This is a genomic window from Vibrio sp. 10N.247.311.14 (assembly GCF_041467715.1).
In the GTDB taxonomy this organism is placed as follows: Bacteria; Pseudomonadota; Gammaproteobacteria; order Enterobacterales; family Vibrionaceae; genus Vibrio; species Vibrio crassostreae_C.
Map to the genome: position 1 here is coordinate 1 of NZ_JBFSVE010000006.1, position 115,343 is coordinate 115,343.

The 115,343-nt window shown below is 44.7% G+C and carries 91 protein-coding genes and 1 pseudogene (1 of these 92 running past the window's edge); 48 read left to right on the forward strand and 44 right to left on the reverse strand.

Annotation, left to right across the window (positions count from 1 at the left end; genetic code table 11):
- Positions 1-158 precede the first annotated feature (158 nt).
- Both AB6F11_RS03435 and AB6F11_RS03440 read right to left on the reverse strand, forming a co-directional pair.
- Positions 159-1,178 carry a hypothetical protein gene (locus AB6F11_RS03435; protein ID WP_133160488.1) on the reverse strand — a complete coding sequence of 340 codons (1,020 nt, stop codon included), beginning with the start codon at positions 1,176-1,178 and terminating at the stop codon, positions 159-161.
- Positions 1,179-1,522: 344 nt separating this feature from the next.
- Positions 1,523-4,120, reverse strand: coding sequence for a molybdopterin oxidoreductase family protein (locus AB6F11_RS03440; protein ID WP_104216182.1), 2,598 nt, complete (start codon positions 4,118-4,120; stop codon positions 1,523-1,525).
- A 472-nt stretch (positions 4,121-4,592) separates the two neighbouring features.
- Between AB6F11_RS03440 and nirB the strand changes: the two genes are divergently transcribed.
- The 4 genes from nirB (at position 4,593) to AB6F11_RS03460 (ending at position 11,149) form a co-directional block, all read left to right on the forward strand.
- Positions 4,593-7,175: a nitrite reductase large subunit NirB gene (nirB, locus tag AB6F11_RS03445; RefSeq protein WP_104216181.1), complete on the forward strand. Its 2,583-nt coding sequence runs from the start codon at positions 4,593-4,595 to the stop codon at positions 7,173-7,175.
- A 58-nt stretch (positions 7,176-7,233) separates the two neighbouring features.
- Positions 7,234-7,578, forward strand: coding sequence for a nitrite reductase small subunit NirD (gene nirD / locus AB6F11_RS03450; RefSeq protein ID WP_012600889.1), 345 nt, complete (start codon positions 7,234-7,236; stop codon positions 7,576-7,578).
- 143 nt (positions 7,579-7,721) lie between these two features.
- Positions 7,722-9,191: a NarK family nitrate/nitrite MFS transporter gene (locus AB6F11_RS03455; protein WP_017060867.1), complete on the forward strand. Its 1,470-nt coding sequence runs from the start codon at positions 7,722-7,724 to the stop codon at positions 9,189-9,191.
- Between the two features lie 167 nt (positions 9,192-9,358).
- Complete coding sequence (locus tag AB6F11_RS03460; protein ID WP_104216180.1) at positions 9,359-11,149, forward strand: bifunctional protein-serine/threonine kinase/phosphatase; 1,791 nt, start codon at positions 9,359-9,361, stop codon at positions 11,147-11,149.
- A gap of 67 nt (positions 11,150-11,216) precedes the next feature.
- On the opposite strand, the gene cra is transcribed toward AB6F11_RS03460, so the two are convergent.
- Positions 11,217-12,221 carry a catabolite repressor/activator gene (gene cra / locus AB6F11_RS03465; protein ID WP_104216179.1) on the reverse strand — a complete coding sequence of 335 codons (1,005 nt, stop codon included), beginning with the start codon at positions 12,219-12,221 and terminating at the stop codon, positions 11,217-11,219.
- 372 nt (positions 12,222-12,593) lie between these two features.
- On the opposite strand from cra, the gene fruB reads away from it, so the two are divergent.
- From fruB to fruA, 3 genes are read left to right on the forward strand one after another with little or no spacing between them, the layout of a single operon-like run.
- Positions 12,594-13,727, forward strand: a complete 1,134-nt coding sequence (gene fruB / locus AB6F11_RS03470) for a fused PTS fructose transporter subunit IIA/HPr protein (RefSeq protein WP_050646611.1) — start codon at positions 12,594-12,596, stop codon at positions 13,725-13,727.
- 9 nt (positions 13,728-13,736) lie between these two features.
- Positions 13,737-14,714 (forward strand): 1-phosphofructokinase, encoded by a 978-nt coding sequence (pfkB, locus tag AB6F11_RS03475; protein WP_104216178.1) that lies wholly within the window; start codon positions 13,737-13,739, stop codon positions 14,712-14,714.
- Positions 14,715-14,729: 15 nt separating this feature from the next.
- Positions 14,730-16,472: a PTS fructose transporter subunit IIBC gene (gene fruA, locus AB6F11_RS03480; RefSeq protein ID WP_372179375.1), complete on the forward strand. Its 1,743-nt coding sequence runs from the start codon at positions 14,730-14,732 to the stop codon at positions 16,470-16,472.
- A gap of 165 nt (positions 16,473-16,637) precedes the next feature.
- On the opposite strand, the gene AB6F11_RS03485 is transcribed toward fruA, so the two are convergent.
- The 3 genes from AB6F11_RS03485 to yghU form a co-directional block, all read right to left on the reverse strand.
- A complete protein-coding gene (locus AB6F11_RS03485) occupies positions 16,638-16,961 on the reverse strand; it encodes a DOPA 4,5-dioxygenase family protein (RefSeq protein WP_017060873.1) in 324 nt (107 codons plus the stop codon).
- A gap of 142 nt (positions 16,962-17,103) precedes the next feature.
- On the reverse strand, positions 17,104-21,588 hold the full coding sequence (locus AB6F11_RS03490; RefSeq protein ID WP_104216176.1) for an SslE/AcfD family lipoprotein zinc metalloprotease: 4,485 nt from the start codon (positions 21,586-21,588) through the stop codon (positions 17,104-17,106).
- Between the two features lie 276 nt (positions 21,589-21,864).
- On the reverse strand, positions 21,865-22,722 hold the full coding sequence (gene yghU, locus AB6F11_RS03495) for a glutathione-dependent disulfide-bond oxidoreductase (protein WP_102332906.1): 858 nt from the start codon (positions 22,720-22,722) through the stop codon (positions 21,865-21,867).
- A 284-nt stretch (positions 22,723-23,006) separates the two neighbouring features.
- On the opposite strand from yghU, the gene AB6F11_RS03500 reads away from it, so the two are divergent.
- Positions 23,007-23,351, forward strand: a complete 345-nt coding sequence (locus tag AB6F11_RS03500) for a YajD family HNH nuclease (RefSeq protein WP_017060876.1) — start codon at positions 23,007-23,009, stop codon at positions 23,349-23,351.
- 180 nt (positions 23,352-23,531) lie between these two features.
- Here the strand turns inward: AB6F11_RS03500 and AB6F11_RS03505 are convergent, their stop codons facing one another.
- Complete coding sequence (locus AB6F11_RS03505) at positions 23,532-23,912, reverse strand: hypothetical protein (RefSeq protein WP_017064770.1); 381 nt, start codon at positions 23,910-23,912, stop codon at positions 23,532-23,534.
- A gap of 594 nt (positions 23,913-24,506) precedes the next feature.
- Here AB6F11_RS03505 and AB6F11_RS03510 point away from each other — a divergent pair.
- From AB6F11_RS03510 to AB6F11_RS03520, 3 genes are all read left to right on the forward strand, one after another.
- Entirely contained in the window at positions 24,507-25,745 is a 1,239-nt protein-coding gene (locus AB6F11_RS03510) for an OFA family MFS transporter (RefSeq protein WP_017067032.1), read from the forward strand.
- A 57-nt stretch (positions 25,746-25,802) separates the two neighbouring features.
- Positions 25,803-27,467, forward strand: a complete 1,665-nt coding sequence (locus tag AB6F11_RS03515; protein ID WP_104216175.1) for a VRR-NUC domain-containing protein — start codon at positions 25,803-25,805, stop codon at positions 27,465-27,467.
- 208 nt (positions 27,468-27,675) lie between these two features.
- Positions 27,676-30,030 carry a fatty acid cis/trans isomerase gene (locus AB6F11_RS03520; RefSeq protein ID WP_102393559.1) on the forward strand — a complete coding sequence of 785 codons (2,355 nt, stop codon included), beginning with the start codon at positions 27,676-27,678 and terminating at the stop codon, positions 30,028-30,030.
- A 101-nt stretch (positions 30,031-30,131) separates the two neighbouring features.
- Here the strand turns inward: AB6F11_RS03520 and AB6F11_RS03525 are convergent, their stop codons facing one another.
- Positions 30,132-31,070: a LysR family transcriptional regulator gene (locus AB6F11_RS03525; protein WP_102393560.1), complete on the reverse strand. Its 939-nt coding sequence runs from the start codon at positions 31,068-31,070 to the stop codon at positions 30,132-30,134.
- Positions 31,071-31,163: 93 nt separating this feature from the next.
- Between AB6F11_RS03525 and AB6F11_RS03530 the strand changes: the two genes are divergently transcribed.
- From AB6F11_RS03530 to AB6F11_RS03540, 3 genes are read left to right on the forward strand one after another with little or no spacing between them, the layout of a single operon-like run.
- On the forward strand, positions 31,164-32,489 hold the full coding sequence (locus AB6F11_RS03530) for a cytosine permease (protein ID WP_017064775.1): 1,326 nt from the start codon (positions 31,164-31,166) through the stop codon (positions 32,487-32,489).
- A gap of 5 nt (positions 32,490-32,494) precedes the next feature.
- Positions 32,495-33,619 carry a DUF917 domain-containing protein gene (locus AB6F11_RS03535; RefSeq protein ID WP_016799491.1) on the forward strand — a complete coding sequence of 375 codons (1,125 nt, stop codon included), beginning with the start codon at positions 32,495-32,497 and terminating at the stop codon, positions 33,617-33,619.
- 4 nt (positions 33,620-33,623) lie between these two features.
- Positions 33,624-35,204 (forward strand): hydantoinase/oxoprolinase N-terminal domain-containing protein, encoded by a 1,581-nt coding sequence (locus AB6F11_RS03540; protein ID WP_104216174.1) that lies wholly within the window; start codon positions 33,624-33,626, stop codon positions 35,202-35,204.
- A gap of 135 nt (positions 35,205-35,339) precedes the next feature.
- Here the strand turns inward: AB6F11_RS03540 and torS are convergent, their stop codons facing one another.
- Together torS and AB6F11_RS03550 are read right to left on the reverse strand one after the other, a co-directional pair.
- Entirely contained in the window at positions 35,340-38,345 is a 3,006-nt protein-coding gene (gene torS / locus AB6F11_RS03545; RefSeq protein ID WP_102397913.1) for a TMAO reductase system sensor histidine kinase/response regulator TorS, read from the reverse strand.
- 64 nt (positions 38,346-38,409) lie between these two features.
- Positions 38,410-38,574, reverse strand: coding sequence for a hypothetical protein (locus tag AB6F11_RS03550; RefSeq protein WP_017060886.1), 165 nt, complete (start codon positions 38,572-38,574; stop codon positions 38,410-38,412).
- Between AB6F11_RS03550 and torT the strand changes: the two genes are divergently transcribed.
- Together torT and AB6F11_RS03560 are read left to right on the forward strand one after the other, a co-directional pair.
- Positions 38,519-39,466, forward strand: a complete 948-nt coding sequence (gene torT, locus AB6F11_RS03555) for a TMAO reductase system periplasmic protein TorT (RefSeq protein ID WP_240698627.1) — start codon at positions 38,519-38,521, stop codon at positions 39,464-39,466. The two genes, AB6F11_RS03550 and torT, sit on opposite strands and share 56 nt — an antisense overlap.
- Positions 39,467-39,526: 60 nt before the next feature.
- Complete coding sequence (locus AB6F11_RS03560) at positions 39,527-39,982, forward strand: methylglyoxal synthase (RefSeq protein ID WP_017060888.1); 456 nt, start codon at positions 39,527-39,529, stop codon at positions 39,980-39,982.
- A gap of 120 nt (positions 39,983-40,102) precedes the next feature.
- On the opposite strand, the gene AB6F11_RS03565 is transcribed toward AB6F11_RS03560, so the two are convergent.
- Positions 40,103-40,453 carry a VOC family protein gene (locus AB6F11_RS03565; RefSeq protein ID WP_017071128.1) on the reverse strand — a complete coding sequence of 117 codons (351 nt, stop codon included), beginning with the start codon at positions 40,451-40,453 and terminating at the stop codon, positions 40,103-40,105.
- An 87-nt stretch (positions 40,454-40,540) separates the two neighbouring features.
- The gene (gene helD / locus AB6F11_RS03570) at positions 40,541-42,616 is read right to left on the reverse strand and encodes a DNA helicase IV (protein WP_102397914.1); all 2,076 of its coding nucleotides are present in this window, start codon (positions 42,614-42,616) and stop codon (positions 40,541-40,543) included.
- Positions 42,617-42,793: 177 nt separating this feature from the next.
- Between helD and yccS the strand changes: the two genes are divergently transcribed.
- From yccS to AB6F11_RS03595, 5 genes are all read left to right on the forward strand, one after another.
- Positions 42,794-44,977, forward strand: a complete 2,184-nt coding sequence (gene yccS, locus AB6F11_RS03575) for a YccS family putative transporter (RefSeq protein ID WP_017069440.1) — start codon at positions 42,794-42,796, stop codon at positions 44,975-44,977.
- A 332-nt stretch (positions 44,978-45,309) separates the two neighbouring features.
- Positions 45,310-45,495 (forward strand): hypothetical protein, encoded by a 186-nt coding sequence (locus AB6F11_RS03580; protein WP_065584591.1) that lies wholly within the window; start codon positions 45,310-45,312, stop codon positions 45,493-45,495.
- Positions 45,496-45,616: 121 nt separating this feature from the next.
- On the forward strand, positions 45,617-45,937 hold the full coding sequence (locus tag AB6F11_RS03585) for a hypothetical protein (RefSeq protein WP_017060893.1): 321 nt from the start codon (positions 45,617-45,619) through the stop codon (positions 45,935-45,937).
- Between the two features lie 161 nt (positions 45,938-46,098).
- Complete coding sequence (locus tag AB6F11_RS03590; RefSeq protein WP_102397953.1) at positions 46,099-47,358, forward strand: hydroxymethylglutaryl-CoA reductase; 1,260 nt, start codon at positions 46,099-46,101, stop codon at positions 47,356-47,358.
- A gap of 74 nt (positions 47,359-47,432) precedes the next feature.
- Entirely contained in the window at positions 47,433-48,344 is a 912-nt protein-coding gene (locus AB6F11_RS03595) for a LysR family transcriptional regulator (protein WP_029406309.1), read from the forward strand.
- Positions 48,345-48,419: 75 nt separating this feature from the next.
- On the opposite strand, the gene AB6F11_RS03600 is transcribed toward AB6F11_RS03595, so the two are convergent.
- The 3 genes from AB6F11_RS03600 to AB6F11_RS03610 all read right to left on the reverse strand — a co-directional run bounded on the left by AB6F11_RS03600 (position 48,420) and on the right by AB6F11_RS03610 (position 51,886).
- Positions 48,420-49,334 (reverse strand): YjjW family glycine radical enzyme activase, encoded by a 915-nt coding sequence (locus AB6F11_RS03600; RefSeq protein WP_102397915.1) that lies wholly within the window; start codon positions 49,332-49,334, stop codon positions 48,420-48,422.
- 56 nt (positions 49,335-49,390) lie between these two features.
- Complete coding sequence (locus tag AB6F11_RS03605) at positions 49,391-50,956, reverse strand: YjjI family glycine radical enzyme (RefSeq protein WP_017060897.1); 1,566 nt, start codon at positions 50,954-50,956, stop codon at positions 49,391-49,393.
- Positions 50,957-51,286: 330 nt separating this feature from the next.
- On the reverse strand, positions 51,287-51,886 hold the full coding sequence (locus tag AB6F11_RS03610) for a class I SAM-dependent methyltransferase (protein ID WP_017064785.1): 600 nt from the start codon (positions 51,884-51,886) through the stop codon (positions 51,287-51,289).
- A 161-nt stretch (positions 51,887-52,047) separates the two neighbouring features.
- Here AB6F11_RS03610 and AB6F11_RS03615 point away from each other — a divergent pair, with 161 nt between their 5' ends.
- The gene (locus AB6F11_RS03615) at positions 52,048-52,926 is read left to right on the forward strand and encodes a LysR family transcriptional regulator (protein ID WP_016797108.1); all 879 of its coding nucleotides are present in this window, start codon (positions 52,048-52,050) and stop codon (positions 52,924-52,926) included.
- Between the two features lie 34 nt (positions 52,927-52,960).
- On the opposite strand, the gene AB6F11_RS03620 is transcribed toward AB6F11_RS03615, so the two are convergent.
- On the reverse strand, positions 52,961-53,311 hold the full coding sequence (locus tag AB6F11_RS03620) for a hypothetical protein (RefSeq protein ID WP_052880051.1): 351 nt from the start codon (positions 53,309-53,311) through the stop codon (positions 52,961-52,963).
- A 288-nt stretch (positions 53,312-53,599) separates the two neighbouring features.
- On the opposite strand from AB6F11_RS03620, the gene AB6F11_RS03625 reads away from it, so the two are divergent.
- Positions 53,600-54,496 carry a cation diffusion facilitator family transporter gene (locus AB6F11_RS03625; RefSeq protein ID WP_050633104.1) on the forward strand — a complete coding sequence of 299 codons (897 nt, stop codon included), beginning with the start codon at positions 53,600-53,602 and terminating at the stop codon, positions 54,494-54,496.
- 39 nt (positions 54,497-54,535) lie between these two features.
- On the opposite strand, the gene yddG is transcribed toward AB6F11_RS03625, so the two are convergent.
- Together yddG and yjjG are read right to left on the reverse strand one after the other, a co-directional pair.
- A complete protein-coding gene (gene yddG, locus AB6F11_RS03630) occupies positions 54,536-55,465 on the reverse strand; it encodes an aromatic amino acid DMT transporter YddG (protein ID WP_102397916.1) in 930 nt (309 codons plus the stop codon).
- A 268-nt stretch (positions 55,466-55,733) separates the two neighbouring features.
- Positions 55,734-56,408 carry a pyrimidine 5'-nucleotidase gene (yjjG, locus tag AB6F11_RS03635; RefSeq protein ID WP_017092773.1) on the reverse strand — a complete coding sequence of 225 codons (675 nt, stop codon included), beginning with the start codon at positions 56,406-56,408 and terminating at the stop codon, positions 55,734-55,736.
- A 225-nt stretch (positions 56,409-56,633) separates the two neighbouring features.
- Between yjjG and AB6F11_RS03640 the strand changes: the two genes are divergently transcribed.
- From AB6F11_RS03640 to AB6F11_RS03650, 3 genes and pseudogenes are all read left to right on the forward strand, one after another.
- Positions 56,634-56,786, forward strand: a complete 153-nt coding sequence (locus AB6F11_RS03640) for a hypothetical protein (protein ID WP_004730229.1) — start codon at positions 56,634-56,636, stop codon at positions 56,784-56,786.
- Positions 56,787-57,046: 260 nt separating this feature from the next.
- Positions 57,047-58,195, forward strand: a complete 1,149-nt coding sequence (gene yiaY, locus AB6F11_RS03645; RefSeq protein ID WP_017069430.1) for an L-threonine dehydrogenase — start codon at positions 57,047-57,049, stop codon at positions 58,193-58,195.
- 195 nt (positions 58,196-58,390) lie between these two features.
- Positions 58,391-59,313: pseudogene (locus AB6F11_RS03650) on the forward strand (hypothetical protein).
- A gap of 104 nt (positions 59,314-59,417) precedes the next feature.
- Here AB6F11_RS03650 and AB6F11_RS03655 read toward each other — a convergent pair.
- Positions 59,418-59,852 carry a YccF domain-containing protein gene (locus AB6F11_RS03655; RefSeq protein ID WP_004730224.1) on the reverse strand — a complete coding sequence of 145 codons (435 nt, stop codon included), beginning with the start codon at positions 59,850-59,852 and terminating at the stop codon, positions 59,418-59,420.
- Between the two features lie 247 nt (positions 59,853-60,099).
- Between AB6F11_RS03655 and AB6F11_RS03660 the strand changes: the two genes are divergently transcribed.
- Positions 60,100-60,225 (forward strand): hypothetical protein, encoded by a 126-nt coding sequence (locus AB6F11_RS03660; protein WP_017060906.1) that lies wholly within the window; start codon positions 60,100-60,102, stop codon positions 60,223-60,225.
- A gap of 122 nt (positions 60,226-60,347) precedes the next feature.
- Here AB6F11_RS03660 and AB6F11_RS03665 read toward each other — a convergent pair whose 3' ends face one another.
- Positions 60,348-61,424 (reverse strand): low specificity L-threonine aldolase, encoded by a 1,077-nt coding sequence (locus AB6F11_RS03665; protein ID WP_102393568.1) that lies wholly within the window; start codon positions 61,422-61,424, stop codon positions 60,348-60,350.
- Positions 61,425-61,727: 303 nt separating this feature from the next.
- Between AB6F11_RS03665 and AB6F11_RS03670 the strand changes: the two genes are divergently transcribed.
- The 3 genes from AB6F11_RS03670 to AB6F11_RS03680 all read left to right on the forward strand — a co-directional run bounded on the left by AB6F11_RS03670 (position 61,728) and on the right by AB6F11_RS03680 (position 66,038).
- Positions 61,728-62,345 (forward strand): NAD(P)H-dependent oxidoreductase, encoded by a 618-nt coding sequence (locus tag AB6F11_RS03670; RefSeq protein WP_046223961.1) that lies wholly within the window; start codon positions 61,728-61,730, stop codon positions 62,343-62,345.
- Positions 62,345-64,270, forward strand: a complete 1,926-nt coding sequence (locus AB6F11_RS03675) for a monovalent cation:proton antiporter-2 (CPA2) family protein (RefSeq protein WP_048608770.1) — start codon at positions 62,345-62,347, stop codon at positions 64,268-64,270. The genes AB6F11_RS03670 and AB6F11_RS03675 overlap by 1 nt, the downstream gene beginning before the upstream one ends.
- A 541-nt stretch (positions 64,271-64,811) precedes the next feature.
- A complete protein-coding gene (locus AB6F11_RS03680) occupies positions 64,812-66,038 on the forward strand; it encodes a DUF819 domain-containing protein (RefSeq protein WP_102397919.1) in 1,227 nt (408 codons plus the stop codon).
- Positions 66,039-66,166: 128 nt separating this feature from the next.
- On the opposite strand, the gene tdh is transcribed toward AB6F11_RS03680, so the two are convergent.
- Both tdh and AB6F11_RS03690 read right to left on the reverse strand, forming a co-directional pair.
- Positions 66,167-67,198, reverse strand: coding sequence for an L-threonine 3-dehydrogenase (tdh, locus tag AB6F11_RS03685; RefSeq protein WP_102393571.1), 1,032 nt, complete (start codon positions 67,196-67,198; stop codon positions 66,167-66,169).
- A 110-nt stretch (positions 67,199-67,308) separates the two neighbouring features.
- Complete coding sequence (locus tag AB6F11_RS03690) at positions 67,309-68,502, reverse strand: glycine C-acetyltransferase (RefSeq protein WP_061031178.1); 1,194 nt, start codon at positions 68,500-68,502, stop codon at positions 67,309-67,311.
- A gap of 455 nt (positions 68,503-68,957) precedes the next feature.
- On the opposite strand from AB6F11_RS03690, the gene AB6F11_RS03695 reads away from it, so the two are divergent.
- Complete coding sequence (locus AB6F11_RS03695; RefSeq protein WP_102393572.1) at positions 68,958-69,890, forward strand: LysR family transcriptional regulator; 933 nt, start codon at positions 68,958-68,960, stop codon at positions 69,888-69,890.
- On the forward strand, positions 69,890-70,273 hold the full coding sequence (locus AB6F11_RS03700) for a VOC family protein (protein WP_102393573.1): 384 nt from the start codon (positions 69,890-69,892) through the stop codon (positions 70,271-70,273). The genes AB6F11_RS03695 and AB6F11_RS03700 overlap by 1 nt, the downstream gene beginning before the upstream one ends.
- Before the next feature lie 111 nt (positions 70,274-70,384).
- Here AB6F11_RS03700 and AB6F11_RS03705 read toward each other — a convergent pair whose 3' ends face one another.
- The 4 genes from AB6F11_RS03705 to AB6F11_RS03720 all read right to left on the reverse strand — a co-directional run bounded on the left by AB6F11_RS03705 (position 70,385) and on the right by AB6F11_RS03720 (position 73,970).
- On the reverse strand, positions 70,385-71,920 hold the full coding sequence (locus AB6F11_RS03705; protein ID WP_104216173.1) for a PepSY domain-containing protein: 1,536 nt from the start codon (positions 71,918-71,920) through the stop codon (positions 70,385-70,387).
- Between the two features lie 111 nt (positions 71,921-72,031).
- Positions 72,032-72,382 (reverse strand): hypothetical protein, encoded by a 351-nt coding sequence (locus AB6F11_RS03710; protein ID WP_017064798.1) that lies wholly within the window; start codon positions 72,380-72,382, stop codon positions 72,032-72,034.
- Positions 72,383-72,683: 301 nt separating this feature from the next.
- Positions 72,684-73,079 (reverse strand): cytochrome b562, encoded by a 396-nt coding sequence (locus AB6F11_RS03715; RefSeq protein ID WP_017059534.1) that lies wholly within the window; start codon positions 73,077-73,079, stop codon positions 72,684-72,686.
- A gap of 144 nt (positions 73,080-73,223) precedes the next feature.
- A complete protein-coding gene (locus AB6F11_RS03720) occupies positions 73,224-73,970 on the reverse strand; it encodes a phosphatase (RefSeq protein WP_017059533.1) in 747 nt (248 codons plus the stop codon).
- Between the two features lie 321 nt (positions 73,971-74,291).
- Here AB6F11_RS03720 and AB6F11_RS03725 point away from each other — a divergent pair, with 321 nt between their 5' ends.
- Positions 74,292-77,315 carry an HD domain-containing phosphohydrolase gene (locus AB6F11_RS03725; RefSeq protein WP_029236400.1) on the forward strand — a complete coding sequence of 1,008 codons (3,024 nt, stop codon included), beginning with the start codon at positions 74,292-74,294 and terminating at the stop codon, positions 77,313-77,315.
- Positions 77,316-77,357: 42 nt separating this feature from the next.
- On the opposite strand, the gene AB6F11_RS03730 is transcribed toward AB6F11_RS03725, so the two are convergent.
- Positions 77,358-78,383 (reverse strand): DMT family transporter, encoded by a 1,026-nt coding sequence (locus AB6F11_RS03730; RefSeq protein ID WP_104216172.1) that lies wholly within the window; start codon positions 78,381-78,383, stop codon positions 77,358-77,360.
- Between the two features lie 91 nt (positions 78,384-78,474).
- Between AB6F11_RS03730 and AB6F11_RS03735 the strand changes: the two genes are divergently transcribed.
- Together AB6F11_RS03735 and AB6F11_RS03740 are read left to right on the forward strand one after the other, a co-directional pair.
- Positions 78,475-79,422 carry a LysR substrate-binding domain-containing protein gene (locus tag AB6F11_RS03735; protein ID WP_102428808.1) on the forward strand — a complete coding sequence of 316 codons (948 nt, stop codon included), beginning with the start codon at positions 78,475-78,477 and terminating at the stop codon, positions 79,420-79,422.
- Positions 79,423-79,458: 36 nt separating this feature from the next.
- Positions 79,459-79,779 (forward strand): heavy metal-binding domain-containing protein, encoded by a 321-nt coding sequence (locus AB6F11_RS03740; RefSeq protein ID WP_004730185.1) that lies wholly within the window; start codon positions 79,459-79,461, stop codon positions 79,777-79,779.
- A gap of 106 nt (positions 79,780-79,885) precedes the next feature.
- On the opposite strand, the gene AB6F11_RS03745 is transcribed toward AB6F11_RS03740, so the two are convergent.
- Together AB6F11_RS03745 and AB6F11_RS03750 are read right to left on the reverse strand one after the other, a co-directional pair.
- A complete protein-coding gene (locus AB6F11_RS03745; RefSeq protein ID WP_017064801.1) occupies positions 79,886-81,142 on the reverse strand; it encodes a peptidoglycan DD-metalloendopeptidase family protein in 1,257 nt (418 codons plus the stop codon).
- A gap of 161 nt (positions 81,143-81,303) precedes the next feature.
- Positions 81,304-82,143 (reverse strand): tetratricopeptide repeat protein, encoded by an 840-nt coding sequence (locus AB6F11_RS03750; RefSeq protein ID WP_017069419.1) that lies wholly within the window; start codon positions 82,141-82,143, stop codon positions 81,304-81,306.
- 276 nt (positions 82,144-82,419) lie between these two features.
- Here AB6F11_RS03750 and AB6F11_RS03755 point away from each other — a divergent pair, with 276 nt between their 5' ends.
- Entirely contained in the window at positions 82,420-82,935 is a 516-nt protein-coding gene (locus AB6F11_RS03755) for a cytochrome b (RefSeq protein ID WP_104216171.1), read from the forward strand.
- 80 nt (positions 82,936-83,015) lie between these two features.
- Here AB6F11_RS03755 and AB6F11_RS03760 read toward each other — a convergent pair whose 3' ends face one another.
- The 5 genes from AB6F11_RS03760 to AB6F11_RS03780 form a co-directional block, all read right to left on the reverse strand.
- Complete coding sequence (locus AB6F11_RS03760) at positions 83,016-83,450, reverse strand: hypothetical protein (protein WP_102393580.1); 435 nt, start codon at positions 83,448-83,450, stop codon at positions 83,016-83,018.
- A 116-nt stretch (positions 83,451-83,566) separates the two neighbouring features.
- Positions 83,567-83,833 (reverse strand): hypothetical protein, encoded by a 267-nt coding sequence (locus tag AB6F11_RS03765; protein WP_017059525.1) that lies wholly within the window; start codon positions 83,831-83,833, stop codon positions 83,567-83,569.
- A gap of 235 nt (positions 83,834-84,068) precedes the next feature.
- Positions 84,069-85,853, reverse strand: a complete 1,785-nt coding sequence (locus AB6F11_RS03770; protein WP_017064807.1) for an ABC transporter ATP-binding protein — start codon at positions 85,851-85,853, stop codon at positions 84,069-84,071.
- Positions 85,847-87,610: an ABC transporter ATP-binding protein gene (locus tag AB6F11_RS03775; RefSeq protein ID WP_017059523.1), complete on the reverse strand. Its 1,764-nt coding sequence runs from the start codon at positions 87,608-87,610 to the stop codon at positions 85,847-85,849. Before AB6F11_RS03775 ends, AB6F11_RS03770 begins: the two co-directional genes overlap by 7 nt.
- Before the next feature lie 228 nt (positions 87,611-87,838).
- A complete protein-coding gene (locus tag AB6F11_RS03780) occupies positions 87,839-88,357 on the reverse strand; it encodes an NUDIX hydrolase (protein ID WP_017059522.1) in 519 nt (172 codons plus the stop codon).
- Between the two features lie 302 nt (positions 88,358-88,659).
- Here AB6F11_RS03780 and AB6F11_RS03785 point away from each other — a divergent pair, with 302 nt between their 5' ends.
- Positions 88,660-88,920 carry a DUF333 domain-containing protein gene (locus AB6F11_RS03785; RefSeq protein ID WP_017059521.1) on the forward strand — a complete coding sequence of 87 codons (261 nt, stop codon included), beginning with the start codon at positions 88,660-88,662 and terminating at the stop codon, positions 88,918-88,920.
- A gap of 129 nt (positions 88,921-89,049) precedes the next feature.
- On the opposite strand, the gene AB6F11_RS03790 is transcribed toward AB6F11_RS03785, so the two are convergent.
- Positions 89,050-89,928 (reverse strand): YdcF family protein, encoded by an 879-nt coding sequence (locus tag AB6F11_RS03790; protein WP_102393581.1) that lies wholly within the window; start codon positions 89,926-89,928, stop codon positions 89,050-89,052.
- A gap of 356 nt (positions 89,929-90,284) precedes the next feature.
- Between AB6F11_RS03790 and AB6F11_RS03795 the strand changes: the two genes are divergently transcribed.
- From AB6F11_RS03795 to AB6F11_RS03805, 3 genes are all read left to right on the forward strand, one after another.
- The gene (locus AB6F11_RS03795) at positions 90,285-91,655 is read left to right on the forward strand and encodes an L-serine ammonia-lyase (RefSeq protein ID WP_102393582.1); all 1,371 of its coding nucleotides are present in this window, start codon (positions 90,285-90,287) and stop codon (positions 91,653-91,655) included.
- A 415-nt stretch (positions 91,656-92,070) separates the two neighbouring features.
- On the forward strand, positions 92,071-93,549 hold the full coding sequence (locus tag AB6F11_RS03800; protein ID WP_080582209.1) for a peptide MFS transporter: 1,479 nt from the start codon (positions 92,071-92,073) through the stop codon (positions 93,547-93,549).
- Positions 93,550-93,749: 200 nt separating this feature from the next.
- Positions 93,750-94,532 carry a siderophore-interacting protein gene (locus AB6F11_RS03805; protein ID WP_017070633.1) on the forward strand — a complete coding sequence of 261 codons (783 nt, stop codon included), beginning with the start codon at positions 93,750-93,752 and terminating at the stop codon, positions 94,530-94,532.
- A gap of 134 nt (positions 94,533-94,666) precedes the next feature.
- On the opposite strand, the gene AB6F11_RS03810 is transcribed toward AB6F11_RS03805, so the two are convergent.
- The 6 genes from AB6F11_RS03810 to AB6F11_RS03835 form a co-directional block, all read right to left on the reverse strand.
- Positions 94,667-95,569, reverse strand: coding sequence for a multidrug transporter (locus tag AB6F11_RS03810; RefSeq protein ID WP_102393583.1), 903 nt, complete (start codon positions 95,567-95,569; stop codon positions 94,667-94,669).
- A gap of 136 nt (positions 95,570-95,705) precedes the next feature.
- Positions 95,706-96,410: a phosphonate utilization transcriptional regulator PhnR gene (phnR, locus tag AB6F11_RS03815; protein ID WP_029235340.1), complete on the reverse strand. Its 705-nt coding sequence runs from the start codon at positions 96,408-96,410 to the stop codon at positions 95,706-95,708.
- Positions 96,411-96,477: 67 nt separating this feature from the next.
- Positions 96,478-98,187 (reverse strand): putative 2-aminoethylphosphonate ABC transporter permease subunit, encoded by a 1,710-nt coding sequence (locus tag AB6F11_RS03820; RefSeq protein WP_372126005.1) that lies wholly within the window; start codon positions 98,185-98,187, stop codon positions 96,478-96,480.
- Positions 98,188-98,208: 21 nt separating this feature from the next.
- Positions 98,209-99,318: a putative 2-aminoethylphosphonate ABC transporter ATP-binding protein gene (locus AB6F11_RS03825; RefSeq protein WP_102393585.1), complete on the reverse strand. Its 1,110-nt coding sequence runs from the start codon at positions 99,316-99,318 to the stop codon at positions 98,209-98,211.
- Positions 99,319-99,545: 227 nt separating this feature from the next.
- Positions 99,546-100,967 carry an FAD-dependent oxidoreductase gene (locus tag AB6F11_RS03830; RefSeq protein WP_102393586.1) on the reverse strand — a complete coding sequence of 474 codons (1,422 nt, stop codon included), beginning with the start codon at positions 100,965-100,967 and terminating at the stop codon, positions 99,546-99,548.
- A gap of 120 nt (positions 100,968-101,087) precedes the next feature.
- The gene (locus tag AB6F11_RS03835; RefSeq protein WP_102393587.1) at positions 101,088-102,098 is read right to left on the reverse strand and encodes a putative 2-aminoethylphosphonate ABC transporter substrate-binding protein; all 1,011 of its coding nucleotides are present in this window, start codon (positions 102,096-102,098) and stop codon (positions 101,088-101,090) included.
- A 350-nt stretch (positions 102,099-102,448) separates the two neighbouring features.
- Here AB6F11_RS03835 and phnW point away from each other — a divergent pair, with 350 nt between their 5' ends.
- The 4 genes from phnW to AB6F11_RS03855 all read left to right on the forward strand — a co-directional run bounded on the left by phnW (position 102,449) and on the right by AB6F11_RS03855 (position 107,426).
- Positions 102,449-103,552, forward strand: a complete 1,104-nt coding sequence (phnW, locus tag AB6F11_RS03840) for a 2-aminoethylphosphonate--pyruvate transaminase (RefSeq protein WP_102393588.1) — start codon at positions 102,449-102,451, stop codon at positions 103,550-103,552.
- Positions 103,552-104,991 carry an aspartate aminotransferase family protein gene (locus AB6F11_RS03845; protein WP_102393589.1) on the forward strand — a complete coding sequence of 480 codons (1,440 nt, stop codon included), beginning with the start codon at positions 103,552-103,554 and terminating at the stop codon, positions 104,989-104,991. The genes phnW and AB6F11_RS03845 overlap by 1 nt, the downstream gene beginning before the upstream one ends.
- Before the next feature lie 92 nt (positions 104,992-105,083).
- Complete coding sequence (phnX, locus tag AB6F11_RS03850; RefSeq protein ID WP_050649212.1) at positions 105,084-105,902, forward strand: phosphonoacetaldehyde hydrolase; 819 nt, start codon at positions 105,084-105,086, stop codon at positions 105,900-105,902.
- Positions 105,903-106,355: 453 nt separating this feature from the next.
- Positions 106,356-107,426, forward strand: coding sequence for an OmpA family protein (locus AB6F11_RS03855; RefSeq protein WP_017059500.1), 1,071 nt, complete (start codon positions 106,356-106,358; stop codon positions 107,424-107,426).
- Between the two features lie 187 nt (positions 107,427-107,613).
- On the opposite strand, the gene AB6F11_RS03860 is transcribed toward AB6F11_RS03855, so the two are convergent.
- Positions 107,614-108,012, reverse strand: coding sequence for an OsmC family protein (locus tag AB6F11_RS03860; protein ID WP_102393590.1), 399 nt, complete (start codon positions 108,010-108,012; stop codon positions 107,614-107,616).
- 200 nt (positions 108,013-108,212) lie between these two features.
- Here AB6F11_RS03860 and msrB point away from each other — a divergent pair, with 200 nt between their 5' ends.
- Complete coding sequence (gene msrB / locus AB6F11_RS03865) at positions 108,213-109,355, forward strand: peptide-methionine (R)-S-oxide reductase MsrB (RefSeq protein ID WP_017061740.1); 1,143 nt, start codon at positions 108,213-108,215, stop codon at positions 109,353-109,355.
- Positions 109,356-109,453: 98 nt separating this feature from the next.
- Here msrB and AB6F11_RS03870 read toward each other — a convergent pair whose 3' ends face one another.
- Together AB6F11_RS03870 and AB6F11_RS03875 are read right to left on the reverse strand one after the other, a co-directional pair.
- Positions 109,454-110,821, reverse strand: a complete 1,368-nt coding sequence (locus tag AB6F11_RS03870; RefSeq protein ID WP_017065604.1) for a TrkH family potassium uptake protein — start codon at positions 110,819-110,821, stop codon at positions 109,454-109,456.
- A 26-nt stretch (positions 110,822-110,847) separates the two neighbouring features.
- The gene (locus AB6F11_RS03875) at positions 110,848-111,504 is read right to left on the reverse strand and encodes a TrkA family potassium uptake protein (protein WP_017065605.1); all 657 of its coding nucleotides are present in this window, start codon (positions 111,502-111,504) and stop codon (positions 110,848-110,850) included.
- A 186-nt stretch (positions 111,505-111,690) separates the two neighbouring features.
- Here AB6F11_RS03875 and AB6F11_RS03880 point away from each other — a divergent pair, with 186 nt between their 5' ends.
- The 3 genes from AB6F11_RS03880 to AB6F11_RS03890 all read left to right on the forward strand — a co-directional run.
- Positions 111,691-112,860: a mechanosensitive ion channel family protein gene (locus AB6F11_RS03880; protein WP_102393591.1), complete on the forward strand. Its 1,170-nt coding sequence runs from the start codon at positions 111,691-111,693 to the stop codon at positions 112,858-112,860.
- A gap of 86 nt (positions 112,861-112,946) precedes the next feature.
- A complete protein-coding gene (locus AB6F11_RS03885) occupies positions 112,947-114,482 on the forward strand; it encodes a mannose-1-phosphate guanylyltransferase/mannose-6-phosphate isomerase (protein WP_065675871.1) in 1,536 nt (511 codons plus the stop codon).
- Between the two features lie 15 nt (positions 114,483-114,497).
- A protein-coding gene (locus AB6F11_RS03890; protein WP_017068632.1) for a phosphomannomutase/phosphoglucomutase crosses the window boundary here: on the forward strand, positions 114,498-115,343 show its 5' portion. It continues 579 nt past the right edge of the window; the window shows 846 of its 1,425 coding nt (coding positions 1-846); its start codon is at positions 114,498-114,500; the stop codon falls past the right edge of the window.

Sequence of the window (115,343 nt, forward strand, 5' to 3'; positions counted from 1 at the left end):
AACCCATCAACATAAGTTTAGCGGATGTTTGACAACCGGGGGAATCCATGTAGCCGCATTAAGCGGACAAAAATTGTGGGTTATAATGTGTAGCGAAGCGAAACGTAACCCACTGTTTTTGTTCCGTTTAAACGCCTTGTTATGTTCATTTTTATGAACTAAAAAAGAGACATTGACCTTGATGTGTTAATTTTCAAATCACTGTTAAACTCTGAATTTATAAGCTGTAACAAAAGGGAAATACAATTATTTGCAGTTTCACTGCTCACTACTAGATTCGAACCGTGCACCATCTTATTTCGTTCTTTTCTACATTTAGAAATACTAGAATAAAGGTCATACGTTATTAACTCGAGTAGTTCCAAAATTTCGACTACTTTTGCTACTTCCATTTCTTCTACAAGATATTTACACCGACCGTTATTAAAACGTTTGGTACCTTTACTTTTATCAACGGTGTAGTTAATAGAAGGCTCTTCCAAATGCAACTTTAGCTTTCTCTTTAGCAATATTTCGATATCAAACCACGATAACGCTAAAGCAAGGTTATTATTTCCTGACTGATAATGAACTAGTGACCTTGCTAAGTTTGCTACATGAGAAATAGCCTTAGCTTTAATAATACTTTTAAAGCGTACTAAACAATGTTCGAAATATTCTTCGAATAGGAACTGCTGAGCACAAAAAACTCGTGTTCGGTTGCTATCAAACATTCTAATTTTGGTCTTATTACTCTCTGAAGTTAGCCCCTCAAACCTCATGTCTTCTTTTAGTATAAGTGCATCTTCCCTAGTAATATCGTGTACACCGCTAAGATCACTTTTGAAACCAGAAATTAAAGATGCTGTCATTAAAGCAACTTGAAATGCATTTATATGATCAACATACAATCTCCATTTCTCGGTTGACCTATCGTTACAATGTTCAGCCATACTTTGTGGACTTGGATAATCACTTTCTATACTTTTAATCCTGATCCCAAATAAACCATCTCTAGTAACTGTTATTTTAAAGTCATCTGAATCATGGGTAATGATTATTTTATCGAGATCATCCAGGCTTGACTTATTGATCAGGGGGGTCTTATCAGTTAGTAAATGCATATCGTTTTTACCAACTACGACTAATTCTTTCTGAGTGTAAAAACCTATATACATACGATGCTCTTTATTATTCATTATCAGTAAGCCATGACATGACGGCATGAACATAACAGCTATATTAGACAGAATAATTCTGCATTTTGTCCCCGAAACAATTCTGTCTAGTTTCCAAGACACACTACACTTAGTCTAATAACTCATTTAATAACATTATCTTACCTACTTATCTTCGTATCAAACATGACGAAAAGCAGAAATTTTCCATATAGTTTCTGCAAAATGCAGAAAACTCCCCAATATGTGAGTAAACCGCAGCTCGATAATGAATAGTCATATCTTTGAATATCGTGTTTTCAAACAAAAACGCCGACGTAATTGTCGGCGCTTAACTCTTGGTATTAATAGGTTAGAGGTAGTAACTACTTCGCCATGGTACTCAAAAACTCGGCTTCGAACTCTTCATCGGCTTCTCGGGTTAAGCACTCCACCAGCCAGTCGATGCTTTGATGGTCTAGCTTACTGTTCACCACGAAGGCTTGCTTTACGCCAGACTGACCCAGCTTGGCAGAGCCGTAGTTCTTGAATGATTTATTGCCGTGGTAATGGAGTGATTTAATCGCTTCTGCGTCAGGTTCTGGCAAGGCATCGAGGGTATTAGCAAGCTGAATAACCAGCTCCATAGGGTTCTTAGATGATGAGATGCGATACAGAAAACCGCCCTCCACTCTTTGGCGAACCCAGTAATCAAAGCCACTGCAGTCCATCACTTTGTCGCTGACCAGTGCGGCTTCACTGCGATAGCCACACGGTTCAACCATCACTGGGGTATGTTTGAATTCTGGCTGACCTGATGCGGCATCGGTATGAGGCAAGATTAGTTCGCATGGTTTGCTGTCTTTGGCGGTGGGTGCGTTCCAGTGGATAGGCATGAAGACTTGTTCGCGGCGCATCTCTTTGGTCACCACTAAGCGGGCTTGGCACTCCCCTTGTGCGCTGCGCACTTTCACCACTGGATTAATAGTGGCGTGGTTGAAAGCATCTAGCCCAAATTCATCCAAGTTCAGTTCTGAAACGGTATCTGGGTGCATGGCGACAAACGGTTCTGGGGTGTGTTCACCTAAGCCTGCCGCCAAACCTGTGCGGCTCATGGTGTGCCATTGGTCTCGGATTCGCCCTGTGTTCATGATAAGTGGGAATTCAAGGCTGGTATCGGCAATCGGTTTGTCGTGCTCAACTGCAATAAACTGCGCTTTGCCTGATTCGGTAAAGAACTCACCATTGGTGAACATGCGCTGTTCGATGATCTCTGGTTGATACTCAAGTACTGGCCATTGCTGTGGAGTGAGTTCGCCATAGCCTTTTTCATCCAGTTGCGTGAGTCCAATTAAGCACAAGTCACGCGCTTTACCTGTTTCATTGCCGAGCGCTGTCATCTCGCAATACTCTTTAAAGATCTCACCTTCGTGGCGGAACTCGAATTGCTCGTTGAATCCCATTTTTTGTGCGACTTCTTTTAATATCCACCAATCGGGTTTGGCTTCCCCTGGGCTTGGTAACACGCGGCGTTGACGTGAGATTCGGCGTTCAGAGTTGGTCACAGTGCCCGATTTCTCGCTCCACCCTTGCGCGGGCAGCACCACATCGGCCAAGCGAGTGGTTTCAGTATCGGCAATACAATCAGACACCACCACAAATGGGCACTTCTCTAATGCCGCTTTGATCTTTTCACTGTCAGGCAGGCTCACAACTGGGTTGGTTGCCATAATCCACACCGCTTTGATTTTGCCTTCATTCATGGCATCAAACAGATCAATCGCTTTTAAACCCGCATGTGTGGCTAAGCTGTCGGTTTGCCAGAACTCGCTCACCGTTTGGTGTGATTGCGGATCACCAAATTCAAAGTGCGCCGCTAAAGTATTGGCTAACCCACCCACCTCTCGCCCGCCCATTGCATTCGGCTGACCTGTTACGGAGAATGGCCCCATACCCGGCTTGCCAATTTTCCCGGTGGCTAAATGGCAGTTAATAATCGCATTCACCTTGTCACACCCTTGTGTCGATTGGTTCACGCCTTGAGAGTAAATGGTCAGCACCTTCTCGTTCGATGCAAACAAGCTGTAGAACTGTTTTAGCTGCTGCTCTGTTAACCCTGTAAGCTCAGGAACACTTTTGTCGCCCCAGCCTGATTCGGTATAACCTGACTCTGTATAACGGTAGTGAGTCGCAGATCGAATCGATTCAGTAAAGCCTTGGGTGTGGTTTTCTATGTAGTCTGCATCTAGCTTGTCGTTATCATCGAGGTAACCCAATAAACCATTGAACAATGCGACGTCTGAGCCTGATTCCAATGCCAAGTGTATATCAGCAATTTCACAGGTGTCGGTATAACGCGGGTCGATGACGATGACTTTCAGTGCAGGGTTGGCTTGTTTTGCGGCTCTTAATCTTTGGAAAAGTACCGGATGACACCATGCTAGGTTGGAACCTGTAATCACGACTAGATCGGCTTGCTCGAGATCTTCGTAGCATACCGGTACTGTGTCTGCGCCAAATGCTCGCTTATGCCCGACCACGGTTGAAGCCATACACAACCTAGAGTTACTGTCGATGTTGCCACTACCAATGAAGCCTTTCATCAGTTTATTGGCAACATAGTAGTCTTCGGTCAGCAGCTGCCCAGAAACATAGAACGCAACCGAATCGGCCCCAAATTCTTCGATGGTTTGATTGAATTTGTCTGCGACCAACTGAGTGGCACTGTTCCAGTCCAGCTCTTGTTTTTGCTCATTCTGAATATGAGCAGGCTGTGTAAGACGACCCAAAGGCGTGACGGTGTCGCCGAGCGCGATCCCTTTAGTACATAGCTTTCCATAGTTTGATGGATGATCTTTATCACCACGTACTTCTAGTTTTCCTAGCGATGTCGGTCTCGCTTCTATTCCACACCCTACACCACAATAAGCACAGGTCGATTTTATCCAGCCGCTGTTTGAATCGGTCATCCGTTTCTCGCTCAATTATCCATAATTGTAATAAGTGAAAACAAGCAAATAACACGCCACTTAATAACAGCTGATGCATAGCAAATAATTTCATTTAAAAACAACAACTTAATAAAAACACAAATATCAGCAATGAACCAATTAGAACTTAACCAAGATAGAAACTTAATTTTTGCACCATCTTGCTGAAAGTTGCACCACAAACGCTCATTTATATAAATCTAACAAAAATTTTACATACCACTTTAGGGGTAATTGCGTGCTACCTCTATTTTTTAAACCACTGAAAATTATAAGTTAATTTTTATTTAAATGAACGAACCGTAATCTGGCATCCTCCTTGCTCCACTAAAAACCAAGACTTAGAAAAAACATTTTTGTTTTTCTTGATGATTATGAATTGAGTGGAATCTCAACCCGGTATTCATCTGCTAACGACTAGAAATTAGATGCTAGTGATGGTGACGCCGAGAATAAGGAATGGATTATGAGCAAGAAGAAAATCGTCGTTGTTGGTAACGGCATGGTTGGACACAAATTTATCGACAACATCCTGCAATCAGACAGTGATGAGTTTGATGTGATTACTTTCAGTGAAGAACCAAGGCTGGCCTACGACCGTGTTCAGCTAACGGCTTACTTTAATGGTAAAAGCGCTGATGACCTGTCATTGACCAGTGAAGAGTATTACCAAAGCAACGGCGTGAACTACTTGTTGAACCAGAAGGTTGCCAAGCTAGACACCGCCAATCAACAAGTCATCACTGAAAGTGGTCACGTTGAAAGTTACGACAAGCTAATCTTGGCGACCGGCTCATTCCCTTTTGTTCCCCCTATTCCCGGTAACGACCAAGAACACTGCCACGTTTATCGCACCATCGAAGATTTAGACGCCATTGAGCTCTCAAGTAAAGGCAGCAAATCGGGCGTGGTGATTGGTGGTGGACTGCTGGGTTTAGAAGCCGCAAACGCAGTCAAAAACCTTGGCTTAGAAACCCATGTGGTGGAATTTGCACCTCGCCTGATGGCCGTACAATTAGATGACGGTGGCGGTGCGCTACTGCGCAGAAAGATTGAAGACCTTGGGGTGCAGGTTCACACCGAGAAAGCGACCTCTGAAATAGTCGACGGAGAAAACGCTCGCTACCGTATGAACTTTGCAGACGGCACCCACCTTGAAACCGATATGATCGTGTTCTCTGCGGGTATTCGCCCTCAAGATGCCTTAGCTCGCAGCTCTGATATCGCCATTGGTGAACGTGGCGGCATTGTGATTAACGATCACTGCCAAACCAACATCGACAACGTGTATGCGATTGGTGAATGTGCCCTTTGGGACAACAAGATCTTCGGCTTAGTCGCCCCTGGCTATTCAATGGCGAAAATCGCGGCTGCGCATATTGTCTCTGACGGTACTGACGACGCTGCGTTCACTGGCGCCGACATGAGCACCAAGCTCAAACTGCTTGGCGTCGATGTGGCCAGTATTGGTGAAGTGCACGGCAAGACAGAAGGTGCTCAATCGTATACCTACAACGATGAAATAGAACAAGTTTATAAGCGCCTGATCATCTCGGCTGACGGCACAAAGATTGTTGGTGCTGTGTTAGTGGGTGATGCAGAAGCCTACGGTTCGCTACTGCAAATCAAGCAAAATGATATGCCCCTTCCTGAAAACCCATCAGTGCTAATTTTACCTAACGTGGCCGATGATTCTGGCTCTGCAATGGGTGTTGAAGCTCTGCCTGATAGCGCTGTGATCTGTTCATGTTTTGATGTGACCAAAGGCGATATTAAAGAGGCCGTTTCAGCTGGCTGCACCACGATGGCGGCTCTAAAAGAAACCACCAACGCTTCAACAGGTTGTGGCGGTTGTTCTGCCCTTGCGAAACAGGTTCTCGATAGCGAGCTAAGTAACCTAGGTGTGGAAGTCTCTAACGATATCTGTGAGCACTTTGCTTATTCTCGCCAAGAGCTTACCGACATCATTCGCGTCAACAAAATCAAGACCTTCGACGAGCTGTTAGATTCTCACGGCAACGGATTGGGCTGTACTGTGTGTAAACCGGCTGTCGGTTCGATTCTGGCTTCGTACTGGAACGATTACATCCTTGAAGATCAACATATCGAGCTGCAAGACACCAATGACATCTACCTTGGCAACATGCAAAAAGACGGCACTTACTCGGTAGTTCCGCGTATTGCTGGCGGTGAAATCACTCCAGATAAATTGATTGTTTTAGGCGAAGTCGCTAAAGAGTTCGACCTGTACACCAAAATCACGGGCGGTCAGCGTGTCGACTTGTTTGGCGCACAGCTTAACGAACTGCCTATCATCTGGAAAAAGCTGATTGATGCAGGTTTTGAAACGGGCCACGCCTACGGTAAATCGGTTCGTACCGTGAAATCTTGTGTCGGTAGCACTTGGTGTCGATACGGTGTCGACGACAGTGTTGGCTTAGCGATTCGACTTGAGAACCGCTACAAAGGCCTGCGTTCACCACACAAGATCAAGTTTGCGGTTTCTGGCTGTACTCGTGAATGTGCAGAAGCCCAATCAAAAGATTTTGGCATTATCGCCACCGACAAAGGTTGGAACCTCTACATCTGTGGTAACGGCGGTATGCGCCCTCGCCATGGTGACCTTTTCGCTACCGACCTTGATGAAACCACACTCCTTAAATACATCGACCGCGTTTTGATGTTCTACACACGTACCGCAGACCGCTTACAGCGTACATCGGTATGGATGGAGAACCTTGAAGGCGGCATCGAATACCTCAAGCAAGTCGTGATTGAAGACAAGCTCAACGTAGCTGAAGAACTCGAAGCGGACATCGCACTCAACATCGAGAAGTACCAGTGTGAATGGAAAACCACCATTGAAAACCCTGAGAAGATGAAGCGCTTCCAGCACTACATCAACAGTGAAGAAATGGACACTAGCCTCTCTTTCATCAAAGAGCGAGAGCAGCGTTTTCCTAAGCCGAGCTTGAGTGATGCTTCGAATTCAAAACGCGATGAAAAGCTCGCTAAAGCAGACCAAATCGAAGTGACTGAGGTTTCATAAATTTCATCAGGTTCATCAATAAAAAAATAAAAACTCAATTTTAGACTAGGAGAAAGTCATGGAAAATTGGACAACCGTATGCAGCACTAGCGATCTAACCCCAAACGGGGGAATTTGCGCCAAAGTAGACGATAACCAAGTGGCTATTTTTTACTGCAAGCGCAGCGACACGCTTTATGGGCTCTCTAATTACGACCCTATCGGCAAGGCGAATGTGATGTCACGTGGTATAATTGGTTCATTAAGCGGAGAACCTTACGTGGCCTCACCCTTATACAAGCAGCATTACCACTTAGAAACTGGCGAATGTCTTGAACAGCCTGAGCTCAAGCTCGTGAAATTTGAAGTTCGCAAGCAAGGAGAACAAGTTCAAGTTCTCGCACCACTTGCTATCGCCAGTTAACTAAACCGCCGACACCATCATGCAAACGCTTATTGGCGTGCGCAATTTCGGCACAGGGTTTATGCACATTAAAAGCGTTCTAAGTTCGGAAGTAACGCAGGTGCACAAACCGGGTAATTTTCCAGATTTAAAGGATTTAAACCATGGATAACACTAAATTTTCGCTGCTTTCATTTACGGGTAAGATGAAGGTATTACACCTAAGCTGGATGGCCTTTTTCATTACCTTTGTTGTGTGGTTCAACTTTGCCCCACTACTGCAAATGGTAAAAACTACGCTTGGTCTTTCTACTGAAGAGATCAAAACCCTCCTGATCCTCAACGTTGCATTGACCATTCCGGCACGTGTCGCAATAGGCATGCTAACCGATAGATACGGCCCAAGGTTGGTTTACTCTTCGCTACTCGCGGTCTGTTCTATCCCTTGTTTCATGTTTGCTCTGGCAGACTCTTTCATTCAAGCAGCAATCGCTCGTTTCCTACTGGGCTTCATTGGTGCAGGTTTCGTTGTCGGTATTCGTCTTGTGTCTGAATGGTTCCCACACAACGAACTGGGTACTGCAGAAGGTATTTACGGCGGCTGGGGTAACTTCGGTTCAGCAGCAGCGGCGTTCACACTTCCAACTCTCGCTCTAGCGTTTGGTGGTGAAGACGGCTGGCGTTATGCGGTCGGTATTACCGGCGTAATGAGCTTAGCGTTCTCGTTTATCTTCTACAAAAACGTGTCAGATACACCAAAAGGTTCTACTTACTTCAAACCTGCTCAAGTAACAGCAATGGAAGTGACATCAAAGGGTGACTTTTTCTTCCTACTTATTATGAAGATCCCTATGTATGCCGCTTTAGCGCTACTGACTTGGAAGCTATCACCAAGCAACATCAACATGTTGTCTGACATGGCGGTTTACTCTGTGTATGCAGGTTTAGCAGCACTTTACGTGTACGAAGTGTCGCAAGTTTGGAAAGTAAACAAGAACGTATTTAAAGAAGAAGTGCCTGAGATTCACCAGTACAAGTTCAAGCAAGTAGCGGTACTTAACGTATTGTACTTCGCAACATTTGGTTCTGAACTGGCTGTGGTTTCTATGCTGCCACTGTTCTTCTCTGAAACCTTTGAATTAACACCGGTTCTTGCAGGTATGGTTGCATCGGCTTATGCCTTTATGAACCTAATGTCTCGCCCAGGTGGTGGTTGGATTTCAGATAAATTCGGTCGTAAACCAACACTGCTTATTCTAACGATTGGTCTTGCTGTGGGTTACTTCGCAATGGGTCAAGTCGACAGCACATGGCCTGTATGGCTAGCGGTTGTTGCGGCGATGGCGTGTTCTTTCTTCGTGCAAGCGGGTGAAGGTGCGGTATTCGCAACGGTTCCTCTAATCAAGCGTCGTATGACAGGTCAAATTGCAGGTATGACGGGCGCTTACGGTAACGTGGGTGCAGTAGTTTACCTAACTGTGTTGTCATTCGTGAGCTACCAAACCTTCTTCTTAGTGATTGCTGCAACAGCGGTACTTGGCTTTGTGACTCTACTGTTCATGGAAGAGCCTAACGGTCAAATCGCCGAAGTAAACGACGATGGCAGTGTCACGCTGATTAATGTTTCAAGCTAGGTCTGTACTATGAAGCATTGATATTATTGAATCGGGAGAAGCACCTTAGCGGATACATCAATGCTAGGTGCTTCGTTCAAAGGCTCTAAGTTCACTAGGGCTTTTGTTCTTCCTAGGATGTTCTGTCAAGGAAGCGGGAAGAAGAGCAGTTAAGAAGAAGACCAGTTATGACAATTTCATTCAGCCAAGGGCAAGTCATCACGCCAGAATCCAACAACCAGTTAACGCTTAAGTTTGGTGGTTATTCGAATCAAGGCGTACGAGATGAAAACCAAGATGCCATCATTGTAAAACACCCAAAAACTCGCGCAGAGCAAGAGTTGAAAGGCAGTGTTGCCTGCATAGCAGACGGCGCAAGTTGCAGTGAACACGGCCAGAAAGCCAGTCACACCAGCGTGATGCAGTTTATCGACGACTATTACGCAACTCCCCAAAGCTGGAGCATCCAACGTTCGGCGCAAAAGGTCTTAACGTCCCTCAATTCTTGGCTCTTCAACACGTCTGTTTCTAATATTCATCCCGCACAACAAGTGAACCACAATGCCCTCGTTTCGACGTTCAGCAGCGTGATATTAAAATCAAACACCGCACATATATTCCACGTTGGCGACAGCCGCATTTACTTACTCAGAGATGGAGAATTACGCCAACTGACCCGCGACCACACCCGTAAAAATATGGGACAGAAGCATTATCTTACACGCGCCTTAGGCATGGACAACCAACTCAACGTTGACTATCAAACCCTGCCTATCAAGAAAAACGACTGCTTTATCCTGACATCTGATGGCGTGCACGAGTTTGTATCTCCCAACACCTTCAAAGAACACATCGATAAACCCGGAGCGGATTTCGAATACGCAGCGCAAACCATCTGTAACACTGCTTTAAGCCACAATAGCTCAGACAACGTGAGCTGCTTGATTGTGCAAGTCAGCCATCTGCCTAAACCTTCGCTGATTGAATTCCATGAGAAGCTGGCTAAACGGGCAATCCCACCCGCTTTAAAGCTCGGGCAAAGTATCGACAACTTCATGGTACTTGAGGTGTTGTATGCAGGGTCAAGAAGCCATGTGTATCGTGTGATGCAGAAAGAGACACAAACCGAGTTCGTGCTGAAAGTCCCTTCCGTTCAATATCACGATAGCCCTTCGCAACTCAGAGCTTTCTTTAATGAACAATGGGCGGGGATCTTGTTAAAAAACAAGAGAGTAATGAAGGTTTACCCGACGCCAGAGAACTCGCAATTCTTATACCAAATCTGCGAATGGGTAGAAGGTATCACCCTAAGACAATGGATGTACGACAACCCAAAACCGTCACTCAATGAAGTGCGCGACATACTAGAAAAAATCACACAAGGCATTCGAGTATTACAACGTGCAGACATGGTGCACCGAGACTTAAAACCGGAAAACATCATGATTCAACGTGATGGTGAGGTAAAAATCATCGACCTTGGTGCGGTGTTAGTGAGAGGCCTTGAAGAGGGAGAGCTCACCGACAAAGACGACACACCATTAGGCGCGGTCAATTACATAGCGCCAGAGACCATCAAGCACAACACGGCCACCACAAGCTCGGATCTGTTCTCTATCGCCGTGATCGGCTATGAGATGCTAACAGGTGGATTGCCCTACTCTGAAATGACTGCACAATCGCTTAAGCAATCTCGTCATCATCAGTGGGAATACCAACCCATCACACAGAAACGAGCTGACTTGCCAAGTTGGGTAGATTTGGTGTTACAAAAAGCCTGCGCGGAATCACCAAGCGAACGTCATCAAGTGTTAGGGGATTTTGTGGCAGATCTTTACACACCAAACCAAAGCTTGGTCAAAAGCAAAGCCAAGCAACCTTTGATAAACCGAAACCCGATCCAGTTTTGGAAAGTGTTGGCTTTGTTGCTCGGCATTGTTGCCATTGTAGAAATGGGCTTATTGCTGAGTTCTAGTTAATTGCAGGTTCGAGTTAAAACCAAGTTCGAGCTAAACGCGAGGCTTCTAGCCAAGCGTAAAATTCGAGCTAGCCTCGTTTTACTAAGCTTCTTGGCACTAGCTCAATACCCGCTTGGTAACGTTTAGCAGACGCGTTCAAAGCCAAAGCAAAGGCGCTGTCTGCAATCACTTCGAATTGCTGTGGCAGTGAGTGGACTTTAAAAGGTAAGAAATCCAATAAACGGTTATCACCAAAGGTTGCCAGTTTCACTTGATTGATCAGCTCTGGCTTTTCAACCATCACATCCAACACACCTTCTAACAAGGTGTAAGACATAGTCACAATCGCATCGGGCACTGTGCCTGTAGCAATCCACTCTTCAAACACTTCTCGTCCAGATTCTCTGTCAAAGTGTTCACCATAACCCACAACCATCGGCTTGTTTTCTGTTAGCCCTGTTTGTTGTGTATGAGCCTTATTCGCCGCTTCAAAACCCAACTGGCGTTCGCGTGAAATGTTCAGATCAGGCAGTGCGCCGATTAAACCAACACTGTGAATGTTGTCATCTAGAATTGAATGCGTCAGTTCAAAGGCGGCTTCGAAGTCTTCACTGATCACGCAGGCAAAGTGTTCATCATCTAACGGACGGTCAATCGCGATGACTGGCGTCCCCGAGTTTTGCAGCTTCAAGTAAAACTCGTTAGCGTCTGGCATAGAGCTCGCCACCAGCAAAGCATCAATACGACGGCTCACCAACGCTTCCGCTACTTTGCGTTCAGTTTCGGCGTCATCATCAGAACAACCAATCAGGATTTGATAGCCCACTTTACGTGAGTTCTGCTCTATCAATTTTGCCAAACGCGCGTAACTGCTGTTTTCCAGATCAGGAATAATCAAACCAAATGAACGGCTATTACCAGCACGCAACGACGAAGCAGCATGGTCTGGACGGTAGTTATACTCGTCTACCACCGCCATTACTTTCTGCTGAGTCTTCTCACTAATTCTGTATTTCTGCGCCTTGCCGTTTATCACATAGCTGGCTGTGGTTTTCGATACACCGGCTAGTTTGGCAATCTCATCTAGTGTCATATGGGTGACCTGTATTTTGTGCGTAGGATCATATTACCAATCTTCTGATCCTTGGATTAGTTGAATTATATGCTGAATCGATTCAGTATAAAAGCTGAAAGGATTCAGCAAAATCTGAAAAGTGACTTCAATCATCCTTTTGAATGGATTGAGCGTCATTTGTCGTGATTCAACTTCTCGTTATGAACGAAACTGAAATTACGACACGCAGCAAAACTATTTTGGTTAACAGAATTGGCTTTGCTGAATTTTTTTACACTGAATGCTGAACCGATTCAGCCAAGATAAAACAAAGAGCAAGCTCCATAAATCTTGCTCTAGACTGAATCGTAGCGATACACAAATTCTCAAGCGATACGCTAAAGAGGCACCATGCTTAAATTATCAAAATCTGACATCACTCTAGGCCAAACTGCCGAAGACAAATTCAAAGCAATCCAAAACATTGCTGGCGACCTGACAGCTAAAGGCTTAGTTGACTCTGGTTACGTTGAAGGAATGCTGAACCGTGAAAACCAGAACTCTACGTTCCTAGGTAACGGCATCGCGATTCCTCACGGAACAACAGATACTCGTGGCCTAGTGAAAGAGACAGGCGTTGCGGTACACCACTTCCCTGAAGGTATTGATTGGGCAGACGGCAACCGTGTTTACGTTGCGATTGGTATTGCAGCTAAATCTGACGAGCACTTAGGCATTCTTAAGCAGCTAACGAAAGTGCTAGCAGCTGACGGTGTTGAAGAGAAATTAAAGCAAGCGAAATCAGAAGACGAAATCATCGCTCTACTTAACGGCGAAGTTCAGCTTGAAGCCGACCTAGACGCTTCTTTAGTTCAGCTACTGTTCCCTGCGAGCGACATGATTCAAATGTCTGCAGTTGCGGGTGGCCTACTTAAGAACACAGGTTGCACAGACAACGCATTCGTTGCTGACCTAGTAACAAAAACACCAACTCACCTAGGCCAAGGCCTGTGGTTGTTGGGCAGCGACAAAGGCGTAACACGCACTGGCGTATCTTTCGTTTCAACAGCGAACCATTGTGAATACGAAGGCACACCAGTTAAAGCATTGGTAGCATTCGCAGCTTGCAACAGCGCGCACCAATCTATTCTGGCAAACCTAAGCAAGATGGTTTTCGAAGGTAAACAGCAACAACTGTTAACCGCTGACGCAGCGCAAGTGATTGGTCTTCTGAAAGGTGAAGCGGTTTCTACAGCTTCTCAAGACGATGACAACTGCGCAGTATTCAAAATCAAAAACGCACACGGCCTGCACGCTCGTCCGGGTGCAATGCTAGTCGCTGAAGCGAAGAAATTCGAATCAACAATCCGCGTGTCAAACCTAGATGGCGACGGAAAAGAAGTGAACGCGAAGAGCTTGATGAAAGTGATCGCTCTTGGCGTTAAACACGGCCACCAGCTTCAGTTTGTTGCTGAAGGTGATGACGCAGCACAAGCACTTGAATCGATTGGCAAAGCTATCGCTTCAGGCCTTGGCGAAGGTTAAGGAGTCGATATGTCTGATAAACAAATCAAAGCCGTTACTGTAACGCTTAACCCTGCTCTAGACCTGACAGGCGCTATCGACGCACTAAATGTAGGTTCAGTTAGCCTAGTAAACAAAGGCTCTCTGCATGCAGCGGGCAAAGGCGTAAACGTCGCAAAAGTTCTTTCAGAGCTTGGCGCGAAAGTGACCGTAACAGGTTTCCTTGGTCGCAATAACGAAGAAGCGTTCTGCCAACTGTTTGAACAGATGGGCGCAACTGACCGCTTCATCCGTGTTGATGGCGCAACTCGCATCAACGTAAAACTGGTTGAAAACTCAGGCCAAGTAAGCGACATCAACTTCCCAGGTGTTCCTGTTGATGCTGACGCGATTAAAGCGTTCGAAGAAACCCTATTAGAACTTGCTGAAACGCACGATTACTTCGTGATTGCAGGCAGCTTGCCACAAGGTATCTCTCCTGAGCTTTGCGCTTCTTGGGTTCAACGCTTACACGATTTAGGTAAGAAGGTTCTATTTGATAGCAGCCGTGACGCACTTAAAGCCGGTATCAATGCACAACCATGGTTGATCAAACCAAACGATGAAGAGCTGTCTCAGCTGTTCAATGCAGAGCTGACAACTCGTGACCAATGCCAACACGCGGGCCAAGCCCTAAGTGAAAAAGGCATCGAGAACATCGTGGTATCACTTGGCGCAGAAGGCGTGATGTGGCTAAACCAAGGTGAATGGTTACATGCTCAACCACCGCGCATGCAAGTAGTCAGCACGGTAGGTGCAGGTGACACATTGGTTGCTGGCCTATGTTGGGGTCACATGCAACAGATGCCAAAACCAGAACTTATTAAATTCGCAACCGCCCTATCTGCTCTAGCAGTTTCACAGGTAGGCGTGGGCATCACCAGCCAACAAGAGCTGGATTCAGTACTACAAAATATCCAATTACAGGCGCTTAGTGCTCCAACTAGCCAGTTAGACACAAGCAAATAGGACAAAAGGTTTATTATGAATATTACCATTATCACAGCTTGCCCAAGTGGCGTAGCAAACAGCATCATCGCCGCGGGCTTGTTAGAGCAAGCGACAAAAGCACTAGGTTGGAACGCTGCTATTGAATGTCAATCAAGCGTGTTACCTGATTCAACTGTATCGCAAGACGCTATCGACAGCAGCGACGTTGTAGTTATCGCAGCTAACAAAAATGTTGATAAAGCACGTTTTGTTGGTAAGAAAGTGTACCAAGCGGCTATCTCTGAATGCACAGCTGATGCAAAAGCATTCCTAGAGAAAGCGGTAGCAGAAGCAACGGTATTAGACGCTTCTCAAGTTGAGACTACAGTGGAAGTTACTGGTACTTCTCCAGCGACAGGCAGCAAAAAGATCGTAACGATTACCGCTTGCCCAACGGGTGTTGCACACACCTTTATGGCCGCTGAAGCGCTTGAAGCTGAAGGCAAACGCCTAGGCCACCAAATTAAAGTGGAAACTCGCGGCTCTGTAGGTGCGAAAAACCAACTGACAGACCAAGAAATCGCAGACGCTGATCTAGTTATCATCGCAGCAGACATCGACGTTCCTCTGGATCGTTTTAACGGCAAAGCGCTGTACAAAACTACAACAAGCCCTGCTTTGAAGAAAACAAAGCAAGAGATGGAAAAAGCATTCGCAGAAGCTAAACCATACCAACACACAGCGTCTTCAAATTCAGCGCCTGCTGACGAGAAGAAAGGCGTGTACAAGCACCTGATGACAGGTGTATCTCACATGCTTCCTGTGGTTGTTGCGGGTGGTTTGATCATCGCACTCTCTTTCGTATTCGGTATCGAAGCGTTTAAAGAAGAAGGCACACTGGCAGCAGCACTGATGACTATCGGTGGTGGTTCTGCATTCGCACTGATGATTCCTGTTCTTGCTGGTTTCATTGCATTCTCAATTGCTGACCGTCCGGGTCTGGCTCCAGGTCTAATTGGCGGTATGCTGGCTAGCTCAACGGGCGCAGGTTTCCTAGGTGGTATCGCGGCAGGTTTCATTGCAGGTTACTCTGCAAAACTCATTGCCGACAAGGTTCAACTTCCACAGTCAATGGAAGCCCTCAAGCCTATCCTGATCATTCCGTTTATCGCGAGTTTGTTCACTGGTCTTGTGATGGTTTACATCGTAGGTGGTCCTGTTTCTGGCGTGATGAGCGCGATGACAACTTTCCTAAACAACATGGGTACGTCTAATGCGATTCTTCTAGGTGTGATTCTAGGCGCAATGATGTGTTTCGACCTTGGTGGTCCGGTAAACAAAGCCGCTTACACATTCGGTGTTGGTCTACTGGCTTCGCAAACTTACGCACCAATGGCGGCTATCATGGCAGCAGGTATGGTTCCAGCTCTAGGTATGGGCCTTGCGACTTTCCTAGTGAAAGACAAGTTTGAAGCAGGCGAGCGTGAAGCAGGTAAAGCATCATTCGTTCTTGGCCTATGTTTCATCTCTGAAGGTGCAATCCCATTCGCAGCGAAAGATCCAATGCGTGTTATCCCAGCTTGTATGGCAGGTGGTGCACTAACAGGTGCTCTTTCAATGATGTTTGGTGCTCAGCTAATGGCTCCACACGGCGGCTTGTTCGTACTACTGATTCCTGGTGCTATCTCTCCAGTTCTAATGTACCTATTGGCGATTGCAGCAGGTACAGCGGTAACAGGCTTTGGTTACGCGGCTCTTAAAAAGATGAGCGGCTCTAAAGTAACGGCAGAGGCTTAATCCCCCTACTCTGGTTAACGGTTCAGCCCGATAACCAGAGGCTCTTGATAACCGGTTTCTTGGTAAAACGGCTCCTTAAAACAAAGGCTCCTCATTTGAGGAGCCTTTTTATTGTTCATGTATTTTCCGGTCGGAATGAGTTAAGTGCAATATTGGTATATTTGATTAGCTAGTAAGCGTTTCTTCAAAGACACCCAATTCACGACCAAGCCAGATCGCTCGTACTGTGTGATCCAAAGTTTCTTCACCGCCAGTTACAGGGTGAATAAGCACCGACATATCACCGCGTTCTTGCTCAAGCCATTCAACAATGCCCGACTCTTTGTTCGCAAAGTGAATCTCAAACATTGGCATCTTATGTGGACCAACCAAACGCTGTATTAATGGGAAAACCTCTAATACATCTTTACGTTCCGCTAAAATTTTCTGACGCAGTGTTTCTGCTTGCTCTGCAAATCGCAGAGGGAAATAGATATGACCGTGGTACATGGCACCATCCTTTAGAATTATGATACGCGCAGTTTAACCTGCTTTTTCGCATAGATCTCTTTTATGGCTGTAAAACGCCACACTAAAGTGAAGTGTGGCGTTTGATTCAAGCAATAAGCAGTTTAAACGATGGTTGTCCCTGTTAGATAGAGTCGACCTGTAAAGGGCTATCCTTTGGCTTCGGCAAGTTTAATTCCTTTATCAAACTACGACCTTTCTCGCTGATGCCTCCACTGTAAGATTTTGAGCCATTAGCATTAGTCATTGAAATTTCGCCCACGTTCCAAGCGACAAAGAAGTCACTTAAGTCATAGTTCGAAACATAAGAAGCGCACACCATCATTAAGTCTCCACCAGAAAGCCCAGTCTCGCTAGCGCTACAATAGTTCATATTAGAGTCACCTTCTCTATCGCCTCGCGCTTTACGATGCATAAGCTTGAACATATTCCAGCCTTCATCATCACCGTAAACCAAAGATTGGCTTGCTCCACGACCATACCAATCATCAATAGCAAAGTTCGATTTTGCCCAGATTTTCAGTTGCCCAAACATAACTAGACGCAAACCAGCATCACCATGCGACCAAGCATGTTTGTCGTTTTGCTCTAGCCATTTTGGTGCTTTCTTAATATCCGATTCAATACGATCCATTTCTGGATTTTCGTTACGCCCCTCTAGCTCCTGCATATAAAGTGCAAGTAGGTTGTTCGTTACCTCAGTACTGCCCGCCGCTGAGAAAGGTGCCGATGCCAAATTATGACCAACTTCATGCCACAATAGCCAATCATTCACAGGGTTGGTTGGAATGTATGTGCGGTTTGCATTGAAACTCGAATTCATCACTGGGTAGCCAGAGTGAGCAGCACCAATCGAAATCTGCACGTCATTCACAAAACGATGGCGGAACGCATTCAGTTCTGGATAAGTGAACCTACGGTGTAAACCAGTGCTTTGTTTCTCATCACGCCCGTAGAAGTCACTTGCCGCTTCAGCGAATCGATTCATATCTGTTGCGAATTGGTTCAAATCAGCGGATTCTAGATTCCTGATTGGTGTAGTGTAAATAAATGAACCCGTATCGATTTCTGCAATTGGTGCGTCTGCCGATTGAATAGTGTTAATCCACTGTCCCTCTTTCCACCAAGCCGCTTTTAACGCGCCATCAATGCTAAACGAGACTTCACCAAGCTCTTTTACTTTCGGTTGAATGTAAATAAGGCCACCATATGGAACCTTGAAAGTTAAGCTCGAACCATTGTAGTCAAAGCTGGTTTGCATACGTGGAGGGCGTTTCAAACTCGTTTCGTGATTCGGCTTACCTGTAAGATCATCCGCGATCATCACAGTAATCGTAGCTGCCACGCCATCTTGAATAGTTACTTCTTGTAATTGAGGTGCCCACAGACCTGTCGATTGATTGTTTCCTGCCGAATACGTCACCGCTTTACCGTTGGTCTGAACCATTACCGTACTTGACGAAGATGCCCCCGAAGTTCGACCCGGATACATTGTGGTATCAACAACGATTTCATGATCCCAGAATGAGCGCCCCAACATAATACGAGTCAGAGGTTTCTCCATGTAATTTAATGGATAGCTAGGATTCAACTGCCCAGATAACTCACCTTCGCCATGAATCATTCCATTAGCGACTAACGACGCTTTTAAGTCAACAGGACACTGTGCATCCATTGTGTCTGTTTGATGTAAGTCTTCGGTATAACAGTTAAGGAACTGAACAGCCTGCTTGAACCCCAACTCATCTTGTATTTCTGTTTCAAAATGGTATGCGTTGTCATTCCACATCCAAACAGACAGGTTATCAAACGCTTGATTCAATTCGCTGTTAGACAGACGCTTACCTTGAGTACCTTTTGTTCTATAGTAAATTTCATGCTCATAAAGCGCCGTAAAGTTAGTGCCCAAGTTCGCCGCTTTAACCATGCTACCAACAACAGCTTCACTTACTTCATAGCGATCAAAGTCTGCGCGATAATAAGCACCGCGAACAGTAACACCGTCTCCAGAACGAGTCTCAATACAGTTAAATTCATATTCATAATCGTTTGTACAAAGATCAGTTCCAACAAATGCAGATTGCAGTTCTTTGATCGCCGCTTCACGCTCTTCTGCCGATTCAACAAAGATACGTGCGGATTTTTTCTCCATTACTGTTACACCAGACGCATCAAGCACTGGCTTCCCTTCAGCGTCTAACTTAGTAACCTCATAAGTCGGGATCTCAAACTTAATCTTGGACTCATCTTTGATCCACTCAACCGTACCATCTTGATTTACCGTGAATGGAGGCTCTCCTTGGTTATCTTGCAAACGCTCAAGAACCACCATTTCCTTTTCGCTCTTCACGTGAAGATTTGGATACGGTGCTTGGCAGTAATAAGAGCTACCGCAGAAAGCTTGGTTTGTCGGGGTAACGTTTTCACCACCAAGAGATACACCTACGGCATCTGCCAAGCGTCCAACAGGTTCAGGATTAGTCGTTTGAATCGCATCCATAAACAAGATATTGCCACCGTCATTAACATAGTTAATAAGAGCCGTAATATCGTCTTGGTTTAAGTTCGGGTTATCCAAGTCAGCAACAAACTGGTTAGTCATGCCATCTTGAACCAACTTAGGTGGGTATGCCTGAAGGATCAAAATCGGCGTATTACTCGCATCCAAATCATCAAAGTCACCTGAACCACGCTTTTCTACTGACGCAAAACCATACTGAGGACTAACAAAAAACGTGTACTGCTTACCCATTGTGGAGTGGTGATAAGCCGAATAGGCTTGGTCAATATTGGTCACTGCATTCATCCCAGCAATAGGCAAACCATTATTGAACCACTCAAACAAGTTCGAGAAAAACAACCTCATGCTGCCTTGGTCATCATGTAGTAGGTTTTCAAACTTCGAAACAGTGCACTGTTGTTTGTTGCTGTCGATATGTAATGTGCGATTAGCCCAATAATTCTCTGGGCATGACAGAATACTTGGATATAAGCCATTGCCCATGAACACGACTTTACCTTTGCCTATCTCGCCTGCTGTAACGAATGGAAAACCATAAGTCGCGTTGTCTTCAGAGACTAAAGGAATTGGGGGCATCGAGATGCTTGGGTGTTGTGCGATGTAAGGCTTGCCTTCACGACTCCAAGCTTGTTTCTCTCCAAAATAAAGCTCACGGTTTTTATCAGTTCTTGGCATCATCACAGGGAATGCTCGGTTCGATAAGTTCAGAGCTCGCATACCACGGGTATACCCCGTCGCACCATAAAAACTGCCATTGTCATTGAAAACATGGAATGTGGTGACATTGTGGAAGATTTGCTGCAGAGACTCCGTAACATACTGACCAGAATCCATAGATAAAACGGCAGGTTGACGAACATAATCCATAAACTGAGGCGTTTGGCGCAGCTGCTCATCAATGACTGCCGTTAACCCTTGGCTAAACTGACCAACAAACTCATTAGGAAGTTCGAAGTCTGTACCCTCTATCAGCCCCCCATTTGGCAGAGTTAGGTTGATCAACTCATTTATAACGTTAGGGTAATTTGAAAAGGTATCTTGGACTTCTTCAGATATCTCATAATAACTTACATGATCAACCGCATAGCGCTCTAGTAATGACTGGATATTCGCTTTCTCAACCACATTATTGGTCACATCAGACAATTTATAAGCAACCTGATTACCCGTAATGGAGCCAAACTCAAACGTATCAATACCAAAAACGATTCTGTCGCCCCACAGGTACTCAAAGATTCCCTCTTCATCCGTCACGCCCGTCGCGTTAGCCGAAAAGAAACTGATCCCAGAAATCGCTTTACCATTAGCGTCTGTAAGCTTACTGCGAGTTAACACCTTACCTTCAACACTTGGCTTATAAGCATAGGTAGACTCTGCGTCTGCAGAAACAAAACCAGCGTTAAGGTTATTGTCCGCATTAGGGTCAACCGCAGGAACAACTGTTGTGTCTACGTGTGAACTAGGAGCCTTACCTACTTCATCTGTAGACTCTTCTTCTTTCGATGAAAAGTACGCATCGACAGCATCTTGATCATCAAGTTGCGAGAACACACCTTCAATATCAAAAGCATCCAGTTCTTTTAAACAGATAGCACTTTCAGTCTCACAAACATCAATTGATTCGAGTACCTTAGTAACGTTGTCTCCATGTAATTCTGTCAACTCAAATGCCGCATGAAGCGCATCATTTGAAATCGTGCTTTCTGTAACTTCAGGGAAAGGAGCAGTGAAATCACCTAAAGTAAGGTGACCCAAGGTACAACTAAAACTCACGCCTTGTTTAACACTGAACGTTCCGTTTTCAAGATGAACGCCGTCACAGTATACATCTCCAGACACAAACGCCCCACTCGACAACAGTGAACCTATGTAAGTTGTTGGGGGGATAATATCTGTTGGTGGAATAATGTCAGTCGGCGGAAGAATATCCGTTGGTGGAACAATATCTGTCGGTGGAACAATATCCGTTGGTGGAATAATGTCTGTTGGAGGAACCGTATCAGGGCCGTCACTATAGCTTAGTGAATCGTGATTACACCCGGAAAGAGCCGTGGATATGATAGCCAACGCAATTAAGTTTTTTTTCATTGAGCGAAGTTAGTCGTAATTTAAAGTGGACCGTTATCTTATAGATTTACTCCACCTCGATGACTATTGTTTTTTGTCTTAACCACAAAGACCATTACTCATAAGCGATTGAATAAGAAAAACAAAATGATAATTGAGACTCTCATTCCAATTACAAAACCTCTCCCTACCTTAAAACGGAAAAACGCCATATCTCGATTGAGATATGGCGTTTCAATTAGCCATTAACATTAAGACCGATAGGGTATATCTGCCAAAAACACGTTCAAAAAAGAACTAAGGCTTAAGCTTTAAAACTCGGTCAATGTCTTCTGCAGAATGGCGCTCTGGTACTTGCTCCCACTCTTCGCCAAATGAACGATTAACCACTCGGCCGCGTTGGAAACCTTCACGCGCTTCTAGCTGCTTCGCCCAGCGCACAACGTTGGTGTAAGACTCAACTTGTAGAAATTCGGCTGCGTCGTAAATTTTGCCAAGTACTAAGTTACCGTACCAAGGCCAAATCGCGATATCTGCAATAGACAGCTCTTCACCCGCAACGAAAGTGCTGTTAGCAAGTTGCTTGTCTAACACATCTAGTTGACGCTTAGCTTCCATTGCGAAGCGGTTAATTGGGTACTCTTGCTTTTCATCCGCGTAAGCGTAGAAGTGGCCGAAACCACCGCCTAGGAATGGTGCCGAGCCTTGTGCCCAGAACAACCAGTTAATGGTTTGCGTTCTTGCTGCCCCTTTTTTTGGTAAGAAGTGACCAAATTTTTCTGCTAGATGCATCAAGATAGATGCCGATTCGAATACATTCACGTCTTCGTCACCAGACTTGTCGACAAGTGCTGGTATTTTGGAGTTTGGATTCACGCCAACAAAGCCAGAAGAGAACTGATCAGCCTCACCGATGTTGATCAAGTACGCATCATATTCAGCTTCTTTAACACCCGCCGCTAACAACTCTTCCAGCAAGATAGTGACTTTTTGACCGTTAGGTGTGCCAAGAGAATACAATTGAAAAGCATGGTCACCAACAGGAAGCTCTTTATCAAAGCGAGCTCCAGATTCAGGACTATTGATGTTTGCCCACTTGTTACCACCAGCAGTATCGTTAACCCAAACTTTTGGCGGAGTGTATTGTTCTGACATGATATTTCCTTATTAATATAGGGTCTCACAAACTGATATTAGGTCACATGCCTGCGGTTAAAACCCCTGAATACGATTTATTTTCAAACTGTTAAGCATGGCTTATTCCAGAAAGACATAACCCGCTTAAGCGTTAGTGTGTAGAAGGTAAGTCTGTATTCAAACTTCAATCTAATATCGATAAGTCCACTGCATCATTTAGCAATGATTTTACGAACGACATACCGACAGCTTCAAGAAAGCTGTGATAAAATCGGGATATTACAATTGATAAGGATTTGGCAATGTCTTCTGATTTCACAGGTTCGAGTGCAGCGTATGCTCGCCAAGAGAAAGGCTACCGCGAAAAAGCACTAAAACTGTACCCTTGGGTTTGTGGTAAATGTGCGCGCGAATTTGTTTACTCAAACCTCCGAGAGCTTACCGTTCACCACGTGGATCACGACCATACAAACAACCCTGAAGATGGCAGCAACTGGGAGCTACTGTGCCTGTACTGTCACGATCATGAGCATTCAAAATACACTGACCATGAGCGTTATGGTGTGGATGCAAAAGCGAGTTTAGATGATCATCAGTCAGCGACACACAACCCGTTCGCCGATCTCGCTAAGATGATGAAGAAATAACACACCTTCAGAGTAGCCTTTGGTAGATGGTAACTGCTAGATAATAGATACATAACAAGTAACCCCAGTATGTCACCATACTGGGGTTTCTTTTATCTGCCGTCATAACCAAATAATAGAGTTCAGGTAGGCAGGATCAAAAAAGCCTTCCGAAGAAGGCTTTTTAAGAATCAAATCGAATTATGCTGCCGCTTGCTTGCGAGACTCTTCTACCTTCTTAGCGCGTTGTTTTAGCGTCAATTTATCGCGGTATGCAAACCAAACGTAAGACACAACCACTAAGAAGAACAGGTATGACAATGAGAAAATGAACGGCGATTGAATGATATCGTTCGAGATACCCCAAGAAACACCGATAACAGTCACTGCAATTTTCGCAAAAAAGCCACACATCAATAGCACTAATGCCAACTGTGGGAAACGCGTACTGCGGAATGCAAGCCAGTAGCAACTACCAACTGCTAGAGCCGCAACATAGAAGCCGAATAGGAAAGAGTGAATATGGTCAGCTGCCGCTACACCACCAGAAATTGACATCAATAAAATTAAAAACAGTTTCATAATACTCGCCTCACCATAAGTTGGAAACGCATCCTTTCAAATTTGGAATCTCAGTTTGCATACTATTTTCCCACTTTTTACGGACAACACAACCCCTCCAATCGAACAAAATGTAAGCAAAAGTACTAACAAAAATCACCCTTAACAATTGCTTAACATTCTGTTTTTAATAAAACTCCGTTACTCCTTGTCTCATATGAACAAAGCGCTGTTACGATTTGTTTTGTTACACAAATTTAACCTTGGAAATTAATTAAAATTATTTGTAACTCTGTGATATCCGCACGCAATACGCGTCTATTCAAAAACCATCACCTCAAAATCCCTGAAATAATAAGAAGACAGAGCGAAAAAGAACAAAATAGAGAGGTGTTAAAAACATTTCAAAAACCAATGAAAAACAACTTATTAACAAATTGAATTTAATTTACCAAAAATGGAAAAAGAGATTCCAATCACATTTTAATTGGTTATAATCCGCGCTCTTTTGCGCTATCTGTTGATAAACGCAAACTAATTTTGAAGAAACAATCACAATAACCCGTCTTTAGTTAAGTGGCTCTCCACTAACCGATGACAAAACTGAGAATAAAAATGAGCAAGATTGATAAAGCAACACGTATCCTGCTAGCAGGCTTCTGTATCAACCTTTGTCTTGGCATCCTGTATGCTTGGAGTGTATTTAACAAGGCGCTAGTAACTGAAGCTGGTTGGAGTGCTGCTGAAGCATCTTCTCCTTACGCTATTGCAACTATCACATTCTCTGTTTGTCTTCTTGTTGCGGGCATCCTACAAGACCGTATGGGTCCACGTAAGATCCTTATCCTAGGTACAGCGCTTACAGGCCTAGGCATGATTGCTTCCGGTTTCGCTACAACACCTATGATGCTGAACATCACGTTCGGTATTATAACAGGTGCAGGTATCGGCTTCGGTTACGCATGTCTGTCTCCATCAGCAATGAAGTGGTTCCACTCTTCTAAGAAAGGTATGGTTAACGGTCTTATCGCAGCAGGCTTCGGTCTTGCGGCTATTTACCTAGCACCAGTAACTTCTGCGCTAATCGACAGCATGGGTATCCAAACTAGCTTTATGATTCTTGGTGTTGGTGTACTTGCAATCGCAGTACCTCTAGCAGCAACAATCAACAACCCACCAGCGGATTACACGCCAGCTGAGCCTAAAGTAAAAGCAGGCCAAGCTCCTAAAGCGGTTAAGAAGACTGAAGACCTAACTTGGAAAGTAATGCTGAAGACTCCTCAGTTCTACTCTCTATGGATCATGTACGCATTCGCTGCATCTGTTGGTCTAATGATCATCGGTAACATCACTACGATTGCTAGCGTTCAAGCTAACCTGCCAAACGCAGTTTACCTAGCGTCTATCCTTGCAGTATTCAACTCAGGCGGCCGTGTTGCTGCGGGTATGCTTGCAGATAAAATCGGTGGTGTACGTACTCTACTTCTAGCGTTCATCCTTCAAGGCGCGAACATGGCTCTATTCGCTACGTTCAACTCTGAATTTACGCTAATCATTGGTACGGCTATCGCAGCTGTTGGTTACGGTACGCTTCTAGCAGTATTCCCAACACTAACTGCTGAGTTCTACGGCCTGAAAAACTACGGTACTAACTACGGCGTGCTTTACACGGCATGGGGTATCGGCGGCGCTATCGGTGCAGCAGTTGTTGGCTTCTCAATGTCAAACGGCGAAGGTTACGGCCTAGCTTACACAATCTCTGCAGTTATGATGGCAGTGTGTATTGTTCTAGCAATCATCACTAAGCCAATCTCTGAAGCTAAAGTTGCTGAACTAAAAGCATCACAAGCTTAATCAACAGAAAAGATTGAATTTGTTACTGAAGAGCTTAACCTTAGGGTTAGGCTCTTTTTGTATCAAGCGACTTCTCTATTGACGACCGAAACCACTCTTCAGCTCTCCCCTACTTATTATCTCGACAACTTCAATCGACTGGTTGAACACGCTCAAACGCTCTACCCCGATCTTCTGAGTGGAGATGAATGCCGTTGGTTGTCGGCATACAAACTTCTTTCTGTTTCAAGCCAATGCCTAATGGTTCGTTTGCTTTCTCGTAAAGGCCGTTGGTTTCGCAGCGATAAACTCAACTATGTTGAGATTCCTGATTTAAATACCGCACTACAAGACCTAAGCAGCTCCGGCTTCATTGCGTTGAGTCATCCCGAAGAACAGCATGACCTCGTCATTAGTGAGGTCGAGATCGGGTTGCACTTGCTCACCAAACCAGAACTGTTCAGTGTATTCCCTGCCCTTGAGAGCCGCAGAACTGCCAAAAAAGACGAGCTGTTGTTACGGCTTGGACAACAACCTTTTGATCAATTTCAAAACCTAACTTTTGACTGTATTTACGTCATCGAATCTCAAGTGATTGATGTATTACTGTTGCTGTTCTTTGCCAACACCTATCAAGACTTAAGCCAGTTCGTGTTAAGCGACCTTGGGCTCAATACCTTTGAGAACTACCCATTAAGCAAGCAGCGCCGCTTCTTCACTTCTAGAGATCAACTCAATCAATTAATCCAGATGCGCGATATTCAGCGCTTATATTCAGAAGGTGACCGTAAAGACGGTGAGTTTCTGGAACTGCTTTTAAACTCGATTCCTGAAGAGTCAGAACACAGAAGCATTGCCAGAAAACGATCGCGTTTGATCAATGATATTGCTCGCGATCTAGAAAGGCTTAACCTAAACGACCAAGCTATCTTTTGGTTCAAGCAATCTACACTTCCTCCGAGCAGAGAGCGACTTGCGCGCATCTGTGATAAGCAAGGTACGCTAGACTTAATGTGTGACATTGTCACGCAAATGAAAGCTACTCCAACGGATGTGTCAGAGTTGGAAGTCGCGATTAAGCTTGAAGACAGGCTACTCCGGAAACAGGGGCACAAGGTTTCACGAACCATAAAGCCTAGCTGCAAAGAGATAAGACTGGAATTGGACCTCAGCCAAACGCGAGTAGAGCTTGCGGTAAAGCAGCATTTTGAGAACCAAGGTTGGGACGTCTACTTTTCTGAAAACAGCTTTTTATGTGGCTTGTTTGGTTTGGCTTTCTGGGATGTCATTTTCGCAGACATTGAAGGCGCCTTTATCAATCGATACCAACATCGACCATTGGATCTGTACCATTCAGATTTCGTAGACAAGCGAGCCGAACAGGTTGAAGCCGTGTTTCAGACGATATCCAAACATGGGCTGAACCATTTGCTCAATACTTACGATGAAAAGCAAGGTATCGCGAACCCCTTTGTTCATTGGAATTATTTTCCTAAGGCACTCATCGAACACGGCATGGCTTCAATTCCAAATGCCTTGGTTGTAGACCTCTTCAAAGTGATATTGAGTGACTTAAAGCTATTTAGAACTGGGATGCCGGATTTGATTGCGTTCAAGGGCGATGAGTTTCATTGGATTGAAGTCAAAGGCCCTGGCGATAAACTGCAAGACAACCAGTGGCGCTGGATCAAAGAGTTTGAGCGATTGTCTGTCCCCTTCTCTGTTTGTTACGTCAATCAATGAGTCTTAGCTCTTAACTCTTAACTGCTAGCTTTTAGCTCTTGGGACTTAAATCTAGCTAAGTCTAAACTCCAATTTCTGATCACAAGCGAGTAACGCGCATCGACAAGTCACTCGCCCCATCAAGATCTTGTCTACAAAATTGTTAGAACATGAGCATTTTCAATCATTTTCGATATAATTATAGAAAATGCCTAATATTTAAATACGTATGAATTTAAGAAAACTCTTCATTTTAGCTTTTGTTAGCGTCTTCTCAGGTTGTGCCGTCTACGCGGGTTTAAACTTCGACGAACTGTTTGGTGAACAACAAGTACGCGATCGCCAAGCACCTATTCTTTCAGCTCAAGCGCAGCACTTCATTGACGAAGTAAAGCCCATCATTGATAACCGATGCGTGGTTTGTCACGCTTGTTATGACGCCCCTTGCCAACTCAAAATGTCTTCAGTGGAAGGTATAGACCGAGGCGCGAGCAAGGCACTCGTTTATCAAGGCACCCGCTTAACGGCATCAGCCCCTACTCGCTTGTTTGAAGATGCGTTAACCACGCAAGAGTGGCGCGATGCGGATTTTCATCCAGTCCTCAATGAGCGTATGCAGAACTCAACGGCTAACCTCGATGCTGGTCTTGTTTCTCGTATGTTGATCCAGAAAGAGAATCACCCTCTGCCCGATCAAACCCAGCTTGAAGGTTTCGACTTTTCAATCGATCGCGACCAACAGTGCCCAACCATTGAAGAATACGCTCAATACGAGAGAGATTACCCAACTTGGGGAATGCCTTATGGGATGCCAAACTTAGACAAAACCGAATACGCGACTTTAATGAGTTGGTTGGAAAATGGCGCGTTAATGAACGACCACATTCCATTGACTGATGCAGAACAAGAGCTCGTTAATGTCTACGAAAGCTTTTTAAACAAGAGCGACAATAAGAGTCAACTTTCAGCACGTTATATCTACGAGCACCTGTTTTTATCTCATGTCTATTTTTCTGATTTAGCTCAACCAACGCGTTTCTTTACTGTTGTTCGCTCTGCAACACCACCAGGTGAAGCGGTACAACGCATCACGACTCGTCGCCCTTATGACGATCCAAAAGTAGACAGTGTTTACTACCGTCTGATTCCAGAACAAGGCACTATCGTCGACAAAACGCACATGCCTTTCGCACTTAATAAAGAGCGTCTACAAAAGTGGAATACCTGGTTTGTCGACGTAAATTACGAAGTAAAACAACTACCTAGTTACGACATCGATGTTTCAGCAAACCCAATGACATCATTTGAAGCGCTGCCAGTAAACTCGCGCTTCAACTTCATGTTAGATAACGCGCAAAACACCATCATGGCCTACATCAAAGGACCTGTGTGTCGTGGTCAACTTGCCTTGAACGTAATTAACGACCGTTTTTGGGTTTTCTTCATCGACCCAGAGAAAGCCGATGTTCCGGAAATCAACGCCTTCTACGCAAGTCAAAAGAAAAATTTAAAGCTACCTAGCGAACTAAAAAGTAACACCGTACCTGTGACCAACTGGGTAAGATACGCAAAGCAACAAGCGCAATACCTAAACGCGAAATCAGACTTCACTAACCAATGGTTCGAGAGTGGCGTCCACCTAGACACTGGCATCATTTGGGATGGCGATGGCATCAACCCGAATGCTGCTCTCACCGTCTTTAGGCACTTCGATAGCGCCTCTGTTGTACAAGGGTTAGTTGGCACGCAACCTAAGACTGCGTGGATTCTTGATTATGCTCTTCTAGAGCGTATTCATTATCTTCTCGTTGCAGGCTTCGATGTTTACGGCAACTTTGGCCACCAGCTGATTACACGCATGTTCATGGACTTCTTGCGTCTTGAAGGTGAGAGTAACTTCTTAAGCCTTCTTCCTAAAGACGTTCGTCACATTGAACACTCTAGTTGGTACCAGAACCAAAGCGCACAACTGAGTGACTACTTGCAGCGAAACATTGCGCCTTTTGATCAGCCGACCAGCGTGGTTTACAAAACGGCCGATCCGAAACGTGAACTGCTTGATATGATCAAAGATAAGCTCGCACCTGTTCTCGATAATCGCTTTGAGATTGTTGAAACAGGTTTTGGTAGGAAGAATGAAGCACTGCTTAACCAAGTGAATTTGATAAAGGGCGAAGGCCTGCGTCATGTGCCTCAATTAGTGATGATCATGATTGAAGGCGAAAACGGCGAAGAGCAACTGTTCACCATGATTCACAATAACGCGCACAGCAACATTTCTAGCTTGTTTAATGAAGAAGGTAACCGTGATTACGCCAATGATGACCTTACCCTCGTACGAGGCGTTGTCGGTAGCTACCCTGCGGCTTACCTATCATTAACCGAGAGCGAGATTCCTACTCTGGTTAAAACGCTGCAAAACTTAAGCACTGAAGAAGACTACGTGGCGCTGCTGGATAAGTTTGCGGTACGACGCAGTTCTAGCGAGTTCTGGCCATTCAGTGATCGCGTGCATCGTTGGTATCAACAAGACCAACCGATCGAGTTCGGATTGTTGGATTACAACCGCTTCGAGAACCGTTAGTTTTCACTCATAAAGCATAAAAGCAAAAATCCTCTGTCTTGGTAGAGGATTTTTTGTATATGAGAAAGTATCTTAAGTGCTATTGAGAAGCGACGAGTTCTCTATATTGAATCCGATGCTTCCGGTTGGTGTAGCTCATCAAAAAACGCACGCGCGGCGGGGGAAAGGGAATCTACAGGTTGCTTCAACACCACATAAAACTGACTCTTAAGGCTCCACTTCTCGGGCTGAAGCGGAATCAAGGCTTGGTCATAATGGCCACGGTCGATTAAATGAGACGGTAAAAAACTCAGGTGTGTGCCCGCCAAGGTTAAAATCACACCCGACTCGACATGCCAGCCATCAAAAGGCTTTACGGAATCGTACTGCTCAATATTCAGTAATCGGAACATCTCATCTTTGGCATAGCCGCCCATGTTGATACGACAGCCATCCAATGAGAAATCCTTGTCCATGATCTTCTCAGCCAGATCCTTACGCGCATACAGATAACTGTGCTCTTCAAACAGTGGGTATTTATGTTGAAACGCTGATTTTTGATGTGACCCTAGAACCACTATCATCATATCAATCTGGCTCTTTGCTAACTTCTCATTCAACTGGGTGAAATCCCCGACATCAACACTCACCTCAACACTGTTACTGCGGTGGTAAAACGTCTCGATCGCTTTGGGAAGTGGGTTATAAGGCAAAGTGACGGTGTTATCCAAACATCCAATTCGCACATGCCCAGAGAGTTCCGTCTGTACACCTCGTAACTTATAAGCGAAGTCGGTTAAGGTCGATTTTAGTTGGTTCGCATATTTATACACTTGCTCACCTTCATGAGTCAGCTTAAAACCACGTCGACCACGTTGGCATAATGTTAATTCTAAGCTTTTTTCCAAGGCAATAAGCTGATTACTCAGCACTGGTTGACTAATCCCAGTGCTTGCGACCGCCTGATTGATGCCTCCTTGTTCAACAATTTCACAAAAAAGCTCTAATCTACGTAGGTCTCTTTTATCTAACTTATTGTTTGGATTCACTTTGCCACTCACATTTGTTTTTTGTTATGTTTACATCTGATTATATTCATTTATTAACAATAAATACATCAGTATGCTTTATTCACACTTATGGAATAACAATGCATGGATGGCACTATGGCGGCAGAAGCTTACGTGAATAAACCCGAAGCAACACACAGCCACAAAAAGATAGATGACTTCGAGTTGGAACCCGTTCCCGAGAAGGCCAAACGATCTTGGTGGGTCATCAGCCTTATTTGGTTGGCAATCGGCATCGACATTTCGGGACTGTTTCTCGGCTCGATTCTAAGCAGCGGTATTGGTTTTGAAGACGCACTGCTTGCCACGTTTATTGGTTCAGGCTTATTGGCGATCATCGCGATGCTGTGTGCCAACATTGGCTTTCAAGCTGGCGTGTCTACCCCGCTGGTGAGCAGCGCGGTATTTGGCCGTAACGGCGGTAAAATTCTTGGCTTCATCAACGGCATCTCATTAGTCGGCTGGTTCGCATTCCAGGCTGATTTCTTCGCTTTCATCATGGTCGATGCACTGGCGAAATACGACATCATAATTTCACACCTCACCGCTCTTATTGGCGGCAGTGTGTTAATGATGATGACGGCTATCTATGGCGTTCGTGCTTTAGGCAAACTCAGTACCTATTCTGTTCCATTGATGGTGACGTTGATTACCATCGGTTTGTTTATGGCTGCTGATTATCAAGGTGGCGCAGCGCCATCGATTGAAGATCCTTTGACGCTTGGCCAAGCCATCTCTTTTGTTATGTCTATCTGGATTCTAGCTGCGGTTGCTGCACCTGATATTGCTCGCTACGCCAAAACACGCCGTGATGCGATTTTAGGAGCGGGTATCGGTTTCCTCGTCGGCAACAGTGCCATCATTCTTATCGCATTGATCTTGACCAAAATGACCGGCACCGACGACCTAGTCGAAGTCTTCTTCACCCTAGGTTTAGGCATGGCGGCTATCATCGTGCTGGTGTTCGCACAATGGACGACCAACAGTAGCAACCTGACCTCTGGCGGCTTATGCATGTCGATGGTTCTACCTAAGATTCCGCGCCCTGTTCTGGTTGTGATCATGACCATCGTCGGCATTGGCATTGCTCAACTCGGCATGGTGAACAAGTTTACCGACTTCTTAATGCTACTCAGCGTAACCATTGCGCCTGCTGCGGGTGTCTACATCGTTCAATATTATGTTTTAGATTCGACAAAAATGAGCTTTGAGAACATCCAACAAGTTCCAGCTTGGATGTTTAAAGGCTTGGCTTCTTGGGCATTTGGTACTGCATTCAGCGCTTGTACTGCACCAGAGTTTTTCAATCTGTTTTCGTTCACCAGCATCTCGGCGTTAGACGGCATTCTTGCCGCTGGTGTGATTTACCTCGCCCTAATGAAACTTTCTCCTTCAAGTGATAAGGAATAGTAGTTGTGATTATTACTGAACAAATGATTGATGATATCGCGCTTGGTGCGACGGTATTAGGTACTGGCGGCGGCGGTGACCCATACAGCGGTGCCTTGATGGCGAAAGTAGCCATTGCAACGGCAAAGCACCCTGTACGCATGATTCCTTTAGAAGACGTGCAAGACGATTGGATGACGGTGCCCTCTTCAATGATTGGCGCACCAACCGTTGCAGTAGAGAAACTCAATTCGAAAGATCAAATGTTGATTGCTTTCGAAGCGATGGAAAAAGCGCTCGGCACTGAAGTAGCGGCAACGTTTCCTATCGAAGTGGGCGGTTTTAATTCATTGATTCCAATTCTCGTTGCAGCGCAAAAGAACATCCCTGTAATTGACTGTGATGCAATGGGCCGTGCGTTCCCAGAAGCTCAGATGGTGACTTTCTTTCTTGATGGCCTCCCTTCTGCTCCGAACACATTGGCTGATGAGCGTGGTAATGTCGTCACACTTTACCCAATTGACGGTATTTGGTCTGAAAAGTTTGCGAGACCAATTACCGAACAGATGGGTGGCTCTGCAGCAATGTGCGATTACCCAATGAACGGTAAGAACCTAAAACGCAGCGCACTGCCTGCAACACTGACCCAAGCAATGAAGATTGGTGAAGCGATTAGATTGGCGAACGACAACAATCAGAGTGGCACACAGGCCGTACTAAACATTGTTGGTGGCCATACCATCATCAGTGGCAAGATTGTTGATATTCAACGTGAAACCGATGGTGGATTTGCAACAGGCGGTGTCGTGATTGAAAAGCTGGCTCAGTTTGAAGATACCGGCATCGATAACGTGTTTGTGCAGTTCCAAAACGAATTGCTTCTCGTGCACAAAGGCACAAGCCGCGCAGACATGAATCAAGATAATCTTTTGGCTTCGACACCGGATCTGATTTCGATCTTGGATCATGAAACCGGTAAACCAATCACGACCGAACAACTTCGTTACGGACAGCGCATCGACCTTATCGCCTATCCTTGCGACTCCAAATGGCGCACTGACAAAGGTATTGAAGTTGCGGGCCCGGGTTACTTTGGCTACACCGTCGAGTATCAAACCATTGAACAACTAAAGTCTGCATTGAAGAGGTAGTAACATGACAAACATTACGCTTGATTACTGCCGCCTTGGCATTGACGTTGGTGGCACTAATACCGATGGTGTGTTGCTCGACGCAGACCTAAATGTGATTGCTAAGGTGAAAACGGCAACCACACACGACATTTCAACCGGTATTGATAACGCGATAACTGCACTATTAAACCAAGCAAACATTGACGGTCAGCAAGTGAAACATGCGATGCTTGGGACGACTCAATGCACCAACGCAATTGTTGAACGAAAAGGTTTAGACAGAGTCGGCATGATTCGCTTAGCGCTTCCAAGTGGTGATAGCGTCCCGCCCCTTTGTGGTTGGAGCAAAGCGTGGCAAAACTTGCTTGGTGAACACTTCTACCAAGCGCACGGCGGCTATGAATACGACGGCCAGTTGATCGCTAACATTCAAGAGTCTGAGATCCGCGAGCTTTGTCAGAAAATGAAAGGCCATGTGGATTCCATTGCTATCTGCGGGGTGTTCTCTCCCGTCAACGGCGACCAAGAGCTTCGAGCAGCAGAGTGGATTCAGCAAGAACTTCCGGGCGTGAACCTATCGCTTTCCCATAAAGTAGGCAGCTTAGGGCTTCTAGAACGTGAGAACGCGACTATCCTCAACGCGGCTCTGCAAGGCACAGCAAAACGATTCGTTGACGGTTTTTGCAGTGCACTCATCAATCATGAAATCCACACCACGCCTTATTTCGGTCAGAACGATGGAACATTAATGTCGCAACAGTTCGCGTTGATGTACCCGATTCTCACCGTGGCTTGTGGCCCAACAAACTCGATTCGTGGTGCGAGCCATCTAACCAAACTTAAAGACGCGATTGTGGTCGATGTAGGCGGCACAACGTCGGATATTGGTGTGCTTACTCACGGCTACCCAAGAGAATCGAGCCTCGCGGTAGAAATTGGTGAAGTCAGAACCAACTTCCGTATGCCTGATATTTTGGCATTAGCGATTGGTGGTGGTACCAAGGTTCGCTTTGAACAACAGCGTATAGAGCTTGGCCCAGAAAGTGTTGGCCATACCTTAACGCAGGCCGCTCGTAGCTTTGGCGGTGATGAACTTACGCTAACCGATATTGCACTCAAAACAGGTCAAATGCAGTGGCAGGCAGAGCATCAATTGAGTGATGAGATTGGTATATCGAGCGAACAAGCCAGTCAGGTATACCAACAAATGGTCACGGATGTTGAAGAAGGAATCGATAAAATGAAGACGTCAGCTGCGAGCGTACCCGTGATCATGGTTGGCGGCGGCAGTGCCCTATTCCCAGATCATTTTGAAGGTGTAAGCCAAGTGGTTCGACCAGATCACTTTGAAGTAGCGAATGCCATTGGTGTTGCGCTGGGTGAAATATCTGGTCAGTTCGATAAGATCGTTCCGATTGAGCCCGCTTCTCGAGAGGAAACCTTAAAAGGCTTGGAAGAACAATCAAAGCAACTGGCGATTGAAGCTGGCGCTTGCAGCGATAATGTCGCGATCATTGAACGCAGCGAGATTCCATTAAGCTACCTACAAGGCAATATGGTTCACGTTAAGATCAAAGCTGCTGGACATATCAAGATGGCTTAGAGCCATTCCTTGAAAGCCTTACTTAGATTCTTATTCGACAATAAAAAAGCAGGTCACTTCTTCATATTAAAACGGAGAAATAGCCTGCTTTTTGTTTTCTGTTCTTATTTTGGGGCTTTCCGCCCAATAGCCACTCTATAGTTGCTCTCGGAGCGCTGCTAACGAGTCTTTCACCAATTCAGGTAATGAGTCTGCATTATCGCGATATTGAAGTAATGGATCCTCGCTCGCTTCAATGCTCTGGCATAAAGCAAACAGTGCAGATAATCCTAGGCTGCCGGCAGACCCTTTCAGTTTATGAGCTAAAGACTTAATTTCACGAGCGTTGTCAGCGGCACTTGCCACAATCAGTTCATCGAGAGTGACTTGGCTGCTTTGGTCAAACAACCCAACAATCTGCACTATTTTTTCTCGACCGAGAATGGCCAAGTCGTCTTTGATAATCTTAGGGTTAATCATCTGCACAATCGGTTCTCCTTGATTATGTTCCGCGTCTTGGTTTGCTCGTTGTGTCGAGCTTGCAAATGCCAATGCTGATAAGTCTAGCTCGGTTTCCTGAGGTTTAGAGTTTAGCTGACAGCAAACAGCATCTGACGGATCCGGCTGAGGCAGCAACAGCGTGTGACCGTCCAACTGCTCAACAATCAATTCCGATAATGCTTCCTTCTCTAACGGCTTAGGTAAGAATCCATCAAAGCCAGACGACAAATAGCTTTCCACTTCTTCGTTAAACACATGAGCCGATACTGCGATCATTGGGGGTACTTTTCGAATTACGTCTTCTTCACTTTTATGCTGAAGCGCATCGTCTTTGAGTTGTTGAATTAACTCGACGCCATCGCAGTCGGGTAAGTTAATGTCCACCAGCGCAATATCGAACTCTTGCTCACTGAATATGGCTCTCGCTTCTTGTCCGGTTGTCGCAATCACAACCTCGTGCCCCAAGTTATGCAAGAAGCCTTCAGCAACGATGCAGTTTACGGGGTTATCTTCAATCAGAAGTACTTTAGCTCGAATACACGCTTCAATGACCGGTACTTTCGTTTCTATCTTCTCACCGGCTTCAAGTGGCAGTGAGAACCAAAACTGGCTACCCTCGCCTTCTTCAGAATGAACGCCAATATCCCCGTTCATTGCCAACATGATGCTTTTACTGATCGCTAATCCAAGCCCTGTGCCGCCGGTTTTGTTGCGACCGCTATCGGTTTGGGTAAAGGCATCAAACAGACAAGCTTGTTCGCTAGCATCAATACCGACACCTGTATCTGACACTTCAAACATCACTCGATTTTCATCTTCGATATCTAAGCTGATAAAGATATCGACCGAGCCACTTTCCGTAAACTTAATCGCGTTACCGACCAAATTATTCAAGATTTGGCTGATTCGCGTTACGTCACCACGCCAATAGCGTTGCACATCACTTTCAATATGGAAATCAAAGTTCAGCTTCTTCTCAGCGGCACGCCCTTCCATCAATTGGTAGGTATCTTGAACCATCTGATGAAGATCAAACGAAGCAGTGCGGATTTCTAAATGCCCTGCTTCAATCTTTGAGTAATCCAACACGTCATTCAAAATCGCGAGTAGGTTCTTACCGCTGCGGTTAATGATGTCTGCATAGCCGGATTGCAGCGGGTCTAACCCGGTATCTTTGAGCAATCTTGCAGTACCTAATACACCGTTCATCGGCGTTCGTATTTCATGACTCATCGTCGCAAGGAAAGTGGATTTTGCGCGGCTTGCTTGTTCTGCGGCGTTACGAGCCTTAGCGTGGTTCCCTACCTCGATGTTCAGCTTCTCATTGGTCTTTTGCAGCTGGTAGGTTCGGTCTGTGACCAACTCTTCTAAGTGTTCTTTGTGCTCTTCAAGTTCGCGTTTCGCCTTTGCTTCACCCACCGCAACCACTTGTAGCGCCTGCGCGGTGTTTCTGGCAGTGATGATCGCCTCGCCCATATGAGCCAGCTCATCATTACCCTTTACCGAGATATCAATATTCAGGCGACCTTGTGCGATAGACATCAAGGCCGATGAGTATTCAGTAAGACGTTTAACAACCGAGATATACACCACTCGCCACACGATAAATGCAACGATAACCAAACCAATAACCGAAATCACAGACAGTGACCATTGAGCCAAATTCAACGTGCTGGTCAGCTCATCAACCGCTTTTTTGGTACTGCGGTTTGAATCATCAACCAGTTGGTTAACCGTTGTATTCAGCTGAGAGAACAGCTCCAACGTATTTTGCATCAGAAACTCTGACTTTTTGGTGTTCTCATATTGTTCTAATGAAATATCGAACACGACTTGGCGTTTTCTGAGCTCTTCTAGAAGCTGAGACATCTGCGCTGAACGAGTAGGATCTTCGACCGCTTTAACGCGGCGCGCCATGATTCTTAGGTTGGATTCAAATTCTGATTGGATTTGATGAATACGCTCTACGTTGGTAACGGTTTGCGTTTCTTCAATTTGGTTAAGCATTTTGAACGCCAGCAAATGCAATTCGTGTAGGCGCTCAGACAAATCAAGGTCAACCTCTACAAGCGCATCTAAGGCTTGGTAGGCTTTATCCGTTTCTTTGGTTTCTAGCAGGTCATAGATATGCGTGACGTTAGCAACCGCAATGGTAGCCGTGTTCAAAACTTGGGTTCGCGTCAACTGCTCTAGCTCTTCGGCCAATAGGCGCATCTCTTCGACACGAGACGACAACTCTTTGCTTAACCAAAGCTTACGCTCAACCGACACACCCAACTCAGCCAGTGTGTTAATAACGCTTTGAACATTGTTTTCGAGTTTATTGAGGAGCTGAGAATCGAAACTGTCGACACCAAGCTCTTTGATATGTTGAAGAAGCGACTCAAGTTGGTCAAACAGTACGGTGCCAGCCTCTTTTCTTTCGGCCTCGTTTCTCGCATTAGAAAGTGTTTGTACTGACGAAATAATACGGTTACTCAACTCAGAAACCTGACGAGCTTCGATCATGGCAGGAAGCGCCGAATCAACGACGTTTCTTTCCGTTTTGGCTACAAAGCTAAAACCAGAAACACCGATCAATGCAGACAATAGAACCAACAGTGCCATCACTAAGAATGAGGCCAGCAGCTTGCGTCCAATACTCGCTGAAGCTAACAACATAAACTCTAAACCTTAAAACGTTCTTCTTTACCCATGCAGAATACGCTATATTTTGCAGTGTTTCTTATCTAAAACCAACAAAACGGCAATTCATGCTATCTAGACCTTTCGCTTCAATAATTCTTCTCTCACTACTGGCCTCAGTAACTACTGTCGCAGGTGCTAGTGAGCCTTTGAGCCCAATAAAGCCCGCCAATGCCACATCACAAAAAGAGAAAATCTGTGCCATTTATCCGCACCTCAAAGACTCTTATTGGTTGTCGGTAAACTATGGAATGATCTCTGAAGCAGAAAAGCAGCAAGTTGAGCTAAGAGTATTGGAAGCTGGCGGTTACCCCAACGTGGCCAAACAAGCCTCGCAACTGGTGCTTTGCACGCAATGGGGAGCCGATGCCATTATTTTAGGTACGGTTTCACCCGATGCGTATCATGACAATCTCAGCGATTGGGTTGGCTCGACGCCTGTGTTTGCTACGGTAAATGAGTTAACCGTCAATGAAGAACAACAGAAGGTATTAAAAGGTACGGTCGGTGTCGATTGGTACCAAATGGGATACCAAGTCGGAGATTTTTTGTCGAAACGACACCCGAAAGGATCAGGCGAAACACCTATCGCCCTGTTACTTGGCCCACAAGCGAGTGGCGGCACTAAGCCTGTAGCACTGGGGTTTTATGATGCGATCAAGTCGAGTGATATCAAAATTGCGATCAGCTATTGGGCAGATAACGATAAAGAACTTCAAAGAAATCTAGTACAGCAGGTGATAGAAGAACCTGATATCCAATATATAGTCGGAAGTGCCGTCGCGATTGAAGCAGCGATCAGTGAGCTACGAGCGGCCGATAAAACCGAAGATATTGGGTTAATCTCAAGTTACCTAAGTCACGGAACCTACCGTGGTTTACTCCGTAACAAGGTACTTTTTGCGCCAACAGATAAAATGGTTGAGCAAGGTCGCTTGTCGGTAAAACAAGCCACGAGTTACTTACGCGGTCAACCTTACGAGCAACACAGCGCACCGATTATCGAAGCGCTGACACCTGCAACTCTCAAAGATCAAATTATCGCCGACTCATTGTCACCTTCTGAGTTTCGTCCGGTATTCAGTGTGAATCCATAGTGCTATATTGGCTGAAGAACTCAAAACAATAAAAACGAAACAACAATTTAGGGAACATTCATGCAAAAAACAACGCGCACTATGCCAACACATAAGCATATCGCTTTGGTCGCTCATGACCACTTCAAACCTGAGCTACTAAGATGGGTCAAAGAGAACAAAGAAAAACTACAAAAGCACTTCCTTTACGCAACGGGCACGACTGGTTCTTTACTAAGTAAAGAGACAGACTTAGCAATCAAGAGCATGATCAGCGGCCCTATGGGCGGTGACCAACAACTTGGCGCGCTTATCTCTGAAGGCAAGATCGATATGCTGATTTTCTTCTGGGATCCACTTAATGCTGTACCACATGACCCAGACGTAAAAGCACTGCTTCGTATCGCAAGTGTTTGGAACATTCCTGTGGCCACTAACCGCGCTACCGCTAATTTCTTGTTTAACTCTTCACTGCTTGAAGAAGAAGTAATCATCGAGATCCCAGACTACGAAGCGTACCTAGCTGAGCGCACGTAATCGCACGTTAAATGTGCTCTCTACTGAACAGACTAAAAAGCCTGCATTTTATCGCAGGCTTTTTTATGTCTCGTTTTCAGACATTAAACAGTTCAATCATAAAACAGTGCGAGAGTCTCTCTATTTATCGCTCCACACTGCCATCTCGTTGCCACTTGGCTCTCTGAAATGGAAACGTCTGCCGCCGGGAAAGCTAAAGATCTCACGGTTTATCTGACCACCAGCATCAATTACATCGCGCTCGGTTTGCTCAAGATCTTGGCTATAAAAAACCATCAACGCCGCGCCATTATCCGTATTCGACGCCAGATCCGCCAAATAGAAGCCGCCCATTAAGCCTTTGCCTTCAAACGCAGAATACTCAGGGCCATAGTCTTCAAAGCTCCAACCAAACACTTGGCTGAAAAACGCCTTAGTTGCGGCGATATCTTTCGCAGCAAATTCAATGTAGTTAATAGAGCCGTGTTCCATAGCAAATTCCTTATGCTTTATGCGTCTGCCTTGTGATATTAGGGCAGGGATTGAAGATCTAATCTTAGACAATCAAGTCAAGTAACATCACTTTTTACGAACAACTGGGTAATCAGAACCATGCAGCTCCTGCACAAAGCCAGAGCCGTCGCCACTGTGCGTGATCCATACTTTCTCTTTTGCCCGCGTCATTGCTACATAGAATAAACGACGCTCTTCAGCATAAGGGAACGCGTCTGATGATTCAGTCAATGCGCCATCAATATGCAGCTGTTTTTTCTTGGTCGGGAACTGTCCTTCATCAACACAAAGAATAATGACAAAGTCCGCCTCTTTACCTTTACTGCCGTGGCAAGTCATGAACTTGATATCAATGGAGGTGAAGATCTTCTTCCAATCTTCCAACAACTCTGGCTTGTGGTAATGATTACGTCCAAGTAGCAACACCGATTTATTGGTTTTGCCTTTGGATTGACGGTTCAGTTGATCAAGAATCTTCTCAACTTCTTTGCTTGGCGCACTGTACACCGCCTTCTGCTTTTGTTGCTTGAAGCTGTTCAGTTCTTTCGGAATCTGAATTGGGTTTTCTTGTACAAAGCGATTGGCAACTGCACCCAGCTGATTGTTAAAGCGATAAGTGGTATCTAGGTGATGAATGGTCGAGCTTTCAAAGCGATCCTTAAAGCCCGTGGTCAAATCCACATCCGCACCCGCAAACTGATAAATCGACTGCCAGTCATCGCCTACTGCAAAAATAGAGGCTTGATGCTCGGCTTTAGACTGATTACAAAGTGCTTCAACCAAGGCAAGACGATCAGGTGAGATATCTTGGTATTCATCGATCATGATGAACTTCCAAGGTGAGATAAACTTGCCCTTCTCGACATACTGAGTCGCTCGGCTGATCATGATTGAGAAGTCGATATGATTCTGTTCTTTCAGCTCCTTTTGCCACGCGGTTACACATGGCCAACACAGTGAAAGCTCGCTGTTGAGGCGCGCATAGTCTCGGTGATCAATCAGCTGTTGCTGTACTTCTTTTTTGGTTAAACCCGACGCATTCAACTGTTCTAGCTGCTTTTCAAGCCAACCGATCAATTTGAGGTTTGAAACGTGGCTACCAAGCTCATCGTCACCGGTTAAATAAGCGATTGGCCATTTAGACAAATGCTTTTGCCAACGTTTAAAGTTGGTCGGTGTCATCCAGTGCTTCTTCAACCAATCAATGCACCATGCTTGGCGTTGGTTGTCATCGAGCGCTAAAGGAGAAATAACCACACGTTCGGGTTCAACTTGATTCAGTATCTTTAAACCCAACTGGTGGAAAGTGCTGACTTGCACCTTCTCTGCTGATAAACCAATTTTGCTGTCGAGACGTTGCTTCATCTCTTCTGCCGCTTCACGACCAAAAGCGAGCAATAGCAACTCTTCAGCTTGAGCTTGATGGCTTTGCAGTAAATACGCGACGCGAGCCGTTAGAACACTGGTTTTACCCGAGCCTGCACCCGCTAAAATAAGGTTGTGATCATCATTCATCAACACCGCATATTGCTGCGATAAGTTCAGTGGTGACGACTCACATTGCGCAAACAACACTTCCCAGTTTTTTCGCTCGGTCTCTAGCCATTGCTGGTTTCTTTCAGCTTGCTTGATTTCCGTTTCAGATAACCATGACTGCATTCTTGCGATGCGGTTTGGCATGCGTTGTGCGGCCTCTTCTAGCGTCATTGTCATACTCTCTAAGCCTGAGTTGACCATATCAACCCAAGTGTTGACCTTAGAATGCGGTAGAAAGGCTGGTAATTGCTCAAGACGTGTTAATTCAGCTTCCCACTGAGGTACGTGTTCAGCCAATTGTTCACATTGAGTGTCGTGCCACTTCTGATAAGCACTAACTGACGCGCGTGCAAATTGACGGCATTGATCCCAAGGTAAGCCTTGTACTAACCAACTGCGCTGTGTTCCATCTTGTTGATTAGCAAAAAATTGTAGCGATCCCCAGAACAATCCGCGCTTTATCGCGATCTTGCCACTCCAAATAGTAAATGGGATACGCTCTTCACTGCCTACTGAAGATAACAGCAAGCGTGGACCATCAAGTTCAACCTGATGATATTCATTTTGAATAAAAAACTGTGCAGTCTTGTTAGCGCTTAGCTGCATTGGAGTGTGCTCTTAATTGGGAATATTGAATTTATATCATGATGCAATGAGAATTAATAATATCTCATATCTTATCGACGCTTTCATGACCACCTACGGGCAATTATGGATAAGTATCAAATTCTTGTGCTTGATTTCTGTTAGGATTATGGCTTTTAGTGTGTCAAGTGAGCGACTGTGGACTTTTCAGCCAAATTACGCCTCTATTGGGCGAATAAAACCATAAATTACAGCGTATTAATTCTCATCACTCTGCTCGGCGTGGTGGTGCCTGCTTGGTATTATGGACAAAACACACTGATCACGCCTTTGATCTTAGGCGTTATTGCTGCGGCTCTTGCGGAAAGTGATGACAGCTTTACCGGGCGCTTGAAAGCACTCACGCTGACCTTTATCTGTTTCGCCGTTGCGGCTTTCTCTATTGAGCTTCTCTTCGATACGCCTTGGCTGTTCGCGATAGGGCTTTTTGTTTCAACCTTCTCTTTTATCATTCTCGGGGCAATTGGCCCTAAATACGCGAGTATCGCGTTTGGTTCTCTCTTGGTTGCCATCTATACCATGCTTGGTGCACACGAGAGCACCAACCTTTGGTTTCAACCGCTTCTACTGTTAACTGGCGCCGCTTGGTACTACTTCATGTCGATGATTTGGCAGATAGTGTGGCCAATGCAACCTGTGCAGCAAAACCTAGCCACGGTATTCGATCAAATCGGTAATTACATCGATTCAAAAGCGGAACTCTTCTACCCCGTTTCAGACTTGATTCCCCAGCCACACCGAATCATTGAAGCCAAACTCAACGCGAGTACCGTTAACGCACTCAACATGTGTAAGGCGACGCTACTCAACCGCTCTAAGCGCGGACACATTGACGGCCCTAGTGACCGATTTCTTAACACCTACTTCATCGCACAAGATATTCATGAACGCGTAAGCTCTAGCCACTATCGTTATCAAGAGCTAGCAAAACACTTTGAACGCTCTGACGTGTTGTTTCGATTTAAGTATCTACTGGAAGCGCAGGCAACAGCTTGTAAAGAAGTGGCGAGCTCATTGAAAGTTGGCGCTGAATACCAGCATGGTGACAAGTCTGTATTGGCACTTGATGAGCTGATGTCATCGCTCAATCACCTGCACCAACAGAACAACCCTGAATGGAAATCACTGCTGAATCAGTTGGATTACTTATTCAATAACCTAGCAACCGTTGAAAAACAGCTCTCGAATATCAGCAACCCAGATGCAGAGAAGATTGAAGAAGGTGTATTGGACGATACCAACCCTCATACTTTGACGGCAATGTGGCACAAGATCAAAGCTAACTTGCACACCGATTCTATGCTATTCCGCCACGCGATTCGCATGGCGATCACTTTGACGCTGGGCTACGGGATTATCCAGGGTTTTGATATCGAACGAGGTTATTGGATTCTACTGACGACACTGTTTGTGTGTCAGCCAAACTACAGTGCAACCCGTCAAAAACTGACGGCGCGTGTCATTGGCACGGTCGCAGGCTTATTGATCGGAGTACCGTTACTGACTTTCTTCCCGTCGCAAGAGAGCCAATTAGTGTTCATTGTGATCAGTGGCGTGATGTTCTTTGCGTTTCGAATCAATAACTACGGGTTTGCGACCGGCTTTATCACACTGCTTGTGCTCTTCTGCTTTAACCAATTAGGTGAAGGCTACGCGGTAGTATTGCCAAGGTTAGCGGATACCTTTATTGGTTGTGCTCTCGCCGTGCTTGCTGTCATTTATGTGTTACCTGATTGGCAGTCGAAGCGACTGCACAAAGTGATGGCGAATGCGCTCGATTCCAATAAGAACTATCTCGCTCAGATCATCGGCCAATACCGTGTCGGTAAGAAAGATAGCCTAAACTATCGTATCGCTCGACGTAGTGCGCATAATAATGATGCAAACCTGACTGCCGCGATCAGTAGCATGTTGGTTGAACCGGGTAAGTACCGCACCTCTGAAGATGAGAGCTTCCGATTCTTAACACTCAATCATGCTCTGCTTAGCTATATCTCGGCTCTGGGTGCTCACAGAACGCGTATTGATGATGAAGCGACACACAAACTGGTGCTAGATGCGCACAGAGTAATCCACCAGCATCTCGACGCTCTAAATGATCAACTCTATTCTCATAAAGAGCATTGTGAAGTGAAAAACGCTTATGACCCAGAGCTGGATAAACGTTTGAGTGAATGGCGAGAAGAAGATGAGAATTCTGTCAAAATGGTTCTACAACAGCTCCATTTGATCTATCGAATGCTTCCAGAACTGCATACCTTAGCGACCAAGTTTGCAGTTAAGGTTAAGATCGACAAGTCGTTTGAAACAGAAGCTTCTTGAGCAACAAACAAAATACCGTAAAAACAAAAAGATAACGCCAATTGCTTATCTTTTGATCATCACAAATATTTATACATTGCTTTACCCATACCCCTAATTGGGTAGAGAAATTACTTACCTACCCTTGTGCCACAAGGGTTGAAGGCGTTTTTACATTGTAGGAATTTTCTGACTTTGATTGACCAAGCCTTAACTTTTCCTAACATTTCTCGGACAAAAAACGACCACAGGAATTTATAGTTGTCTTAGTTTCAAGAAACTTCAAACATCATTTAAAATTCACTTAATCTTGTTTGATTTCCTGAATCAGTAGACTATGCTCTAAAGAGCATATTGATTTGAACAAAGGTCACACTATGAATACACAGCAATTTGAAGCATTTAAGCAGCAAATACAGCTTCTTAGCCCACAACAATTAAAAGCACTTCAGAGTGAGATCGACGGCAACCTCGAAACAGAGAAGCCTTCTTTGCTTACTGATGAAGAATTAAACGCGCTAAATGACCTGTTCAGTTAATAGACAGACATCACTATTTTAGCTTAAGTTCACATTTTCACCGTAAATTTCATCTGTTCACCATTGCGCTCAAAATATCGTCCGCCTAGACTCATTCCATACGTCAATAAAAGGTTCTGATATGTCGATATCTGGTATTCAATCTGGTTACGCCATTATTCAGCAATCCACCAACATGGCTGAAGAAGCCGCAATCGAGCTCAACCAAGCCTCCAAACACGCTCTAGAATCCGACGACACTTTCGAAGCTAGCGATCTCAGCTTTAATCAAATAGAGCCTGAACAAGCCATTTCCTTTAAAGACAAAGAACCTGAACCTGCTTCATCTTCAACCGATTCCCTGATTAAACTGACACAAAGCGCAAGTTATAACCGCGTTGGTGCAAGTGTGGTTGATCGTCAAAACGAAGCCATCGGTAGCCTTCTCGACATTCATATCTAAATTTCGCTCAAATACAGCCTATATTTCGCGAAACTTCGCTGCTTTTTGCTTCAACAACCACACAAACTGTAACTCATTATATCAGGCGCTTGTTTCTGGTTTATTACTCGGTAGAATCAGCGCAAACCAATTTGCTGCACAAACTTTACTTCATACTATTTATGCCAAAACTAAATCTGCATCGCCGTGACTATGTTTCTATTTTAGGAGGCGACATCTCCGCAGACGAATTAGAAAAAAAGCTTCAGCCTCATTTTGAAAAGCCAGTAAATAAGCTGACACCTAGCCCCTACCTGACAGAAAAGAATCTCACACGTCGCTGGACAGCGCTCGATAATGCAGATTCACAGCAAGAACTGCTCGACCCTCATACACAAAGTCAGTTCCAAGCTTATGAGAAAAACATTGAGCACTTTATTGGCACCGTTAAAGTCCCTGTGGGAATATCTGGCCCTTTAAGAGTCAATGGCCTATTTGCTACGGGCGATTACCTCGTACCACTCGCGACCACAGAAGCTGCGCTTGTCGCGTCTTATAACCGTGGTTCTAAGCTGATTACGGCCTGTGGTGGCGCAAGTGCAATGTTGCTCAATGAAGGTGTAACACGTACTCCTGGTTTCGCATTCCAAGGATTAGTTGAAGCCGGACAGTTTGTTGCTTGGGCTGTGACCCAGTATGACCAATTTAAAACCTTGGCTGAATCAACAACATCACACGGCAAGCTGACCGACATCAATATCAACATCGAAGGTAACCATGTTTATTTGGTGTTTGAGTTTCTAACCGGGGACGCTTCTGGCCAGAACATGGTGACCATCGCCACCAATGCAGTTTTTGAGTACATCATAGAAAATACGCCAGTTAAGCCCGATCATGCTTTCCTAGATGGCAACTTGTCAGGCGATAAAAAAGCCAATACTCAAACCTTGCGCAGCGTTCGTGGTAAAAAGGTCACAGCCGAGGTTAATATCTCTGCCGAGCTTGTCGCTAAGTACCTCCACACTACACCAGAGAAAATGGTGCAGTTCGGACAAATGACCACAGTCGGTGGTGCTTTGAGCGGCACGATTGGTATTAATGCTCATTATGCAAATGCACTTGCTGCGCTCTACATTGCTTGCGGACAAGACGCTGCCTGTGTTGCTGAATCAGCGATTGGTATGACCCGCATGGAACTCAATAAAGAAGGTGGTTTATACGCGAGCGTTACACTGCCTAACTTAATGCTAGGGACTGTTGGCGGTGGTACCGGCTTGCCAAGTCAAAAAGCATGCTTGGACTTGCTTGGACTTCATGGCAACGGTAAATCACAAGCACTCGCTGAAGTTTGTGCTGCACTGTGTTTGGCGGGTGAACTCTCGATTGTCGGTGCGTTTTGTGCTGGCCACTTTTCACGAGCGCACCATAAACTAGCTCGTTAATAACCTTTGTCAGATTGGCTTGTTGTTTGTGTGTTGCGCCAAATATCAAGCCATTCTCAATGTATGAGTCATAAATGGATTACTTACACCTATCTAGAGTGAGCCTTAAGCACCTCACTGCGCTTCATATTATGCTGAACACCCACAGCGTTACTCAAACCTCAGAACAACTCTGTGTAAGCCCTTCGAGTGTGAGCAAAACCTTGTCTCAACTGCGTGACATTCTTAATGACGAACTGTTCTATCGAGATGGCACCAAGCTGATCCCGACGCCATTTGCCTTGCAGGTAGCTCCGACCGTTCACGCGATTCTTTCAAGCATGAACGGACTGCTTCACCAGAAGAGTTTTACCCCTCAAGAATACCAAGGCAGCTTTTCACTTTCGATGCGCGAAAGTACCTTTGAAGTATTCGCATCAAAGCTCAGCAAAATTACCACTGAACTCGCACCAAAAGCCAAACTCAACATCTATTCAAAGCAACAGCTTGGTTTTGATGCTTTGCTCAGCGGTAAGATCAATTTGATCTTATTGCCCCATGATATTTCCCAGCCACCGACCGATAATAAGGAGCTGGTTTGGGAAACGATTCTTCCAGACGAAATGGTTTGTTTGATGGGCGCAGACCACCCTCTTGCTCAGCAAGAGCTGACGATTGAAGGCTACTTAGATTACAAGCACATTGGGATTTTAGATAACGAACTGTCTCAGCCTTACTTTGAGCAAAACTTAGTTCAATGTCATAAGCCAAGAGATATGGCAATATCGGTAGCGGACTTCGGTGCAGCGGCTGTACTGTGTCACCACACGCCTTTCCTGTTCACTTGCTCTAAACAGTGGGCTGAACATGCTAAGCAAGCTCAGGGTTTAGTGAGCAAACCCTTACCTTTTGATTACGGTAAGGTGGCGTATAGCTTGGTATGGAACAAGCCCAACATGAACGACCAAGCGATTAAATGGTTGTGTGACCTGTTTTTAGAGGCTTGATATTTTTAGAGACTTAATATCTTTAGAAGCTTAACGTTCTTAGAAGCCTGATTGACCGCAGAAGAAACTTAGAGGTTAAGTATAAACCTCTGGGGTTTGCATTGGCCTTTTAACGATCGTGTAGAGCTTATCGTGAAAGCTCTGCATTTGTTGTTCGGTGCATTTAGGCCATTTTAGCGCTTCGCCAATCACACCATGATGTTGAAACGCATTCAGCCGAATACGAACATCACTTGGTAGCGTCTTCAAGTATCGCCCCACTTGTTCAACTTCATCTTCAAGATCGCTTTTATTCGGAATATGCAGCAACCTAACTTCATGCAGCTTTCCTTTGCCTGCAAGATAATTGATGGTTTCAAACACCCGATGATTTCCTCTGCCCACTAACCATTGATGTGTTTCCGATTGCCATGATTTTAGGTCAATCATCGCGCCATCAAGATAAGGCAACACCTTGTCCCAGCCTTGCAGTAGCAGCGAACCATTACTATCAATAAAGCACGTAAGGTGCGCTAGCTGCGGATCACTTTTAATCGCTTGAAATAGCTCAATGATAAACGGCAACTGCATGGTCGCCTCTCCACCTGAGATAGTGATTCCGCTTAAGAAAAATTGGTTATGCCTGACGAGAGCAAGCACTTCAGAGACTGCCATTGTGGTGATTTTCGGGCTCGACTTGTGATCACAGACATCAATGCACTGATCGCAGTTTGTACAAGCTGCCGGGTCCCAATTCACTTTGCCATCAATCATGCTTAAAGCACTGCTTGGACAGCCACTCACACAATCTCCACAATGGTTACAGTGATTGATTGTGTGTGGGTTGTGACAAGTAATGCAGTCAAAGTTGCAGCCCTGAAGAAACAGCACCAAGCGGTTTCCCGGGCCGTCAACACAAGAAAAGGTCAGCACACGGCTGACCTTCGCTTGTTTTTCTGTCTTATTATTTTTAACCCTAGCCATTTGAGTTGTTAGATCAGAAATTTTCATAATTCACATTGTTCGTAGTCGAAACGCATCACACACATAACGTACGCACGTTAAAGCTATTCGTATGTCGGCGACATCTCTAAGCTTGCCACGCGTGGTTTACGCTCTAATATGCCCGTGTTCTTCGCAGCTTCGGCACCTAAAAAGGTGGTATTGGTGCGTGAGCCTTGCTCGTCATATTTGGCAATGTCAGATAGCTTAATCATGTAACCCGTGACACGAACCAAATCATTTGATGCAACGTTAGCCGTGAACTCTCGGTAACCCGCTTGAATCGCGCCTTTACACAGGTTAAACATCGCTTCAGGGTTAGATTTCACTGTTTCGTCGATGGTCAGAATGTCACTGATGCCCGAGGTGTAGAACTTATGGTGACCCGCGGTTGCACGAACGTAAGAGACAGGATCCGGTTCGGTACCATAAGGAATACGGACACCCGGCGTCACATCTTCATCTAAGCTAATACCGCCTTGAGCATGCAGCAGAGCTTTACCTTCTAATCCATATTTCACTTCAGAGCGTTCAACGATCTCAGCCAGCTTTTCAGAGATACGATGACCAAGCTGATTCGCCAGTTCATCGTGACCATAACGCCCTGCTTGACCTTCTTTCTCCAACAAGATGTTGACTGCTTCCGCCATGCCGTAAATACCAAACATTGGCGCAAAGCGATCCTCTTCGATCAAACCTTCTTTGGTTAAGAAGCCTTCGAAGAAGTTAGACTCTTCATGCAAGAAGCGGCTTCGAACGTTCATCAACTCAACCATGATGCCACTGTAGTTCGGCAATACTTGTTGTAAGAAATCAGCACTGTCCTCAGACTTCAACGCCACTTGCTTAAGGTTCATACGCACCAAGGTGTTTGAACCACCCGCTAACGGCAGAGAGTTGTAGCAGCTCACAATACCAAAACGCTTATCGCCGTAAGCCTCGGCATGCGCTGGATAGTTTGCAATATGTGGTTTACTGCATTCACAGATGTTGCTCGCCGCATGACGAAGTAGATCATCAGGTGTCACGGCTGGGTCGTACATAAAGGTTAAGTTTGGCGCGATCTGCTTCAATTCAGCGTCTACACGTAAAATCGTACGGCAGATAATGTTGTCTGTCGGGCCGATATTCACATGCATAAAGGCGTCTGGCAGTGTGCGATCCAACATGATCCAGAACAGCTTAATCTTTTGGTATACCTGCTCTTCTGTTAAGTCGCCCACGAAAGGCATCAACACATCATCCAACTGACCTAGGTAAACCGGAATTGAAGTGACAGACGGAACATGGTGGTAAAGGATGGTAAGCATGTTCAATGCTTCATCGAAGTTGGTTGCCGCGCTAAGCTCTAAATACTCTGAGCCTTGATGTAAGTATTTAGAATAATCTGGAAGTACATAGCGCGGCTTAAATGGGGCGTGCCCTTCAAACATGTCACACAGCACACCTTGTTGTAAGGCTTGCTCTACTTCTTTGCTTACCGGCATATACGGTAAGCTGGCTTCAGCTTCTAAGGCAAGATAGCTCGACTTCTGTTTTGGTGACAGGTTGGCATCTGAAATGATATTGCTAAAGCGTTGTTGTTGCTCTGAAAGTGGTGAAGAAGTAGATGACGCAGATTGGTGGCTCATGATTAAACCCTTAATGTTATTATGGGCTTATTTTATATCTCACCGTTATATTTCCACTAATGAAATGTATGCAAGACTACATTTCCAAAATGGAAATAAATAATTTGTAAATTAGCGGTGTTGAGTTTTCTATGAGCGAGATGAGAAACAGAGAAACAGAGAAATAGAGAAACCAGAGTTAGTAGTGAAGAAATGAGAAAGCGCTAATTCGTTCTGTTTAAAACGATAGCGCCAAAAAGAGAAAACCCACATAACTGACGTTAGAGTCGTTAATGTGGGTTTAGTAGTTTAAATGAGCATTCTGAATGCTAGCTCAAGGCATACACACGATTACAGATCTGGAAGCGCTTGTTTACGTCCAACACCCATTAATACCTTTAACTCTCCTTGTGGAGTGTCAATCGAGAACGGTGTAGAGACTTCAACGACTGCAAAGCCCGCTGCACTCAATACATTTTCTGAGCGCTGTTGGCTTACACCGTAGTCTTCACTGTCGCTTTCCAAGTACCAATCCCAGTGTACAAACGTACCGTCGTTTTCAAGCAGCGTGTAAATCAGACTGACTGTGTCTTGTAGGTTCGGGATAAAACCACACACCGAAGAGGCTACCACTAGGTCAAACTGGTTTCTGAATGCTGGATGCTGCGCTGCAAGTCCGCGCGATAAAATATCAACTACCGGTTCAACGTTAGGTAACTCTTTCTTATCTAACTCTTCAATCATCCCTTCAGAGATATCAAGTGCGATGATCTCTTTTGCTAAAGGAGATATTTTCTGGCTGAGTAGTCCTGTACCACAACCAAAATCAAGGACACGGGTTCCGTTTAAATCAACGAGCTGTGTTAACTGGTCAAATACGGATTGTGCGAATACTGCAGTTGCGGGATCTTTATCCCAATCAACGGCGTATTCGTCCCATTGTTTCGCCATCATGGCCTCCATCTTTACTTCTTGTAGGTTCGGAACTTCCCCAGAGTAAACCAAATTAGTCAATTCGTCATAGAGTTATCATGCAAAGATGGACTATTTCTAAGATAGTCAGCACAATATTCAGATAATATGCACCGACCCCCGCTCAATATGGAAATGAAATGAACCTTTCTCAAGTCCAAGCCTTTTGTTCCGTTGCTGATTTAGGATCAGTTTCTGAAGCTGCACGCCAGTTAGAATGCAACCGAACCAAACTCAGCATGTCGATTAAAGCCTTGGAAAAAGAGTTAGATGTCGAGCTGTTCGTCCGCAGCGGAAACCACGTTGAGCTTTCAGAAGCGGGTAAAGCGATTTACAAAGATTGCGAAGGCATGTTGGTGACAGCCGCGCGTATTAAACAAACCTGCTTGCATGTTTCGGGCGAATTCAACGCAGAAATTTGGATAGCACGAGATGACTCCCTACCCGATGAAATGTGGCAGGACTTATCTCACGCCTTAAATAACAAGTACCCTTCTACCTCATTCAACTTCGTTCTCGCATCGAGCGGTGACTTAGCTAACCTAGTTGAAACTCAGCAAGTCGACTTCGCATTTGGTGTCGATTACGAACGCGTCGATGACCCAAGAATTATCTACAACCCGCTTGGTAAGATTCGAATGATGTCTGTATGTAAGAAAGGACATGATTTGAGTGCGATGCGACGAGTGTCTGATGAAGTACTGAGAAATTCGATGCAAGCAACCATGGTTTATCTTAATGAAAAGGATAATCCTGAGCTTGAGCCCTTCTCGCGTCGTTACATTGGCTTCTCTAGCTTCGACTTTATGTTGGATACGATTCTACGTGAAGAAGCATGGGGCGTAATGCCTGAGCCATTGATTCGCCATTTACTGCGTGAACAAGAGCTTGCCGTGATCAAACACACCTACGGTTTAACACAAGAAGACTACTGTATGTTTACCGCGGCTGGCATGGCAGAGCACCCAGGAATGAATTGGTTGGCCGACCAGCTTAGTGATTATTTGTTTGATTTCTAGACGGACGACTTTTACTCCATACTTAAGTCTTGCTCTAGAAAACCATCACGTGATCCACTAAGTAGCGTCCGTCTTCTTCAACCAATACCATTTCGGCGACAAACTCGCCTTTGGCGATGGTGTAAGCTTGTTTCCACACAAAAGCGATGGAGTCTGAACGTCTAAACAGCGCGACTTGCTCTCGCTCAGCAAAAAAGCCATTACTGTGCTGATAATGGTGACACACCTTTTCTAAATATTCCGGCGTAACAATGTCTTTCATCCTTTGAGTAAAGTCTCGACAGTGCTGTTCATGATCGACCTTGGTTGAACCGTCCATCAGATTATCCATAATCGGGTTAGCAATCACCCACAACTCGTTATCACTGATATCGTCAAACTTCATATTGATTCACTCCTTGTCCATCGCAGTCGCAGTCAAATCTAGAAGACCAATAAGACCTTAGCGACTAATGTGTTTTATTAATCATAAACGATCCTATTTCAGTTGCACACCATCACCAAAAAACACTCAACGTCAACTTTATTGACACCACACCCTGATCTTAAGTCACTGAATTTTATTGATTTATATGTTCGAATTAAATAAGACATATAAACATCATCAGATAAAGTTTGTAAAGTTAGCTCATTATTAGAACAATGAAGTTATCAAAAACATCTGGAAAATATTATGTGTGACAGGAAAAGCCAAAACGAAAATCGAGTACTATTGTTCTCAGCCCTTTTAGCATCAGGCTTCGCAATTGGCGGATTGGTGTTGGGTCTTCTCGTTGGCTCTCTGGTCATAGTATTTGACGGTGTCTATTCTCTTATCAGCTTACTGTTAACTTTATTGTCACTAGCTGCTTCAAAATACATTAACCGCCCTTCAGATAGAGAGTTCCCGTTCGGTCGAGCTATCATCGAGCCGATTGTGATTGCGATTAAAGCCGTTGTGATTCTGCTTGTGGTTGGTTATTCACTTTACTCTGCGATTGGTGCCCTAATGACGGGTGGTCGTGAAGTTGATGCTTCTATTGCAACTCTGTTTGGTATTTTCAACGTGTTGGGTTGTGGTTACGCTTGGTGGTACATCGCGAATAAGAGCAAACGTATTTCTTCAGGTCTGATTCAGGCTGAATCTAAGCAGTGGCAGATGGATACGCTACTGAGTGTAGCGGTAACAGCGGGTTTCGTAGCGGCTTGGTTAATTACTTTTTCTCCGCTTGCAGAATACGCAGTGTATGCCGACCCAATGATGATGTTGCTAATGTCTTTCTACTTCATCAAAGTTCCTTTCGACATGTTACGTGAAGCCATGCGCGAACTGCTTATGATGTCGGCAAACAAAGATATTTGTGATGCGGTAGATAAGAACGTTGTCGCGGTAGACAAAGAAGCGGAGCAAGATTTGGAGCTGATGGGGGTGACTAAGGTTGGCCCAGAACTAAGAATTAACGTTGATATTCATACTAACGACCAACAAGCGATTGCGGTCGATGATATTGAACGTACGCGCCGCCAACTTAAGCGACGCTTATCGAAGATGCCATATGAGCTTCAATTGAACCTCAATGTCGCGAGCTAAGTTTTCACCTAGCAAATAACGCTGGAACATAAACTCAGATTAAGAGTGAGATTGAACCTTTTTAGAAGCCGACGCCTTTGCCGTCGGCTTTTCTCTTGTTACCCACCAGCAAGCCAGTGAACCAACGGTTACCATACAAACGCCCTGCCAAAATGTCATGGTCAACGACAAGCCTAAAATCAACGAAGAGAGTACGGTTGCGAAGATTGGCGTAAAGTACGACATGGTCGCAAGAAATACCATATTGCCACCCAGAATTGCCGTATTCCAAAGTGCATAGCCTGCGCCCATACAAGCGCCAGCTAACGCTAAATCAATCGCCGCACTCGTTGTCATCACCATGCCTGTTTCATCACTCAATGCGTATTTGATCCACAGAGTGATCGCCGTAGCGATAAAGAAAAGCACAATCGCATTCTGTCCTTTAGCTACGCGCTGCGTGTAGTTGCAGTAAACGGCCCAAATAATCGCACCAAAAAACGCCATAGAATAGGTTTTAGGGTTAGTCGCAATGTTGGCAGCAATTTGATCAACAGATAGACCTTGGTCACCACTGATGCTCCAAGCCACACCGAAGAATGCCAAAAAGATACTTGGATAAACCAACCAGTTAATCTTCTTGTCGCTCAGCAACACCGCAAACAACACCGTCAGTGCAGGCCATAGATAGTTAATTACGGCCATCTCTATGGCTTGATGTCGGCTGTTCGCCATTCCCAAAGCCAGAGCCAGGAAAATCTCATAACAAACGAACAAGGCGCCGCCAATCAGCAAGTAAGACTTAGAAAAGCGTGACAACTTTGGTAAACCCATAATACAGACCAACAACAGTGCACTCACCGTGTAAAGGCTGGCAGCACCACCAATTGGACCTAGCTGTTCTGAGACACTACGAGACAGAGCAATCAAACAGCTCCATAGTAAAATGGCGATAATGCCGTAGCAGCTATAACGATGAGATTTCAGCACGCCTCTTCCTTTATCTGTTCTGATGGTCACTCTATGGTTAAACCAAGTTCAAAATAATTGGCCGAGTACATTTTCGTACTCGGCCATCAACACTTTGTTTACAAAGCATCTATCAATTTACGAAGCACATATTAATTTACAAAACATCAATCAACTTACGAACCATCGATCAATTTGCAAAGCATTGGTCAATTAACGAAATCAACCGATTGTGATTGCGTATTCGCTAGTAGCAGTCAGTTGTTAACTATTAACTATTAACTATTAACTAAGCCAACAGCAGAGCTTGCAAGTCAGCCAGAGACTTCACTTGATAGTGAGGGTTGATGCCTGCTGGTGTTGCCTTTTCTTGACTGTTTAACCAGCAAGTTTCAATGCCAAAATCGAGTCCGCCTAGAATATCTGAATGTGGGTTATCCCCGACCATCAATATTCTTTGTTTCGATGGCAATCCAACCAGCTTATGCGCATATTCAAAAATCTCGGCATCCGGTTTGGCTACCCCAACCTCTTCAGAAATAATCACGTGCTCAAAGTAATCCGTCATTCCTGTACGCTCTAAACGGATAGACTGAAGCTCTGTAAAACCGTTAGTAATGATGCCCATGTTCACTTTGCCTTTTAAAGACTCCACCAACTCTTGTGCACCCGGTAATAAAGAACAGATATCCGCCATCGCCGTTAAAAATGCACTGTTTAAAGCAGCGGTTGTTGTTTCAAGCTTTTCAGCCCAGCTTTCGAAGCGCGTATGTTTCAGTTGGTCTGCGGTAATGCGACCATCTTGGTAATCGACCCAAAGTGGTAAGTTAACCTTTTGATAAGCCGAATAATCTTGCTCGCTGAAATCCACACCAAAGCGAGAAAACATCAGCTTCATTCCTTGATAAGCATCAAAATGGAACAAGGTTTCATCTGCATCAAAGAATATCCAATCGTACTTCATTTTATTTCCTATTATTCGCGCTGTTGAGCAGTGCATGCACTGTTTTTGTCGTTGTTTTTATCGTTGCCTCAAAGGGCGGAGCATCACTTTACCCTCAATTTTGTGAGCCTGTATATAAATCTAATAATTTATAGAAAACAAGCCACAAGTCATGATGTATCGCAAATTTTGCCACATATTAAACCAATACCATACAAGAAATACACTTAGGTACCGGGAGGTACTATGAAGCACTTTTTACCGTCATCTGTCATGCTCACCCCTTTTCTTGTCAAATACTATGACGAGGAGCCAGAAGACACGCTTGATTCTGAAGAGTCACAAGAACCTCAAATTGAATGCAGTGACGACTCAGATAAAAAGTCGACACAAGCCTAACTAGAGCAGCTTTCAATGAAAAAGCTTACTTTTCATTGTTATAGAGCACCATTCTGCTCTTGGTGGAGCCAATTTATCGCTAACCACTACTGACAAAGAGCACAACCAAAAAACATGAAAACGATTGCTATATGAGCCCTATCACAACGACTAGCCACAAAGTGGTAGTTCGGAATCAAAGTTGTTCCAGATCAATGGTCGACCACTTGAATGCCGACAACATGTAGGAAATTAAAAATCATAATTAACGGAGTTTTCCAATGTCTACTGCATTTTACATCCCTACAATCAACTTCATGGGTACTGGCTGTCTGAAGGATGCTGCTGATAGCATTCAGTCTCAAGGCTTTAAAAAAGGTCTGATCGTTACTGATAAGATCCTGAATCAAATTGGCGTAGTTAAGCAGGTACAAGACCTTCTTAGCCAGCGTGGCGTAGACGCAGTTGTATTCGACGGCACTCAACCAAACCCAACCATCACTAACGTGAACGATGGTCTAGAATTGCTGACTGACAACGATTGTGATTTTGTTGTTTCTCTAGGTGGCGGTTCTCCACACGACTGCGCAAAAGGTATCGCTTTGGTTGCTTCTAACGGCGGCAAGATTGCAGATTACGAAGGTGTCGATCAATCTGAAAAACCGATGATGCCTCTTATCGCTATCAACACGACTGCGGGCACCGCTTCAGAAATGACACGTTTCTGCATCATCACTGATGAAGAGCGCCACATTAAGATGGCTATCGTTGATAAGCACACAACACCGCTTATTTCAGTAAACGATCCTGAACTAATGCTTGCTAAGCCTGCATCACTGACTGCTGCAACAGGTATGGATGCGCTAACACACGCAATCGAAGCTTACGTTTCTATCGCAGCGACACCAATTACAGACGCTGTAGCGATTAAAGCCATTGAACTTGTACAAGCTCACCTAAGAACGGCAGTAGCGCACGGCGAAGACATTGAAGCACGTGAACAAATGGCTTACGCACAGTTCATGGCGGGTATGGCGTTCAACAACGCGTCACTAGGTTATGTTCATGCGATGGCGCATCAGCTAGGCGGCTTCTACGATCTTCCACACGGTGTGTGTAATGCTATCTTGCTACCACACGTTCAACGCTACAACGCGCAAGTTTGTCCTGAGCGTCTACGTGATGTTGCAAAAGCAATGGGCGTTAACGTTGAAGGTATGTCACCAGAGCAAGGTGCAGAAGCTGCGATCGAAGCAATTGTTCAACTAGCAAATGACGTGAACATCCCAACAGGTATCGCGCAACTTGGTGCGAAGCTAGAAGATATCCCTACTCTGTCTGACAACGCACTAAAAGATGCTTGTGGTTTTACTAATCCTAAACAAGCGACCCACGAAGAAATCTCTGCGATTTTCGAAGCGGCAATGTAATCTGCCATTAAGTCACTTATAAACTTATCGACAAACAGGCTCACCTACTGAGCCCGTTTTCTTTACCTGCCATATGTTATTCAAGTCTCTGTTTTGAATAGCCACTGATTAAGATAAATCTCTTTAAAAGTCGCATTGTCATAACTGCTTAGTTATAGTCAAACTATTGATACATAGAATGACAAACAGGTTCCATTGAGTCGTTGGATAGTTAACTCCTCATTATTAGCATCGCTCGTTTCCCACTCTGCCTTCGCGGAGGAACAGGATGAGTGTCACAGCCAACCGTTAGAAGACACGCGCGTCGAAAAAGCTGACCACTACCTAAACAGCAAGTTTTGTCAGCCCGCAATATGGTTCGATAACTTCTTTGTGGATGACCGTATTACCGAGGACGCCAGAGCCGGAACCTCTGTACGTTGGTATAATGATTTCATCTATTCTGAGGGCGGTGACGTGGATTATTCCACCAAGCTCAACGCACGCCTGCATTTACCCTTTGTCAGCAAAAGGCTTAAGCTAATCTACGAGTCTGTTGGCGATGAAGAATTCTTAGACTTCTTCCCACAAGATTCTGAAGAGTTAGAAAATGCACTTGGCCTTCGTTATGACGCCTATGCCAAGGGTTACAGTAGTTTCAATATCAAAGCGACATTACGCCCAAGAATAGAGGCTCGCTATCGTTTTACCTACCCGCTCACCACAGATGCAGTATTCCGGCTAACCCAACGTGTGTATCAAGAGAAGAAAGAGACGGGAGAGATCACTGATATCGATTTTGACCTCTCTTTGAGTGACGATTTCTTAGCGCGTTGGTCTAACTTTGCTGGCTATAACGATGACCTCAAAGGCTGGGAGTATGGTACGGGCATTACCTTGTACCATTACCTTTCTCAAGACCAAGCTCTGTAATACAGCGCCACGATAACCGCGACCAGCGAACCGTATAACCACAACGAATATTCGCAAGTGTCGGTAACGTATAGAGAAAATGTATGGAAGGAATGGCTGTTTTACGAGGTCACCCCGCGTTACCAGTGGGAACGAGAGCCTTACGAGAAACACACGGAGAAGCCAACATCACCCTTAGGCTTGAAGTCTTGTTCAACAATGTCTAGTGAGTGTTTGTGAGATTGGGGCATCGTTAGATAGAAAACGAGGCACAAAAAAGCACATCATGTGATGTGCTTTTTCAGTTCTATATAAGGCTTAAACTGTAGTCTTAACCTTTGTAATTTCTTACTCGCGCCGCTTCTGCTTCACGTTTATCGACAACCGTCTTACCGATTGGCGCCAGCGAGATAACCGCTAATTTAAGGTGCTGAATCGCGAACGGAATACCGATGATGGTAATGAAACACGCCACAGCTGACATGATGTGACCAATCGCTAGCCAGATACCCGCAAATAAGAACCAAATCACGTTACCAATCACGCCTAGCGGGCTCGTGCCGATGTCCATTTCATTGGTTAGCTCGTCACGCGAAATCGCTTCCTGACCAAATGGGAAGAATGAGAAGTTACCCATAACGAAACACGCTCTACCCCATGGAATACCAACGATGGTTAGGAATGCGAGCAGTCCGAAGAACCACCAAGCTAGTCCCATAAATACGCCACCGAACAGAAACCAAATGATGTTTCCTATTGTTTTCATTCTGTATTCTCCAAATCTTTAAATGCTGTTTATTTGATATGCCGAGTAAGGCAATGCTTGTTCTAATAGGTTCATTATTGTTGAACCTTTATGAACCGTTTATGAATCACTTACATTTTATGTGATTGATATACACCACGGTTCTCTAAATCTACATAGGGCTAAACCCATTTATTTGATACCATACACTTAGATTTTTAGTACCAAAAAGCTAAACAGACTCAACAACGAATTTAAGGCCGAATTTATGAATAACACTGAGCAACCTAAAAAGAAAATGAAAAACTGGGTGCCAATCGTCTTCTTCGGACTTCTCAGTACGGTTCCAGTGTTCATGTTCTTAGTTGATGTGTACATCAACCAGTATATGTAACAGAGCCGGACATCCTAGCTATATAAATGGATATAAGAACCCTTTCCTGTATCCATTTCAGTTCCAATTAGATCAGTTCTTCTGCAGTCAGCTCTTCTGTAATCAAATCAACTTTTCCGTAATCAAATCAGCTCTTCGTTAATAAAATCAAGAATGTCGATCAGCTCATGATCAGGCAGATTCAGTAAGTTATCACCAACATACCATTCAATCTTACATTGGTTTGGCAATTCGCTGATCGCTGGATTTCCTATCCAAACCTTGTGTTTCTTCGCTATGTTATCTCTCACAATAATGCCGTCTTCATAGCTCACAGGTAAATATAGGTGAAGCATGTTGACCTGCGGTTGCTGCGGATTAACAGTGAACTGAGGATAGTCTAATAAGATTTGGTAGATCTGTTTTGTTCGCTCAAACAGTGATGGCATCAACTCTAATCGCTCATCAAACTGCATTGCTGCTGAAACCACATAAGGCGTTCGGTGATAAACATTGCCACCTTGGCGCTTCATCCACGCCGATGCTTTCGCGACAAAGGCTTTATCGCCCAACAATAACGAACCACCAAGGCCATTGAGACCTTTGTACAGCGAAACATAAGCACTATCGAAGCCCTGAGCAATCTCGCTGTATGGCTTTTGATAATACGCGCCGCATTCCCACAAACGTGCACCGTCCATATGAAGGTGAATCGATTGTTCTTTGCAGTATTGCTTTATAGCTTCAAGCTCTTCCCACTCTGGCAATTGACCGCCAATTTCGCGCATCGGTAATTCATAAAGAGCGGCTGCAATCTCATCAGGCCATGCCTTTAAGTCATCAACATTCCAAGTGCGAAATACATTGCCGACCGGAAGCACGTTGAAACGATTTTGGAGCTGATACCCTTGGCGTTCATGGCGAATGATATGACTCGACTCATGCATCGCTACTACCGGGTTTCTTTTCTCTTGGCAGGCAATTTCTAATGCTGTGGGTTGATTCATGGTGCCGGTAATAACAAACACGGCGGCTTCATAACCAAGCAGCTCTGCGACCTTATTTTCAAAGCTCTCGATAAACTCGCCATCACCGTAGCTATCATGGCTCACATTGTGTGTTTCACACCATTCAGCCATCTGAGCGAATGTTTGTGCTGGTGTCGGTTCTAGATGACCAGAAAGCAACAAATCACATTGTTGACGCAAGTCCATGCTCATAGTTTTTTCCTTTATTCATTATCGTTCTATGTAGGGTTATTGGATTATTTACGTTACCCACCAACGGTGACATAAAATGCCCACATTCGCTTTTACTATTCGTGAATAATTAGTTTTACTCAGTCATCGGCTACTTGTGCCTGAAAGACACAAAATGACTGGTGTCTTATATAATTAAACGCAGAAAGCACACGTATCTAAACAAAGAAGTATGGGCTAATTCGTTGTTGTTCAACCATTCTTCTATTATTGTATAACTATAATTCCAATAAATATTATTCGTTAATGGACAAAGAGGGCTATATGTCGAAAAATCGAGTCTTGGTGCTATTCGCCCACCCTTCTCAACATCGTTCTGAAGCAAACAAACCCTTATTTGAACAAGCCAAACGCGTTGACGGTGTTACCTGTGTCGATCTCTATGCCGAGTATCCGACATTTAAAATCAACATCGACCGTGAACAGAAACGCCTGTTAGACCATGACATCATCATTTTTCAGTTTCCTTTGTATTGGTACTCAACACCGGCAATTCTTAAAGAGTGGCAAGACCTTGTTCTTGAATACGGCTTCGCCTACGGCGCCGATGGCAATGAACTACAGGGTAAGAACTTATTATGTAGCATTACTGCAGGTGGTAAAAAAGATGCCTACCAAAGTGATGGTTACAACCATTTCACTATTCGAGAGCTGCTTCACCCAATCGAACAAACTGCTTCTCTGTGTGGGATGAACTATCTCGCGCCCTTTGCGTTATTTGGCTCGCGTACCGCGTTGGAAGAAAACCGCATTCAAGAGCATGTCGATAGCTATAAAGTGCTGTTAGAGGCGTTGGTTGCCGGCAAGATCAATATTAAGAAAGCCAGCAAAGCAGAAAAACTCAACCACTACGTAGAAGAACTAATGGCAGAGGTTAAATAATGACGGGATATTTTCTACAAGCGTTTATCTACTTAGTCGCAGCAGTTATTGCCGTGCCTATTGCCAAAAGACTTGGTCTTGGTTCTGTATTAGGTTACCTCATTGCTGGTGTTGTGATTGGCCCAATCATCGGCTTAGTGGGTGAAGAGACCACAACCATCCAACACTTTGCCGAGTTCGGCGTGGTTATGATGCTGTTCTTGGTCGGCCTTGAACTTGAGCCTAAGATGCTTTGGGCAATGAGAAACCGACTGATGGGGCTGGGTGGCCTGCAAGTTGGTGGCACTACCGCGATTGTAATGGGTATCGCCCTTTTCTTCGGACAACCTTGGACCATTGCGCTGACTATCGGTTTGATCTTCGCACTGTCATCTACCGCGATTGTACTCCAAACCTTTAACGAAAAAGGGCTATCCAAAACAGAAGGCGGCAAGAACGCTTTTTCAGTCCTACTGTTCCAAGATATTGCCGTCATCCCTATGTTGGCGTTCATTCCTCTATTAGCGTTGCCAGAATTAATTGAAGCTGCACAAAGCGCGGTCGCTTCGGCCTCTGATCATCATGAAGAGTTAAGTCTTGTTGCTGGCCTACCCGGTTGGGCTTATGGCCTTGTGATCACAGCATCTATTGCGATTGTTGTGGTCGGCGGACACTTCTTGAGTCGTCCACTGTTCCGCTTCGTGGCAAGCTCAGGCCTGCGTGAAATCTTTACTGCAACCGCACTGATGTTGGTGATTGGTATTGCTGCACTGATGAGCCTAGTCGGCCTATCACCGGCTTTGGGTACCTTCCTTGCGGGTGTGGTTTTAGCGAACAGTGAATTCCGCCACGAGCTTGAGTCTAATATTGACCCGTTTAAAGGGCTGCTACTTGGCTTGTTCTTCATTACCGTTGGTGCTGGCATCAACTTTGATGTTCTATTCAACGACTTTGGTTTGATCATTGGCCTCACTCTTGGCGTTATGCTTCTTAAAGCCTTGGTGCTATTTACGTTGGCATTGATCTTCAAAATCAAAAACAGTGACCGTTGGCTGTTTACACTGAGCTTGGCGCAAGCCGGTGAGTTTGGTTTTGTACTACTAAGCTTCTCAGCTCAAAACCACGTATTACCTGCTGACATCGTTCAAACATTGTCGCTGGTTGTGGCACTTTCAATGTTCCTAACACCAGGGCTGTTCATTCTATTTGATAAAGTGATTCTTCCTCGTTACGAACAAAAATCTAACGACCGCGAAGAAGATACCATCGAAGAGAAAGGTACCGTTATCATTGCGGGCATTGGTCGATTCGGTCAAATCGTTAACCGCTTGCTGGTGTCGAACGATGTCAATACGGTGGTTCTGGATCACCAAGCGAACCAAGTAGACTTGCTGCGCTCTATCAATATCAAATCTTACTTTGGTGATGCGACTCGTCACGACTTATTGCATACCGCCGGAATCGAAGAAGCCGCGATGCTAGTAGTGGCAATCGACAACCAAGACTCAAGCGTTGAATTAGTGAAATACGTTAAACACACCTACCCTAAAGTGAAAATCTTAGCCCGCGCATTCGACCGTGGTCATAGTTATCGCCTAAGAGAAGCGGGGGCAGACTTTGTTGAATCAGAGACCTACCATTCTGCTCTTGAAATGGGCGCTGAAGCCTTGCGTTCTTTGGGTCATCACCCATTCTTCGTCGAGCAGCAAAAATCGACTTATCAACGTGTTGAGAGCCGTAAGTCTGAAAAGCTTTACCAAGCTTGGTCTGAAGCGGAAGAGAACCCACGCTACGACAACAACTACCGACAAATCTTCATTCACCTTGAAGAAGCAATGAAAGAAGATATGAAAAAAGACCGTTCAGACAAACACTCTCGTTCTGAACGTGGTTGGACACCGCCACCGAAAGGCTATGCAGATGGCTTTGAGGAAGAAGAGTCCTAAGCAGAACTCTAAATAACGGCGCTAGATAACCATACTAGGCAACCATCAAAAGCGGCTATTTAGGCCGCTTTTTCTTTCATTGACTCCCTACAAAACGTCAAATGAGCATAAGTATCAGGTGCTAGAACTCGTAATCCGAAAGATTTATGTGATCTAGCTAAAATTTTTAATTTCTGACCACATGGCAAAAGTGAATTCACTTTTTACATTATTGAAACATTCCAACCTCGCATAAACCACACCGTAAACATGGCTATATATGCACTCATTTAAGTCATTCAATCATCGCCCCAATTCATAGCGACCACCCTCTAAGGCTTGAGTTACATTGCATATATCTAAATACGCCGCACAAGCTCCAACTTAACCATTCACCATGCAAATAAGTAGCGTACTGTATTCACAAATTTAACCCGTTAAAATTAACATAAACATTTCAAAGCATGTCTATCGTTACAATTTGTAACGAATAGCGGTTATCGGTATAGTCCTGCAATTCAAAAAGTGAGACCTTTGCGCTCACCTTAAAGGAGATATAATAATGATTACTAATGATGCTGTAATAATGGGCATGTTAGCTGTTATTCTTGGCGGTGTTTTTATCACGGAAAGTAGCCAAAATAGCGCACTGAAAAAATTCTACTCGTTCGTTCCGGGTCTATTGCTCTGTTACTTTGTTCCTTCTCTACTGAACAGTTTAGGCATCATCGACGCATCAAACTCTAAGTTATACTTCGTTGCAAGTCGCTACCTATTACCAAGCGCACTCGTTCTACTGATCATCTCAGCAGACCTACGTAAAATCTTTGGCCTTGGTTCAAAAGCCGTCATCATGTTCCTAACCGGTACTGTCGGCATTATCATCGGTGGCCCGCTGGCTATCTTGATCATCGACCAAATCAACCCTGACCTCGTATCTGGCGACGTATGGCGCGGCCTTACAACCGTTGCTGGTTCTTGGATTGGCGGCGGTGCAAACCAAGCAGCAATGAAAGAAGTGTTCGAGGTTGATGACCAACTCTTCTCTGCAATGATTACGGTTGATGTTATCTGTGCAAACATTTGGATGGCCGTGTTACTTATCATGGCAGGTCGTCAGAAGAAGATTGATGCATGGTTAAAAGCGGATACCTCATCTATTGAAGAGCTAAAAGAAACCGTTTCTAAATACCAAGAAGAGAACGCTCGCCCAACAACCACAACCGATCTCATGAAGATCACGGGGATTGCGTTCGGTCTTACCGGCCTAGCTCACTTTTTCAGTGACATGATTGCACCGTGGATCTCAACCAACGCTCCAGAACTTGCGAAATACAGCCTAACATCTGGTTTCTTCTGGTTAATCGTAATGGTGACAACGTTCGCGCTCATCGCTTCATGCTTCAAATCAACACGCAGTCTTGAGCACAGTGGCGCATCAAAAGTAGGTTCAGCGTTCATCTACATCCTAGTTGCAACGATTGGTATGCAAATGGATGTGACGGCTATCTTAGACAACCCAGGTTACTTCTTCATTGGTATCACATGGCTAACTATCCATGCCATTCTAATGATTGTGATGGCGAAGCTTATCCGTGCACCATTGTTCTTTATGGCTGTCGGTAGCCAAGCTAACGTTGGCGGCGCAGCATCGGCTCCTATCGTAGCAGCAGCATTCCACCCAGCATTGGCTCCAGTAGGTATTCTAATGGCTGTACTTGGTTACGCACTCGGTACATACGGCGCTTACATCTGTGGCCTAATCATGCAGGCTGCTGCATTGGGTTAACAACTCATTGCTGTAAAAAATGGGCAACTTAACCTTGATCATATCGCCCATTTTCTTGAGTTCCGAGATGTAAAAAAGGCGACAGTAAAAACTGTCGCCTTTCTAATATCTTGTTACTCAGCTAAAGCTTATTCCCAATCAAGAATTACTTTACCTGACATACCAGAGCGCATCATGTCGAAGCCTTTCTGGAAGTCGTCCACTTTGTAGTGGTGAGTAATGATTGGTGTTAGATCTAGGCCAGATTGGATCAATGAAGCCATCTTGTACCAAGTTTCAAACATCTCACGACCGTAGATACCTTTGATAACCAAGCCTTTAAAGATTACTTGGTTCCAGTCTACCGCCATGTCTGATGGTGGAATACCTAGTAGAGAGATCTTACCGCCGTGGTTCATGTTAGTTAGCATGCTATTGAACGCAGATGGGTTACCAGACATTTCTAGGCCTACATCGAAGCCTTCTGTCATGCCAAGATCAGACATTACGTCTTCAAGCTTCTCTTCCATCACGTTTACTGCGCGAGTCACACCCATTTTCTTAGCAAGATCTAGGCGGTACTCGTTTACATCAGTGATTACAACGTGACGAGCACCAACGTGCTTAGCAACAGCTGCAGCCATGATACCGATTGGGCCAGCACCAGTAATTAGCACGTCTTCGCCAACTAGGTCGAAAGAAAGCGCCGTGTGCACTGCGTTACCAAACGGGTCAAAGATTGATGCTAGATCATCTGAAATCTCTGTAGGGATCTTAAACGCGTTGAACGCAGGGATCACAAGGTATTCAGAGAATGCACCAGTGCGGTTAACACCAACACCTGTTGTGTTACGACAAAGGTGAGTACGGCCGCCACGACAGTTACGACAGTGACCACATGTGATGTGACCTTCGCCAGATACACGATCGCCGATTTCAAAACCACGAACTTCTTGGCCAATGCCAACAACTTCACCTACGTATTCGTGACCTACAACCATAGGTACTGGAATTGTGTTTTGTGACCACTCATCCCAGTTGTAGATGTGTACGTCTGTACCACAGATTGCGGTTTTCTTAATACGGATAAGAAGATCATTATGACCCATTTCAGGTTTTTCAACCTCGGTCATCCAAATGCCTTCTTCAGGCTTAAGTTTAGAAAGTGCTTTAATTTTCATAATGTTACCTAGTTCATCTCGCCTAACTGTAAGGCGAGAATCAAAAATCTATATGTTCGACTGGGTGGTGTTCCATCTAATTAAAGGATGCTCGTGACACCCCTTTAAAATTAGATGATGCCCATGTCTTTACCAACTTGGATGAACGCATCGATTGCGCGGTCTAGTTGCTCACGAGAGTGTGCTGCAGACATTTGCGTACGGATACGAGCTTGACCTTTTGGTACTACAGGGAAAGAGAAACCTACAACGTAGATACCTTTCTCTAGAGCGCGCTCTGCGAATTCAGCCGCTACTTTTGCATCGCCAAGCATGATTGGGATGATTGCGTGATCAGCACCGCCCATAGTGAAGCCCGCTTCTTCCATGCGAGTACGGAAGTGAGCAGAGTTTTCCCATAGTTGAGTACGTAGGTCACCTGACTCAGCTAGAAGATCTAGAACACGGATAGACGCAGATACGATTGCAGGTGCAACAGAGTTAGAGAATAGGTATGGACGAGAACGCTGACGTAGCCAGTCGATCACTTCTTTCTTACCAGACGTGTAACCGCCTGAAGCGCCACCCATTGCTTTACCTAGCGTACCAGTGATGATGTCGATGCGATCAACAACGTTGTGGAACTCGTGAGTACCAGCGCCGTTTTCACCCATGAAGCCCACAGCGTGAGAATCATCAACCATTACTAGTGCATCGTACTTGTCTGCAAGGTCACAGATAGCAGGAAGGTTAGCTACTACGCCGTCCATTGAGAATACGCCGTCAGTTACGATTAGCGTGTGGCGAGCGCCAGCTTCTTTAGCTGCGATAAGTTGCTGCTCTAGCTCTTCCATGTTGTTGTTCGCGTAACGGAAGCGCATCGCTTTACATAGACGAACGCCATCGATGATTGAAGCGTGGTTTAGCGCGTCAGAGATGATTGCGTCTTCTTTGCCTAGAATCGTTTCGAATAGGCCAGCATTCGCATCAAAACAAGACGTGTATAGGATTGTGTCTTCTTTACCTAGGAACGTAGACAGCTTTTGCTCTAGTTCTTTGTGAGAATCTTGAGTACCACAGATGAAACGAACTGAAGCCATACCAAAACCGTGCTGATCCATACCACCTTTTGCAGCTTCGATAAGCTCAGGGTGGTTCGCAAGACCTAAGTAGTTGTTTGCACAGAAGTTTAGTACTTCTTCACCAGTCGAGATAGAAACCGCTGCTTTTTGAGCAGAAGTAATAATGCGCTCAGACTTGTAAAGACCTTCTTCTTTAACTTCTTCGATTTGATTTTGAATCTGTTGGTAAAATGCAGAAGACATTGTCTCATTCCTTCCTAGTTATTATTCAGCAGCATCGCGCGCCGCATTATGTAGGGATATAAACGATCCTAAAACGATCATTTACACTGTAAAACTAATCTCTATATTCTAGTTGAACATCGCCTTTTCGATTATCCCTCCAGTTGGAAAAACATTAATGAATATGAGGCACGAATAATAGTTCATCCCAGTGACATAGGGCACATTAACGCCCTTCACCTGCTTTTTTAAACGCCAAATTAGCTATAATTTCCGTCTAATTTCGCTTTCATATCAAATCTCAATTTTTCATCTCAGAATGCGCAGCAGCAACGCCGCTATACAGATGAGCTTCAAACACAACAACCTATCAGAGCAATCACGTCAATCAATTAATGAAATTGATTCACAAATCAAAGTAAATCGCTCACAATGACCATTAAGTTCATCGTTGAAACTAGCTTAACTGGATACTTATGATTAACCCAAAACTCATCGCCCTGCTTCCGGATCTCGCCTCGTTCATTTTGGTGGTTAACGAAGGTAGTTTTACGGCTGCAGCAAAACAGTTAGGCGTGACACCATCAGCCTTGAGTAAGCTCATCACCCGCTTGGAAAAAGCGCTATCGGTGAAACTGTTTGAGCGTACCACTCGTACCCTTATCATTACGCAAGCGGGTCAATTGGTTTATGATCAGAGTGTGGTGATGATCAACGCAGCGCAACAAGCCGTTGAACTGTCTACCTCCGACCATACCGAACCTGCAGGCTCGATAACGGTAGCGGCGCCTGAAGCCTTCTTGAATTCGGTATTGCAGCCTTTCGTTGTTCCATTCTTAAATCAGTATCCAGAAATCCAACTTAAATTGAGAGCGGCTGACGGCGACATCGATATTTTACGTCAAGGCATCGACATTGCTTTCCGCCTGACTGATAAGCCCGACGAAAGCTTAGTATTGAAAGAGTTAGGAAAAACAAACCTCGTGTTGTGTGCAAGCCCTGACTATTTAGATGCCAAGGGGATTCCTCACCACCCTACCGAGCTGTCTGAACACGACTGTTTGTATCTTGCAGAGACAGACAAAGATCACATTTGGGATTTTCTTAAAGATGATGAATTTCACACAGTACCCGTCAGTGGACGTTACGCAGTTAACCACTCGCAGATGCGACTGAAAGGTGTGAAAGAAGGTCTAGGCGTCGGTATTTTCCATGACTTCGTGATTCAAGATGCGTTGGCTGAAGGGGCTGTAGTACAAGTGTTGGAAGATTGGACCATCAAGAGTAATTACCATGGTGCGATTGCGATGCAGTTTGCTCAAACCAAGTACATGCCCGCTCGACTGCGTGTATTCATTGATTACGCCATGGAGCACTTAGGTGACAAGTTGGCAGGAGAAATAAACTGATGTTGAAAGGAATACACCACGCAGCCATAATCTGTTCAAACTACAACGCATCGAAGCACTTTTACACCGAGATTTTGAAACTTGAGATCATTGCCGAAAACTATCGTGAGGCTCGCCAGTCGTACAAACTTGATTTAGCGCTACCTAATGGTGCTCAAATAGAGCTATTCAGCTTCCCTAACGCGCCAGAAAGGCCTAGCTTTCCCGAAGCTCAAGGGCTAAGACACTTAGCTTTTTGTGTTGATGACGTTCAACAAATCAAAAGCTATTTGGAAGAACAAAGAATCGAAGTCGAACAGATCCGAATTGATGAATTTACAGGTAAAGCATTTACTTTTTTTGCCGATCCTGACGGGCTTCCGTTAGAGCTTTATGAAATCTAGAGCTTTATCAAATATAGAGCTGTACAAGTCTAACGTCTTCTTAATAAACAGAGCATGTCATCTGAATAATGAAACTGACCTCCTCAAAAAGGAGGTCAGTTTGTATATCAATTAACTCAATGCCGTCTTGAATTTCTCAACGCGTGAAAATAGTAACCAATCCAGCAGCATTGCTGTCACGATCGTCGCTCCCGCCAGTGGAAACAGTACTGAAATAACTATCACGATCACTAAACCTGTCTTCCAAAGCCCTGCATCGCCAAACTTCGGTGGCGTGCCAAGCTTTCGTTGACCTGAAGGTCTGCGCATCCACCACATCACACCGCCAGTCACAGACACAACAATGAACGCCAAGCAAAACAAGGCATTTAGAAGCTTATTGATGATACTGATGTCACCTTGGTGCAATGAAATACCAACCGCTAACGTCTTGGCAATGAAGTTATAATCTTGCCATGTCACCTCACCCAGTATACGACCAGAATATTGGTCGAGGTGCGTGGTACGATCCTGCGTTGGATCGATGATATCGCCACCCATTGTATTGGCTGTGACCGTGTAAACGCCCGTTTCTGAACGCGGGAAATTGACCTTGTATTGCGTAAAGCCAAGTGAGTATGCTTTTTCAGTAACGTCATCAATGTCGAAGTTGCTTGCTGACAACATATGTTGAGAGTGATCTTCACCCATCTTAGAATGGTCGTGAGGTTCAGTAGCCTCTTCCACATGATGAACGTGCTCTGCTGGCTTATCTTGAGACAAAGGCAGTGGTGTTTGCTCCAAGTTCCAAGGGAGCTCTTCTTCTGATCCATGGTTGAGGGAAGCGTGCGTCTTATCAGACAATGGAATATCGTCCCACATTTGAGCAGGGAAAGTACTCCATGCTTGAACAAGCTTACCGCCCCAAAAACCTGTCCATGCCAATCCAGATAGAATAAACAACAACAGAATAAGCGATAAGGTACCACCGATGTTCGCATGCAGATCACGCATGAGAACACGTGGCCCGGATGACACTCTCAGCTTGAGAAAACCAGCGCGGCTTGCGTTGTCTCTCGGTAGCCATAAGTAAATGCCACTGACGAGCAACAGAATAGACAAGCTTATTGCGACTTCAATTAGATAATCACCCCAATCACCAATCAACAAAGTGCCGTGAATATCATTCGCTAGTTGGTACAGGCTATCGCTGCGTGGAATTTCTCCGACCACTTCGCCAGTGTACTGATTCACAGTGGCGAAAACAGATGTTCCGTCTTCAAGTGATAGCGAAAAGCGGTTAGCGAGATCAGGGGCTTTACTCGGAACAAACTGCGTCACCGAGCCTTGTGGGTATTGATTCTGCACTGCAGTTAACTGTTGTGACACTTTAATCGGATCGCCCGATGCAACAATCTCAATGGCTTCGTGATGAAAAGCTAACTCGATTTCATCATCAAACAGCATCACCAAACCTGTAATGCTCAGCATTAACATAAACGGGATAACAAATAGCCCAGCATAGAAGTGCCAGCGCCATGTGAGGAAATAGAGGGTTTTATTGCGGTCTTTGCTTTTTATATTGGTTTCCGAACCGGTTGTTGCACTGCTTTTAGACTGCGAAGTTGCTTGTGCTTTCGCAGGGGTTTGAGATTCATTTCTCAACATTATAATTTCCTTTGACACACGCAAACATACCTTCTGAAAAATCAGAAAGTAATCTGAGCATGTTTAACTTTACTTAATACTTTATTTTTTAATTATTTTAATGGGTTAGGTTTAAGCAATAACAAAGGGAGGGCCGCGCGGGGCTTGCCTCGTGTAGCGTTCGCTTAGAGCCAAAAAAGCGTAGCTGTCGGAGACAATAGAACTCAGTCGAGTTGTCAGTAGTGTAGTGGGAAGTTCATCTTGGTGAAACGTGGAAAAATGGCTAAACGGACACGGCTTTCCTTTATGAGTATTAGGTTCGCCTTCTTCGATTTGAACCAATTCAAAGCCATTGACCGTACATAACGACGCCCATACTCCCGCACTATTACCATGAGCATTGATAACAGGCATTAATGTCACTAGCGCCCAGCTTAATGCTGTTGCAAGTAACATGAAGAAGTTGAACGAGGTTCGGCGCATTATTCCAAGTCTTTATAAATTTCCCTTATTATGAGGGACTTGGAATATAGGTAAACGTAAAGATTAACAGCAAGTTAAAAAATTGAAGCTAACGCACACTCTTTTTCGTTAAATACTGGTTACAACACTAAAACTAAGAAAGTAATACTCATCTCTTTGCAGCAGGCTTTCGATAAAAGAGACAATAAAAACGCCGCCTTACACCTTCCTCGAAAGAGGGTAATGTAAGGCGGCGTTTTAGAAATCGAATCTTGAGGTTTGCTCTTTGTTACCTATCTAGCAAACGTTCATGATTAACGAATTAACCGAAGATCTTGCTCCAGATGCTTGGGTTACGCTTCTCATGGTACTCTTCACGAAGGCCATCAATAGTACGAAGTTCTTGCTGTGCCGACGCTAAGTCACCTTGGTCTAGCTTCTGCTCAATGCTATCCAGTGATGCACTGATCTTTTTGAAGCCTTCCATGAAGTTGTCTTCTTTCTCGACTGGGTAAACACCCGTTTTCAGCTCTGCCACTAGCGTATCTAAACGAACGATAGGCTTTTGCATCTCTTCAATGCTTTGAGCTTCTGCCGCTTGTTTGAACGCAAGCTTCATTTCTTGCATGTTTTTCTTAAGGTCTACATTAGCAAATGCGTTGCCAGACAATACTGAAGCAGCGATTAAGCCAGATAAAAGGATTGAGCGAGTTTTCATTGTTTCTCCAAGTGAAGCGGTGTCTTTGAAGTTAGAGCCGTCATTACTGTGGCACTTCGACTTTATTATTTTCGGCTAGTGTATACAAAAATCTTTCAGGCACAAAAATTGATTGTGTCGAAATGCAAACCCGCCGATATTCTCTTAAACAAGATCTGAATATTCTGGGATTTCATTACGACCGCGCAAGGCCAAAAAGGCTAGGAACTGCTTTGGCGAATGGGTAATCACTTTACTCGAGTCTACGCCCACTTCATCTAACAATGCTGCGACTAAGTCTAAGCCACCGACATCTAAACAGAAATGCGCATCGCTGCCTGTTGTAATAAATGCACCCTTCGCTTTCGCTATTCTTGCAATCTCATAGCAGCGGTCAACACTGCCAACTCGGCTATTGCCTTTGAGTGTGGTGTTGTTGATCTCAATCGCCACGTTGTTCTCAACCGCACATTGAATAACGGCTTCGAAATCGAAATCAAAATTAGGATTGCCTAAGTGACCAAGCGCATCAATTCGACCGCCCTTAATCACATTCAACAATGCTTCTGTATGGGTAGCGACATCCGATGGGCGAAATACTGGCTCGTGAAAACTCGCGATCACCCAATCCAAGTTCTTATCCACACTCGGATGAATGTCGATTTCACCCTGTGTGTTCATGATGTTTGACTCAACACCTCGAATAATTGCGACATCTTCAATAAAACGAGGGAGCACACGCTGATTGCTGAAGAACCAATAGTGTGGCGCGCCCGGCATTGATTCTGAATGATCAGTAGTACAAAACATGGCTAAACCATTTTGCTTTGCCGACTTGGCGTTTTCGATCAATGTGCTGTAAGCATGACCACTTGCGTATGTGTGGGTGTGAGTATCTACTTTGAGTTCCATGAATCAATGCCCTCTTCGCTCGGTCAAAATACGTTTTTCAGAAAGTAACTCTGAATCTCTTTCAGGAAAAGAATACTTCAGAAAATGAATGCCTAATGGCAACAATTCGGCCAGTTTATCAGCTGAAAGTGACAATTAGCACCCAAACATAAAGGTTTATTACTGGTTCATTTACACGACACGGGAATACGTGGCTAACCAGAGCCAGCCAGCGCTTGGTCTTATCTAAGTAGAACCGCACACACTCGGTAATTGCGCCAATTTTTTGCAACCTACCCAAGTTCGTCAATACTTAAACCAGCCTACAAACTGGAGTGTTAGATGAGAAGAAGACGATATCCGCTGAGTATCCACATCACTAGCCTTTTCCTAATTTTGACAACACTTGTCGGTGCGGTATTGATTTCGATTAGTTATCGGCACTCCCAAGAGCTGCTGCTAGGCACAGTGCGCGAGATCAGTAATGAGCACCGCGACAAACTGGAATCAGTATTTAAACAAGCCATTGCCCCTGTTATCACAACCTTAAATGTGATGGCGGTGAGCCCGTTTGTTGCTCATCAAGCTTCCGCTGTCGAAAAAGACTCTTGGCTTGCTTCGGTCGATATCATCTTCAAGCAAAACACCAATTTGGTCGCTCTATTTTATGGTTCTGAAGATGGTGACTTCAGAATCTTTCGTCCATTAAGCACCAATAAACAGAGAGCCGAAAACAGCGCGCCCGCTAAAGCGACCATGATGGTTAGCAGCACCAATCTAGACGGTGAAAACTTTATTACCTATCTTGATGGCGCACATCAAGTGATCAGTACTCGACAAGCAGAGAGTAAGTTCAACCCCACCACTCGTCCTTGGTTTCGTAACGCAAAGCCTGATGGCTCAATACAACTCTCTGAGCCCTATCTATTCTATTTCCTGCAAACCAATGGCATTACACTCTCTAGGCGTTCTGCCGATGGCAAGCATGTGGTTGGTGCCGACTTTACGTTGAGTTCCCTCTCTTCTCAGATCAGTGAATTAGCTTATTCTCCGCAAACCCGACTCGCCTTGTTCGATCAACATTTTAATCTTCTCGGTCAGCATCAACTTGAGCTATCAGTACCCAAGCCTGACTCCCAATCTGATGACACAAGTAAAACTGAGCAAACGAACAACCAAACAACGGGGAATCTCTCTGGCAGTGAGCAAGACCAAAGCTTCTTTAATGTGCCCAAACGTGAACAGATGGAAGCATTGAAAGCGTCCGTTATTGCGCCGCTTATCTCTGATGAAGAGAAGTTTAACCTCAATCTAAAAAACGTTGAGTACAACTTAAACACTTGGGCACTAACGCTAACGCCGGTTCAACTGACTCAAAATGTCACCTTATACTTGGCAGAAGCGACGCCACACAATGAGCTGCTCGCTGATCTTATCTCGATGCGAGACAAGCAAGTTGCGGTCGCGATTGGGATGTTGTTCATCTGCTTCGCTATCGTATGGTTTGTTGCTAATCGACTGTCTCAGCCACTCAATACGCTGATGCAACTCACCGACAACATCGCTCGATTTGACTTCAGGCGTACTCATTATCCCAAAAGCATGATTCAAGAAGTGGCTAACCTTGCCCACTCGATTGAGCTAATGGAACACACGCTTCATGATCTGATTACCCTACTTCGAGACACCGCCGGGAATCAGGAGTTTTCGATCTTAGCCAAGAACATTGCTCATCAAAGCTATTTAATTACCAAAGCAGAAACCATTGTCCTTTTCACTCAATCCAAAGAGAAAGACGTGTTTGATACGGCAGCCAACCTTGCCATTCTTCCTTTTAAGGCCGACATCAATGACTTCATCAAACACACGCCTTGGTTGCTGTGTCAGCTTAAATCTGGTGAGACGATCCATTTGAACAGAGAAGACAATGTTCTCAACTATTACCAAGATTCGATCTTCAATTCAGACCTGTACCTATTTCCACTATTAAACCGAGAGAAACTGTTGGTAGGGATTGTGGCAATTGGCTATGAGAGACCAATTACCAAGATGCAGGCAGACAAGCACGCCTTTTTAAGAGAGTTGCTCAGCTTTGCGGAAATAGCGAAAGACAACATCGACCAAATGCAGCAACAAAAAGACATGCTTAATGCCTTTATTGAGCTGATTGCATCGGCGATTGATACCAAGTCACCTTATACGGGCGGGCATTGCCAACGAGTGCCTGAGCTCACCAAATGGCTAACTCAAGCAACCATAGATGATGACCGCTATTACCCGCAATTCTCATTGGACAGTAAACAGTGGGAAGAGTTGATGCTCGCCGCTTGGCTTCATGACTGCGGCAAGGTGACCACGCCTGAATATGTGGTAGATAAGGCAACAAAACTGGAAACCATTTACGACCGAATCCACGAAGTGCGAATGCGTTTTGAGTTGTTGAAACAGCAAGCGGAAACCGATTACTGGAAAGCGATGGCGAACGGTGCACTACAAGAAGAACAACTCAAAATACTCGAACAAAGCCTGTCTGAACTGGATGAGGAGTTTGCCTTCGTTGCTGAGTGTAATCTTGGCGGCGAATCTATGACGGAAGAGCAGCTAGAACGCTTAGATCAAATAGCCAAACGCCAATGGAAACGTACACTGGATGATCAATTGGGTTTGTCTTGGTCTGAAAAAGAGAGATTTAACACCCAAAAAGAGTCGGTTGAGAAAGAGAGAACTGAGCCAACAAGTCAGGAAAAGGGTTTGCCTGTCATGGAGCCTCTGCTTGCAGACAAACCGGAGCATAAAATACCTTGGGACAATGGCTTTAACCCTGCCGATGTATGGCAAGAAGCGTTTGTACTTAAGCCCGGAGAAGTTAAATACAACCAAGGTGAACTGCACAATTTGAAAGTACGCCGTGGTACGCTAAACGATGAAGAACGTTTCATGATCAACGATCATATTATCCAAACCTTCACCATGCTCAACAAGTTGCCTTACCCGCCTTACCTTCAAAACATTCCGGATATCGCCAGCGGACACCACGAACGTATCGACGGTAAGGGATACCCAAGAGGCTTAAACGAAGACCAGTTACCTCTGCCGTCCAGAGCAATGGCAATTGCTGATGTCTTTGAAGCGCTCACCTCTAGTGATCGCCCTTATAAGAAAGGTAAACTCTTAAGCGAATCACTCAACATCATGACCGACATGGCCACCAGCGGTCATATCGATCCCAAGTTGTATTTACTGTTTTTGGAAAACAAAATCTACGATAAATACGCTGAGCGATTCCTAGAAATGAACCAACGCTGCGAGATTGACCCGCACGAACACATCGACCGAGTAAAAGAATACATACGCTCATTGTTCTAAGTTTTAAATTAACCATTCAGAGGATAAGCCATAACTCAATGGTTAGCTTTTAGCTGCCGAGTCCAATACCGCAACGTCCACTACAGTCGCTACAGCCACTGTGGTGTGCGGTTTTTGTTTGGCTTTCGCCTTGCTGTGTCTTTTTGCCAGCAATGTATTGGTGATGCTCGCCACGACAATCAGGTTAATGCCAATCATCTGCTGTGTAGAAAACACATCATCAAAGAACAAGCCCTGCCAAAGCGCGCTAAACAGCATGTTAGTAAAAATCAGAGGTGCCAACTGGGAGCCACTGTCTGCAAGCTTATACGCCTTGGAACGGAAGATTTGGGTATTGATGGTAAACAGTGCAAGACCAAGTGATCCGAGAACAATCCAGCGTAAATCGTCAAAAGACAGCAACGCCGACAAGGTTCCTTTCTCTGCACTTTCAAGTACATCAGGCACCGCAGAAACAGAAGTAAACACCACCATTGGTATCACAATAATTGCCGCAACTAAAAAGGTCCACGCGTTAAGCTCTGCCGGAGTCAGGCTGGTTTTAGACGCTCGGTACAAACTCACTTGCGAGCCAGAATTAAATACCCCCGCGAGAAGCCCAAGCAGAAGCGCAGGTCTAAAGAACTCCGAACCCAACTCAAACTGCGACCAATCCCCCGCCATCATCACTACGCCAACAAAGGTGACAGCTAAACACACTATCGTCGTTGTATGAATCTTGGTTCTAAATATTAACTTTTCTAACAATGGAATAAACAGAGGCCCCGTACTGAACAACACAACCCCTTCAACAAGCGTTAAGGTTTGCAGTGAAGTAAGGAAACACCACTGACACGCCACCATAAAGATCGCCCGCATCACCAAAGGTTTCCACATTTCTCGTGTCGGCTTGCTGATTTTGTAAAAGGTCAGGAAAAAAAATAAAAACAGACTGGGTAACAAAAAACGCACAAAACTGAGTAACGAAGTGGGCATCACTTCAGATAGATACTTGGCCATCAAGCCACTTAAAGACAAACTGAACGTCGACAACAACATGAAAGTCGTCGCCTTGGTAATATCAGACATAATTATCACCTCCTATGACATCTATTTTAGAGGCGTGACGTAATGAAAAATAGCGAGTAATATTAACTATAACTGTAAGGAAAACTTACCAATGAAAAAACTCGTTCCGCTTAAATCCGTTTATGCTTTCATTGCTGTTGCTGAGACTGGCAGCATGACCGACGCCGCGCGGGTATTGTACGTCAGTCACTCTGCGGTAAGCCAAGCGATAAAGTCGTTAGAACAACTGGTCAACAAGCCTCTGTTTCAACGAGTCGGTCGTCGTGTTGTTCTTAATGCCGCAGGTAAGCGATATTACCGCAAAGTTGCTCCCGCACTTGAGCAAGTGATAGAGGCGACCGAAGAGCTTGCCAGAACGCCTAACGACCACCGCATTACCCTCAACATGGTCAATTCGCTAGCGATGCACTGGTGGATCCCACGAGTTCCCGACTTCCAAGCCTTCGCTCCCTCACTTGATATCCGCATTTCGACGCTAACTGGCCCTTTCGATATCGAGCAGGAAGGGGTCGATGTTGCGCTTGTACATGGCAAACCCAACGAGTGGGAACAATATTACAGCGAGAAACTGGGCGACGATGACCTAATCTTGGTGTGTAGCCCTACGATATTAAAAAACCAGACCGGATTGAGCGTCGAACAACTCGTCAAACAAAACCCGACCATTGGCGTTTTTAACCTCAGGCGACAACACGACTGGCAAGTGTGGTGCGACAATTACCAAATCCCAATGCCCACATTCCATAGCAACCTGACATTCGATGTCTCCATTCAAGCAGTACAAGCTGCGATTCGTTCACTAGGCGTATTGGTTACACATCGCTTGTTTGTGAAGGATGACATCAGCCACGGGATGCTTGTCGAACTGGGTAAACCGGTTGCTAACCCGCACCAAGATTTTTACTTTGTTTGCCCAAAAAACAAATTAAAACAAGAAAGTGTGCTAAAACTGAGAACATGGTTAAGACATGAATTCACACGCTCAGAGACAGCACTGAACGATGACATTCAAGAGCAAGACCAAACTATCAATCAATAAGCGAGTGACAGCTCAGCAAGCTTACAAGAGGCCATTATGATTATTACCACCACACAATCAGTCGAAGGCAAGCGCATTGTCGATTACAAAGGGGTTATTGCCGGAGAAGCCATTCTAGGGGTGAACGTTTTCAAAGATATGTTTTCAGGAATTCGTGACTTTGTGGGTGGACGTTCTGGCACCTACGAGAAAGAACTGGAAAAAGCACGTAACTACGCGTTCAAAGAGTTAGAACAGAAAGCGATTGAAGCGGGTGCCAACGCGGTGGTAGGCGTAGATATTGATTACGAAGTCTTGGGAACAGGTAATGGCATGTTGATGGTCTCTGCTAGTGGCACGGCAGTGGTGGTTGCTTAACTGAATCACTCGCTAAATCATGCGATTACCTAGAAAAACGCCCCTTAGCTGAATCGCTAGCTAAGGGGCGTTATTGTATTCGCTGCCAAACTAGGCTTGAATATCTCTAACTCGCACGATCTTCTGGCTCAGAAATCATGGCATCAAAAGAGGCAATTCGAGCCAAAAACTCTTTTCTATCTTTAGGCATAATTGAGCTTGCCATTGGTAAGTTCGCCTTCATCGCATCGACGGCGCGACCACGAACCAATACCTCAAAGTGCAAGTGCGGGCCAGTAATACGACCAGTAGCACCAGATAGCGCAATTTTCTGACCTCGCTTAATTTGCTGACCTTTCTTAACTAAGAAGCGGCTCAAGTGAAGATAACGCGTCGTATATACGCTGTTGTGTTCAATCACCAAATATTTACCAGCATACGGGTGGTCACGAAGTGCCACCACTCGACCATCACCAGTTGAGTAGATAGGTGAACCAACAGGTGTCGCAAAGTCGGTACCATTGTGCGGTGAGATTCGCCCAGTTACTGGGTGTCTTCGTGTCGGATTGAACGAAGAAGTGATTCTTCGGAATTTTCTGTCGACTGGGTATCTATCAAAGGCTTGCTCTAGACTATTTCCCTCTCTGTCATAAAAAAGACCATCTGGTGCTAGAAAAGCTGCGACTTCTCGGTTTCTTAATTGAATTGAGATACCTTGAATTTCTGTTTTACCCGTTAGGTGATCGTCCGTGTACTGCTCTTTGACCAATACATTGAAGCTATCACCAGCTCTCAGCTCTCGAGCGAAGTTGACTTTGTCTTTTAGTGTGCGGGTGATATTGGCTATCTGGTTAGTAGTTAACCCCGCTTTGTAGGCTGACGTTGAAAAGCTACCGTGAACACTACCCGCATAGAGTTTTTCTTTCCATTCGCCTGGGATCTCGTGGAATTTATAGGTGAAGCTACCATCATCGTTTCGAGTAAAGGCTGCTTGCTCAACCAAACTCTCGTGATAAATCAGCTCCACAAGCTGTTTTGAGTCACTATCCAAAAGCAACTCTAGATGGTCACCAGGTTTTATTGTGTCGAGTTTCAAAGACTCCAGATCCGCTTCCATCACCTTTTGAACGGTTCCATATGGCAGTTGCCATGACGAAAAGATGTTGCTTAGCGTATCGCCAACTTTCACAAAATAATGGACCTTAACCAAAGAGTTGGGAGTCGCTTGCGAGTCGATGACTTCCTTATCATTAGGTTGAGAACCTTGGTAAGGGGTTATTTTGATAGAGATTTCTGGTGCTGGTTTGGAGTGAAAAGAGAGCAAAGCAGCAAGGGAAAATGCGCTGATCGCAGTAACGATCAGACCAATACGGAGGAACTTCATAAAATACTTAGCGGTTATAACGAGGAACTTAGAAAGTGTTATAACATAACAATTAAATCAAAAAAATAAATGAAATGTAAGAAACCATAGCGCGATAGGTGTGAAAGTATGGTGAGCATGCAAAGCCCACCACCTTAGTTTACACGGATCTTTACCTCATATTACTCTTCACGAAGTACTTCGAAGCGTTCTAAGCCTCGCAGCATCTCAAAGTCCGGCTCTTCAGTTAGCAGCTCTCTCATGGACCCACTGGCTTCAATAGCGCGCTCTAAGTCATCGATAGCTTGACCTTCTGCCCCTAATCGAGCATAGGCGCAAGCACGTTGATACAAGGCATGAGCATTTTGGTCATCGACTTCTAATACACGGTTACAAAGACTCATTGCCCAGTGGTATTCCTGTATATCCATAGCAGCGTCAGCTTTGGCAGTAAGTGCTTCTAAATCTCCAGGACGAACCTTCAGTATTTCATCGTAGATTTCAATTTTTTGCTCTGCCGTTTGTGCGTTCTGTGCTCTCAACCATAGGTTATGAATCTCATTGATAATTTCAATTTCGCGGTTGTTGTCGGAAATGATTCTGGTCTTGCGCTTAAGATCCCGTTCAAGAACATTAAACTTCTTCTCATAGTCTTGAGCGATAGAATTAAGTCGCTTATCAGCCATGTCTTGAGTTGTGTGTTTAAGCTCTTTGATGGATTGCCAACCCACCAGCGCGATAAGAGAGGCCACACCAGCAATAATGTAGAAGAAGTAGGTTACGGTTACATTGGCGTAATTCAGAGACTTGTCTGCCACAGTCAGTTCCCGGTCAGTCATCTGAATGGTCAAGCGTCTTTCAAGATCCTGCTGTTCCATTCGAAGCTGCTTCAACTCATCCAAGATATAGCGTTCCATCAGCGGTCTATCCAAATACTCTTGTTCCGAGTACTTAACCTCTTCGCTTGCAAAACTCATCGTGCTGAACACCGAGATAACTGCAATCAATAAGATTCGAAGCATTATACATTCCTTATATATTTATCTTTAGACTAACTGTATCTCGTAATAGGCATACAAGCTAGGAAGTCGACAAGTTTGCTATGTCCATATTGGAATTAACACTCTAAAACATCATTGATAATTATAAAACACCTGAAGCAACATCATTAATTTCTAAATTATAAAAATACCGCGTAATACTGTTCTATATGATTAATTCGCGATGCGAATATACCGAAAAATGGTTTATTGCATCGAGATGAATCTTATATTAATAACGATCAGAACGAGGTTAATTTGAATAATCCACGATACGATTTAGTAAGCCGTGTACTGCACTGGGTAATGGCTTCTGTAATCATCTATGCAACAATCGCAGGGTATGTGATGCACAATGTCACCAGTCATCCAGAGCTGTTTTCTTTGCTGTCAGTGCTCAACATGTCATTGGCGACCGTTGCGACGCCACTGCTTGTGGTTCGTTATATCTGGAGCCACTTTCGCTCGTCGCCAAGCATGCCAACCTCTGTGCCTGAAGGGCAAAAATGCGTTGCCAAGCTTGCACACTCTTTGATGTATCTTGTGATGTTTATGGTTTTCAGCACCGGCTACTTAATGCTAAAAGAACCGTACTCTTTATTTTGGTTAGTGAGCGTAAATAATCTAATTACCGACTCTGCAATCAACGGCTTCTTTTTCTATTTCCATCGTGCCAGTTGTATTGCCCTAGCCTGTTTAATTGTGCTGCATATCAGTGCCACACTTAAACACCACTTTGTCTCTAGGAACTATGTATTGAAGATGATGCTCTAGATTCAAAGAATTCAAGACAATTTGCACAAACAACAAAAAAGCCATAGCATGTTCGCTATGGCTTTCTTATTTCTATTTGATTACTTGGTTTGAGTATCAAGCATCACTTGCCAGTATTCACACTTGGCCAAGAACTCTTTTAAATAAAGCTCTGGGTTAGCAAGCTTCTCACCGCCTTTAACATCAGCTCCAGTCACACGCCAAAATCCACGAGTAACCAAGTTTCGATGATAAATAAAATCGTTGAGTTCATTGGCCTTCAAAGGAAGTTGCTCACCAAACGTATTTTCGTAGCGGCTCAGAGTCGAGGCTTGTTCACTTGGCTTCTCCCTTAAAAAGGTATCCAAATCCAAACCTAATGACTGTTGCTGCTCTTTTGATAGGGCTTTAGCTAATTTAGAGATCACACTGAACAGAGCCAACTCAACTTTTTGAGACGCTAATAACGATGCACCTAAAAGCGAATGTTCGTTGGAAATATGTTGTTCTGTTGATGAAACGGTTGCTGTTGTCACTGTGTTAACCTCAAATAATCATAGCGGGTGTTACTGAACTGGATAGAGTCTTTTCACTAAGCTGAATCTTATTCTTGTCATTAAGAAGAATCTTGCAGCTAAGCAGAGCCTTTCAACTAAGCAGAATCTTTTAGCAGAACACGGTCAGCATCAATAATGGTGAAGCCTGATGCATCTTCGTTCTTTTCGACTTGCACTAAACCTTTAAAACCAATCTGCGACAGCTTCTTCGCAAGTTGATCTGGTGCTGTTTCAAAAACAACATTCATAAAAGGTAAAGACTCAGCATCAACAAAACCATGCTCGTTAAACAGTTCCATTGCTTGAGATAAATGGTCTGAGTCGGTTAATTCGATAATTTCTACAACTTCTTCCAACAACATTTTCGATTCCATATTCGCCAGAAAGTGACTGACACAAGCCGGTTCTTTTTGCTTGCATACATCCCGATGCCCTAAGACACCCCTTTAGTAGTAGGGAGATCATAACATATTAATAATCGTAAAATATGTTTTATTTTCCCTAAGCTACTGGGAATACTAGAAAAGAATAGAAATTGGTGAAACATAAGCAACACCAATTCATAGTATCGATAACGGTAAACCTGATTTGAGGTGATCAGGCAACCGTTACTTGAGAATCGCCCGTTTCTACAATCGATTCTTGTAACAAGCCAGCATAAATACCATTGTGTGCCACCAGCTGTTGATGATTACCTTGCTCAACAATTTCACCCTTTTCCAACACCAAAATCGTATCTGAGTGACGAACGGTACTCAAACGGTGTGCAATCGCAATCACGGTTTTTTCCTTGAAAAGGCGCTGCATTGCTTTTTGAATCAGGTCTTCAGTGATTGAATCTACCGAACTGGTCGCCTCATCAAGCATCATCAATTGACCACCCTGTGCAACCGCTCGAGCGAACGAGATAAGCTGCGTTTGCCCTACAGACAAGTTAGAGCCGTTCTTTTCCAAGTGGAAGTCATAACCTTGTGGCAATTGTTCAATAAACTTATCGGCATAAACATAGCGCGCCGCCTGTTCAACCTCAGTTCTAGATAGATGCGTTTTGCCCAGCGCGATATTGAATTGGATGGTCTCTTCAAATAAGTGCACGTCTTGCATCATCATTGAGAACAAATGAGCAGAGTCTTCACTTGAGATCTGTGACAGCTCTATTCCATTCAACAAAATGCTGCCTTCATAATCTTGGTAGGTTTTAGAGATCAGACGCAGAATCGTCGACTTGCCCGAACCCGTCGAACCCACAAGGGCGATTTGATGCCCTTTCTCCAATACAAACGAGACATTCTTTAGAACGTAGGGAGAGTCGTCTTTGTAGCGGAAGCTTACGTTCTTAAACTCTAGGCTCACAAACTGTTCAAGCTGTTTCTCAACCTTGTTAGATGGCAGCAGGTTACGCCCTTCCTCTTCAGTCGGCTCAACAAACAGTTCTTCAATATGGTCAAACGCTGCAAATGAACTCTGAATCGAAGCGATCTGCGAAGTAAAGTCTCGGATCGGAACAAACACTTTCTCTAAAGTATTGATGAACGCAATCAGCACACCCAAGGTGAGCGCTCCTTCTATCACTTGCTCAGAGCCATACCAGATCATAATCGCGATAGTGATTGAAGTGATGCCGGAGATAAACGAGAACAAAATCGCATCGTATTTATTGATCTTCTTCTGCGCTCTTAAAAACTCATCGGTATAGCCTTGGTAGCGTTGCTCGACTTGCTCTTCCGCTCGGTACATCTGAACGGTTTTCATGCCAAATAAGACTTCTTGTAAAAAGCCAATACCGCGAGCCAACGAAGAACGAGTCACCTTATAGAGTGCACGAAGTCGGTTTCGTACATAAACCGTCAAATACATCACTGGTGGCATAATGATCAATACAATCATCGTTAACTGCCAATCAATAAAGAACATCATCACTAACAGAGCAATGGTATTGATGCTGTCTTTAACTAGCCCGACAACCGACTGAACAAACGTCTCGCCGATGGTTTCCAAATCACTGGTTAATCGTGAAAGCGTTACGCCAATCGGTGTGTTATCAAAATAGCTGCGCGGTAGTTTGAGCACGCGAGCAAACAATACTGAGCGCATGTCAGTTATCGTGTATTGACCAGTTTTACGCAGATTGTACGAATAGGTGGTATCCACCACATAACTCGCCACCAGCACGGCAACGAGATAGAAGACGTATTCGAGCAGACCATCCATATCCCCGTGACTCAGGTGAACATCGATCACTTGAATGATCAGCCAAGGGAACAACAAGCTCGTGATGACAGAAAGAGGAAGCATAGCGATGCCCAGAATCGCAGAGCCTTTGTATTTCTTAGCAAACTTAAAAAAGTGCTTGAGGTACTTGAGATCAACACGTTTTAACATGCTGCTGCCTCCGTTTCATTCTGCTGTAGTTGCCATGTATCGTAATAGTAATCACAGGTTTTCAATAACGTGGCGTGGTCGCCCTTCGCGATCACTTTACCTTCGTTCAACACGATGACTTCATCCATATATTCAAGGGCATTAACGCGGTGTGAAACCACAAGAACCGATTGATTTTCCAAACGTTTAAACAAACCTTCCAAGATCTTACGTTCTGTTTCATAGTCGACAGCCGATAGAACGTTATCCATGATGATCAGATCGGTGGGTTGTAATAAAGCACGCGCAATACTTAAGCGCTGTTTCTGACCACCTGACAACATGATCCCTTTCTCACCGACTAAGGTTTGATCGCCGTGTTCAAAACGTGTCACATCACTAGCCAACTGGCTGAGCTCTAGCACTTCATCAACCTGACTCTTTGCCAAATCGGTATCTAGGCTACCAAAGCGGATATTGTCTTCGACGGTTGCTGAAAACAGGTAAGGGTCTTGAGTCACGGTTTTCACGTAACGGCGTAAGTCACTGCGTGAGAAGCTAGTGACATCTCTTTCACCAAGGAAAACAGAACCTTGTGGTACATCCAAGTGGTGGTTTAAGCAGTTCACTAATGTCGTTTTACCCGCTCCGATCCCGCCTAACACACCCACTTTCTTACCTGTTGGAATATCAAAGCTGATGTCATCGAGAATCACGCGTTCTTCACCTGAATAGCTGAAGCTGAGATTGCGAACGGAAAACGTTTTTCCCTTCAGCGATTCAACATCTAATTCAGTAAGCTTATCTTCATCTAGCTCTGGGACTTTGGCATTAAGAATGGTTTGTGCACTTTGGATACCGACCATGCCTCGCTGATAAATGGTCGCGATTCTGCCAAGTTGCATCAATGGCATAGCGAGCAAAACTGAGTAAGTCAGAAAGGCGGTAATCTCACCAAGTGTGAGTTCCTGTCTCATTAACATGTAGCCACCAAGCCCAAGAATGATGATTTTCATCAGGTCATTGGCGTAGTCGAGTACCGGCATAAAGAAGACTTGAATGCGTGTAATTTTAAGGCGGCATTCAAGCAATAACTGGTTCAGTTTTTCAGTTTCAGCTTTCACCCAAGGTGACATCTGCTGGCTCTTAATGAGATCAATCCCAGACAGGTAACTCATTAGCTGAGCAGACAGATTTTGTAGGCGCTTCATGTGCTCTAAATGCAGCGTTTTCATACGCTTGAAGCCCACACGGAAAATCACAAAAGCGATTGAGATAGGAATGATCGAATACAGTGTGAGTTCTGGCGATATGCGCCACATGTAAAGAGGCGTCAACGACAACGCAAGCAAGGCATTGAAGAACTGCAAGAAGCCGACACCAAACAGCAGTCGAATGCCACTAAGGTCATTGTTGATAATCGAGATCAGTCGACCCGAAGCAAAGCGTTCGTGAAAGCTGCTCGGTAAGCGATTCAGCTTTTGTAAAAGAGTACTTTTGAGCGCAGCCTCTGTAATTCGCCCCGGATTAAGCGCATAAATACGAGACAAAATTCTCACCACCACCATGGCAACCGACATCCCGACCACAATCCAAACATAGGTTTGAAGCTGTTGGTGGCCAGTTGAAGAGGCATCATCAATCAAATCTATCGCCAATTGGATATAGCGAGGGATCTCTACTTGTAACCAGTTGACGAGAAAGATGAATACAATCGCCAATAAGTACGAGGTGCGATTCATGCGCAGATAATGGGCAATAAACTGTCTTTTATTCATAGTATTCTTTGTTTAGGGCAGGCTCACAGCGAGATTTAGCGATATAACCGAGCAGTTAAGCTAGATAGGTTCATCGCTGAGGTAAAGATACATCAAAAACACTTAGTTGACAATATCAACTATATTCAATAATTAGTTTCCGCTATTAAATTTTAGCATTGCTGGAAACAATTTTGCCGCCAAAAGTGGCGGCAAATAAATAGCTTAGCAGGCTAGTATTGATAACGGCTAAAGCATCTCTTTGGCAATCAAATGCAGCAAAAAGGTTTCACGTTCAATACTCATGCCCTTCTTAGGGCTCTCTGCCATGGTCTTTTCGTTATGAGCGATCGCTTCATGGATATTCATCCACACCGGTTTCATCCCGTTTTTCACTTCATAATCTTCGTAAGCCGTTTCACCAAGCTCACGATCGATCTTGCATGAGTAGCAGTAAGAAATCATGTGCATCATGTCTGCATCATCTTTGTACCAAGGACGAAACTCTTCAAAAATGCCGAACGGCTTGATGCTATGGATATTCTTCGCGCCAGTCTCTTCTTCGAGTTCACGAACCATACCTGCGATCACATCTTCCCCTTCATCCAAACCACCACCAGGAATGGTGTAGTCGTGATAACGCTCTGTATACAGCATCAGAATGTCTTCACCATCTAACACAATGGCACGGGCAGCGTTGCGCTTATAGACCGTTTTATTGTCTAGATGGTCGATATCAGGATGGATGGTTGTTTTTAGGTGTCTCATGATTCTGACTGCTCTACTGAATTTGGCGGCATCATATCATAATCATCAATAGATTCGAGGTTCACAACCGCTAACCAGAACGGATCGGACGGGGATATTCCTACGGTAACTTGAATCCACTTAGCTTGATCTAACACTCAAAAAGTCGTTAAACATGAAGAAATATCAACCTATTTCAATATCTTGACCAAATTAGGACAACCTTTTCTGAAATCTAAAATATACTAATTTCATAGAGCTTCTCATTTGGTTCTGTAGAACTTAACGCATTCGATTATAGAGTTATCACGTAGGAGATAGACATGAAGAAAATTGGTTTGATGGCTGTATGTGCCGTTGTATTAGGCGGTTGTGCAAACGACTATGCAGAATATAGCGAGGGCCAACGTGTTTCAGTCGCTAACCCAGCAGCGGTTTATTGTGTTCAACAAGACGGTGAATTAGACACGGTTACTGAAAACAATCAGCGTACAACTTACTGTGTATTCGATGACGGCGAGCGCATTGAACAGTGGGAGTACTACCGCAATAACCATGAGCAAGATTCAGAAAACCAAAGTTAATCACTGTAAAAAGCACATGAGCCTTCTGGCACAATGTTATGGGCGATGATTACGTTCGAGCGGTTAAAAACATCGCTGAAGAAGGCACTGAACTTCTAGCTTTTGGCATCACGAGAAAGAAATAATCACCTATCGCCACCAGCGATGTGTGTGATCCGATTCCGGATCTAAATAACGATTCAATAAAGTCAGGTTAGTATCTAGTAGAGCTAGGTATTCCCTGACTTTTTTTACATCGGTACCCACTGAAGTCTGCTGGATACAGCGCTCCAATGCTGGGAGTAAACTCTCCACAATGTCAAAGTCAGATGAACGTCCAACGAGCTCTTTGGCAGTGATCAATGCTTCCAAAGACAGTCTTTCTGGCTCTCGTCTAACCAACTCTAAATCTCGCTTAAATGCGCCCGCACAAACACCTTCAAGATAAACTCGGTAGGTCGTCAGTACGTCCATCAACAGAAACAATTGCCCCTGAGCACTTTGATGTGGGTATGGCACCGCAACATGAGCCTCCAACCTGCGATCTATTTGCTGCTCTACCCCAAGTGCGGAACACTTCTCGATGAGAACTTTAAGCAAACCTTGCTCGCCCATGAGCGATTGAATCTCGAATATACGTTGTAAATGGTAGTCATTCGAAACGAATGTCACTTGCACACTTTGCCCGCGAGTAAACAGCCCGCTTGCAATCATCTCTGAGGCCAAGTTCTGTATGTTCTCGACAGTGTTGGTCGAGTGCTGCTCGAGCAAAATCGCCCCTAAAGAAAACGGATGTTCACGCTGCTTTTCAAGCTTTCTAAAGTACTGGTGCATCGCGTCGGCTTCAGACAGTGTTTGCCCTTTTGTTAGCCCACCACAAAATGCTACCGCAGTTTGCTGATTCGACTCTTCTACCAAAGGCTCCGCCAGATACTCAACCAAAGCATCAACTCGACTGATTCCTTCATCAGTCAATTTATTCTTATTAAGTCGCTTACCCAGCACAATAAGGAGGTGATTAATGCTCATTTTATGTTCAAGTCTCGTTTTGGGGATTAGATGGAGTGAATTATGTATACAATACTTGTTAACAAAAGTATTTTGAAATTCTTATATGTTGCTCGCAATAATGCTCACTATTGATAGCGACATCTTAGGTAATACAAGAATAAACGTGTCGCTTTACAGCAAACATAGCACGCTCTTGTATTTCATCGCTCTATGCTTGTTAGCACTAGTCGATAAAAGAGCCCTTTCAATCAATGAATACGCTCTATCGCATAACTGTTTCACCCACAGAACAGGTTCACTCAAAGAAGTGCAACTAACCAAATACAAATTTTACACAGAGTTCGTCCATCGAACCGTCTTCACAGGAAGTTACTATGCTGTCTATTTTTGATATCTACAAAATTGGGGTTGGACCATCCAGCTCCCACACAAATGGACCAATGATCGCTGGGTTTAACTTTACCCAAAAAATTGATGCTCAGCTTAAGCAAGTGAAGCGTATTCAAATCGACTTATACGGCTCGTTATCATTGACGGGTATTGGTCACCACACAGACAGAGCAACTTTGTTAGGTTTGCTCGGTAACCGCCCCGACACCATCAAAATTACCAGTGCTAACCAAGCAATGCGTAAAGCGATTGAAGATAAATCTCTATTGGTTAGCGGTAACCATGAAATTTATTTCGATGTAGAAAGCGATCTGCTCTTCCACAAAACTAACCTTCCGTTGCATGAAAATGGCATGACTATCTCTGCCTTTGACGAAAGCGGCAGCCTTCTGGATATGGAAACCTACTACTCGATTGGTGGTGGCTTTATCGCAACCGCTGATGAGCTACAAAACGGCAAACAGGAAGCAGAAACACAAGTTGAGTTCCCTTTCTCTTCCGCTGATCAGTTACTTGAACTATCCGAACAACAAGGACTGAGCCTTGGTGGCTTAATTCTGCGTAACGAAGTGTCTTTCCAAGGTATGGATGTGATTGACCGGAAAGCCGACCAAATTTGGAAGGTGATGTCTCTGTGTATGCAGCGTGGCTTTGACACGGAAGGCATTCTTGATGGCGGTCTAGAAGTCACTCGTCGAGCACCTGCTCTGCTTAAAAAGCTTGAAGCGAATGCCTCGATTGAAAACGATCCAATGGAGATCATGGATTGGATTAACCTATTTGCCTTTGCCGTGAGTGAAGAGAATGCAGCGGGCGGTCAGGTCGTGACATCACCTACTAATGGTGCGGCTGGCGTTATTCCTGCGGTTTTGATGTACTACCATCGTTTCATCAAAGAGCTAGACACTAAGCAGCTTAAAGACTTCTTGGCAGTCTCTGGCGCAATCGGCATCTTATACAAAACCAACGCTTCGATTTCTGGCGCAGAGGTAGGTTGTCAGGGTGAAGTCGGCGTTTCTTCATCAATGGCCGCAGCAGGCCTAACTGCCCTACGTGGTGGTAGCAACGAACAGATTTGTATTGCCGCTGAGATCGCGATGGAACACTCACTGGGCATGACATGCGATCCGATCGGTGGCCTTGTTCAGGTGCCATGTATCGAACGTAACGCAATGGGTGCAATGAAAGCCATCAATGCATCGCGCATGGCGTTGAAACGTACCAGCAAGTGTCTTATCTCGTTAGACAAGGTTATCGAGACCATGTATCAAACAGGTAAAGACATGAACAAGAAGTACCGTGAAACTTCTCTAGGCGGCCTGGCCGTGATTCACATGGCACCCCCGTGTGAGTAACAGACAGGAACACGAGTAGAGAAAGCCTCTATAGAGACGGCATTCTTGTAAACTTAGTTTTCAATATCTCAACAAAGCCAGCCACCAAGCTGGCTTTTTTATTGGCTAAAGCCCAACAGCTAATTGAAAGTGATACTCACTCAAAATAACTTATAGAATGACTACCTCTAACTTTCCCTTTATTAGTTCATTACTTAGCCACAAATGATGATGGCTAAATTTCATACCGCCATGCATCCACTTGCAAAATCTAACGTTGCAAACCTCATTCATGAGAAATATGAATGCACTCATAAGAAAAGATATATCGAGTAAAGTTCTGTTTGGGACAGATATTTCAGTTTATGTATTACTACTAATGATATTATAATCGGGTAATTACACTACATATTAATACAAACGTGAGAATAAAATAATGTGGAATAGATTAAACAAATCAATGATGTTCTGCCAAATGATGTTCGGACTTTCGTTCTATGGCGTCATGGTGATCTTGACTCGTTTCTTCCTTGAAGATCTGAACTACAATGAAGCCGACACCATGATGGTTGTTGGTGCTTTCTCTGCAATCGGACCGCTATTTGCTATCGCAGGTGGCTTTATCGCCGACAAGTTTTTAGGCGCCTACCGATCTTTAACCATTGCCTTCCTAGGGTTCGCAAGTGGTTACGTTCTACTGGTACTTGGTGCAGCAGCAACCAATGTTCCGATGGCATTATGTGGTATTGCGTTAGCAAGTTATGCACGTGGTTTGATGTCCCCTTCTTACCCAAGTCTTTACAAACGCACGTTCAAAACTCAAGAAGATTTTGAGAACTGCTACCCAATCAACTACTCAGTAAACAATATTGGTGCTCTGTTAGGCCAATACCTGTTCCCAATGCTAGTACTTGTTGTTGGTTTCCACGGTGGTTTCCTTCTTTCAGCGGTGCTAGCCGGTGCTGCGCTTCTGATGATGATCTTTGTTCGCAAAGGCCTTGTTGAAGCAAGTGCTGAAATCGACCAAAAACCAGTAAGCACTAAAAACTGGGCAGCGTTCCTTGGTCTTTCTGCAGCAATGATCGGCTTGGTATTCTTCATGTTCTCTAACATGGATATTGGCCAAAACATCGTGTACGCAATCGGTGGTGCAGCGATCATCTACTTTGTCTCTTTGATGATGAAATCGAAGAAATCAGACATGCTAAAAATGGGGACTATCTTAATCATCACATTCCTGACGACATGTTTCTTCGTGTACTACGGTCAGATGATGACTTCGATGACAATGGTAGCGATCAACACAATGCGTGGCGATCTATTTGGTTTCATCCCTGTCGCACCTGAAGCTTCAATGGCAATGAACCCACTATGGTGTATGGTTGCTGGCCCTATCATCGCGGGTATCTTCTCTAACCTAGAAAAGAAAAACATTAACTTCTCAACTGCAACCAAAGTCGGTTTCTCTTTCATCCTTACGGCTATCGCTTTCGGTATCCTTACGATGGCAGTAACGACAGTTGGTGACGATATTCTGATCCGCCCAGAAGTCTTCCTAGCGATTCACTTCTTCCTAGCATTCGGTGAAGTGATTGTAGGTTCAATGGTTGTAGCCTTCATCCTGTCTGTTGCACCTAAGCACATTGAAAACTTCTCAGTAAGCTTGTTCTCTGTTGCTATCGCACTATCAGGCATTGTTGGCGCGGTATTCTCAACGTCTATTGCACTAGAGAAAGGTCAAGAGATCACACAAGAGATCGTGCAAACGGTTTACGGTGATTACTTCCAAATGCTGACTGTTCTTGCCGTCGTGATGGTAGGTATCGCAATGGCAGCATCGTTCATTATTCGTAAGATGCTAGAAGCTGCGAAAGCCGCTGAAGAAACGATTGAACTAGAGCAAGCAAACAGCTAATTCTGTTCGCTGAGTCAAACCAATCCTAAGAGCCCTTTAGTTTTCTAAAGGGCTCTTTTTTGTAGGATCCGTTTCTCAATAGGATCTGTCGTATAAGTTACGTAGTACATGTGTAAATCAAAGTAAATGATAACTATTAGTATTGAGTGTTTTTTAGTTCAGGATTATGATGTGGAAATCCAAATCTAAGAGAGCCTTATATGAGCAAGCCTAGCCCTATCACATTAACCGTTACTCAAACCTCAACAATTACTCCAAACATGCAGCGCATAACGCTTAGCGGTGAGGGATTAAGTAAATACCCAACAGAATGTGCCGGCGGCTACATCAAGCTTTTATTCTCGCCACTTGGCACGACTGATTTAAGCCAGCTAAACGAAGGTGAGCGCCCAACCATGCGCACTTACACCATTCGTCAGTACAATCCTGTAGAGCAGTGGATTGAAGTTGATTTTGTTCGCCATATCACTACAGATTTGCAATGTGGTTTTGCGGCTCGATGGGCAATGAACGCAAAAGTGGGTGACACGGTTTCAGTGGCTGGCCCTGGTTTAATTCAGGGGCTTAACCTAGAGTCAGACTGGTTCTTCTTAGTTGCAGACATGACGTCCCTACCTGCGCTTTCTGCAAAAGTAAAAACGCTCCCAGAAACAGCAACTGGTCACGCTATCATTCAGATCAACTCAGCAGCAGATAAGCAGGTACTTGAGACTCCTCAAGGTATCAAAGTAACCTGGTTGATTGAAGATGAAACCTCAGAGTCACTTTCACAAACCGTGCGCAACACAGAATGGTTAGAAGGTCAGGTTTCAATATGGACAGCGTGTGAATTTGAAAGCATGCGTGAGCTAAGACAATACTTCCGCAACGAAAAAGAAGTCGCGAAAGAGAACATCTACATCAGCAGCTACTGGAAACGTGGTGTCACTGAAGATGGCCACAAAGTGTTGAAACAGCAAGATGCTCAAGATTTAGCGGGGTAAGTCTTTTACTACCTACAGCTTCTTACTAGATAAAGAGAAAACGCCCTTAACGAAGTTTGTTTCGCTAAGGGCGTTTTTTCATTTAACTTAATAGAGATACCTATTCACAAATCCCCAATCACTCAGGCGATCTTTTAAGTCAATGAGATAACTAAGCCAGCAATAATTAGAGATACGCCTACACCGCGAGTCGCGTGCCACTTTTCCTTTAAAAAGTAGATCCCCATCACTACGCCGAAAATGATACTCACTTGCCTAAGAGCAACAACCAAGCTGACATTTTCAGTCATGGTCATCGCAAACAGCACTAAGCCATAGGTCGAAGCCATCATAATGCCTGCAAGCGTGGCTTTCTTTCGCAGTATCCAAGCATTAGTAAACTCGATTCTTTGGTTGGTTACGAATAACCAAACACTCAACGGAATCACAATTGCCCAAAACTGAATGCCTAGGTAGAAAATCGCGGTGTGCTTGTTAGTTATAACTGGTGTGCTCAAAGGATCGAGTAACAGAAGCGCTTCTTTATCAATGATGGAATAGCCCGTGGTACCAATGGCCGCGATTAACGCCCACAGTACGCCAAGGTTGAGATACGCTTTTAACCTAAGATCTGAAAACTTCTTAAGTGGTACAAACAAACAACCCAAGGTAATCAAGGTGAAGCCAAACCATTGATTAGGTGACAGCTCATAGCCTATCAACACCGTGCCTAAACCCACCATCAACACGGGCAGTGCCCGTGCCATTGGGTAAATCACACCGATATCAGCTTGTTTATAGGCCGCGCCTAACCCAATCAAATAGATGATTTGACAGATCCCACTCAAGAAAACCAGTTGCCAAAATGGAAGTAAGATATTTGACAGTCCAACGCTGTGAACATACCAGATCAAGTAAGGCGTCAATATCGCAGCAGCGGCAAAGCCAGAGGCTAAGAAGAAAGACGAGCCCGATCCTTGATTCGATTTACCTAGAACGTTCCAACCCGCGTGAAGCAAAGCCGAAATAGTCACGATGACGATGGCAGAGAATTCCATTTCATTCCTAAATTATAGATGAATTAGCACAACGGCTGACAACAGGTGATAAAAAGGCCTCCGAATAAGAGACCTTTGAACTTTTCAATTGGGCAATCCTGCATAATTGCAGATATGCTAACGTTCTAACGTATGACTAGCGCTCTAGCTGCGCGATTGACTCAATACTGATCGCGTCATGACGCCAATACTCAATATCACAGTCAATCAGATCGCCGTTTTGATTGTAGTTAACACGCTCAACAACCATTGCAGGTGAGCCAGAAGTCGCACGCAGGGCTTGCGCTGTCTCGCCAAGTAAAGACGTTGTGCTCACTCGGTAACGGATCTTCTGATACACCACACCAAAGTGTTCGCGGTAGATGTCCGTCAACGATTTAGACAAGTCATAATCAAGCAAGTTAGGGAACAACTCTGGTCGAATGTAGTTGGTCACATACACAACCGGCCTATCTTCAAGATAACGAACTCTGTCTACTCGATAAACGTCCGAGAAAGGTTGTAACTCAAGAAGCCGAGTCGCCTCCTTGGTTGCTAACATTCCTTTCGCCGCCACCAACTCAGTTTTCGGCTGTCGATTCTGCGATAGAGCCATATTGGTGAAGTTCAGCGTTTGTGTTGGATCGTAACGAAGCGGCTCGGGAGAGATAAACCAACCACGTCGGTCTTCTCGATAAATGCGCCCTTCCGCTTCAAGTGAAGACAAGGCTTCGCGTAAGGTAACTCGAGTCGTATCAAACGATTCAGCCAGCTTACGTTCCGCAGGCAGCTTCTGTCGTGGTGTTAACATCCCCGACTCTATCTGCTCTACGATGACATCTTTGATTTTTACGTACTGCACTTCATTTCCTTTCATTCTTGTTCTTGTCGTCAGCCACTCCTTGGCCAACTGCAATATAAGTGGTTCGCTAGCGTTTACGCCAAGCTTGGGTGCGCTTATCGAATAACTTGTTGATTAGCATATGAATCAACTTCGCACTCGCTGCAGATATCATGATCATCACCGCCATCGCTGCTGCTGCACCGGTTTGACCTGCATCGTCCATATTCAGTACTGATACTGACGCTGGAATCGTATTGGTAGAATACAAGAATACTACCGCAGATGTCGTGGTAAGTGCATTAATAAACAGGTATGTCGCAATATCTAAAATCGCCGGCAGACAAACAGGTAACGTCACCTTAAAGAACAGCTTGTATTGCGGTAAGTTTACCGAAGCCGCTGTTGCTTCAATTTCGGAAGGCAGTTGTTTCAATGCCGTTAACGCCGTCATGTGCCCTACCGTGTAGTAGTGAACCACGGTATTAATCACCAAGAACGCCATCGTGCCATACAAGAAGTTAAGTGGGTTACTCAAATCATTGAAGTAGAAGATATAACCCAAACCCAGCACCATACCCGGAACGGCCATCGGAACAACGCTGAGCATTTGCATCGCTTGACGAACAGGACCGAAGGCGCGACCTTTCTCAATGCAGTATGCACCTAAGAAAATCAGAACAGTACCAATAACCGCAGTCCAAGCACCAAGCGTTAAGGAGTTGAAGAATGGCGCCCAACCATAAGTACTCATTTCTGCGAAGTTGTAGTTGTTTAGCGTCAGCGCTTTGTTCCAAGGCCAGAAGGTGACCATCGAACCGTATATCGCCATGCCCAACACAATAACCACAGCAGCAGAGATGATGGTGCAATAAAGGAAACATAAGCCATCACGTAGTGAACTAGGTTCAGGTTGGTACGCGACAGAACGAGTATCAAACAAGCTCTTTTGTTTCTTTTGAACCCAGCGGTCAACGGTAAACGCAAGCAACGCAGGTAATAGCAGCAAGATACTGGTTACTGCACCCATAGAGAAGTTCTGTTGACCAACCACCTGCTTAAAGATGTCAGTCGATAACACGTTGTAGCTACCACCTATCACCTTTGGCACACCAAAGTCACAAGCCACCAGCGTAAACACAACGATCAGGGTACTGATCAAGCCGTATTTTGCCGCAGGTAACGTCACCATAAAGAAAGTTTTTAACGATGAAGTATTGAGTGCACGTGCTGCCTCATAAAGGCGAGCGTCAGAGGTTCTTAATGAGGTGGTCAGAATCATCAAGGCGTGTGGAAACGTCCAAAATATCAAGCCCAGTGAGATACCAATCAAACCATAAACCGAGTTGCCCCCCAAGACTTCTTTAGCGATACCTTGGTTACCAAATAAGAAGATCAAACTGATTGCAGGAAGCAGTGACGGAGCAAGAATAGGCGCAGAACCCAGTACTTGAAAAAGCCCCTTAAAAGGCATGCATGAACGAGTTAGCGCATAGGCATAACCAAACGCCAAGACACCCACGACTACGGTCACTAGCAATCCAAGCGTGAAGGTATTGCCTACCGACTGCCACAGGCTTTGAGACGCAAAATACGTAGCGAAATTCTGTAAACCTACAAATTCACCGTCTGCGTTCTGAACACTCTTTTTCAACATTGCCCACAGTGGCATCAGGATAAACAACGTCATGACCACAGACAAAAAGGCCAACAGCCCAAATAGAATTACGTTGTCTTTGCTTAACCGAGCCAGAAAAGGTTGTACTCGTCGTTGAATTAGCAGCTTAGATTGCATCATTTGAGTCGATTCCATGATTGATTACGCCGCCTCGTCTTTCATCACTTGCAGGCTTTTCGATGAGTAAGCTCTAAGGCCTTCTTGATCAAACGCCACGTAACAAATATCACTGCGACGCAGCTTCAATCGGTTGAACTCTTTGACGGGTACATCAACGATGATCTCTTTCGCCGTTGAGTCATGTTGCAATTGACACTCAACACGATAAAACGCCCCTAAGAATTCGCTTGATACGATTCTCACTGGCAAGGATTCACTAAAACGATCAACAAACTGGATTTGCTCTGGACGAACGGCAATATCAAAAACATCACCCAGATTTGGCGTGAGATTATCTAAGCCAGGTAACGGCAGCATTGACTCAGCAATACGCATCTTGCCTTGAGCCGCAACAGAAGCTTGAATGAAGTTCATGCTACCAACAAACTCAGCCACAAAACGACTGACAGGTTTTTGGTAGATCTCTTGAGGAGCACCGACCTGCTCGATAACACCATGATTCATCACCACAATTCGGTCTGCCATCGTTAAGGCTTCATCTTGGTCGTGCGTCACCATGATAGTGGTGATACCCAACTTGCGTTGCAGTTGGCAGATCTCGTCACGCAGATGTGTTCTTACCTTCGCATCCAACGCAGACAGCGGTTCATCGAGTAACAACAAGCCTGGAGACAAGGCTAATGCGCGAGCCAGAGCAACACGCTGCTGTTGTCCACCAGATAGCTGATTTGGGTATTTCTGACCAGATGTTGGTAAGCCGATGGTCTCTAACCAAGACTCAACCGTCTCAAGGGCTTCTTTGGTCGACATGCCTTGGTTTTTCAGACCAATCGCAATGTTTTCTTCTACAGTGAGATTTGGAAACAAAGCGTAAGATTGGAACACGATGCCAAAGTCGCGCTTTTCTGGTGGCAAGAAGGTCGTATCATTACCGTTCTGCTCAATGGAACCTGACGTTGGTAAGTCTAGGCCTGCAATCGCACGTAATAAGGTGGTTTTTCCACAGCCAGATGGGCCAAGGAAGCAGACGAACTCGCCTTTATCTATCGATAGGGAGATGTCTTTTAACGCTGTAAATTGGCCAAATTGCTTTACAACGTTTTCAATATTCAAATAAGTTTGGTTGCTCATACTACAGCACTCTCTATATGGTATATACCAAATTTAAACTGAGAATATTGCAGTTGAGTGACAAATTTATAGTAGCTAAATGACAGTTATATTGCAGATATAATAAGCATTAAGGATTGCTATTTGTTCAGCATTAACAGTTCGTTCAACGTTGAAAGCCCTCAGTGACTTGCCCATAAATCACTGAGAGCCTTAATGTAAACTTCTAATTTAAACGCAAGATTAATCTATGATTCAACCTTGTCGGCTTTGCCCGCCGCACCTGCGAGTTTGGATAACTGTTTATCTAGCCACAATGGCGTGTTACCCGAATCTTCCGCGTTCTCTTTTCTTCGTACCGCATCACGCACCATCATCGCACCTACCCAACGAAATGGCTCTGGCGGGAAGTGTCCTAACGGGCCTTTAGTTAAACCGCTTCGTGTCCAAGCATTGTCGATATCGAGCACCATTGCTGACAAAATCTTCCCGCCCATACGGGCTTGAGCAACGCCATTGCCTGAATAACCAAGCCCATAATAGATGTTGCTTTGGCCTTTTAGGTTACCGAAAAATGGCAATCCGGTAACCGAACGATCTGAGCCGCCAGACCAGTTGTAATCGAATTCACTTTGTTCCAATTTAGGGAACAGTTTTTGGAACGATTGATTGAGAATCGGCAGGTAGTTAGTCGTTTGGTTAAACATGCTTTCAACTTGATTGGCAAACGAGAATTTATTGCCGCCTTTGCCCAACATGAGTCGTCCGTCCTGGGTATCTCGGTAGTAGTGGACAAAGATACGCGAATCCACCACCGCCGCCCCTTTCTCTGGGCCAAACTTCTTGAGCTTTTCAGGAATGGGCTTGGTCACCACCATATCTGAAGAGACAACCACAATGCTGCGTTTGAACTCTTTGAAGTGATCGAGCATCCACGCATTGAGTGCCAAAATCACTTTATCCGCAAATACTGACCCGCCTTTGGTTTGAATTCGAGCGGGAGAGCCATAGTCGAGTGATGTCATCTCTGTGTTTTCGTGAATTTCGACACCCAGTTCAAGCGCGACTCGGCGCAAACCTCTAGCCAATAACGCTGGCTGCACACTACCCGCAGCTTCTGAGTAGTAACCCTCAATATGGTGTTCAGATCCCGCTTTATCAGCCAAAGAATTGTCGCACTTCTTCCAGCTATTGATACCCTGCTTAACCAGCTCATTAACAACAGGCTCCATTCCACCCTTTTGAGCTTCATTGGTCGCCGTGTAGTAAGTTCCGCTGCGATATAGATGCGCGTCAATCTTGTGTTCGTTACAGAAGGATTCGATCTCGTATATAACCTTTTCCGATTCCTTAACCAACCATTTCGCTTGTTCTTTTCCATAGAGCTTTTTCAGCGTCGGATACTTGGTTGACCACGTCAGCATGCAACCGCCGTTCGCACCAGAAGCACCGCTACCACATAGGCCTTTTTCAATCACGACAACATGCTTTTCGGGTTGCTGTTGTTTGATTAAAATCGCCGTCCATAAACCCGTATAGCCACCGCCAACAATGGCGATATCACAGTTGACATCTTTTTGGAGCGGCTTAGCCGAATCTAGCCCCGCATTGATGTTGCCGAACTCTTGTTCCAACGCTTGCTTGAACCAATATGAGTAGTGCTTTGTCATTTGTTGTACCTTACTTAAAACCTGAAGGCGTAAAACTAAAAAAGGAAGACCGAAGCCTTCCTTTACTGATTTCTAACTTCTAATGAACTAAATAGTTAAGTAACTGACTAGGTCGTCAGATTAAGATTTTGGCTCTGATTTAGCGTCAAACTTGTCAGACCATGTTTTAAGAACGTCGGCACGTTCGCTGCCCATGCGAGCGAAGTCCATTTTTGCCATGTTCTTTTCTACATTAGGGAAGTTCTCTGCTTTGCCTGTCACATCTTGGTGACCAACAACTGGGTACATTTCGATGTAAAGCTCATTTGCCGCTTTAGAAATAGACCAATCGATAACACGTTGTGCTGCATCAGAAGGCTTAACAAGGCCTACCGCTTCAGATTCCCAGCCGATGCCTTCAGGTGTAATCACTGAAAGTGGAGCGCCTTGAGTTTTCAGCTTAGCGCCACGGCTCGCCATAGAAATACCGATAGCGACTTCACCCATGCCCGCTTGAACACATGGCTTAGAACCTGAGTGCGTGTAGTGAGCAATATTTTGGTCTAGCTTCTGCATGTAGTTCCAACCTTGGTCTTCACCCATGTTTTGTAACCAAGCCGAAACCTGCATGTAGCCCGTACCAGAAGATGCTGGGTTTGGCATGGCAATGTGGCCTTTATAGATAGGCTTCGTTAGGTCATCCCAAGATTTAGGTGCAGGTAAGTTAAGTTGCTTAGCCACCACTTCGTTGAAACAAACTGCATTGAAGAATGCATCATTACCGTACCAAGCTTGAGTAGACTGTGGGTCGTTAAGGTTAGCGCGTAATGCTTCTACACCTTGAGGCATATAAGGTTTCAGGATGCCCTCTTCTTTAAGCAGTGCCATTGAAGAACCAGCAAGTCCCCAAACTACCTCTGCACGCGGGTTGTTTTTTTCGGCCAATAATTTTGCCGTCATGATCCCAGTTGAATCACGTACCCACTTGATGTTGATGTCTGGGTTTTCACTTTCAAATGCGTTTTTGTACTTCGCTAAAATGTCAGTTTCAAAAGCGGTGTAAACCGTCACTTCCTGTGCTGCATAAGCATTACCAGCCAATAGAGTAACTAAAGCTGCAAGTGATCCTTTCATAAAACGGTTTTTCATCATTTTCTCCAGTCAGGCCCGATGCCAAGGTTAGGAATTGCCAAGGTTAAAGTTGTTAAGGCTAGAAGCTCCATCTAGAGGCTTCTATATCCATAAATTCATTTAGGTTGTTAACACACACCTTTGCATTGGTATGTACCAGATTTAGAGTATTAAGCTAACTGGCTTTTATGACGATTAAATGAACAAAAAATGGCAATTTAAAGATCGGAAAATTTCTCAACAAAAGTGACAAATTTGAATATGAAGCTTTTGTGAAAATAACGTTTGGGCTATTTACGACCGTTTAAATTGGTTGTTAAAGTAACCGCAAATATTGGTATAGTCCAAAATACAAATCGCGAGAATTGAACATGAGAAACGAATACTTACTGCTGACACCGGGCCCTTTATCTACTTCTGAAACCGTTCGCCAAGCGATGCTAAAAGACTGGTGTACTTGGGATGATGAATACAACAAAGACGTTGTTGAGGTGATTCGTAGCAAGCTTGTTACTTTGGCGACTAAGCAGGCGGGATATACAAGTGTATTAATGCAAGGCAGCGGCACTGCTTCAGTTGAAGCAACAATCGGTAGCGTTATCTCTAACAGCGATAAGCTTCTTGTGGTCGATAACGGTGCGTATGGTGCTCGTATTGCTCAAATCGCAGAATATTTAAACATTCCATGCCATGTCGTTTCCCCAGGTGAAACATCACAGCCTGACTTGAACAAAATGGAAACGGCATTGGCTATGGATTCAGATATTACTCACGTTGCGATTGTGCACTGTGAGACCACTACAGGTATGTTGAATCCAATCGAAGAGATTGCCAAATTGGCAAAACAGCACAACAAAACCGTCATTCTTGATGCGATGTCGAGCTTTGGTGGCATCCCTATGGATATTGCTGACTTAGGTATTGATTACATGATCAGCTCGGCAAACAAGTGTATTCAAGGTGTACCTGGATTCGGCTTTGTTATTGCGAAGCAATCGGAACTGGAAAAATGCAAAGGCCAAGCTCGCTCATTAAGCCTTGACCTGTTTGACCAGTGGCACTGCATGGAAAGCAACCATGGTAAATGGCGCTTCACGTCTCCGACTCATACAGTGCGCGCTTTCTACCAAGCTCTACTTGAATTGGAACAAGAAGGCGGCATCGAAGCTCGTCATAGTCGCTACCAAACAAACCAAACCACACTGGTTGCAGGTATGCGCTCTCTTGGTTTTGAACCTCTGTTAAATGATGAACTTCATTCACCGATTATCACCTCTTTCTATTCTTCAACTCATAGCGATTACCAATTCAAGGAATTCTATGACCGTTTGAAAGAACAAGGTTTTGTGATTTACCCGGGCAAGGTTTCAAACGCCGACTGCTTCCGAATCGGTAACATCGGTGAAGTGTATCCGTCAGACATTGAAGCTCTAATTGGCGCAGTTAAGAATGCTATGTACTGGGACATCAAATAATGACGATGGCCAATCAAGATTCTGTTCTAAAGGCGACACACTTTCGAAGCGAAGGCGATGTGAACACCACGCCAGCGCGTGAGAAATGGAACGAGTCGCTAAACGATGATGCGACTCAAGCGATGTTAAAACGTGACTCTGACGTATTTCTTCATCAAGCGATGTCAACGCCTTGTCTAGACACACTTGAAGCAGCTGAAGGCATCTACATTCAAGATGCGACGGGCAAGAAGTACATGGACTTTCACGGTAACAATGTTCATCAATTGGGTTATGGCCATCCACATATCATTAATAAAGTGACTCAACAAATGGCTTCATTGCCGTTTTCACCACGTCGCTTTACCAATGAAACAGCCGTTCAATGCGCTGAAAAGCTGACACAGATCTGCGGTGGTGAGTTGAACCGCGTGTTGTTTGCACCGGGTGGTACTTCGGTTATCGGCATGGCACTCAAACTGGCTCGACATGTCACCAACAATTTCAAAGTAGTGTCATTGTGGGATTCATTCCATGGCGCGTCACTCGATGCAATTTCAGTGGGGGGCGAAGCGTGTTTCCGCGAAGGCATGGGGCCATTAATGGCTGGCGTAGAACGCATTCCACCAGCGGTTTCCTATCGTGGTGCTTTTCCCCTTAATGTCTCTTTATCGCGTTGCGGGCAAAACTCAGGCGATAACAATGAGACGGCATGTGATGTGCACTACGCCGATTACCTAGAATATGTGATTGAAAAAGAAGGTGGCATTGGTGCCTTCATTGCCGAAGCAGTGCGTAACACAGACGTTCAAGTTCCAAGCAAAGCTTACTGGAAGCGAATCCGTGAGATTTGTGATAAGCATAACGTCATGTTGATCATCGACGATATTCCAAACGGTATGGGTCGTAGTGGCGAATGGTTCACTCACCAAGCTTTTGATATCGAACCTGACATTCTTTGTATCGGTAAAGGTTTTGGCGGCGGCTTGGTTCCAATTGCAGCCATGGTCACTAAAGACAAATACAACACAGCAGCACAAGTCTCACTTGGTCATTACACCCATGAGAAAAGCCCTATCGGTTGCGCGGCGGCACTGGCTACGATGGAAGTGATTGAGCAAGAAAATCTACTTGAAAAAGTGCAAGCAGACAGCGCATTCGTGCGTGAACAACTGCTTCAAATGAAAGAGAAATACCCAGTCATTGGTGACATTCGCGGCATCGGCCTGCTCTGGGGAGTGGAATTGGTCACTGACCATATCACCAAAAACCGAGCGTTCGATGAAGCAGAAGCAGTACTTTACCAATGTCTGAACGATGGCCTGAGCTTTAAGGTGTCACAAGGTAACGTGATTCAATTAAGCCCGCCATTGATCATCAGTCGCAGCGAGCTAGAAGTCGCTCTGTCTGTATTCGAAAAAGCGATAGCCAAAGTCTGCAAAGATTTTGAATACCTTTAATTCTCGAAATCAACATTTAAACCAATAACCTTAAACAACCATTTGTTTCCCAGAACTTTGAACTGGGAGTGACACAAAAATAGGACACTATTATGAACACGACATCACCTATCCAAGCGGTTATCTTTGACTGGGCCGGCACTATCGTTGATTTTGGGTCGTTTGCTCCAACTAGCATCTTCGTTGAAGCATTCAAACAAGGTTTCGACTTTGACATCGACTTAGCTGAAGCGCGTGAACCTATGGGGATCGGCAAATGGGACCACATCCAAGCAGTGGGTCGAATTCCAGCTGTTGACGCTCGTTGGAAGGCTCAGTTCGGACGCTCCATGACAAGTGAAGACGTTGACGCGATCTACGCGGCATTCATGCCTCTTCAAAAAGCGAAAGTAGCCGATCACGCAGCACCTATTTTGAATGCGATAGAAGTGGTCAATAACCTAAAAGAGAAGAACGTGAAGATCGGGTCTTGTTCAGGTTACCCACGTGAAGTGATGGATGTTTTAATTCCTGCTGCTGCAGATTACGGTTACCGACCAGATAACGTGGTAGCGACCGATGACTTACCTCAAGGTGGTCGCCCTGCTCCATTTATGGCACTGAAAAACGTAATCGATCTAGGTGTAACTAGCGTTGCTGCGTGTGTAAAAGTAGACGACGCAGCACCGGGGATCGATGAGGGTCACAACGCAGGCATGTGGACAGTTGGACTTGTATTATCGGGGAACGAAGCAGGCTTAACGTATCAAGAATATTTAGATGCAGACGAGACAACACTTGCAGCTGCACGTGAAAAAGCAAGCGTTAAGCTAAACAAATCAAACCCACACTACCTAATCGATACCATTGCAGACCTACCAGGTGTCATTGCAGATATTGAAAAACGTTTGTTAGCTGGTGAGCGTCCGTAAACAAAGTCGAGCTATTACGTGATGTAAAACGTGAAAATACCGCTATAGCTTCAATTCAAATCCCTATCCAATCATGTACTCATTCGAGTTATACATATTGGGTGGGGATTTTTGTTTTATAAGCATGATAAAGCGCAAGTTTTTTACTTATTACCCGTAGCGCCACTGGTAAATAGACGAGGCTAGGCTATAGCTTAAACATAAACATAAACATAAACATAAACATTCCAACAAATGATAAAACCAACAATAAAGGCATCTTAAATATATAATATTTAACAATTTCATTGACTCCAATACGCAATCAGATTAACAATATAAGTACTGAGAAAGAAACAGGTTCACCTGAACCAACACCTTGATTTACTTATTATAAGCAGTGTCGTAACCCAATAAGTGATCGTTTTACTGGTAAGTTCAGATAACAATAATAGCTAATCCAAGGATAAGATTATGAAAAGACTGTCAAAAATCATGTGTGCTGTTGTTGCCGCTTCAGGCCTAGCAGCAGCGCCTTCTATTGCTGCAACCACTTATGTAGGTGCAAAAGTGGGTATGGGCTGGCTAGACAGCGCATGTGTAGCCGGTGCTAAATGTGATGATGATGCAATTGGTGCAGGCATCTACTCTGGTTACAATTTTAATGACAAATTTGGTATTGAGCTAAGCTCAGACTTCCTTGGCGACTACAAGACAAGCTTTTCAAAGAACGGCACAACAGCTGCGTTCAGCGATCCACTGATCGCAATCTCGCTAACTCCAATGTACCGCCTAGCAGTACAACAAGAGTTTGACGTATTCTTTAAAGCAGGTCCTGCTTACATTTCACACGGTGGCGAGGATGACGTCGTTCTTTCTGCTGGTATCGGTGTAGAGAAGCAACTATCTTCTGATTGGGCATTACGTGTTGAATACCAATACTTTGATGATTTCGACGACAACTACGTTCAAGACCTGAACTCGAACCTACTATCAGTTGGTGTTAGCTACAACTTCGGTACTGGCAACACAACAGCATCAGCGGCGGCTGCAACAGCTTCTGCAGTAGCAGTGACTCAAGCGCCATCTGAGCCAATCACAGAACCAGCAGTTGTTGTTGAAGAGAAGACAACCGTGGTTGTTACTAAAGCGCAAACTGAGAGCTTCTCTCAAGGTATGTTTGAGACAAACAGTACTGAACTGTCTACAGATGGTAAAATTGCATTAATGCCATTAGTTGAAGTACTTAAAGCTCACCCTCAATCATCAGTTGATGTTGTTGGTCACACCGACTCAACAGGTGCAGCTGAGTATAATCTAATGATCTCTAAGAAACGTGCTGCTGCTGTAGCCGCATACATCGAAGAGCAAGGCATTGAAGCAGACCGTATTACAGCGTCAGGTGAAGGCGAAGAGAATCCAATTGCATCAAACGCTACAGCTGAAGGTCGTGCTCAAAACCGTCGTGTTGACGCAACGATCCCTGGTTTCGAATACCAAGAAGAAGTACAAGTTGAAGAAGTTATCGTAGAAGCTGCTGAATAATAGCACTCTACCTTGGTTAAAATAATAAGGGCGGAGCACTTTAAAGTGCTCCGCCCTTTTCTTTGTCTGGCTATGCCTAAAAACCGTAAGCGATAAGCCGTAAGCCGTAAGCCGTAAGCCGTAAGCCGTAAGCCGTAAGCCGTAAGCCGTAAAGATTAGCCTACCGCCAAGCTGTACAATCAGAAAACTAAACGATTTCCCAGCTATGAGTCATCTCTACGCCAGCACCCAACATTAGACATACAGAACAGTACTTTTCTAATGAATCCGCACACACCTTAGCGACCTGCTCAGGATCAAGGTTGTCACCAGACACTTCAAAGTGAATATTAATCACAGTAAAGATTTTCGGCGCTGTTTCACGACGTTTGGTTTCAAGCTTTGCATTGCAACCAGTGATGCTTTGACCCGCAGATTTCAAACCGTCCACTACATCAACAGAGCTACAACCACCAGCGGCCATAAGGACCATTTCCATTGGGCTTGGCGCGGTTGCACCACCACTGCCATCCATTACTACAGAGTGGCCAGATTGAGATTGACCTAGGAATTTAAAGCCTTCGACCCATTTAACTTCTGCTTGCATGTTGTTCCTTAGATGTACGATAACCGCCATCGCTGTCTATTATTGGATATCAATACTGACACCCTACTACTGGCGGCATTTATGAGCAAGATTTTCTCGGCGACATATTTTTTTGTGAATGATGCAATTTTTTCCATCTAAAACCTGTCTCTATTCGTACATTCAAAATCGAATGAGAAGAACGTCAAGATGAGGTATCTATGAATAAATTATCTAAAATATTGGTATCACTCGTGGTTGCGCTACCACTGATTTCGCTGTTTGTAAGCCAGACTGGCACTGCCAATACAATGGATAAAACAGCTAATTCAGGTAATAGTGAAATCGCGACACTGGCTGGTGGTTGTTTTTGGTGTACAGAATCCGACCTAGAAAAGCTGACAGGCGTCACCGACGTTATCTCTGGGTATTCTGGCGGTGAACTAGAAAACCCAACCTACAAACAAGTATCCTCAGGCAAGTCGGGTCACATCGAAGTGATAAACGTGACTTACAACCCTGATGTTGTTAGCTATGAACAGGTTCTTGACCAATTCTTCAGACACATCGATCCAACCGATGACAAAGGCTCTTTTGTAGACCGAGGCCGTCATTATCGACCGGCTATTTTCTATCATAACCAAGCACAAAAAGATGTTGCTCAGAACTTCATGATGGAGATCGACAAAGCTAATATCTTTGGTGCACCACTAAAAACAGAACTGATAAAATTTGAGAAGTTCTGGCCAGCAGAAGATTACCACCAAGATTATTACAAGAAGAGTAAGGTTCGTTATAACTACTATCGTTACGCTTCAGGTCGTGATCAGTATTTAGATAAAATCTTCGGTGATGATAGAAAGGACAACCCTAAAACACTACGTCAGATCATCGACAGTAAGAATGCGACAGCGAATGCTAAAACATACGTAAAACCGTCTGATGCAGAGATCAAAGCGAAGCTTACAGCACTTCAATACGATGTAACGCAAGAAGACGCTACTGAGCGCCCATTTGACAACAAATACTGGGATAACAAGCAAGAAGGTATTTACGTTGATATCGTTACCGGTGAGCCTTTGTTCTCATCAAAAGACAAATACAAATCAGGTACGGGTTGGCCGAGCTTCACCCAACCAATCAGCGAAGCTTATGTCGTTACAACTACTGACTACAAGCTGCTTTACCCAAGAACAGAGGTTCGAAGTAAGTTTGGCGATTCCCACCTAGGGCATGTATTCAAAGATGGTCCAAAACCAACAGGGTTACGTTACTGCATGAACTCAGCCGCAATGCGCTTTATCCCTGCGGATAAATTAGCAGAAGAAGGCTATGAGGAATACGTTGAGATGTTTGAGGGATAGGCATTCAGCAATTAACGATCAGCCTATGACAACAAAGCCAGCATATCGCTAGCTTTGTTTTTATTTACAGAGCTTTATTTATCAGCCCGTGGACCTAATTAACCCGTTAACACCGTGTCTTCAGGGTATTTCAACAAGGAAGGTTCTGGACGAGCTAGCATATAAGCCAAGGTCAGGGGGCCGATACGTCCAATCACCATAACCACAATCATGATGTATTTACCTGGCTCAGTCAGGTTTGCGGTTAAGCCAGCTGTTAAACCAACCGTTGCAAAGGCAGAAATCACCTCAAACATGACTCGATCAAACGCTGCCTTTTCAGTAAGCATTAACAAAAACATCGCGGTGGTTAATAACGCCCCACTTACCACAATAATGGCCAATGACTTTGTTACCGCTTGCCAAGTTACGGTTCGCTTAAACATCACTACATGTTTCTTCTGGCGTAAAAACGTCCACGTCGCAACAAACGCGACGGCAAAGGTCGAAACCTTAATACCACCACCCGTTGAAGTAGAACCGGCACCAATCAACATCAGTACAATCATTACCAGCAATGCCGGCTGAGTGTATTGAGACAAATCCACACTATTAAAGCCAGCAGTACGAGCACTTGCCGACTGAAAAAATGCGGCTAGCCACTGTCCTTGAGTCGATAACCCTTCCATGGTTGCTGAGTTATTTCTTTCTAGCAGCCAGAACAATACCGTACCTACCAACAATAGAGTCGGAGTGGCGGTTAGCATAATCTTGGTGTGTAAATGAAGATGTCGAAAACCTTTACGCCAGTTACTCGATAGGTCGCCGACGACTGTGAAGCCTAGCCCACCGAAAATAAACAAGCCAGCTAAGGTGAAGATCACCAGCGGATCATCAACAAAACTCATCATACTGTCTGAAAACAGTGCAAAACCTGCGTTATTGAATGCAGATATCGCATGAAATAGAGCATAAAAACTGCCCGTTGACCATCCCATCTCAGGTACCCAGCGGAAGCAGAGCAATACAAAACCGATAAATTCAGCCACTAATGCAAAGATGATGATCTTCTTAACCAATTTACGAAGGTTAATCTTACGATCTTGGCCAAGCGCTTCTTTCGCGAGTGCTTGTTGTTTAAGGCTTAACCTAACACCGAACATGTAAAGCAGTACCGCAGATAGAGTCATCTGCCCTAACCCGCCGACTTGCATCAAGAACATCAGTAAGATTTTACCCGCCAAGGTGAAATGCTCACCGGTATCGACAACACCTAATCCTGTCACACTGATCGCCGAGGTTGCTGTAAACAGTGCATCCGTAAAACTTAGGCCTGTCACAGAGAATACAGGCATCGTCAACAATATTGCAGAGGGGATAAGTACGCCTAAGAAGCTCGTAAGGATAATCTTAGGTTCAGAGCCTTTACGTGGCTTTTTATCACTCTTAAGCGTGTAGAAAGTACCTTTTCGTTTTAACGAATTCATACTGTTACCTTATTGCCAATTACCAATTACCAATTGCGTAGCTTTCTAGATAAGGTCTCTTTCGGCCCAGCGATGATCACCACATCCCCAATTTCTAAACTCACATCCAGTTCTGGAGCTTTAGTTAGGTTCGGTCCTCGCTTGAAGCCAAGTACTTCAACACCATTTTCTTTACACAGCTTAAGGTCGCCAAGTTTCTTACCCAACAAATTAGAACCAATAACAATCTCCGTCATCGCTAAACCGCTGCCAAGATCGATAAACTCAAGAACGCGTCTATCCAACATTTTACGCGCAACACGAATGCCCATATCTCGTTCAGGCATGATGATATGGTCAGCACCAATCTTAGAGAGGATCTTGCCGTGGAACTTATCATTCGCCTTAACCCAGACTGCTTTTGCTCCAGATTCTTTCACCACCAAAGTCGTTAGAATGCTTGAGTTAACGTCAGAGCCTATCGACACCATCACCATATCGTAATCATCGAGTCTTAACTCTTTCACCGTCTCTTCGCTCGTGCAGTTCGCAACAATCGCTTGTGAAACAAAAGCCGCTGCTTCTTTCACTCGCTCTTCATCAATATCGACGGCCAGTACCTGTGCCCCTGAACTTTGTAGCTCTTTGCAAACAGACAGACCAAATCGCCCTAAACCGATAACTGCATATTGTTTGTCGCTCATTTGAAATCCTGTTTAGAAATTTTAATTACACGGGATAGCCAAACCTACATTAGTTTCTATCTCAAAAAAAGTTAGTTCTGCAAGAATAAGGTTATACTATTGTCATAATCGCTTGATTTATAAAGGTAGAGAACAACTCGAGTTTCTGCTAATTTCCAATTCATAATTTCTGCGGCAGCACACACAATGAATGAATTCATAACCCAAGTACAAACCTACATCAACCAGAGCCATAGTGATTGGGCAAACAGCGTCCTATTCATCACTATTGCGAGTTTTCTCGCTTGGGTAGCTTGGCGAATTATCCATAATCGCTTAGAAATTCTGGTTCAGAAAACCCCATTCCACTGGGACGATCTACTGCTAGAAGCACTAAAAACCCCTGTCAGCACATTACTTTGGTGTTGGCCTGCTACAGTCTCTATCGGGCTAATACTTCAAGACCAGTTTGGCAATGAAATCAATTGGTTAAAAACGCTTAAACACATATTGATTATCTGTACATTCGTTTGGTTTACCTTACGAATGATCACTAACACTGAAGCCTATGTCTTAGAGCAAAAAACCAGAGACGAAACCACTGTACAAGCGATAGCGAAAGTCGCTCGCTTGTTCTTTATGGTGATGGGCGGCCTAACCATTATGCAGGCATTTGGGCTCAGTCTTTCCGGCTTACTCACCTTTGGTGGTGTTGGTGGCTTGATCGTCGGTTTAGCGGCTAAGGACTTACTGTCGAATTTCTTCGGTGGCATGATGATTTACTTCGACCGCCCTTTTAAAGTCGGTGATTGGATACGTTCTCCCGATCGTCAAATCGAAGGCACTGTCGAACGCATTGGTTGGCGCATGACGATCATCCGCACTTTTGATAAGCGTCCTTTGTACGTGCCAAATTCGGTGTTCAGTAGTATTGTGGTAGAGAATCCATCGAGAATGTTGAATCGTAGAATCAATGAAACCTTTGGTCTTCGTTATCAAGATGCAGACAAATTGGCGCTCATTGTTGATGATGTAAGAACCATGCTCGAGACCCACCCAGATATTGATGCCAAACAGACGTTGATCGTTAACTTTGACAAATTTGGGCCATCAACGCTCAACTTCTTTATCTATACCTTCACAAAAACAGTCAACTGGATCAGGTACCACAAAGTGAAGCAAGACGTTCTGTTACAGGTTCTGGCGATTATTCATAAACACAATGCAGACATCGCGTTCCCAACACAGACACTCAAGATTGACCCTCAAGACTTTTCTAATGTTCAAGATCATAACAGCGTTCAAAGCCTAGGTGATAATCAGAATATTAGCGATCCCAAAGACATGTTGAACTCCCCTAAGGAAGGTCATCGATAGTCATATCCTTCTTGGTTATCGATAAGTAATAAGCGTGAAGCGTGGTAATATGATGGCAGTATTCTAATGCACCTAATTACCACGCTATGATTTTACCTGTCATTCTAGCCGGCGGCTCCGGAAGTCGTCTCTGGCCACTGTCTCGCGAGCTTTACCCTAAGCAATTTCTCAATATTGCCGGCGACCAGTCAATGCTTCAGCACACACTTCAACGCCTGCAAGGCCTTGAAGAGCACTTGATGGATAGTAAATGCGATGCCCCATTCATTATCTGTAATGAAGAGCATCGCTTTATTGCCGCTGAACAAGCTCGATCAGCTAACATTCAACATAGTGGTATTCTGCTAGAGCCAGTCGGTAGAAATACAGCCCCAGCCATTGCGCTTGCCGCCCTAAAGGCTTTAAGTAAACCACCGCTTAATGAACAAAGCGCATCCGACCCTATCTTGTTAGTGCTGGCTGCTGATCATCACATCGCGAAAACCTCTGAATTCCAACAAGCGATTAGTCGTGGTGTTGATTATGCAAAACAAGGCAAGCTGGTGACATTCGGTATAACACCTAGCTCCCCAGAGACTGGCTATGGCTATATCAAGCAGGGAGAGCCTCTTTCCTCCAGTGCTCAAACTGATACTAATGGAACAGAGCAGCCAATCAATCACGCCTTCGCCATAGAATGCTTTGTAGAAAAGCCAGACACAGCAACAGCAGAAGAGTACATCCGCTCAGAACAATACTTATGGAACAGTGGCATGTTCATGTTTAAGGCATCACGCTATGTTGAAGAACTCGCCGAACACCACCCTGAGATAGTAGCGGCTTGTAAACTCGCTCTTGCAACGCAAAATACCGACCTCGACTTTATCCGTATAGACGCTGAAGCATTCAAAAGCAGTCCAAGTGATTCAATCGATTACGCCGTGATGGAAAAGACCTCGCACGCCGCGGTGATCCCGATGGATGTCGGCTGGAACGATATTGGCTCATGGTCCGCGATCTGGGATGTAAGCGAAAAAGATCAGCACAATAACGTCATTGAAGGTGATGTGTTAACCGTCGACTCTCAACACAACTACATCCATGCTGAAAATAAGCTGGTTGCGACGGTAGGTGTCGACAACCTGATTATTGTCGAAACCAAAGACGCTATATTGGTTGCAAATAAAGACAAGGTTCAGGGTGTTAAATCGATTGTCAGTCAACTAAATCAAGCGGGTCGCACAGAACATGTGCATCATCGTGAGGTGTTTAGACCTTGGGGTAAATACGATGTTATCGACCTAGGCAAGCGCGACAAAGTTAAACGTATCACCGTTAAACCCGGTCACAAGTTGTCGTTACAAATGCACCACCATAGAGCGGAACATTGGGTAGTCGTGGCGGGTACTGCGAAAGTGACCAACAATGAGAAAACCTATCTAGTTGAAGAAGATCAATCCACTTACATCCCTTTAGGTCATATTCACAGCCTAGAGAACCCAGGGGATCTCCCACTCGAGATGATTGAAGTACAAACAGGCAGTCATTTAAGTGAAGGCGACATCATTCGATATCAAGACAGTTATGGGCGAGACGTGCGCAAGCAACAAGTCCACTCATCAAAGCACAACCAAACGAAATAAAGCAGCGACAAATCGATGAAACCAACATTAGACCTAAACTGCTTTAAGAACAACGATATCCGCGGCGTCATTGGTAAACAAATCAATGAGCCACTCGCCTACCTGCTCGGTAAGGCATTTGGCGAATACGTCCTATCCGCTAAGCCTGAAACCTCACTCGATGGTTTGGCGCAGGTAGTGATTGGTCGTGATAACCGCAAAACCTCCCTGTCATTACAAGAAGCCATGACCAAAGGCTTAATCGAGTCAGGGATTACCGTCATTGATCTAGGTATGACTGGCACTGAAGAGGTCTACTTTGCGACTCGTTACCTAAAAGCGATTGGCGGAATACAAATCACAGCCAGCCACAACCCAATCAATTACAACGGCATGAAAATGGTCGGTGTAGACGCTAGCCCTATCAGTAAAAACAGTGGTTTAGATGAAATCAAACGACGCATTGAAGAACTTAATCAAGAGCTGAACTGCAATTTACCGTTCGTTCATGCACAACCAAGTAACTCTAGTAGATCGAACAGTATTCTTGCTCCGTACGTCGAGCACCTACTCTCGTACATAACCCCATCAAAGCTGTCACCGATGAAGATTGTGGTTAATGCTGGGAACGGTGTTGCAGGACATATCATTGATGCTTTAGATAATAAATTTAACGAACTCGGTGTCCCTATCACCTTCATCAAAGTTCATCATAACCCTGATGGAAACTTCCCAAATGGTATTCCAAACCCTTTGATTAGAGAGAACCAAGCAGCCACTCGAGATGCCGTTTTAGAGCATTCTGCCAACCTTGGAATTGCTTGGGATGGAGACTTCGACCGATGCTTTTTCTTTGATGAGCAAGGCGATTACATCGAGGGT

Coding starts and splice junctions, on each gene's coding strand:
- AB6F11_RS03680 (WP_102397919.1), top strand. CDS start 64,812: ATGATTACTAATGATGCTGTAATAATGGGCATGTTAGCTGTTATTCTT.
- AB6F11_RS03715 (WP_017059534.1), bottom strand. CDS start 73,079: ATGAAAACTCGCTCAATCCTTTTATCTGGCTTAATCGCTGCTTCAGTA.
- pfkB (WP_104216178.1), top strand. CDS start 13,737: ATGTCTGATAAACAAATCAAAGCCGTTACTGTAACGCTTAACCCTGCT.
- AB6F11_RS03640 (WP_004730229.1), top strand. CDS start 56,634: ATGAAGCACTTTTTACCGTCATCTGTCATGCTCACCCCTTTTCTTGTC.
- AB6F11_RS03675 (WP_048608770.1), top strand. CDS start 62,345: ATGACGGGATATTTTCTACAAGCGTTTATCTACTTAGTCGCAGCAGTT.
- AB6F11_RS03595 (WP_029406309.1), top strand. CDS start 47,433: ATGGATTACTTACACCTATCTAGAGTGAGCCTTAAGCACCTCACTGCG.
- AB6F11_RS03585 (WP_017060893.1), top strand. CDS start 45,617: ATGTCGATATCTGGTATTCAATCTGGTTACGCCATTATTCAGCAATCC.
- AB6F11_RS03730 (WP_104216172.1), bottom strand. CDS start 78,383: ATGTCTGATATTACCAAGGCGACGACTTTCATGTTGTTGTCGACGTTC.
- yiaY (WP_017069430.1), top strand. CDS start 57,047: ATGTCTACTGCATTTTACATCCCTACAATCAACTTCATGGGTACTGGC.
- fruA (WP_372179375.1), top strand. CDS start 14,730: ATGAATATTACCATTATCACAGCTTGCCCAAGTGGCGTAGCAAACAGC.
- AB6F11_RS03520 (WP_102393559.1), top strand. CDS start 27,676: ATGAATTTAAGAAAACTCTTCATTTTAGCTTTTGTTAGCGTCTTCTCA.
- AB6F11_RS03455 (WP_017060867.1), top strand. CDS start 7,722: ATGGATAACACTAAATTTTCGCTGCTTTCATTTACGGGTAAGATGAAG.
- AB6F11_RS03505 (WP_017064770.1), bottom strand. CDS start 23,912: ATGAAACTGTTTTTAATTTTATTGATGTCAATTTCTGGTGGTGTAGCG.
- cra (WP_104216179.1), bottom strand. CDS start 12,221: ATGACACTAGATGAGATTGCCAAACTAGCCGGTGTATCGAAAACCACA.
- AB6F11_RS03735 (WP_102428808.1), top strand. CDS start 78,475: ATGAAAAAACTCGTTCCGCTTAAATCCGTTTATGCTTTCATTGCTGTT.
- AB6F11_RS03830 (WP_102393586.1), bottom strand. CDS start 100,967: ATGACAAAGCACTACTCATATTGGTTCAAGCAAGCGTTGGAACAAGAG.
- AB6F11_RS03825 (WP_102393585.1), bottom strand. CDS start 99,318: ATGAGCAACCAAACTTATTTGAATATTGAAAACGTTGTAAAGCAATTT.
- AB6F11_RS03620 (WP_052880051.1), bottom strand. CDS start 53,311: ATGAAGTTTGACGATATCAGTGATAACGAGTTGTGGGTGATTGCTAAC.
- AB6F11_RS03820 (WP_372126005.1), bottom strand. CDS start 98,187: ATGATGCAATCTAAGCTGCTAATTCAACGACGAGTACAACCTTTTCTG.
- fruB (WP_050646611.1), top strand. CDS start 12,594: ATGCTTAAATTATCAAAATCTGACATCACTCTAGGCCAAACTGCCGAA.
- AB6F11_RS03780 (WP_017059522.1), bottom strand. CDS start 88,357: ATGAGACACCTAAAAACAACCATCCATCCTGATATCGACCATCTAGAC.
- AB6F11_RS03775 (WP_017059523.1), bottom strand. CDS start 87,610: ATGAATAAAAGACAGTTTATTGCCCATTATCTGCGCATGAATCGCACC.
- yjjG (WP_017092773.1), bottom strand. CDS start 56,408: ATGAAGTACGATTGGATATTCTTTGATGCAGATGAAACCTTGTTCCAT.
- AB6F11_RS03880 (WP_102393591.1), top strand. CDS start 111,691: ATGAATGAATTCATAACCCAAGTACAAACCTACATCAACCAGAGCCAT.
- AB6F11_RS03490 (WP_104216176.1), bottom strand. CDS start 21,588: ATGAAAAAAAACTTAATTGCGTTGGCTATCATATCCACGGCTCTTTCC.
- AB6F11_RS03565 (WP_017071128.1), bottom strand. CDS start 40,453: ATGGAACACGGCTCTATTAACTACATTGAATTTGCTGCGAAAGATATC.
- AB6F11_RS03805 (WP_017070633.1), top strand. CDS start 93,750: ATGAGCAAGCCTAGCCCTATCACATTAACCGTTACTCAAACCTCAACA.
- AB6F11_RS03855 (WP_017059500.1), top strand. CDS start 106,356: ATGAAAAGACTGTCAAAAATCATGTGTGCTGTTGTTGCCGCTTCAGGC.
- nirB (WP_104216181.1), top strand. CDS start 4,593: ATGAGCAAGAAGAAAATCGTCGTTGTTGGTAACGGCATGGTTGGACAC.
- AB6F11_RS03790 (WP_102393581.1), bottom strand. CDS start 89,928: ATGAGCATTAATCACCTCCTTATTGTGCTGGGTAAGCGACTTAATAAG.
- AB6F11_RS03540 (WP_104216174.1), top strand. CDS start 33,624: ATGACAAACATTACGCTTGATTACTGCCGCCTTGGCATTGACGTTGGT.
- AB6F11_RS03605 (WP_017060897.1), bottom strand. CDS start 50,956: ATGAGCCACCAATCTGCGTCATCTACTTCTTCACCACTTTCAGAGCAA.
- AB6F11_RS03600 (WP_102397915.1), bottom strand. CDS start 49,334: ATGAAAATTTCTGATCTAACAACTCAAATGGCTAGGGTTAAAAATAAT.
- AB6F11_RS03690 (WP_061031178.1), bottom strand. CDS start 68,502: ATGTCTTCTGCATTTTACCAACAGATTCAAAATCAAATCGAAGAAGTT.
- AB6F11_RS03590 (WP_102397953.1), top strand. CDS start 46,099: ATGCCAAAACTAAATCTGCATCGCCGTGACTATGTTTCTATTTTAGGA.
- AB6F11_RS03510 (WP_017067032.1), top strand. CDS start 24,507: ATGAGCAAGATTGATAAAGCAACACGTATCCTGCTAGCAGGCTTCTGT.
- AB6F11_RS03435 (WP_133160488.1), bottom strand. CDS start 1,178: ATGAATAATAAAGAGCATCGTATGTATATAGGTTTTTACACTCAGAAA.
- msrB (WP_017061740.1), top strand. CDS start 108,213: ATGAATAAATTATCTAAAATATTGGTATCACTCGTGGTTGCGCTACCA.
- AB6F11_RS03625 (WP_050633104.1), top strand. CDS start 53,600: ATGTGTGACAGGAAAAGCCAAAACGAAAATCGAGTACTATTGTTCTCA.
- AB6F11_RS03810 (WP_102393583.1), bottom strand. CDS start 95,569: ATGGAATTCTCTGCCATCGTCATCGTGACTATTTCGGCTTTGCTTCAC.
- AB6F11_RS03485 (WP_017060873.1), bottom strand. CDS start 16,961: ATGTACCACGGTCATATCTATTTCCCTCTGCGATTTGCAGAGCAAGCA.
- AB6F11_RS03655 (WP_004730224.1), bottom strand. CDS start 59,852: ATGAAAACAATAGGAAACATCATTTGGTTTCTGTTCGGTGGCGTATTT.
- AB6F11_RS03700 (WP_102393573.1), top strand. CDS start 69,890: ATGTTGAAAGGAATACACCACGCAGCCATAATCTGTTCAAACTACAAC.
- AB6F11_RS03500 (WP_017060876.1), top strand. CDS start 23,007: ATGTCTTCTGATTTCACAGGTTCGAGTGCAGCGTATGCTCGCCAAGAG.
- AB6F11_RS03750 (WP_017069419.1), bottom strand. CDS start 82,143: ATGCTTCGAATCTTATTGATTGCAGTTATCTCGGTGTTCAGCACGATG.
- AB6F11_RS03770 (WP_017064807.1), bottom strand. CDS start 85,853: ATGTTAAAACGTGTTGATCTCAAGTACCTCAAGCACTTTTTTAAGTTT.
- helD (WP_102397914.1), bottom strand. CDS start 42,616: ATGCAGCTAAGCGCTAACAAGACTGCACAGTTTTTTATTCAAAATGAA.
- AB6F11_RS03530 (WP_017064775.1), top strand. CDS start 31,164: ATGGATGGCACTATGGCGGCAGAAGCTTACGTGAATAAACCCGAAGCA.
- AB6F11_RS03705 (WP_104216173.1), bottom strand. CDS start 71,920: ATGTTGAGAAATGAATCTCAAACCCCTGCGAAAGCACAAGCAACTTCG.
- AB6F11_RS03720 (WP_017059533.1), bottom strand. CDS start 73,970: ATGGAACTCAAAGTAGATACTCACACCCACACATACGCAAGTGGTCAT.
- AB6F11_RS03710 (WP_017064798.1), bottom strand. CDS start 72,382: ATGCGCCGAACCTCGTTCAACTTCTTCATGTTACTTGCAACAGCATTA.
- AB6F11_RS03670 (WP_046223961.1), top strand. CDS start 61,728: ATGTCGAAAAATCGAGTCTTGGTGCTATTCGCCCACCCTTCTCAACAT.
- AB6F11_RS03660 (WP_017060906.1), top strand. CDS start 60,100: ATGAATAACACTGAGCAACCTAAAAAGAAAATGAAAAACTGGGTGCCA.
- AB6F11_RS03860 (WP_102393590.1), bottom strand. CDS start 108,012: ATGCAAGCAGAAGTTAAATGGGTCGAAGGCTTTAAATTCCTAGGTCAA.
- AB6F11_RS03460 (WP_104216180.1), top strand. CDS start 9,359: ATGACAATTTCATTCAGCCAAGGGCAAGTCATCACGCCAGAATCCAAC.
- AB6F11_RS03785 (WP_017059521.1), top strand. CDS start 88,660: ATGAAGAAAATTGGTTTGATGGCTGTATGTGCCGTTGTATTAGGCGGT.
- tdh (WP_102393571.1), bottom strand. CDS start 67,198: ATGAAAATTAAAGCACTTTCTAAACTTAAGCCTGAAGAAGGCATTTGG.
- AB6F11_RS03765 (WP_017059525.1), bottom strand. CDS start 83,833: ATGTTGTTGGAAGAAGTTGTAGAAATTATCGAATTAACCGACTCAGAC.
- AB6F11_RS03875 (WP_017065605.1), bottom strand. CDS start 111,504: ATGAGCGACAAACAATATGCAGTTATCGGTTTAGGGCGATTTGGTCTG.
- AB6F11_RS03695 (WP_102393572.1), top strand. CDS start 68,958: ATGATTAACCCAAAACTCATCGCCCTGCTTCCGGATCTCGCCTCGTTC.
- AB6F11_RS03615 (WP_016797108.1), top strand. CDS start 52,048: ATGAACCTTTCTCAAGTCCAAGCCTTTTGTTCCGTTGCTGATTTAGGA.
- AB6F11_RS03740 (WP_004730185.1), top strand. CDS start 79,459: ATGATTATTACCACCACACAATCAGTCGAAGGCAAGCGCATTGTCGAT.
- torS (WP_102397913.1), bottom strand. CDS start 38,345: ATGTTGTTAGCTTCAGCGAGTATTGGACGCAAGCTGCTGGCCTCATTC.
- nirD (WP_012600889.1), top strand. CDS start 7,234: ATGGAAAATTGGACAACCGTATGCAGCACTAGCGATCTAACCCCAAAC.
- AB6F11_RS03845 (WP_102393589.1), top strand. CDS start 103,552: ATGACGATGGCCAATCAAGATTCTGTTCTAAAGGCGACACACTTTCGA.
- AB6F11_RS03550 (WP_017060886.1), bottom strand. CDS start 38,574: ATGGCACAGATTTTCTCTTTTTGTGATGTGGCATTGGCGGGCTTTATT.
- AB6F11_RS03745 (WP_017064801.1), bottom strand. CDS start 81,142: ATGAAGTTCCTCCGTATTGGTCTGATCGTTACTGCGATCAGCGCATTT.
- AB6F11_RS03795 (WP_102393582.1), top strand. CDS start 90,285: ATGCTGTCTATTTTTGATATCTACAAAATTGGGGTTGGACCATCCAGC.
- AB6F11_RS03725 (WP_029236400.1), top strand. CDS start 74,292: ATGAGAAGAAGACGATATCCGCTGAGTATCCACATCACTAGCCTTTTC.
- AB6F11_RS03885 (WP_065675871.1), top strand. CDS start 112,947: ATGATTTTACCTGTCATTCTAGCCGGCGGCTCCGGAAGTCGTCTCTGG.
- yghU (WP_102332906.1), bottom strand. CDS start 22,722: ATGTCAGAACAATACACTCCGCCAAAAGTTTGGGTTAACGATACTGCT.
- AB6F11_RS03835 (WP_102393587.1), bottom strand. CDS start 102,098: ATGATGAAAAACCGTTTTATGAAAGGATCACTTGCAGCTTTAGTTACT.
- AB6F11_RS03870 (WP_017065604.1), bottom strand. CDS start 110,821: ATGAATTCGTTAAAACGAAAAGGTACTTTCTACACGCTTAAGAGTGAT.
- AB6F11_RS03560 (WP_017060888.1), top strand. CDS start 39,527: ATGCAAAAAACAACGCGCACTATGCCAACACATAAGCATATCGCTTTG.
- AB6F11_RS03800 (WP_080582209.1), top strand. CDS start 92,071: ATGTGGAATAGATTAAACAAATCAATGATGTTCTGCCAAATGATGTTC.
- AB6F11_RS03665 (WP_102393568.1), bottom strand. CDS start 61,424: ATGAGCATGGACTTGCGTCAACAATGTGATTTGTTGCTTTCTGGTCAT.
- phnX (WP_050649212.1), top strand. CDS start 105,084: ATGAACACGACATCACCTATCCAAGCGGTTATCTTTGACTGGGCCGGC.
- phnW (WP_102393588.1), top strand. CDS start 102,449: ATGAGAAACGAATACTTACTGCTGACACCGGGCCCTTTATCTACTTCT.
- AB6F11_RS03610 (WP_017064785.1), bottom strand. CDS start 51,886: ATGGCGAAACAATGGGACGAATACGCCGTTGATTGGGATAAAGATCCC.